At 53.6% G+C, this 112439-nt stretch carries 123 protein-coding genes (2 of these 123 cut by a window edge); 27 read left to right on the forward strand and 96 right to left on the reverse strand.

Translation table 11 applies throughout. From position 1 onward, the window contains the following. The 3 genes from KNP71_RS03210 to KNP71_RS03220 form a co-directional block, all read left to right on the forward strand. A protein-coding gene (locus KNP71_RS03210) for a DUF2621 family protein (protein WP_034777781.1) crosses the window boundary here: on the forward strand, positions 1-348 show its 3' portion. The gene continues 84 nt to the left of window position 1, outside the view; the window shows 348 of its 432 coding nt (coding positions 85-432); its start codon lies beyond the left edge, outside the window; it ends in the stop codon at positions 346-348. Between the two features lie 295 nt (positions 349-643). Next, entirely contained in the window at positions 644-976 is a 333-nt protein-coding gene (locus KNP71_RS03215; RefSeq protein ID WP_138859342.1) for a DUF485 domain-containing protein, read from the forward strand. Beyond that, positions 973-2535 carry a solute symporter family protein gene (locus KNP71_RS03220; protein WP_138859341.1) on the forward strand — a complete coding sequence of 521 codons (1563 nt, stop codon included), beginning with the start codon at positions 973-975 and terminating at the stop codon, positions 2533-2535. Before KNP71_RS03215 ends, KNP71_RS03220 begins: the two co-directional genes overlap by 4 nt. A 34-nt stretch (positions 2536-2569) precedes the next feature. Here the strand turns inward: KNP71_RS03220 and KNP71_RS03225 are convergent, their stop codons facing one another. Together KNP71_RS03225 and KNP71_RS03230 are read right to left on the reverse strand one after the other, a co-directional pair. Next, positions 2570-3022, reverse strand: coding sequence for a CcdC family protein (locus KNP71_RS03225; protein ID WP_034779932.1), 453 nt, complete (start codon positions 3020-3022; stop codon positions 2570-2572). Between the two features lie 20 nt (positions 3023-3042). Next, positions 3043-3741, reverse strand: coding sequence for a cytochrome c biogenesis CcdA family protein (locus tag KNP71_RS03230; RefSeq protein WP_114166290.1), 699 nt, complete (start codon positions 3739-3741; stop codon positions 3043-3045). A gap of 192 nt (positions 3742-3933) precedes the next feature. Here KNP71_RS03230 and KNP71_RS03235 point away from each other — a divergent pair, with 192 nt between their 5' ends. Continuing rightward, complete coding sequence (locus KNP71_RS03235) at positions 3934-4113, forward strand: aspartyl-phosphate phosphatase Spo0E family protein (RefSeq protein ID WP_034777785.1); 180 nt, start codon at positions 3934-3936, stop codon at positions 4111-4113. A gap of 83 nt (positions 4114-4196) precedes the next feature. Here KNP71_RS03235 and KNP71_RS03240 read toward each other — a convergent pair whose 3' ends face one another. The 7 genes from KNP71_RS03240 to KNP71_RS03270 all read right to left on the reverse strand — a co-directional run bounded on the left by KNP71_RS03240 (position 4197) and on the right by KNP71_RS03270 (position 11625). Then, the gene (locus KNP71_RS03240; protein WP_214829996.1) at positions 4197-5960 is read right to left on the reverse strand and encodes an ABC transporter ATP-binding protein; all 1764 of its coding nucleotides are present in this window, start codon (positions 5958-5960) and stop codon (positions 4197-4199) included. Next, positions 5950-7704 (reverse strand): ABC transporter transmembrane domain-containing protein, encoded by a 1755-nt coding sequence (locus tag KNP71_RS03245; RefSeq protein ID WP_214756657.1) that lies wholly within the window; start codon positions 7702-7704, stop codon positions 5950-5952. The genes KNP71_RS03240 and KNP71_RS03245 overlap by 11 nt, the downstream gene beginning before the upstream one ends. Before the next feature lie 129 nt (positions 7705-7833). Beyond that, a complete protein-coding gene (locus KNP71_RS03250; RefSeq protein ID WP_021067584.1) occupies positions 7834-8064 on the reverse strand; it encodes a YneF family protein in 231 nt (76 codons plus the stop codon). 123 nt (positions 8065-8187) lie between these two features. Then, positions 8188-10179: a transketolase gene (tkt, locus tag KNP71_RS03255; protein WP_029595351.1), complete on the reverse strand. Its 1992-nt coding sequence runs from the start codon at positions 10177-10179 to the stop codon at positions 8188-8190. A 198-nt stretch (positions 10180-10377) separates the two neighbouring features. Then, the gene (locus tag KNP71_RS03260; RefSeq protein ID WP_021067586.1) at positions 10378-10611 is read right to left on the reverse strand and encodes a DUF896 domain-containing protein; all 234 of its coding nucleotides are present in this window, start codon (positions 10609-10611) and stop codon (positions 10378-10380) included. A gap of 60 nt (positions 10612-10671) precedes the next feature. Beyond that, positions 10672-11316, reverse strand: coding sequence for a YneB family resolvase-like protein (locus KNP71_RS03265; RefSeq protein ID WP_021067587.1), 645 nt, complete (start codon positions 11314-11316; stop codon positions 10672-10674). A gap of 72 nt (positions 11317-11388) precedes the next feature. Beyond that, a complete protein-coding gene (locus KNP71_RS03270) occupies positions 11389-11625 on the reverse strand; it encodes a hypothetical protein (protein ID WP_214756573.1) in 237 nt (78 codons plus the stop codon). Between the two features lie 205 nt (positions 11626-11830). Between KNP71_RS03270 and lexA the strand changes: the two genes are divergently transcribed. Together lexA and KNP71_RS03280 are read left to right on the forward strand one after the other, a co-directional pair. After that, positions 11831-12451: a transcriptional repressor LexA gene (gene lexA, locus KNP71_RS03275; protein ID WP_021067589.1), complete on the forward strand. Its 621-nt coding sequence runs from the start codon at positions 11831-11833 to the stop codon at positions 12449-12451. Next, positions 12451-12891, forward strand: a complete 441-nt coding sequence (locus KNP71_RS03280; RefSeq protein WP_214714758.1) for a metal-binding protein — start codon at positions 12451-12453, stop codon at positions 12889-12891. Before lexA ends, KNP71_RS03280 begins: the two co-directional genes overlap by 1 nt. A gap of 87 nt (positions 12892-12978) precedes the next feature. Here KNP71_RS03280 and KNP71_RS03285 read toward each other — a convergent pair whose 3' ends face one another. From KNP71_RS03285 to hflX, 5 genes are all read right to left on the reverse strand, one after another. Further along, positions 12979-14079: a DNA alkylation repair protein gene (locus KNP71_RS03285; RefSeq protein WP_214829999.1), complete on the reverse strand. Its 1101-nt coding sequence runs from the start codon at positions 14077-14079 to the stop codon at positions 12979-12981. A 156-nt stretch (positions 14080-14235) separates the two neighbouring features. After that, the gene (glnA, locus tag KNP71_RS03290) at positions 14236-15576 is read right to left on the reverse strand and encodes a type I glutamate--ammonia ligase (protein ID WP_021067592.1); all 1341 of its coding nucleotides are present in this window, start codon (positions 15574-15576) and stop codon (positions 14236-14238) included. A 46-nt stretch (positions 15577-15622) separates the two neighbouring features. Then, complete coding sequence (locus KNP71_RS03295; RefSeq protein WP_029595347.1) at positions 15623-16021, reverse strand: MerR family transcriptional regulator; 399 nt, start codon at positions 16019-16021, stop codon at positions 15623-15625. 93 nt (positions 16022-16114) lie between these two features. Further along, entirely contained in the window at positions 16115-17410 is a 1296-nt protein-coding gene (locus KNP71_RS03300; protein WP_058764531.1) for a methionine gamma-lyase family protein, read from the reverse strand. 7 nt (positions 17411-17417) lie between these two features. Further along, the gene (gene hflX, locus KNP71_RS03305; protein ID WP_131471212.1) at positions 17418-18662 is read right to left on the reverse strand and encodes a GTPase HflX; all 1245 of its coding nucleotides are present in this window, start codon (positions 18660-18662) and stop codon (positions 17418-17420) included. 102 nt (positions 18663-18764) lie between these two features. On the opposite strand from hflX, the gene KNP71_RS03310 reads away from it, so the two are divergent. Further along, positions 18765-19763, forward strand: a complete 999-nt coding sequence (locus tag KNP71_RS03310; protein ID WP_131471213.1) for a site-specific integrase — start codon at positions 18765-18767, stop codon at positions 19761-19763. A gap of 62 nt (positions 19764-19825) precedes the next feature. Continuing rightward, complete coding sequence (locus tag KNP71_RS03315; protein WP_214830002.1) at positions 19826-20221, forward strand: hypothetical protein; 396 nt, start codon at positions 19826-19828, stop codon at positions 20219-20221. On the opposite strand, the gene KNP71_RS03320 is transcribed toward KNP71_RS03315, so the two are convergent. Next, the gene (locus tag KNP71_RS03320) at positions 20222-20770 is read right to left on the reverse strand and encodes a GNAT family N-acetyltransferase (protein WP_131471215.1); all 549 of its coding nucleotides are present in this window, start codon (positions 20768-20770) and stop codon (positions 20222-20224) included. A 142-nt stretch (positions 20771-20912) separates the two neighbouring features. On the opposite strand from KNP71_RS03320, the gene KNP71_RS03325 reads away from it, so the two are divergent. Beyond that, a complete protein-coding gene (locus tag KNP71_RS03325) occupies positions 20913-22073 on the forward strand; it encodes an MFS transporter (RefSeq protein ID WP_214830005.1) in 1161 nt (386 codons plus the stop codon). 55 nt (positions 22074-22128) lie between these two features. Here the strand turns inward: KNP71_RS03325 and KNP71_RS03330 are convergent, their stop codons facing one another. Further along, entirely contained in the window at positions 22129-22656 is a 528-nt protein-coding gene (locus tag KNP71_RS03330) for a hypothetical protein (RefSeq protein ID WP_058763817.1), read from the reverse strand. Further along, positions 22646-23461: a hypothetical protein gene (locus tag KNP71_RS03335; protein ID WP_058763819.1), complete on the reverse strand. Its 816-nt coding sequence runs from the start codon at positions 23459-23461 to the stop codon at positions 22646-22648. The genes KNP71_RS03330 and KNP71_RS03335 overlap by 11 nt, the downstream gene beginning before the upstream one ends. A gap of 89 nt (positions 23462-23550) precedes the next feature. Here KNP71_RS03335 and KNP71_RS03340 point away from each other — a divergent pair, with 89 nt between their 5' ends. Beyond that, positions 23551-24099, forward strand: coding sequence for a DUF4256 domain-containing protein (locus KNP71_RS03340; protein ID WP_214830008.1), 549 nt, complete (start codon positions 23551-23553; stop codon positions 24097-24099). A gap of 23 nt (positions 24100-24122) precedes the next feature. On the opposite strand, the gene KNP71_RS03345 is transcribed toward KNP71_RS03340, so the two are convergent. The 24 genes from KNP71_RS03345 to KNP71_RS03460 all read right to left on the reverse strand — a co-directional run bounded on the left by KNP71_RS03345 (position 24123) and on the right by KNP71_RS03460 (position 47139). Further along, positions 24123-24608 carry a hypothetical protein gene (locus KNP71_RS03345; RefSeq protein ID WP_214756571.1) on the reverse strand — a complete coding sequence of 162 codons (486 nt, stop codon included), beginning with the start codon at positions 24606-24608 and terminating at the stop codon, positions 24123-24125. Beyond that, complete coding sequence (locus KNP71_RS03350; RefSeq protein ID WP_131471218.1) at positions 24605-24883, reverse strand: hypothetical protein; 279 nt, start codon at positions 24881-24883, stop codon at positions 24605-24607. Before KNP71_RS03350 ends, KNP71_RS03345 begins: the two co-directional genes overlap by 4 nt. A 183-nt stretch (positions 24884-25066) precedes the next feature. Continuing rightward, on the reverse strand, positions 25067-26248 hold the full coding sequence (locus tag KNP71_RS03355) for a glycine C-acetyltransferase (protein ID WP_214830011.1): 1182 nt from the start codon (positions 26246-26248) through the stop codon (positions 25067-25069). 14 nt (positions 26249-26262) lie between these two features. Next, positions 26263-27339, reverse strand: a complete 1077-nt coding sequence (tdh, locus tag KNP71_RS03360) for an L-threonine 3-dehydrogenase (protein WP_131471220.1) — start codon at positions 27337-27339, stop codon at positions 26263-26265. A 169-nt stretch (positions 27340-27508) separates the two neighbouring features. Continuing rightward, complete coding sequence (locus KNP71_RS03365; protein ID WP_012726477.1) at positions 27509-27769, reverse strand: stage V sporulation protein S; 261 nt, start codon at positions 27767-27769, stop codon at positions 27509-27511. 26 nt (positions 27770-27795) lie between these two features. Continuing rightward, positions 27796-28590, reverse strand: coding sequence for a TIGR00282 family metallophosphoesterase (locus tag KNP71_RS03370; RefSeq protein ID WP_058763830.1), 795 nt, complete (start codon positions 28588-28590; stop codon positions 27796-27798). 48 nt (positions 28591-28638) lie between these two features. Then, the gene (gene rny / locus KNP71_RS03375; protein ID WP_029595337.1) at positions 28639-30201 is read right to left on the reverse strand and encodes a ribonuclease Y; all 1563 of its coding nucleotides are present in this window, start codon (positions 30199-30201) and stop codon (positions 28639-28641) included. A gap of 187 nt (positions 30202-30388) precedes the next feature. After that, positions 30389-31438, reverse strand: coding sequence for a recombinase RecA (gene recA, locus KNP71_RS03380; RefSeq protein WP_021067612.1), 1050 nt, complete (start codon positions 31436-31438; stop codon positions 30389-30391). 76 nt (positions 31439-31514) lie between these two features. After that, entirely contained in the window at positions 31515-32741 is a 1227-nt protein-coding gene (locus KNP71_RS03385; RefSeq protein WP_214830013.1) for a competence/damage-inducible protein A, read from the reverse strand. A gap of 68 nt (positions 32742-32809) precedes the next feature. Then, positions 32810-33388 (reverse strand): CDP-diacylglycerol--glycerol-3-phosphate 3-phosphatidyltransferase, encoded by a 579-nt coding sequence (gene pgsA / locus KNP71_RS03390; RefSeq protein WP_021067614.1) that lies wholly within the window; start codon positions 33386-33388, stop codon positions 32810-32812. Between the two features lie 31 nt (positions 33389-33419). Next, on the reverse strand, positions 33420-34271 hold the full coding sequence (locus tag KNP71_RS03395) for a helix-turn-helix domain-containing protein (protein ID WP_241764584.1): 852 nt from the start codon (positions 34269-34271) through the stop codon (positions 33420-33422). 48 nt (positions 34272-34319) lie between these two features. Then, positions 34320-35096 carry a YmfK family protein gene (locus KNP71_RS03400; protein ID WP_021067616.1) on the reverse strand — a complete coding sequence of 259 codons (777 nt, stop codon included), beginning with the start codon at positions 35094-35096 and terminating at the stop codon, positions 34320-34322. A gap of 97 nt (positions 35097-35193) precedes the next feature. Further along, complete coding sequence (ymfI, locus tag KNP71_RS03405; RefSeq protein WP_131471223.1) at positions 35194-35889, reverse strand: elongation factor P 5-aminopentanone reductase; 696 nt, start codon at positions 35887-35889, stop codon at positions 35194-35196. Then, complete coding sequence (gene yfmH / locus KNP71_RS03410) at positions 35886-37145, reverse strand: EF-P 5-aminopentanol modification-associated protein YfmH (protein ID WP_021067618.1); 1260 nt, start codon at positions 37143-37145, stop codon at positions 35886-35888. Before yfmH ends, ymfI begins: the two co-directional genes overlap by 4 nt. Then, positions 37142-38380: an EF-P 5-aminopentanol modification-associated protein YfmF gene (yfmF, locus tag KNP71_RS03415; RefSeq protein WP_021067619.1), complete on the reverse strand. Its 1239-nt coding sequence runs from the start codon at positions 38378-38380 to the stop codon at positions 37142-37144. The genes yfmH and yfmF overlap by 4 nt, the downstream gene beginning before the upstream one ends. An 8-nt stretch (positions 38381-38388) precedes the next feature. Beyond that, complete coding sequence (locus tag KNP71_RS03420) at positions 38389-38940, reverse strand: cob(I)yrinic acid a,c-diamide adenosyltransferase (protein WP_021067620.1); 552 nt, start codon at positions 38938-38940, stop codon at positions 38389-38391. 53 nt (positions 38941-38993) lie between these two features. After that, positions 38994-40697 (reverse strand): sensor histidine kinase, encoded by a 1704-nt coding sequence (locus tag KNP71_RS03425; protein WP_058763840.1) that lies wholly within the window; start codon positions 40695-40697, stop codon positions 38994-38996. Then, the gene (locus KNP71_RS03430; RefSeq protein ID WP_021067622.1) at positions 40697-41413 is read right to left on the reverse strand and encodes a response regulator transcription factor; all 717 of its coding nucleotides are present in this window, start codon (positions 41411-41413) and stop codon (positions 40697-40699) included. The genes KNP71_RS03425 and KNP71_RS03430 overlap by 1 nt, the downstream gene beginning before the upstream one ends. 159 nt (positions 41414-41572) lie before the next feature. Further along, a complete protein-coding gene (gene ccsB, locus KNP71_RS03435) occupies positions 41573-42757 on the reverse strand; it encodes a c-type cytochrome biogenesis protein CcsB (RefSeq protein WP_214753079.1) in 1185 nt (394 codons plus the stop codon). Continuing rightward, positions 42757-44304, reverse strand: a complete 1548-nt coding sequence (gene resB / locus KNP71_RS03440) for a cytochrome c biogenesis protein ResB (protein WP_021067624.1) — start codon at positions 44302-44304, stop codon at positions 42757-42759. The genes ccsB and resB overlap by 1 nt, the downstream gene beginning before the upstream one ends. Positions 44305-44323: 19 nt before the next feature. Continuing rightward, entirely contained in the window at positions 44324-44905 is a 582-nt protein-coding gene (locus KNP71_RS03445; protein ID WP_021067625.1) for a redoxin domain-containing protein, read from the reverse strand. Between the two features lie 136 nt (positions 44906-45041). Continuing rightward, on the reverse strand, positions 45042-45800 hold the full coding sequence (locus tag KNP71_RS03450; protein WP_021067626.1) for a pseudouridine synthase: 759 nt from the start codon (positions 45798-45800) through the stop codon (positions 45042-45044). Further along, positions 45801-46394, reverse strand: a complete 594-nt coding sequence (gene scpB, locus KNP71_RS03455; protein WP_021067627.1) for an SMC-Scp complex subunit ScpB — start codon at positions 46392-46394, stop codon at positions 45801-45803. It abuts the gene before it with no gap. After that, positions 46372-47139, reverse strand: coding sequence for a segregation and condensation protein A (locus KNP71_RS03460; protein WP_058763846.1), 768 nt, complete (start codon positions 47137-47139; stop codon positions 46372-46374). Before KNP71_RS03460 ends, scpB begins: the two co-directional genes overlap by 23 nt. 78 nt (positions 47140-47217) lie before the next feature. Between KNP71_RS03460 and KNP71_RS03465 the strand changes: the two genes are divergently transcribed. Beyond that, entirely contained in the window at positions 47218-47688 is a 471-nt protein-coding gene (locus KNP71_RS03465) for a DUF309 domain-containing protein (RefSeq protein WP_021067629.1), read from the forward strand. Positions 47689-47699: 11 nt separating this feature from the next. On the opposite strand, the gene KNP71_RS03470 is transcribed toward KNP71_RS03465, so the two are convergent. The 6 genes from KNP71_RS03470 to xerD all read right to left on the reverse strand — a co-directional run bounded on the left by KNP71_RS03470 (position 47700) and on the right by xerD (position 52928). Continuing rightward, positions 47700-48056, reverse strand: a complete 357-nt coding sequence (locus KNP71_RS03470) for a GNAT family N-acetyltransferase (RefSeq protein ID WP_021067630.1) — start codon at positions 48054-48056, stop codon at positions 47700-47702. Positions 48057-48145: 89 nt separating this feature from the next. Continuing rightward, a complete protein-coding gene (locus KNP71_RS03475; protein WP_214798409.1) occupies positions 48146-48586 on the reverse strand; it encodes a peptidylprolyl isomerase in 441 nt (146 codons plus the stop codon). Between the two features lie 114 nt (positions 48587-48700). After that, positions 48701-50002, reverse strand: coding sequence for a pyrimidine-nucleoside phosphorylase (locus KNP71_RS03480; RefSeq protein WP_214756568.1), 1302 nt, complete (start codon positions 50000-50002; stop codon positions 48701-48703). Positions 50003-50030: 28 nt separating this feature from the next. Continuing rightward, positions 50031-50840 (reverse strand): purine-nucleoside phosphorylase, encoded by an 810-nt coding sequence (locus KNP71_RS03485; RefSeq protein WP_021067633.1) that lies wholly within the window; start codon positions 50838-50840, stop codon positions 50031-50033. A gap of 13 nt (positions 50841-50853) precedes the next feature. After that, positions 50854-52020: a phosphopentomutase gene (gene deoB / locus KNP71_RS03490; RefSeq protein ID WP_058763853.1), complete on the reverse strand. Its 1167-nt coding sequence runs from the start codon at positions 52018-52020 to the stop codon at positions 50854-50856. 23 nt (positions 52021-52043) lie between these two features. Further along, positions 52044-52928 (reverse strand): site-specific tyrosine recombinase XerD, encoded by an 885-nt coding sequence (gene xerD / locus KNP71_RS03495; protein WP_021067635.1) that lies wholly within the window; start codon positions 52926-52928, stop codon positions 52044-52046. A 224-nt stretch (positions 52929-53152) separates the two neighbouring features. Between xerD and KNP71_RS03500 the strand changes: the two genes are divergently transcribed. Genes KNP71_RS03500 through KNP71_RS03515 form a run of 4 tightly spaced genes read left to right on the forward strand, consistent with a single transcriptional unit; the run spans position 53153 to position 56582 of the window. Beyond that, positions 53153-54163 (forward strand): ROK family transcriptional regulator, encoded by a 1011-nt coding sequence (locus KNP71_RS03500; RefSeq protein ID WP_214830018.1) that lies wholly within the window; start codon positions 53153-53155, stop codon positions 54161-54163. An 11-nt stretch (positions 54164-54174) separates the two neighbouring features. Continuing rightward, a complete protein-coding gene (locus KNP71_RS03505; RefSeq protein WP_058763854.1) occupies positions 54175-55356 on the forward strand; it encodes an MFS transporter in 1182 nt (393 codons plus the stop codon). Beyond that, a complete protein-coding gene (locus KNP71_RS03510) occupies positions 55353-55733 on the forward strand; it encodes a VOC family protein (protein ID WP_021067638.1) in 381 nt (126 codons plus the stop codon). The genes KNP71_RS03505 and KNP71_RS03510 overlap by 4 nt, the downstream gene beginning before the upstream one ends. Positions 55734-55745: 12 nt before the next feature. Next, complete coding sequence (locus tag KNP71_RS03515) at positions 55746-56582, forward strand: Cof-type HAD-IIB family hydrolase (protein WP_058763860.1); 837 nt, start codon at positions 55746-55748, stop codon at positions 56580-56582. 46 nt (positions 56583-56628) lie between these two features. Here the strand turns inward: KNP71_RS03515 and fur are convergent, their stop codons facing one another. After that, positions 56629-57108 (reverse strand): ferric iron uptake transcriptional regulator, encoded by a 480-nt coding sequence (fur, locus tag KNP71_RS03520; RefSeq protein WP_016509373.1) that lies wholly within the window; start codon positions 57106-57108, stop codon positions 56629-56631. Between the two features lie 112 nt (positions 57109-57220). Next, positions 57221-57751, reverse strand: a complete 531-nt coding sequence (locus KNP71_RS03525) for an NUDIX domain-containing protein (protein WP_021067640.1) — start codon at positions 57749-57751, stop codon at positions 57221-57223. A 76-nt stretch (positions 57752-57827) separates the two neighbouring features. Between KNP71_RS03525 and KNP71_RS03530 the strand changes: the two genes are divergently transcribed. Beyond that, positions 57828-58658, forward strand: coding sequence for an aldo/keto reductase (locus tag KNP71_RS03530; RefSeq protein ID WP_214798415.1), 831 nt, complete (start codon positions 57828-57830; stop codon positions 58656-58658). A gap of 3 nt (positions 58659-58661) precedes the next feature. Here KNP71_RS03530 and KNP71_RS03535 read toward each other — a convergent pair whose 3' ends face one another. Next, complete coding sequence (locus KNP71_RS03535; RefSeq protein ID WP_021067642.1) at positions 58662-59201, reverse strand: PadR family transcriptional regulator; 540 nt, start codon at positions 59199-59201, stop codon at positions 58662-58664. Between the two features lie 128 nt (positions 59202-59329). On the opposite strand from KNP71_RS03535, the gene KNP71_RS03540 reads away from it, so the two are divergent. Continuing rightward, positions 59330-59644 (forward strand): thioredoxin family protein, encoded by a 315-nt coding sequence (locus KNP71_RS03540; protein WP_029595313.1) that lies wholly within the window; start codon positions 59330-59332, stop codon positions 59642-59644. Positions 59645-59683: 39 nt separating this feature from the next. Here the strand turns inward: KNP71_RS03540 and KNP71_RS03545 are convergent, their stop codons facing one another. The 9 genes from KNP71_RS03545 to KNP71_RS03585 form a co-directional block, all read right to left on the reverse strand. Next, a complete protein-coding gene (locus tag KNP71_RS03545) occupies positions 59684-60613 on the reverse strand; it encodes an NAD(P)/FAD-dependent oxidoreductase (protein ID WP_214798418.1) in 930 nt (309 codons plus the stop codon). Continuing rightward, a complete protein-coding gene (locus tag KNP71_RS03550) occupies positions 60610-61191 on the reverse strand; it encodes a CDP-alcohol phosphatidyltransferase family protein (protein WP_214798421.1) in 582 nt (193 codons plus the stop codon). The genes KNP71_RS03545 and KNP71_RS03550 overlap by 4 nt, the downstream gene beginning before the upstream one ends. After that, on the reverse strand, positions 61191-62078 hold the full coding sequence (locus tag KNP71_RS03555) for an ABC transporter ATP-binding protein (RefSeq protein ID WP_214798424.1): 888 nt from the start codon (positions 62076-62078) through the stop codon (positions 61191-61193). The genes KNP71_RS03550 and KNP71_RS03555 overlap by 1 nt, the downstream gene beginning before the upstream one ends. Continuing rightward, entirely contained in the window at positions 62075-62776 is a 702-nt protein-coding gene (locus KNP71_RS03560) for an ABC transporter permease (RefSeq protein WP_021067647.1), read from the reverse strand. Before KNP71_RS03560 ends, KNP71_RS03555 begins: the two co-directional genes overlap by 4 nt. Next, positions 62773-63546, reverse strand: coding sequence for an ABC transporter permease subunit (locus tag KNP71_RS03565; protein ID WP_214798427.1), 774 nt, complete (start codon positions 63544-63546; stop codon positions 62773-62775). The genes KNP71_RS03560 and KNP71_RS03565 overlap by 4 nt, the downstream gene beginning before the upstream one ends. Then, on the reverse strand, positions 63533-64702 hold the full coding sequence (locus KNP71_RS03570; RefSeq protein WP_214798430.1) for an ABC transporter substrate-binding protein: 1170 nt from the start codon (positions 64700-64702) through the stop codon (positions 63533-63535). Before KNP71_RS03570 ends, KNP71_RS03565 begins: the two co-directional genes overlap by 14 nt. Before the next feature lie 35 nt (positions 64703-64737). Then, positions 64738-65484: an SDR family NAD(P)-dependent oxidoreductase gene (locus KNP71_RS03575; RefSeq protein WP_058763865.1), complete on the reverse strand. Its 747-nt coding sequence runs from the start codon at positions 65482-65484 to the stop codon at positions 64738-64740. Continuing rightward, a complete protein-coding gene (locus KNP71_RS03580) occupies positions 65481-66458 on the reverse strand; it encodes an MBL fold metallo-hydrolase (protein ID WP_021067651.1) in 978 nt (325 codons plus the stop codon). Before KNP71_RS03580 ends, KNP71_RS03575 begins: the two co-directional genes overlap by 4 nt. A 101-nt stretch (positions 66459-66559) precedes the next feature. Continuing rightward, complete coding sequence (locus KNP71_RS03585; RefSeq protein ID WP_214830057.1) at positions 66560-67996, reverse strand: NADP-dependent glyceraldehyde-3-phosphate dehydrogenase; 1437 nt, start codon at positions 67994-67996, stop codon at positions 66560-66562. A 227-nt stretch (positions 67997-68223) separates the two neighbouring features. Here KNP71_RS03585 and KNP71_RS03590 point away from each other — a divergent pair, with 227 nt between their 5' ends. Further along, positions 68224-69099: a chemotaxis protein CheV gene (locus KNP71_RS03590; protein ID WP_021067653.1), complete on the forward strand. Its 876-nt coding sequence runs from the start codon at positions 68224-68226 to the stop codon at positions 69097-69099. Positions 69100-69142: 43 nt separating this feature from the next. On the opposite strand, the gene KNP71_RS03595 is transcribed toward KNP71_RS03590, so the two are convergent. Beyond that, positions 69143-69520, reverse strand: a complete 378-nt coding sequence (locus tag KNP71_RS03595) for an Hpt domain-containing protein (RefSeq protein ID WP_058763867.1) — start codon at positions 69518-69520, stop codon at positions 69143-69145. Between the two features lie 141 nt (positions 69521-69661). Between KNP71_RS03595 and KNP71_RS03600 the strand changes: the two genes are divergently transcribed. Beyond that, complete coding sequence (locus KNP71_RS03600) at positions 69662-70597, forward strand: magnesium transporter CorA family protein (RefSeq protein WP_214830021.1); 936 nt, start codon at positions 69662-69664, stop codon at positions 70595-70597. A gap of 38 nt (positions 70598-70635) precedes the next feature. Here the strand turns inward: KNP71_RS03600 and KNP71_RS03605 are convergent, their stop codons facing one another. After that, on the reverse strand, positions 70636-71748 hold the full coding sequence (locus KNP71_RS03605; protein ID WP_021067656.1) for a PP2C family protein-serine/threonine phosphatase: 1113 nt from the start codon (positions 71746-71748) through the stop codon (positions 70636-70638). A 161-nt stretch (positions 71749-71909) separates the two neighbouring features. On the opposite strand from KNP71_RS03605, the gene ytzI reads away from it, so the two are divergent. After that, on the forward strand, positions 71910-72077 hold the full coding sequence (gene ytzI / locus KNP71_RS03610; protein WP_021067657.1) for a YtzI protein: 168 nt from the start codon (positions 71910-71912) through the stop codon (positions 72075-72077). A 25-nt stretch (positions 72078-72102) separates the two neighbouring features. Here ytzI and KNP71_RS03615 read toward each other — a convergent pair whose 3' ends face one another. Continuing rightward, positions 72103-74229 (reverse strand): DNA topoisomerase III, encoded by a 2127-nt coding sequence (locus tag KNP71_RS03615; RefSeq protein ID WP_029595302.1) that lies wholly within the window; start codon positions 74227-74229, stop codon positions 72103-72105. A gap of 124 nt (positions 74230-74353) precedes the next feature. On the opposite strand from KNP71_RS03615, the gene KNP71_RS03620 reads away from it, so the two are divergent. Beyond that, entirely contained in the window at positions 74354-75223 is an 870-nt protein-coding gene (locus KNP71_RS03620; protein ID WP_029595301.1) for a DMT family transporter, read from the forward strand. On the opposite strand, the gene KNP71_RS03625 is transcribed toward KNP71_RS03620, so the two are convergent. The 3 genes from KNP71_RS03625 to KNP71_RS03635 form a co-directional block, all read right to left on the reverse strand. Further along, the gene (locus tag KNP71_RS03625) at positions 75218-76600 is read right to left on the reverse strand and encodes an MATE family efflux transporter (protein WP_214830024.1); all 1383 of its coding nucleotides are present in this window, start codon (positions 76598-76600) and stop codon (positions 75218-75220) included. The genes KNP71_RS03620 and KNP71_RS03625 overlap by 6 nt on opposite strands. Before the next feature lie 81 nt (positions 76601-76681). Continuing rightward, positions 76682-77935 carry a peptidase U32 family protein gene (locus KNP71_RS03630; RefSeq protein WP_051627708.1) on the reverse strand — a complete coding sequence of 418 codons (1254 nt, stop codon included), beginning with the start codon at positions 77933-77935 and terminating at the stop codon, positions 76682-76684. Between the two features lie 9 nt (positions 77936-77944). Then, positions 77945-78847, reverse strand: coding sequence for a peptidase U32 family protein (locus KNP71_RS03635; RefSeq protein ID WP_082665705.1), 903 nt, complete (start codon positions 78845-78847; stop codon positions 77945-77947). A gap of 150 nt (positions 78848-78997) precedes the next feature. Here KNP71_RS03635 and KNP71_RS03640 point away from each other — a divergent pair, with 150 nt between their 5' ends. Beyond that, on the forward strand, positions 78998-79792 hold the full coding sequence (locus KNP71_RS03640; RefSeq protein ID WP_242678910.1) for an SDR family NAD(P)-dependent oxidoreductase: 795 nt from the start codon (positions 78998-79000) through the stop codon (positions 79790-79792). Between the two features lie 67 nt (positions 79793-79859). Here KNP71_RS03640 and KNP71_RS03645 read toward each other — a convergent pair whose 3' ends face one another. From KNP71_RS03645 to rnz, 7 genes are all read right to left on the reverse strand, one after another. Then, the gene (locus tag KNP71_RS03645) at positions 79860-80099 is read right to left on the reverse strand and encodes a hypothetical protein (RefSeq protein WP_251132738.1); all 240 of its coding nucleotides are present in this window, start codon (positions 80097-80099) and stop codon (positions 79860-79862) included. A gap of 115 nt (positions 80100-80214) precedes the next feature. Then, positions 80215-80718, reverse strand: coding sequence for a hypothetical protein (locus KNP71_RS03650; RefSeq protein WP_242678912.1), 504 nt, complete (start codon positions 80716-80718; stop codon positions 80215-80217). A 17-nt stretch (positions 80719-80735) separates the two neighbouring features. Next, entirely contained in the window at positions 80736-81695 is a 960-nt protein-coding gene (locus tag KNP71_RS03655) for an ATP-binding cassette domain-containing protein (protein ID WP_214830027.1), read from the reverse strand. Continuing rightward, positions 81664-82332, reverse strand: coding sequence for a hypothetical protein (locus KNP71_RS03660; RefSeq protein WP_131471244.1), 669 nt, complete (start codon positions 82330-82332; stop codon positions 81664-81666). The genes KNP71_RS03655 and KNP71_RS03660 overlap by 32 nt, the downstream gene beginning before the upstream one ends. Further along, positions 82310-82702 (reverse strand): DUF4430 domain-containing protein, encoded by a 393-nt coding sequence (locus KNP71_RS03665; RefSeq protein ID WP_236355691.1) that lies wholly within the window; start codon positions 82700-82702, stop codon positions 82310-82312. The genes KNP71_RS03660 and KNP71_RS03665 overlap by 23 nt, the downstream gene beginning before the upstream one ends. A 14-nt stretch (positions 82703-82716) precedes the next feature. Next, complete coding sequence (locus KNP71_RS03670) at positions 82717-83607, reverse strand: hypothetical protein (protein WP_029595291.1); 891 nt, start codon at positions 83605-83607, stop codon at positions 82717-82719. 1 nt (position 83608) lies between these two features. Further along, the gene (gene rnz, locus KNP71_RS03675) at positions 83609-84514 is read right to left on the reverse strand and encodes a ribonuclease Z (protein ID WP_131471245.1); all 906 of its coding nucleotides are present in this window, start codon (positions 84512-84514) and stop codon (positions 83609-83611) included. Positions 84515-84589: 75 nt separating this feature from the next. On the opposite strand from rnz, the gene KNP71_RS03680 reads away from it, so the two are divergent. Next, the gene (locus KNP71_RS03680) at positions 84590-84763 is read left to right on the forward strand and encodes a hypothetical protein (protein WP_021067671.1); all 174 of its coding nucleotides are present in this window, start codon (positions 84590-84592) and stop codon (positions 84761-84763) included. 44 nt (positions 84764-84807) lie between these two features. Here the strand turns inward: KNP71_RS03680 and KNP71_RS03685 are convergent, their stop codons facing one another. Together KNP71_RS03685 and KNP71_RS03690 are read right to left on the reverse strand one after the other, a co-directional pair. Then, the gene (locus KNP71_RS03685; protein WP_029595289.1) at positions 84808-85938 is read right to left on the reverse strand and encodes a M20/M25/M40 family metallo-hydrolase; all 1131 of its coding nucleotides are present in this window, start codon (positions 85936-85938) and stop codon (positions 84808-84810) included. Between the two features lie 179 nt (positions 85939-86117). Further along, positions 86118-87107 (reverse strand): aromatic acid exporter family protein, encoded by a 990-nt coding sequence (locus KNP71_RS03690; RefSeq protein WP_021067673.1) that lies wholly within the window; start codon positions 87105-87107, stop codon positions 86118-86120. 68 nt (positions 87108-87175) lie between these two features. On the opposite strand from KNP71_RS03690, the gene KNP71_RS03695 reads away from it, so the two are divergent. Together KNP71_RS03695 and fadH are read left to right on the forward strand one after the other, a co-directional pair. Further along, the gene (locus KNP71_RS03695; RefSeq protein WP_235045193.1) at positions 87176-88255 is read left to right on the forward strand and encodes an N-acetylglucosaminidase; all 1080 of its coding nucleotides are present in this window, start codon (positions 87176-87178) and stop codon (positions 88253-88255) included. Between the two features lie 93 nt (positions 88256-88348). Then, positions 88349-89113: a 2,4-dienoyl-CoA reductase gene (gene fadH / locus KNP71_RS03700; protein WP_251132739.1), complete on the forward strand. Its 765-nt coding sequence runs from the start codon at positions 88349-88351 to the stop codon at positions 89111-89113. Between the two features lie 32 nt (positions 89114-89145). Here fadH and KNP71_RS03705 read toward each other — a convergent pair whose 3' ends face one another. From KNP71_RS03705 to KNP71_RS03740, 8 genes are all read right to left on the reverse strand, one after another. After that, positions 89146-89733, reverse strand: coding sequence for an HD domain-containing protein (locus tag KNP71_RS03705; RefSeq protein WP_242678914.1), 588 nt, complete (start codon positions 89731-89733; stop codon positions 89146-89148). Continuing rightward, positions 89733-90407, reverse strand: coding sequence for a metal-dependent hydrolase (locus KNP71_RS03710; protein ID WP_021067677.1), 675 nt, complete (start codon positions 90405-90407; stop codon positions 89733-89735). The genes KNP71_RS03705 and KNP71_RS03710 overlap by 1 nt, the downstream gene beginning before the upstream one ends. Before the next feature lie 39 nt (positions 90408-90446). Continuing rightward, positions 90447-91169, reverse strand: coding sequence for an amino acid ABC transporter ATP-binding protein (locus KNP71_RS03715; RefSeq protein ID WP_029595286.1), 723 nt, complete (start codon positions 91167-91169; stop codon positions 90447-90449). Continuing rightward, a complete protein-coding gene (locus tag KNP71_RS03720; RefSeq protein WP_021067679.1) occupies positions 91166-91825 on the reverse strand; it encodes an amino acid ABC transporter permease in 660 nt (219 codons plus the stop codon). The genes KNP71_RS03715 and KNP71_RS03720 overlap by 4 nt, the downstream gene beginning before the upstream one ends. 56 nt (positions 91826-91881) lie before the next feature. Further along, positions 91882-92670 carry a transporter substrate-binding domain-containing protein gene (locus tag KNP71_RS03725; protein ID WP_029595285.1) on the reverse strand — a complete coding sequence of 263 codons (789 nt, stop codon included), beginning with the start codon at positions 92668-92670 and terminating at the stop codon, positions 91882-91884. A 183-nt stretch (positions 92671-92853) separates the two neighbouring features. Then, a complete protein-coding gene (locus KNP71_RS03730; protein WP_021067681.1) occupies positions 92854-93195 on the reverse strand; it encodes a DUF952 domain-containing protein in 342 nt (113 codons plus the stop codon). A gap of 55 nt (positions 93196-93250) precedes the next feature. After that, complete coding sequence (locus KNP71_RS03735) at positions 93251-93679, reverse strand: BrxA/BrxB family bacilliredoxin (protein WP_214830030.1); 429 nt, start codon at positions 93677-93679, stop codon at positions 93251-93253. 34 nt (positions 93680-93713) lie between these two features. Continuing rightward, entirely contained in the window at positions 93714-94898 is a 1185-nt protein-coding gene (locus KNP71_RS03740) for a class I SAM-dependent methyltransferase (RefSeq protein WP_029595284.1), read from the reverse strand. Positions 94899-94997: 99 nt separating this feature from the next. Here KNP71_RS03740 and KNP71_RS03745 point away from each other — a divergent pair, with 99 nt between their 5' ends. Next, the gene (locus KNP71_RS03745) at positions 94998-95774 is read left to right on the forward strand and encodes a sporulation protein (RefSeq protein WP_029595283.1); all 777 of its coding nucleotides are present in this window, start codon (positions 94998-95000) and stop codon (positions 95772-95774) included. Between the two features lie 81 nt (positions 95775-95855). On the opposite strand, the gene KNP71_RS03750 is transcribed toward KNP71_RS03745, so the two are convergent. The 8 genes from KNP71_RS03750 to KNP71_RS03785 form a co-directional block, all read right to left on the reverse strand. Next, on the reverse strand, positions 95856-97175 hold the full coding sequence (locus KNP71_RS03750; RefSeq protein WP_029595282.1) for a dihydrolipoamide acetyltransferase family protein: 1320 nt from the start codon (positions 97173-97175) through the stop codon (positions 95856-95858). A gap of 11 nt (positions 97176-97186) precedes the next feature. Continuing rightward, positions 97187-98164 carry an alpha-ketoacid dehydrogenase subunit beta gene (locus KNP71_RS03755; protein WP_029595281.1) on the reverse strand — a complete coding sequence of 326 codons (978 nt, stop codon included), beginning with the start codon at positions 98162-98164 and terminating at the stop codon, positions 97187-97189. Beyond that, the gene (locus KNP71_RS03760; RefSeq protein ID WP_214830063.1) at positions 98164-99162 is read right to left on the reverse strand and encodes a thiamine pyrophosphate-dependent dehydrogenase E1 component subunit alpha; all 999 of its coding nucleotides are present in this window, start codon (positions 99160-99162) and stop codon (positions 98164-98166) included. The genes KNP71_RS03755 and KNP71_RS03760 overlap by 1 nt, the downstream gene beginning before the upstream one ends. A 21-nt stretch (positions 99163-99183) precedes the next feature. Next, the gene (gene lpdA / locus KNP71_RS03765; RefSeq protein ID WP_214830032.1) at positions 99184-100593 is read right to left on the reverse strand and encodes a dihydrolipoyl dehydrogenase; all 1410 of its coding nucleotides are present in this window, start codon (positions 100591-100593) and stop codon (positions 99184-99186) included. Next, on the reverse strand, positions 100577-101668 hold the full coding sequence (buk, locus tag KNP71_RS03770; protein WP_214830034.1) for a butyrate kinase: 1092 nt from the start codon (positions 101666-101668) through the stop codon (positions 100577-100579). Before buk ends, lpdA begins: the two co-directional genes overlap by 17 nt. A 1-nt stretch (position 101669) precedes the next feature. Further along, positions 101670-102791 (reverse strand): Glu/Leu/Phe/Val family dehydrogenase, encoded by a 1122-nt coding sequence (locus tag KNP71_RS03775; protein ID WP_214720377.1) that lies wholly within the window; start codon positions 102789-102791, stop codon positions 101670-101672. A gap of 20 nt (positions 102792-102811) precedes the next feature. Continuing rightward, the gene (gene yqiS, locus KNP71_RS03780; protein ID WP_058763882.1) at positions 102812-103708 is read right to left on the reverse strand and encodes a phosphate butyryltransferase; all 897 of its coding nucleotides are present in this window, start codon (positions 103706-103708) and stop codon (positions 102812-102814) included. Positions 103709-103830: 122 nt separating this feature from the next. After that, complete coding sequence (locus tag KNP71_RS03785; RefSeq protein ID WP_214830036.1) at positions 103831-105468, reverse strand: sigma 54-interacting transcriptional regulator; 1638 nt, start codon at positions 105466-105468, stop codon at positions 103831-103833. A 131-nt stretch (positions 105469-105599) separates the two neighbouring features. Here KNP71_RS03785 and KNP71_RS03790 point away from each other — a divergent pair, with 131 nt between their 5' ends. Next, positions 105600-105848, forward strand: coding sequence for a DUF2627 family protein (locus tag KNP71_RS03790; protein ID WP_021067693.1), 249 nt, complete (start codon positions 105600-105602; stop codon positions 105846-105848). A 615-nt stretch (positions 105849-106463) separates the two neighbouring features. Here the strand turns inward: KNP71_RS03790 and spo0A are convergent. The 6 genes from spo0A to KNP71_RS03820 form a co-directional block, all read right to left on the reverse strand. Further along, complete coding sequence (gene spo0A / locus KNP71_RS03795; RefSeq protein WP_214714657.1) at positions 106464-107195, reverse strand: sporulation transcription factor Spo0A; 732 nt, start codon at positions 107193-107195, stop codon at positions 106464-106466. After that, positions 107196-108893, reverse strand: coding sequence for a DNA repair protein RecN (gene recN, locus KNP71_RS03800; RefSeq protein WP_021067695.1), 1698 nt, complete (start codon positions 108891-108893; stop codon positions 107196-107198). A gap of 13 nt (positions 108894-108906) precedes the next feature. Continuing rightward, positions 108907-109356, reverse strand: a complete 450-nt coding sequence (gene ahrC / locus KNP71_RS03805; RefSeq protein WP_021067696.1) for a transcriptional regulator AhrC/ArgR — start codon at positions 109354-109356, stop codon at positions 108907-108909. Between the two features lie 141 nt (positions 109357-109497). Further along, entirely contained in the window at positions 109498-110319 is an 822-nt protein-coding gene (locus KNP71_RS03810; RefSeq protein WP_029595275.1) for a TlyA family RNA methyltransferase, read from the reverse strand. 6 nt (positions 110320-110325) lie between these two features. Continuing rightward, positions 110326-112218, reverse strand: coding sequence for a 1-deoxy-D-xylulose-5-phosphate synthase (gene dxs / locus KNP71_RS03815; protein WP_029595274.1), 1893 nt, complete (start codon positions 112216-112218; stop codon positions 110326-110328). 123 nt (positions 112219-112341) lie between these two features. Then, positions 112342-112439, reverse strand: partial view of a polyprenyl synthetase family protein gene (locus tag KNP71_RS03820; RefSeq protein ID WP_021067699.1) — the 3' end only. The gene runs 781 nt beyond the window's last position; 98 of the gene's 879 nt are visible here — the last part of the coding sequence; its start codon lies beyond the right edge, outside the window; the stop codon is at positions 112342-112344.

A 112439-nucleotide genomic window follows, 5' to 3' on the forward strand; every position in this document is an offset into this window, starting at 1 on the left:
TTCCGCAAATTTTTAAAACGAATGCCGAAAGAAGACGGGCGCTCACTCCTCGACATCGAGGATGATTACATCGACAAGACACGCCACTTATGGACACCGGAGACGCGTACATTGCTTGATCGTCTCGTCACACCGGTACCGGAGCTGTTCCGCGACGTCGCCATCCGAAAGATTGCGGGCAAAATCGGACAGTTCGCTCTCGAGACGCGGGCCCGTGAAATGACGACTGAGCTCGTCGTCAAAGGCTATATCGCCGCGACACCGAAACGGGACCATAAATTTTTAAAAAAGGCGCTTGAAGAAGAACAAATCGACTGGAAAATGTATCAACATTATTTCCAACAATGATGAAACGAGATGCCGGCCTTGGGCTTGGCATCTTTTTTTGTCTTCACCAGTTCAACTAAGTTATACGAAACGGAAATTGTGCCATACGAATACTAAGTCCAAAGTACCTTTTTTGGACGGATTAATTATTCTTAAATACCGTTCATAATATAGACAATATTAAAAACGATTACAATAAAGTGGTATGACCAATATTAGTATAACATGCATGGGTTTTAGCAATAAAAATGGATAGCTTTTCCTTTATTTACATTTCTATAATGTACGTATCTTGATTCCAAAAGGAGGTTTTCCGATGCATGATGTCACGCACGTCACGCGAACTGACAGCACTCGCTCCGCCGAAACAATCGTCGAGAGCCCTTCATTCCACAAGTTGATGCAAGAAAAGAACCGGTTCATTGTTCCATCCATCATCTTCTCACTCATCTTTTATTTTACGTTACCAATCTCCACGAGCTACTTCACGTTCTTGAACATCGCTGTCGCCGGTGAGATCACTTGGGCCTGGGTGCTCGCCTTCGCCCAATTCTTCATGACCTGGACGTTTTGTGTCATGTATAGCCGCCGGGCCCGCCGCTTCGACGAGCTCGTCGCAGCCATCAAACAAGAGGAGGAGGGACGATGAACTGGACAGCTATTCTTCTATTCGTCGCGATTGTTGGACTCACGCTCGTCATCACATTTTTCGCCGCCCAAAAGACAAAGACCGCAAGCGACTTTTATACGGCCGACGGTGGTTTGACCGGATTCCAAAATGGTCTGGCCATCGCCGGTGATTATATGTCGGCCGCTTCATTCCTCGGGATTGCCGGGATGATTGCCCTCGCCGGGTTCGATGGGTTCTTTTACTCGATTGGTTTCCTCGTTGCCTACCTCGTCGTCCTATATTTGGTCGCCGAGCCGCTCCGTAACCTTGGAAAGTATACGATGGCCGATATGATTGCGGCACGCTTCAACAAGCCGCGCGTGCGAGGGGTTGCCGCCATGAATGCTATCGTCATCTCCATCTTTTATATGATCGCCCAACTCGTCGGCGCCGGGGCACTCATCGAGCTCTTGCTCGGCATCCCATACACGACGAGCGTCATCGTCGTCGGAATCTTAATGACCGTCTATGTCGTTTTCGGGGGGATGACCGCGACATCATGGGTACAGATCACAAAAGCCGTCTTGTTGATGATCGGGACCGCCATCATTTCATTCCTCGTGTTCGCCCGCTTTGACTTCTCCGTCTTCACCATGTTTTCCGAGGTCAGTAAGGCGACACCGCTCGGGGAGAGCTTCTTGAACCCTGGCAACAAGTTCAAGCTCCCGCTCGATACGATTTCACTCAATTTGGCACTCGTCCTTGGGACGGCCGGTCTACCGCACATTCTCATCCGCTTCTTCACGGTCAAGGATGCACCGACGGCACGACAATCCGTCGTCTATGCGACATGGGTCATCGGTGCGTTCTACATACTGACGATCTTCCTCGGATTTGGGGCCGCCGCGTTCGTCGGATCGGACGCCATCGTCGCCGCCAACCCGGCCGGGAACATGGCCGCGCCTCTCCTCGCCCAAGTGCTCGGCGGTGACTTATTGTTCGCTTTCGTGGCCGCCATCGCCTTCGCCACGATTCTTGCCGTCGTCGCAGGACTCGTCTTATCGGCGGCCTCGGCGTTCGCCCACGACTTTTATGGTCATTTCATCCGGAAGGGCGAAGCGACCGAAAAAGAACAAGTCACAGCGGCCCGGATCGCTTCAATCGCGGTCGCACTCGTCTCGATGGGACTCGCCTTCTTCGCCCAATCGATGAACGTCGCATTTCTCGTCTCTCTCGCATTCGCTGTCGCTGCCAGCGCGAACTTGCCGGTCATTTTGTTCACGATTTATTGGAGACGGTTCAATACGGACGGAGCCGTGTTCGGCATGGTCGTCGGATTATTCTCGTCGCTTTTCCTCGTCGCCATCAGCCCGAACGTGTGGGCACCGGATGGCTCGGCAATCTTTATCGGTGAGGCGTTATTCCCGCTCACGAACCCGGGAATCGTCTCGATCCCGCTCGGCTTCCTGGCCGCCATCGTCGGGACGTACGTGACGAAGTCGGACGAAGTCGCCGGAAACTTCGAACGCATCCTCGTCAAAGCGAACACCGGGATCGATGCCGAGACGGAAGCTGCCATGACGAAAAAATCTTCATAATCGACAAAACGGCGTCCCTCGCGAGGGACGCCGTTCATGTTGAAGCGATTTGTTTATATTTTTGGTACATGGCGATGCGCCATGGGACGATCATGCCCCAGGCAATCAAATAGAACAGTCCGCCCGTCGCGAAAATATTGACTTCGTCTCCGAGAAACGCCTTCATGACCGTCCGAATCGCCAATAAGACGAAGACGACGATAAAGAACGCTTTCGAGCGGGATAAGTACACCTCACCATCACGTTTCTCGAAGTTCGATGTCTTGATGAGAAATACGCTGAAAATCAATCCGACGATTAAAGCTTCTCCGACCTCGAGCCAAGTCAATCGAAACGCCGGGACGAGAAATTGCAACATCCCGGTCGACATCGCCAAGGGCGGAATCAAGATCTTTTTAGCATTCGTCGGACGTGCTGATGCTTTGACGCGAACGAAGCTCGCAATCAGGCCCATCATTAGTGCGACGAGGGTCGATCCCCAAAATATCGACATTCGGTCAACCCCTTTTAAAATCCGGTGAATCCTACTAATTCGCTCATCCAAGCAGCGAAGCGATTCATGCCATCAAAATATAATACGACGCCGAAGGCCATCATCAAATAACCTCCGAATTTTGCCACCTTGGCACTGTTGCGCGCCAAGTATTTGATTTTCCCGACAAATCTCGCCATGATGAGGAATGGGATGGCGAAGCCGATGACGTACGCCAACATATAGCCCATCCCTTGACTCGGGTTCGAGGCCGCGAGCGCGATGACACCGGCAAGAATCGGTCCGGTACACGGGGTCCATCCCGCCGCGAATCCAATTCCAATCAATGCCGTTCCAAAGTAGCCGCTTTTACGCTCCCCTAAAGCGAGCTTTTTCTCGCGCATCATGAAACTAGGTTGCCAAAGTCCCGCCAAAAAGACGCCGAATACGAAGATGAGGATGGCACCGAACATGCGCAAACTATCCTTATATTGAATGAACACGTCGGCAATGAGCGAGGTCGACAGACCGAGCACGAGGAAGACGATCGAGAAACCAATCAAGAATGAGAACGTGTGAAACCAGGCCGTGCGTTGTCGCAGTCCCTCGCTCTTTAAATCAGAGACTGAGACCCCAGTGATATACGATAAAAAGACTGGATACAACGGTAGCGTGCACGGCGATAAAAATGATAAGACGCCCGCCCCAAATGCGAGCCAAAGTGTGACTTCCATGCGATCTTCCACCTTTCAGCCCCATTATAGCGAAAACCTTTTCAAAATGCTCGCATCTTTTTCCGAGCACCTTACATGATTGAATTTGTAATCTTTGAAATGGAAATGAAACTTGTAAACGGTAGTGTTAGATGCTAAGATTTGGATATTCTTATTAGTCAGTATCGATCTTACAACGATGGGGGAAACACCGTGGCGGTCATCACAGCTGAAAACTTACATTATGCCATTGAACAGAAACGCGATGAACTGTATGAAATCGCCTCGCAGCACAGTTGGACGTCTCCAGAAGTGATTCATGTCAGCCAAGAATTGGACAAGCTGATTACACGTCACGTCCTAGCCATACACGCTTCAGACCACATAAATTAATCGAACCAAACGGCCCGTCCTTCCTTGAAGTGGCGGGCTTTTTCCATGGAAAAAAGACACCTTGACGGTGTCTTTTTTGTAATTTATGACATCAGACGTTGGCCAGATTGAAGTTCGTACATCTTTTTGTACAGCCCATCCTGTTTTAAAAGCGCCTGATGGTTACCTCGTTCGACGATCTCACCCCGATGAAGGACGAGAATCAAGTCGGCATCTTGAATCGTCGACAGACGGTGAGCGATGGCAATCGTCGTCCGTCCCCGTCTCATCCGATCGAGGGCGAGCTGGACACGCTCCTCGGTCTCGGTGTCAATCGAACTCGTCGCCTCATCTAAAATCAAAATCTTCGGGTCACGGGCGACCGTCCGGGCGAAGGCGAGCAGTTGCCGTTCCCCGCTCGAGAATGTCGCGCCGCGCTCACCGACCGTATGTCCGTAACCGGCCTCAAGCTTCTCGACGAACGTATGAGCTTGCACGAACTCGGCCGCTTCCCGGACTTTGTCCGAGTCGATCGTCGGATTGAACAGTTTCAAGTTATCCTCGATCGTCCCTGTGAACAAAAATGGATCTTGGAGCACAAGCCCGACTTTGGCTCGGAGCTCGGCTTCCTCGAACTGCTCGATCGGATACCCGTCGATCGTGATTTGGCCTGATTGATACGGATAGAACCGGGTCAACAGGTTGATGATTGAACTCTTTCCGCTACCCGTGTGACCGACGAGGGCGACCGTTTCGCCTGGTTTGGCGACGAATGATATCTGTTTCAATACATCGACTTCCCCATCGTAGCTGAACGTGACGTTCTCGAACCGGACTTCCCCGGAGCCGATTTCGGCAGGACCGGCAAGACTCTTTCCTGGAGCCGGTTCATCCGTGTCCAAGATTTTGAAGACACGGTCCGCCGAGACGACCGCCTGTTGAAACTCGCTCAAGCGTTGCATGATGTCGAGCACCGGACGGAAGATGCGCTCGATGTAGCTGATGAAGGCATAGACGACCCCGACCTGCACTTGCTCGGTCGTTGACAAGACGCCGTAATAGCCGAGCAGCCCGATGATGGAGAAGGCGAGCAACAATTCGATAATCGGTCGCAACAACATACTGTCGAGCTTCAAGTTCCGATAACGTGCTTCTTGGTGGGCCTCGTTCGTCTCTTCGAATTGGCGGACAAGCCGCTCTTCTTGACGAAACTGTTGAACGATTCCCATCCCGTTAATCGACTCATTCAACTGTCCGTTCAATTGTGACAGCAGATCACGCACTTGCGCGAAGTACTTCGTCGAGTAGCGACGATACACCCAGATGATGAGCCAGAACAACGGCACGAGCACGAGCCCCATCGTTGCGAGCGTCGGTTCGAGGATGTAAAGGAACACGTATGTCCCGAGCAGCTGCACGGCCGATTGGACGAACGTGCTCATCACTCCGACGTACAGCTCCTTGACCGCCTCGGTGTCGTTCGTAATCCGCGAGACGAGTACGCCTGCTGGCGTCCGGTCGAAATAGGCGAGCCGCATGCCCATGACGTGACGGAAAATATCCATCCGAATGTTTTGAACGATTTTTAAGGCGATTTTTTGGAATGAAATCGACTGTAAATAGTCGAAGATGATCGCCGACACATGCAAGACCAAATAAACGACGAGCAATGTGACGACCCAGTTCGTCGGATAGACGCCTGGCGTCACGAACTCATCAATAAAGACCTTGATTAAAAACGGTCCCGCGAGCTTTGCACCGGTGGCGAGCAACAAAAAGACGAAAGCGAGACTGAGTGGGCGTGAGTAACGATTCGTATACGCCAATAGACGTTTGATGACCGCCCATTCCTGAACGTCATGCTTCATGGTGGCCACCCCCTTCTACGATTGCTTCGAGCTGTTGACGATCATACGTATCTTTGTACCATCCCGGTTCGCGAATCAAGTCCTGATGCCGGCCTCGTTGGATGATACGACCGTCTTCGAGAACGAGAATCTCGTCGGCGTGCTCGACCGCAGACAGTCGGTGCGCGACAATCAACCGAGATTGATCGGGATTCCCGGCCCGGAAATGCTCGATGATCGCTTCTTCCGTCTTCGCATCGACGGCGGAGAGAGCATCGTCTAGAATCAATACGTCTGCCTCGATCATGAGGGCACGTGCAATCGAGATGCGTTGTTTTTGGCCGCCCGATAGCGTCACGCCCCGTTCGCCTACAAGCGTGGCATAACCTTCTGGTAACCGCATGATGTCATCATGCACTTCGGCGATTTTAGCTGCTTCCATAATCTCGTCAAGTTTTGCTTCCGGTTTACCGAACGCGATATTGTTTGCAATCGAGTCGCTGAACAAGAAGTGGTCTTGCGGGACGACGGCGACCTTGTCGAGCAGAAGTGACTTTTTCACCTGTCGGATATTGATGCCCCCGATTTTAATCGTGCCGTCATGGACGTCATACTCCCGCGTCAATAACCGAACGATTGTCGTTTTACCGGAGCCTGTCCGTCCGACAATTCCGAGCGTGCGACCGCGTTCGATTCGGAACGACACGTCTTGTAAGACGGGTGTCTCGTCATAGCGGAAGGCATGAATGTCCGCCTCAATCTCCGAATAGGCAAGTTTCGTCGCCGCCATCGGGTCATCTTGAATCTCAGGTTTGACGGCGAGCATTCGCTCGATTCGGTCATAAGACGCACGACCGCGTTCGACGATATTGAACAGCCAGCCGAACGCAAGCATCGGCCAAGTGAGCAAACTGAGATACGCCGTGAAACTGACGATTTGACCGATTGTCAGCTCGCCTTGTTCAATCAAATAGGCACCATAGCCAATCGATAGGATATACGAGAGGCCGACGATTCCGAAGATGGTCGGGTCGTATAGTGCATCGATTTTGGCGACGCGGACGTTCTTCGCCATGACCTCGTCGGATAACTTCTCGAACGAGTCGACGTCGCGGCCGACTTCCCCGGCCGATTTCAATACCCGGACACCGCTGACGCTCTCTTGGACTTTGTCATTCAGTTCGGAGAACGCCGCCTGAGCGACCCCGAACCGATTATGTAATAGTTTGCCGTATCGTGTCGTTAACGCGACCATGATTGGCAGCGGCAACAGCGCTACGACCGTCAACTTCCAACTAATCGTCGTCACCATCGTGATGATGACGAACGTCCCCATGGTAATGCTGTCGACGAGCGTCAAAATCCCCGCACCCGCCGTCGTCGAGACGGCTTGGACATCGTTCGTCGCATGGGCCATCAAATCCCCGACCCGCGACTTCTTATAAAAACGTTGATCTAAATCGGTGAAATGGCGATAGAGCTGACTCCGCAACATCCGACCGAGCCGAATTGAAGCCCCAAAGATGAAGTACCGCCAGAAGAAGCGGGCCACATAGTTTCCGATGCCGACGGCCGCGAGCCCGCCGAGCAACATCCACAATAAATCTGTTTCGAGCGATTCTCGGTTGATCTCATCGACGATTCGGCCGATGATGCGTGGCGGCACGAGTTCGAGCGCCGCAACGAACATGAGTAGGACGATACCGAGCGCATACGTCCGCCATTCGAGCTTGAAGAACCAAGCCAATTGTTTGAATACACGAATCTGAAACACCCCCTATGTTGTCTTGAATTCAGACTATTCTTTTAGATTAGCGAAAGTTTGTTCGATTGTCTAACAAAAAATGGATACAAAAAGCACTTTGCGGGCGCAAAGTGCTTCGGTCGATCCAGTTTATTTCTTTTCGTTCTTCATTTGAACGTTCATGGCGCGCATCACTTGGTTGACTTTCTTCTGTGACGGCTTTTGACCCATTTGCATCATCAATGTACGAATCATATCTTCGTTGATCGGTGGGTTCTGTTCGAGGTAGTTCATCATGTATTTACGAGCGATAAAGAAACCGATCGCAATACCCCCGATTAGTGCTGCCACGATCAGAAGAATCCAGAATAATGTACTCAAGGCTTAACCTCCTCTACCATATGAAACATCGTTTTTTACTATACACTATATTACGCTAATTCGCTAGTCGTCTGTAAAAAAAGTGGTGACCCAAAACTCCGGGCCACCACTGATAGTAAGCGATTAAAGTGATTTGACAGCAGCGACGACGTTGTCGACCGACATGCCATATTCTTTCATGAGGAGATCCCCAGGGGCAGAGGCACCGAACTTGTCGATTCCGAGTACTTTACCGCCGAATCCGACGTATTTGTACCAGCCGAGTGTCGCGCCCGCTTCAAGCGAGACACGCTTCGTGATTGACGAAGGAAGGACCGATTCTTTGTATTCTGCTGACTGTGCTTCGAACAATTCCCACGAAGGCATCGAGACGACAGCCGCGTTCACGCCGTCAGCCGCGAGTGCTTCGCGAGCTTCGACGAGGACGTGTACTTCAGAACCTGTACCGAGAAGGAGGACGTCCGCCTCGCTCGAGTTACCGGCGACGACGTAGCCACCTTTAGCCGCTTCTTCAATCGACGTGCCTTCGAGTTCTGGCAACGCTTGACGCGTCAAGACGAGAAGTGATGGTGATGATTTCGTTGTGATTGCTTGCTTCCAAGCCGCAATCGTCTCTTTTCCGTCAGCCGGACGGAGAACAGACAAGTTTGGCATCGCACGGAAGCTCATCAAGTGCTCGACCGGTTCGTGTGTCGGGCCGTCTTCGCCGACCGCGATTGAATCGTGTGTCAAGACGAACGTCGATGGGATTCCCATGAGGGCCGCGAGTCGTACCGCTGGACGCAAATAGTCTGAGAAGACGAAGAATGTCGCGCCGTAAGGAAGGACACCACCGTGGAGTGCCATACCGTTGACGGCAGCTGCCATTGCGAATTCACGGACGCCGAACCAGATGTTGCGGCCTGCTGGATCTTCATCGAAGTCTGCAGCACCTTTAATCATCGTGTTGTTCGAGCCTGCGAGGTCAGCCGAACCACCGAAGAGTGTCGGCACCGCTTTAGCGATTGCGTTCAATACTTCACCGCTCGTTTGACGTGTCGCTTTCTTCGAACCGATTTCGAACGTCGGCAACTCGCTGTCCCAACCTTCTGGGAGCTCATTGTTCACTGCACGCTCGAACTGTGCACCGAGTTCAGGGTGTGACGACTTGTAAGCCGCGACGAGTTCGTTCCAGTCCGCTTCCGCTTTGGCACCTGGCTCAACGACTTTCTCGTTGAACAAGTCGTACACTTCGGTCGGTACGTAGAAGTTTTCGCCTTCCCACTTATAGAACTGCTTCGTGAGTTCGATTTCAGCTTCGCCGAGCGGCGCGCCGTGTGAGGCCGATTTCCCTGACTTGTTCGGTGAACCGAAACCGATGACCGTCTTCACTTCGATGAGGGTCGGTTTCGACGTTTCCGCCTTCGCTTCGTCGATTGCTTTCGCGATTGTATCGATGTCCGTGCCATCTTCAACGCGAATCACTTGCCAGCCGTAAGCGTTGAAACGATCTTCGACGCTTTCTGAGAACGACTTGTGAAGGTCGCCATCGAGTGAGATGTCGTTTGAATCATAAAGGACGACGAGCTTTCCGAGTTTCAAGTGACCAGCGAGTGAGGCAGCTTCTGCCGACACGCCTTCCATCAAGTCACCGTCTCCGCAAATCCCGTATGTGAAGTGGTCAACCACTTTGAACTCATCACGGTTGTAAGTCGCTTCCAAATGTTTTTCAGCCATCGCCATACCGACTGCCATGGCAATCCCTTGGCCGAGCGGTCCAGTCGTCGCGTCGACACCAGCCGTGTGACGGTACTCTGGGTGTCCAGGCGTCTTCGAATCCATTTGACGGAACGATTTGAGATCGTCGAGTGAAAGGTCGTAACCAGATAAGTGAAGAAGCGAGTACAAGAGCATCGAACCGTGTCCCGCTGAAAGAACGAACCGATCGCGGTTGAACCAGTTCGGGTTTTTCGGGTTGTGACGCATCTTATCCGTCCAAAGTGTGAACGCCATCGGAGCCGCACCCATCGGCATCCCCGGGTGACCAGAGTTCGCTTTTTGGACCGCATCAATCGAGAGCGTCCGAATCGAGTTAATCGCTAATAATTCTTTAGTAGTTGTTTCCACTAATTTCATCCTCTCTGTTGTTACAAAGTTTCTACCCGTCATATTTTAGCATACTCATTCGTGTGTCACAACTAATTAATTAGTATAACACATTAGATGGAATCGTTTACTTCCTTTCGTCCAAAATCAGTCCATTAAGTCCTCCTGATCGCCGTTCGCGTATAACAAACATGCACACCCTATATGAAATAGGATGTGCATTCGTGGTCACTCCGAGCGATGTCGTTTCTGCTCGTCTTTCAATTTTTCAGGCGTTACGTCGTTCCCGTCCGGATCGACGACCTTCATCCCCATCATTTGCGATTTGAATGATTGGCGGAACGCTTGCAAATATTGTTGGCGCAGCGCTTGCTGCTCGTCCATCTCTTCTGATGACAGTCCATCTGTCTTGGCTTTGTTGGCGAGAAAATTGATTCGCTCCAACTGTTCAGGTGCTAGCATCAGGCTCGCCCCCTCTCTACTGAATTTGTTCTTCTACTGTACAAAATCAGCGAGCAGGAATCAAGTTTCTGGCACTGATACGTGCTCCAAATAACGACGGTTCACGGTCGCTTTCGACACCTCATAGCCAAAACCACGTAGCGTGGCGGCAATTTCAGCGAACGTCAGTCCGCGCTCGCGCAGTTGGACAATTTCTTCGATCGGCACTTCGATTCGGCTCCGACCGCCTTGATCGTGATGTTGGATGTTGCGGTGCGGGTTGAACCCGTTCGCGACCGCCCGACGCATGCCGCGTGAGATTTTCGCATTATGGATTTTACGCTGGTATTCCTCGACGACACTGACGATTTCAAGCACCATCTTCTCGGCATCCGAGACGACGTATTCATCGGACGATTGCATCGTCAACAAGCGGACGTTATGTTTCATGAGCGTATGCAAGATGGCGATTTTCGCGTTCCCTCGTCCGAGGCGGCTGTCATCGCTCACGAGCACGGCATCGAGATTAGATGTCGAGACGTGCTCCAACAAATCGAGCAACCCCGTCCGATTGACCTCATACCCACTCTCTTGCTCACTGATCACATCGACGATTTCAGCGTCAAGACGTTTCGCCATCCGCGTCAGTTCGTCCGCTTGGCGACCGAGTGACGTCTCTTGCGTGGACTTGTTCGTCGACACGCGACAATAAATGACGACTCGCATCCCGTCACTTCCTTTCTTTCCATTCGCCCTCTACGATACACAGGTTCGGGGGCTGTTCGCAATCAGAAAAGATTATTCGGCGGCGAACCACGTCGTCTTGTCGTCTTCTTTCTCAGCGCGTTCAGCGAGAAGCTGTGCCTCGAGCGACTCGGCCTCCGTCAAGGCGACTTCTTCTTCGATGCTATGCTCGATTACTGGTTCGGTCGCGACGACTTCGACATCGTGGCGCATTTCCCCGACCATATAAAACGCGAACATTCCAAGTGCCAACATGCCGACTAAAATGATTCCATTGATTGTGTCTCTCATAACGATTACCTCCTAGGAATAAGAATACACGTTCTCGAGAACGTCTGTTCGTTTATCTGTTCTCATCATAAAACAAGAACTTCTGTTCGGTCAAGTAGAAAAAAACGAACGAATGTTTGTGCGCTCATGTGTTCTTGTGTTAAACTAAACCCATAAAGAATAGGATGCGTTCGCAGGTTATTCGACATAATCGAGGTGAAATCCATTGAAAAAAATGTCAGCAAGACAACAACAGATTCTTGATTTTATAAAAGCCGAGGTCCGGGCGAAAGGGTATCCACCTTCCGTTCGTGAAATCGGAGAGGCAGTCGGACTCGCATCGAGCTCGACCGTCCACGGCCACTTAGACCGTCTAGAGAAGCGTGGATTGATTCGACGTGACAAGACGAAGCCACGTGCCATCGAAATTTTAGATGAAGAGATGTCAGTCGTGGAAGACCATGATGCCGTCATGTACGTGCCGGTCATCGGAAAAGTCACGGCCGGTACGCCGATCACGGCGATCGAGAATGTGGAAGAGCACTTCCCGCTCCCGGCCCACGTCGTCGGTTCCGACAACGTCTACATGCTCTCGGTATCGGGAGACTCGATGATTAACGCCGGCATCTTGGACGGGGACCGTGTCCTCGTCCGCCAACAGAACACGGCCGACAATGGAGAGATTGTCGTCGCCATGACGGATGAAGGCGAAGCGACGGTGAAGCGGATTTATAAAGAAGCTTCGAAAGTCCGTCTTCAACCAGAGAACGACGAGCTCGAAGCGATGTATTTCGATAACGTGTCGATTTTAGGGAAGGTCATCGGTGTATACCGCACGATTCACTAATGGCTAGTGGCAAGACACATACCCGTACGAATCTCGTGGCAATCGGTGCTCTTGCGATTGCCACGCCTTTTATTGACATCGATGTTCCGACCATGTTCCTATTCGGCGCCCTAATCGGGACGTTCTGGCTCTCCCCGGACCTTGACTTAAAGTCGGACGCCTATTATCGATGGGGACCACTCCGAGGCTTTTGGCTCCCTTACGTGAAGATTATGCCCCATCGGTCGTTATTCTCGCATTTGCCGCTCTTGAGCGATCTGATCCGGGTCATCTATCTTGGCTTCCCGCTCACGCTCGTGCTCACGTTCACGCCGTATGAGGAAGCTGCCAGATCATGGCTCGACCTAAACGGGGCCGCATGTTTCTTCGGACTCGTCTTCGCGACGACGTTACATACGACGCTCGATTATGCGTCCACGTTCTTCAAACGTGCCTTTTAAGCCAAACATTTATGCCATACACCTAAAAGGGCAACCCGTCTAGTAGAGACTGGGTTGCCCTTTTTGAACTGTTTATTATATAGAAGCTCAATAACTTTTATGCAACATGACATGATGTTCTGCCACTTCTCGTCCATTGACCAGCAAAACGACACGATGCTCCCCTGAATAATGCCGACGAGTCGTCAAATCTGCCCAACTGTGCATCCTGTTCGCTACAAGTCGCGCACCCCCGGGGACGAGTTTGTTCGCTAGCAGAAATGCTTTACGACTCGCTTTCCCGTTCGCTTTTATGAAATCGATGGCGTATTCGACCCGAATATAGGCGGCATCTCCTGGACGAATCGACAAATCATACTGAATCTCGCACGCCTCACCTATGCTGAGCACATTCGGATGTATAGTAATCGATGAGTTGACGGTCAAATCCGTTTCTTGCGTATAACCAAACAAAGTTAACGCGTCCGGGTGTGCGGATTTAATTAACGTTCGGCACGCATGTCTGATGACCCAGTCGGTATGAGGATGTTCGCCTTGCCATCGACGCGAGACTTCGAGCACGGCTTCCGGGTGATCTTTCGAGATATCGTTGAGATTGTTGGCGACACTTTTCCTTACATATAATGATGGGTCTTCTTTTAATAACTCTAAAACTGCCAACACTGGAGCTGGATTTTCTCTGAACATCGGTAATGACTCCGCCCACGGAAGACGAGGACGACAGCCTTCACTTGCCAATCTTCGCACATGCTCATTCGGATGCTTGGCCCATGCCATCATGCGATCCATTACTCGCGTCGAATCACGAAGCAGAAAAGGTCTGATTGCGAATTCAGAAGACGATTTCTGCGTGAAGAGTTCGAGTGCTGACATCGAGCGTTCCCAATGTTCTTCCGCCTGTCCATACACTTCTACGAAGTCGGGAAAAAATAAATATGGAAAGCCGACACAATCGTCTGCAATTTCAACCAATACATCTATAGCTGACTCGTAGTTTTGAGGTAAGTACTCCCCGAGCTTTGTCGAAATACGGCGCATACGCCCTTTCAGCGCTAACGCTTCCCATGACTCATCTACAATCGATGCGACAAATGCTTGTATATCAAACGATGGGTAAACGGATTGAATACGTCGTCCAAATCCTAGCAAAAAATCCTCATGATATACCTCTTTCAACGGTGTGGCCACGTCTTCCATCTCCTTCAGTTTCGTCTAGTCCGCTCATCCAGCCATACATTCTTCCTCATTATATAGAACGATAGAAAAAGAGTCCTGAAGGAGTTCTTCTTGCGAAGACTCCTTCAGGACTCTGATTGGTAGGGTTAACGTCCCCAGTTCATCTACTTAGTAGAGCGTCATGTACTGATCGCGTTCCCACTCCGTCACTTGCGTGCGGAACATATCCCACTCGATTTCTTTCAACTCGAGGAAGTGCTCACCGATATGCTCGCCAAGCGATTCCATGACGACTTTGTCAGTACGGAGTACTTCGAGCGCGTCGAAGAGCGTAGCCGGAAGATCGTCAATCCCGTTAGCAACACGTTCTGGCTTGTCCATGACGTAGATGTTGCTGTCGATTGGCTTCGGTGCTGTCATGTCTTTCTCAATTCCATCGAGACCTGCAGCCAATAGTGTGGCCAAAGCGAGGTACGGGTTTGCTGCCGGGTCGACCGAACGTACTTCGATTCGAGTCGAGAGACCACGGGCCGCTGGTACACGAACGAGTGGTGAACGGTTGCGCGCGCTCCATGCTACGTAGCAAGGTGCTTCATAACCAGGAACGAGACGCTTGTACGAGTTAACAGTCGGGTTACAAACAGCCGTGAATGCACGGGCATGCTCGAGAATCCCTGCCGTGAAGGCGCGAGCCGTGTCAGAGAGTTCCATTTCGCCGTTCGGATCGTAGAAGACGTTCGTGTCACCTTTGAAGAGCGACATGTTGGCGTGCATCCCTGAACCGTTGACACCGAAGAGCGGCTTCGGCATGAACGTCGCGTGAAGACCATATTTCGCTGCAATCGTCTTGACGACGAGTTTGAACGTTTGGATGTTATCAGCCGTCGTGACCGCATCTGCGTATTTGAAGTCGATCTCGTGCTGACCTGGTGCGACTTCGTGGTGTGATGCTTCGATTTCGAAGCCCATGTTTTCGAGCTCGATGACGATCTCTTTACGGCAGTTCTCGCCGAGGTCGACCGGTGCCAAGTCGAAGTAACCGCCTTGGTCGTTAAGTTCGAGTGTCGGTTGGCCGTTCAAGTCTTTCTTGAAGAGGAAGAACTCAGGCTCTGGTCCGACGTTGAATGCTGTGAAACCGAGCTTCTGCATGCGCTCGAGGTTACGCTTCAAATTGCCGCGCGGGTCACCGCTGAACGGTTTTCCGTCCGGAGTATAAATATCACAAATCAAGCGAGCGACTTTACCGCTGCCGTCTGTCCACGGGAAGACAACCCATGTGTCAAGGTCTGGATAGAGGTTCATGTCTGATTCCTCGATGCGTACGAACCCTTCGATTGAAGAACCATCGAACATCATCTTGTTATCAAGTGCTTTGTCCAATTGGCTGATCGGAACCTCGACGTTTTTAATCGTACCGAGGATATCCGTGAATTGAAGACGAATAAAGCGTACGTCCTCTTCTTGTGCGATGCGTTTGATGTCTTCTTTCGTGAACGTTTTTCTGGCCATGGTGAAATGTCCCCTCTCACATTGTGTAATGGTTAGTGTACTGGCGTCATCGATAAAAACGTGACAGCTCACCTTGAATGAGCGACGTCTTATTGAAACGGCCAGCTTCTTGAAGCTGTGTTTTCAATAATTTGTGTAACTCTTGTTCAGAGATCTTCGGTGCTTCATCGACCGGCGCCTTTAGTGATTCCGCGTCTTTAGCGTCGCTGTTATCGAGCATATGACGAATCGCCGCCAAATTGAAGCCTTGATCGATAAAATCCTTGATCGTGAGTAGACGTTCGACATCATTAAAGGAATAGAGCCGTCGTTTCGATTCCGTCCGACTAGGCGAAATCAGACCCTGTTCTTCATAGTACCGAATCTGCCTACCTGTCAGCTGGGTCAAATCTTGAACGATTCCAATCGGAAACAACGGGTTGGAGCGACGAAATTGATCGGCCATCTCTTACCCCTCCTTTTCTGTCTCACACTGTGAGAATAATACATGACAACTTACCTGTCAATAGATGTTAAGAAAGTTAACATGACATTTCGGTTACAACTTCTGTGAGATATTGTCACGGTCAAATGTGACGAGCTCTTTCGTCCGCAATTGGCTCAAGGCAAGCATGAGCGCGACCTTGACGTGGGCGTAAGTTAATCCGCCTTGAACGTAGGCCGTGTAAGGCGCGCGGAGCGGACCGTCGGCCGACAATTCAATCGACGAGCCTTGAATGAACGTCCCGGCTGCCATGATAACGTCATCCTCATACCCCGGCATATAGGCCGGTACCGGCAACGCATGCGCATTGACCGGCGACGCCATCTGGATGCTCTGACAGAACGCAATCATCTTGTCGCGGTCGCGGAACGTCACCGATTGAATCAAATCGGTCCGGGGCGTCGTATAATGCGGGTCGGTCTCGAAACCGAGCAATCCGAGCAGGCTCGCCGTCAAGTGCGCCCCTTTCAACGCTTGGGCGACTGTGTGCGGCGCCATATAAAACCCTTGATACATCTCTTGGAGCGAATAGAGTGACGGACCGGCCTCGCTTCCGATGCCAGGTGTCGTCATGCGGAACGAGCAGCGTTCGACGAGTTCTTTCGTCCCGGCGATATAGCCACCCGTCTTCGCCAAGCCGCCACCCGGGTTTTTGATGAGTGAGCCGGCCATGAGATCAGCCCCGACGTGGGTCGGTTCAATCGTCTCGACGAACTCACCGTAACAGTTGTCGACGAAGACGAAGACGTGCGGGTGTGCCGCTTTGATTTTCGCGATTGCCTCCCCGATTTCTTGGACCGGAATGCTGCGTCGGTTGGCGTAACCTTTCGAGCGCTGGATGCCGACGAGCTTCGTCTCAGGGCGAATCCGTGCGATGACGGTCTCGACATCGATCTGGTCGTCTTTCAACTCGACCGTGTCGTAGCCGACACCAAGTTCTTTGAGCGACCCACGGCCGTCTCCCCGAATCCCGACAATCTCTTCGAGCGTGTCGTACGGCTTGCCGGTAATATAAAGCAGTTCATCCCCTGGCAACAACACACCGAACAAGGCGATCCCGATGGCGTGCGTCCCAGAGATGATTTGCGGGCGGCATAGGGCGAGGTCCGCCCCGAACACGTCAGCATAAATCGATTCGAGCGTGTCGCGTCCAATATCGTCATAGCCGTACCCGGTCGTCGGATTGAAATGAAAGTCCGACACTTTATGCTTCTTAAACGACTCGAGGACACGGTATTGGTTGAACTCCGCTGTCGCCTCGATCGTTTCAAAATATGGTTTTACCCGCGCTTCCGCCTCGGTCACGAACGGGGCCAATTCATCATAATACGCAATCTTTTCTTGCCACATCATTGTTTCACACCTCAAATTGTTTCAGCGTCGCATATAGACGCGTGTCTTCTCTCATATATCCAACGAGTTCGACCGAACCGTCATCGAGGAACTTCTCCTCGAGACGATACATCGAATCTTTGGCCGGATGGTAATGCTCGAACGAGCGGACCGGCAAGATGACGTGTACTTTCGTCAACACATCAGCAATCTTATCTTCGATCGCGCCGATGAGCGTCTCGATATCGTTCGAGTCGAGCGCCGAGATGACGAGCGGTCCGCCAACGAAGTCTTCGGTCAACCGGTCTTTCTTATTGTATACCTCGAGCTGCGGCAACTCACTCGCGCCGAGTTCCGTCAAGACCGAGTTGGTCGTGTCGATTTGGTTCATGTAATGCGGGTTTGACGCGTCAATGACGTGCAAGACGAGGTCAGCCCCGAGCACTTCCTCGAGCGTCGAGCGGAACGCGGCGACGAGTTTCGTCGGCAAGTCGCGAATAAATCCGACCGTATCCGTGATGAGCACTTTTCCGCCGCGCGGCAATTCGAGCTCACGCGTGAGCGGATCGAGCGTCGCGAACAATTCGTCCTGTTCGTACGTATCGGCGTCCGTCAAGCGGTTGAAAATCGTTGATTTTCCGGCGTTCGTATATCCGACGAGCGCGACTTGGAACACACGGTTCTCTTTCCGACGTTCGCGGTAACGGTCACGGTGCGCGACGGTGCCTTCGAGATTTTTCTTAATCTCATCGATGCGGCGCTTGATGTGCCGGCGGTCCGACTCGAGTTTCGTTTCACCCGGTCCCCGTGTCCCGATTCCGCCACCGAGACGTGACAGTTGCGTGCCTTGTCCGATTAAACGCGGGAGCAGGTAGTTCATTTGGGCGAGTTCGACTTGGAGTTTCCCTTCTTTCGATTGGGCCCGTCCGGCAAAGATGTCTAGAATCAATTGCGTTCGGTCAATCAGTTTCATCTCGTCCGGGTCGTTCAGCGAGATGCGGATGTTCTTCGACTGGGCTGGCGACAGCTCGGCGTTGAAGATGACGATGTCCGGCTCGAACTGTTCGATGAGCACCGCGAGCTCCTCGACCTTCCCTTTCCCGATGAACGTGCGGCGGTCGACTTGTTGCCGTTTCTGATCGAGACGGGCGACGACCTCACCTCGTGCCGTATCGACCAATTCGACGAGTTCCCCCATCGATTGTTCATATGTCCAATCGTCGACAGTTGGTAATTGACATCCGACGATAATGACTTTCTCTCGTTGCATAAAAATCCCTCATTCCTATAAGTCTCATCCTCCATCTTACCACGAAACGGCGAATGGAGAACGTCCGTTTGTGGTACGATATGAGGAGAAGGAGGAACGTCCATGACGAAACGTAGAAAAGAGTATCCATTGCCTGAATATATCGAGGCGTACTTGTTCCATCTCGGCGCAAGCGGCCGTCAACCGTCGACGCTGAAACGCTATCGGTACGACTTGATCGATGTGCACAAATACTTTCATGACCATAACGTCGAGCTCGATGCCCCGGAGGCGTGGCTTGCCGTCCCGCTCGAATCGTGGAAGACGTTCGTCAACGACTTCCTCATCGAAGAGAAGCAATACCAACAGGCGACGGTCGCCCGAATCGTCACCGTCATCAATAGCCTGACCGTCTTCTTGAATCCGCTCCGGAAAAAGATGCTCGCCTATGCCCAACCGGCTCATACGCTCACCGTCGACCAGATTGCCTTGCCGACCGAGTTCAGCAAGCTCGTTCGGACGATCCGTTCGACAAGCGGGCTGAGTGAGAACCAGCTTCAGGCGCATCCGTATCTCGTCAATCGGAACGAGCTGATCGTCACGTTGTTCTATAAATATGGACTCCGGGTGCATCATATCATCCGCCTCCGGATGAACGACCTGCATCTCGCGAGCCATGAGTTCGACGTCTATGACCGTCTCGGCAACCGGTTCACGTTGAAACTCAGTCAAGAGGACCAGACGCTCCTCATGAACTATTTGGCTGACATCCCGACGCCGGTCCGTCCACGTTGGTATTCGGACGATCCCGTCTTCGTCTCGTTCGACTTCTCCCGGATGACGTTCCGTTGGGTGTATGCGAAGAACCAGCCGAAACAGCTGACGATTGTCATGATCACGAAGATGATGCGCCAATTGAACGAACGCAGCGGTCTCAGCCGTTCGGTCACACCGTCGATGCTCCGGAACGCCCACGTCTTGAAGACGTATGCGACCGACATGACGTCACTTGAACGGATGAACGTGACGTGTATGCATAAAGAGTCATCGCTCCGGCGCTATGAGCAGGCGTATGCGGAGTTCGGCGCAACGCTCTATGAATCAGGGGGCGTCACCCCGTAACCCGTCGTCATCTTTGCAGGTGACGGCTTTTTTTACTTGATGATCCGAAAGGTGGGCGTACCGTGTTTTTTCAAAAAATCCAATCTGCTCTCATCAGTCTATTCATTATTCCTTTCGTGTTGCCGCTCTTCTTTCCCTACGCGCTCGATTTGTCATATGGACCGAGCGTGGCCGTCTATTTGCTCTATGCGATCCCCATCGTGTTCATCTACGGGACGTTCACCTCTATACTGTCCGAGTATATAAGCCAAAAGACGCCATTCCGTTCGAAACGGGTGACGTCTTTCGTGTTCCATCTGATTGCTGGCTGGTTGTTCGTGGTCCCATATGGACTGTTATTCGATCCATCCATCTTCGAGAGAGGTATATTCAACCTCGCATCGTTACTTGGCGTGTCGAGCGCCTTCATTTTCTATGCGGTCGACCAACTGCTTGGCCATCATTTCAAAACGCTGTAGTCAGTGGGCCCACTCATTTCGCAACAAGCCGTATACGACGTGGTCGACGTAGCGGTCATATAGCCACTCCGCGTTGCGAAGCACCCCTTCTTCGAGGAAACCGAACCGTTCCGGCAAGGCCCGGCTCTTCACATTCCCGGTTGCGACCCGAATCTCGATTTTATCGAGTTTCAAGTCACGGAACCCGTAATCGATGACCGTCTCGAGCGCTTGACTCATAACGCCTTTGCCTTGAAACTCTTGGCCGAGCCAATAGCCGACCGTCCCACACTTGATGCCTCGGTCGATGTCGTTGAAGCCGATCGTCCCGGCGAGCTCACCCCGATACACGATCGCAAACGACTTCGGATAGCCGCCCGTCTCCATCAATCCTTTAATCCGCCCTTCGATATTTTGCCGCGAATCGTCGACCGTCTCCGTATAATCTAGCCAACCGAGCCACTCGCGAAGGTATGGCTTCGACGCCATCGTCAATTGGAACAACGCCTCTGCGTCATCAATGGTGAACATTCGTAGTTGAAGCTGGTCGTTGATGTCATAGCGTAACATGTCGTTTCCCCCGTTTACTTTCCAATTATTGTACTCTTAATGATTTTATCGTAAACTATTTGTAAATAATTTGAAAGCGGTGAAAGTATGTAATTCGACATCATGTCATCCACCCAAAATTGAATAGTTCTGGAGGAGAGTCATGATGAAGTCGTTTTACCTGCTGCTGGTCAGTCAATGGCTGGCCAATATTGGTGACGTGCTTTATATCGTCGCCTTGATCGCTTTGTTATATCAACAGACCGGTTCCGCCCTGGCTGCGGCCAGTTTCCCGATTGCCGTCACGATCGGCATGACCGTGAGCGGTCTGTTCTTTGCCCGCGTCTTATCTCGGTTCACCCTCGGTCAGACGCTGCTCGTCACGCAACTGTTGAAGACGACCTTGCTCGGGGCCGTCATTTGGTCGGAGTCGATTCTCGTCCTCGGCCTCGTCGTGCTCATCGCCTTCTTGGATGGGTTCGCCCGTCCGGTCCAAGCGTCGTTCATCCCCCGGCTGACGACGAATCGCCAACAAGCGAACAGTCTCGTCCAAGGGTCGAATCAGTTCATCCAGCTGGCGATGTGGCCGCTCGGTACGATGGTCGTCGCTTCGTTTTCAAGCGCGATTGCCTTGACCGTCGCGTTGATGTTATTCATGCTCTCGACGCTCGTCACGCTTCGCTTCGTCCGTTCACTCGACCGCGACGTGACGGTAGAAGATGGTGAATCAGACATTTCCCTTAGAGACAGCCTCGCCATCGTGCGAACAGTACCTCATGCTCGATTAATCACGGTATTCGTCACGTTCGAGTCTTTCGTCAGCACGCTCTGGATTTCGGCGCTTTTGCTCGTCTATCTGGAACGACACCTCTACATCGATACGGGCTGGTGGGGGACGATGAACGCGAGCTACTTGATCAGCATGATTCTGGCCAGTGCATACTTGTATCGCGCTCAACGGACCAGTTCACTTGCTGTCAGCTCCCTACTGTCGGTCGGGGCTGCCTTGTTGTTCGGCGTGACGTCTCATATCGCATTCGCGCTCATCGCGCTCGCAGTTCAAGGATACGCCACCCAACTCCGTATCATCCAAACGAACACGGTGCTCCAAGAAACGTCACCTGTCTCGCAACTTCCGTACGTCTATAGCGTCCAACAGACGGCCTACACCCTCGCCTTCAGCATCGGCAGCCTGACGTTTGGAATGCTCGCGGACGGATTACCGATCGCCATCGTCTATTTGATTGGCGCAGCGTTGACCGTTCCGCTCGTCTGGCTCGGTCGGCAAATCGATTTGACGGACGATGTGATTCAATCAGCTTAATAAGAAGGCGCCTTCTCGGTCAGAGAGGGCGCCTGTTTGATGATATGTGGACTTTTTAAGATTGCTCGTAGTAATGCTTCCCACCAAAATAGATGGTTGGGCTCCCCCGACGGATACATTTTAACCCAATCGCCGCCTCGACAGTCGGGTCCGACATCGTGATGATTTCGAGGACCGTGTCCAATCCGTATATCCGATAGTGGCAAAATGTAGCGACGTCCGGTTTGATGTACTCCCACAACTGAAAACGTGTTTCTTGGAGTTGATCGAGATAGCCTGACTTTGTATAACGAACGATTTGATTTCCTTCAAACTTGTCATGAGGCGTGATCACCACTCCATCGGTATACGATTCATCGATGACTTCCATGTATATGATGTCTTCAAAGCGGAGCTTCACGTTCACCATCTCGCTTTGCGGAGGAATCCCATTCGCCTCGAGCCGCTCACGGAAAGAGACGTTCCGTTTCCTAGGGTGGTCGAAGAGCTGTAGATTGAACGTCAGAGTCTTAGGTCCGAGGTCATAATTGAAAGCAAACACGTGCATCATCCCGTCATACAAGAACAAATCTTCAAATCTCATTGGAAACCACCTCTCCCGGATGTTTATACTGAAACACACCGTAGCCATATCCTTGCGTCAAATCGCCTCCAATGAACAATGAGACGGTTTCTGTCTCGGTCGGGATGAGGAATCGAATGCCTTCCCACTCTTCATCATGTTCCAGGAGTGACACAAGTTGATGAACAGCTTGTTCTGGTTGTCGGGAGACATCACAACTCACCTTATACGTCTTCGACCACGTCCATTTCCCACTAGATTCAATTGCATGATCGCTTCCCGTCCGCTTCGCCCAAGACTCAAAATCGGATAACAGTTTATTTTTGGATAAGACGACTTGGAATGACGTAACACCGAGTGCGATTAATAAGTCCGCAATGAATGCCGCAGGGGCCTTCACTTCCGGTAACCCGAACTCTCTCCATTGGCTGTCCGGTGAGAGGCCGTACATATCCTCCATTTTCAGAGAGTATGAATCAGGGTCATGAAACGTCTGACTGTGTGCCAATAAAAAATCGAGGAAAGAAACATCGTGTCCGGCTAGCTCGATGGACACAACTTTTTCTGTATATAATTTGCGATGATACGAATTATACAAAAAGACTAGTTTTTCATTCGAATAGATGCCAATCGGTAACGTCAAATCAATCCATCGAAGCTGAAGTAATTGTGGTTTGGTAAGTTCCAAATCTAGCTCACCATAGTCAATCACGCGATAAGAACCGAGCGGCAAAACGTCTGACCAAATAGATTTGAGCAAGAACAAATCAATCGTCCGGAACGTCTGCGCATGTAGATGCTGAACATCTAAGGCATCGAAATTCAATTGGCATTCCCCTTTCCATGAACAGTGTGCTGAATCGATCACAAGTGATGTCGTATACTGAAAGAAACCTTGGAATGGAGTGATTGATGATGTCCACCCTTTCACACGAAGAAACAACCGAGTTGTTGAAAACTCTCGAAGCGCGCTTTACCACCAACCCCGAACGACATCAAGATCTCACCTGGCCCGACATCTTGACTCGTCTTCAAGCGGACGACCGTAAACTCGCCGCGCTCTCCGAAATGGAACGGACCGGCGGCGAACCCGATGTGATTCGACTTCCGAACGGGGAGCATGTCTTCTGTGACTGTTCGGTTGAAAGTCCGAGTGGTCGACGTAGCCTATGCTATGACGATGCGGCGTTAGCGGCGCGAAAGAAGAACAAACCGGTGGGGAGTGCCGTCGAGTTGGCTGAAGAGATGGGTATCGAACTACTCGACGAAGCAACGTATCGCTATCTGCAGACGCTCGGTACGTTCGACTTGAAGACGTCGAGCTGGATTGTCACCCCGGAATCGATTCGTCAAAAAGGCGGAGCCTTATTCTGCGACCGGCGCTACAACCAGATCTTCGTCTATCATAATGGCGCCGATTCGTATTATGCGGCCCGAGGATTCCGCGGAATGTTCATCCTCTAAGCAGGGCCACGTGCCTTGCTTTTTTATGTGAAGAGCCAATTGAAGACGATGGGGACATACTTGACGAAAAATAGACTGACAAATAAAATGGATAACACTTTGAATGGCCACATGAACCAGTCGTTCAACTTGCGTGTGAAAAACAAGAATAATGCATTTGCTATCAAACTTTGTGTGAGGTTCGGCTCTTCCATCATTTGAGAAAGTAGAACACCCCATCCAGGGAAGGAATCCAGACCAAACGTTGCCGAAAAATCTGGCGACGTATCGTACTTAATTCGGATGTACCACGCCATGACATAAACTGATACGAAAATCGATGCCCAAATCGTCATCCCTAAAAATAAGAAAAAGTCTTTCCACGACTCCACGTCGATGATACATATGACGATTAAAATCCCAATCCCAATTACAACATTAATAATAAACAGCGGAGAAATCGTCAGAATCGAGAATTCTTCTGCTGTCAGAAATGATCCCGCAACTGAACTTCGGCTATAATCTATCATCTTTTCCTCATCTCACTTATGTAAAGAATAATAGCATCATACAATGCTATGTAAAGTCCTATTCCCATCCCTATCCCAATGAGCAACAGAAGCGCTCCTAAGTGCTTCGTTGTCATGCAGACTAAGATGACATGGAGCAAAATCGTTCCTACGATACTATCCACGGTCGCATCTTGCACTGAGACGGACTGTTTCGGTTTAAATAACAAATACATGCCGGCGGTAGATAAAATGATGCCTAAACCGCTGATTGAAAATAAATCAATTACTAACATCTTTCTTGTTACTCCTTTTTATATAAACTCGGTAGTTGAAATAAAAAATAGTGAAATCCGAGTACTCTCCTGTTCAAAGTTTAGATTCAATCCTCCTAGATGTCTACCAAAATTTTCAAACAAAAACAGCATGCCCAATTCAGGCATGCTGTGGTTCATATCTCTATTTCTACAGTTTTAACCTTACGCTTGAAGCGTGACGTTCAGTTCTTCCGCGACCGCCTTGAAGGCAGCGAGCGCACGTTCGAGGTCGTTACGGGTATGTTCCGCCGTCACGATCGTCCGAATCCGGGCCTTGCCTTTCTCGACCGTCGGGAAAGCGATGCTCTGTGCGAACACGCCGTGGTCTTTCAATTTGTCCGAGAACGTGTGCGCGAGCGTCTCTTCGCCGAGCATGACCGGTGTGATCGACGTCGTCGCATGGCCGATATCGAAGCCGAGATCACGAAGACCCGTCTTGAAGAACTCGGTGTTCGCCCAAAGCTTATCGAACAGCTCTTCCTCCTCTTTCATGACACGGATCGCCTCACGGTTCGCCGCGACGACCGCTGGCGGGTGTGACGTCGAGAACAAGAACGGACGTCCCTTTTGAATCAAGAAGTCACGGATGTCGTTCGAGCAGGCGACGTAGCCGCCGAGGACACCAATCGCTTTCGACAACGTCCCGACTTGTAGCGCGACCCGGCCGTCGAGCCCGAAGTGGTTGACCGTACCGCGGCCGTTTTTGCCCAGCACGCCCGAGGCGTGGGCATCGTCGACCATGACCGCCGCGTCATACTTCTCGGCGAGCTCGACGATTTCTGGGAGCGGCGCGATGTTGCCGTCCATCGAGAAGACGCCGTCCGTGACGACGAGACGCGTCCGATAATCTTGCGTCTCTTTCAACGCCGCCTCTAAATCGGCGAGGTCGGTGTGCTTATAGATGCGGCGGGCCGCTTTCGTCAACCGGATGCCGTCGATAATCGAGGCGTGGTTGAGCGCGTCACTGATGACGACGTCTTCCGGACCGAGCAGTGCCGACAAGACGCCGAGGTTCGTCGCGAAGCCCGACTGGAACACGAGCGCCGCTTCCGTATGTTTGAATTCGGCGAGCTCGCGTTCGAACGCCTCGTGCATCTCGAACGTCCCGGCGATTGTCCGGACCGAACCTGTGCCGGCCCCGAACTGTTCGACCGCTTCAATCGCCGCTTGTTTCAAGCGCGGATGGTTGGCGAGTCCGAGATAGTTGTTCGAAGACAACTGGACGAGCGACTTGCCGTCGATCGTGACTTCGTTCGCTTGCGCCGACTCGAGCGGCACGAGCGAGCGGAACGTGCCCGCTTGTTTCATTTCATTGACTGCTTCTGTAATATGTTCAAATGCCATATCGATTCCCCCTGTTATGGTATTAAGACGACCTTTCCACATTTCCCGGCACGCATAAGCTCGAAACCTTGCTCGAACTCCTCAAGCTTGAACACGTGCGTGATAATCGGTTCTACGTTCAGCTGACCTGTCGCGAGTAGCGTCGACACTTGACCCCACGTCTCATACATCTTACGTCCGGTGATGCCCTGAACGCGCACCCCTTTGAAGACGACGTCACGCGTCAAGTCGATGGCGACCGGCTTGGCTGGGAGTGACAACACATTGACGTCCCCGCCGGCCGTGACCATCTTGAACGCCTGGTCGATGGCGACCGGATGCCCGCTCATCTCACAGACGACATCGATACCGTCCCCGTCCGTCTGATCCATGATCAGCTCGAGCGGATTTTGCTCGAGGCTATTGATGACGACGTCCGCCCCCATGTCTTCGGCGAGCTTCAACCGGTACGGGTTGACGTCAATCGCATAGACGCGGCTCGCGCCCGCCGCCTTGGCGACGCCGACGGCCATGAGCCCGATTGGCCCACACCCGACGATGGCGACCGACTTGGCTGACACGTCACTCGCGAGCACTGTATGGACGGCGTTTCCGAGCGGCTCTTGAATCGAGGCGAGCTTGGCCGGCATCGACTCTGGATTGACCCACAAGTTCTCTTCGGGCATGACGACGTATTCAGCGAAACAGCCTTGCGTGTCGACACCGATGATTTTCGTGTTCTTACAGATGTGATACTGCCCGCGCAAACACTGTTTACATTGGTGACAGACGATATGCGTCTCGGCCGATACGGTCTGTCCGATTTGGATGCGTTTCGTTCCTTCCCCGAGCGCCACGACTTCCCCCGCGAACTCGTGACCGAACACGTATGGCGGTTTGACCCGGCTCTTCGCCCAGTCGTCCCACTCATAAATGTGGACATCGGTCCCGCAAATCGATGTCGCTTTCACTTTGATTAACACTTCCCCGGCGCCTGGCGTCGGGATTGGTGCTTCGACCAATTGGGCCCCGAATCCGGCCGTATGTTTTTGAATCGCTTTCATCACAGGTGTCGTTGCTTCCTTCTCTGTCGTAGACACGAGCTGTTCCATTGAAAACGTCCCCCTCTTCATCTCTTAATCGAACTTCACGTTCTCTTTCATCTTGTCATAAAATGACGAACCTGAGAAGATAGAACGTCGATTTTCCAGACAAAAAAGAGAAGCCATCCGCGCCGATGGCTTCTCTTACAAGAATAGGACCTATGTCCCGACCGCAAGCTCATCTTGGTTCGATGATGAGCTTGATTGCCGTTCGTTCTTCTCCGTCAATCATAATATCGGTGAACGCAGGGATGCAAATCAAATCCAGCCCGCTCGGCGCGACGAAACCACGCGCGATCGCGACCGCTTTGATGGATTGATTGAGCGCTCCAGCGCCGATTGCTTGAATCTCACACGTTCCTTTTTCACGAAGTACGCCAGCGAGTGCACCCGCCACGGAGTTAGGATTCGATTTTGCCGAAACTTTGAGTACGTCCATTCTTGTTTCCCCCTCGGGTAGGTTGTTCAATCAAACCATACGGTCTGATCATCTAGGTGTATGCGTTCGATTTTCGTGGCTCGTTTCGATTGGTCATCGATTGTGATTAAAACTCCATTTAGTTGTTCCCGTCCCTCGGCAACTTCAAACCGGACCGGGAGCTGGGTGATGAATTTTCTTAAGACGACCTCGGCATCCATGCCGAGCACCCCGTCGAGCGGACCCGTCATCCCGACGTCGGTGATGTACGCCGTACCGTTTTGTAGGATGCGGTTGTCAGCCGTCTGGACGTGCGTATGGGTGCCGACGACGGCTTGGACGCGTCCGTCAAGATGATACCCCATCGCAATCTTCTCACTTGTCGCCTCGGCGTGCATGTCGACGAAAATCGCATCGACCTCGCCGCGAATCTCTTCGACGAGCGCGTCGACGGTGCGGAACGGACAGTCGAGCGACGGCAGGAACACCGTCCCCATCGCGTTGATGACGGCGAGCTTCTTCCCGCCTTGTTTCAACACCATCATCCCGACACCGGGCGTACCGGTAGGATAGTTGGCCGGGCGGACGATGCGGTCGGCATCATCAATCCAGTCAAAGATGTCACGGTTGTCCCAAGTATGATTCCCCATCGTCACGCCATGAAATCCAAGCTCGAGAAATTGTTGATAGATTTTTTTTGTGATACCACGTCCGTTGGCTGCGTTTTCACCGTTGACGAGCATGAACGTCGGGCTATATTTGCTTTTTAAGCGTCCGATTTGGGCGCTCAAGATGTCGCGACCTGGTTTTCCGACCACGTCGCCGATAAATAAGATTTTCATAGTCTTGTCCTCCTCCAATAGAAAAAGCGGAGAATGTCTCCGCTCTTGTTACTTCGCATAATCGACGGCACGCGTTTCGCGAATGACCGTCACTTTGATTTGGCCTGGATAGTCAAGCTCATCTTCGATCCGTTTACAGATGTCGCGGGCCATCTTGTTCGCCACGACGTCATCGACGACGTCTGGGCGGACGATGATCCGGACTTCACGTCCCGCTTGGATGGCATATGACTTCTCGACTCCTTCGAACGACTCACAGATCGCTTCGAGGCGCTCAAGGCGTCGGATATAGCTTTCGAGCGTCTCTTGACGGGCTCCTGGACGTGCCGCTGACAAGGCGTCAGCCGCTGCGACGAGGACCGCAATCGTCGACGTCGCTTCGACGTCCCCATGGTGCGAGGCAATCGAGTTGATGACGACTGGATGCTCTTTGTACTTCGTGGCGAGTTCGACACCAATCTCGACGTGGCTGCCTTCGACTTCATGGTCGATGGCTTTCCCGATATCGTGGAGGAGACCCGCTCGTTTGGCGAGCGTGACGTCTTCCCCGAGCTCGGCGGCCATCATGCCGGCGAGGTGGGCCACTTCGACCGAGTGGGCGAGCACGTTTTGACCGTAACTCGTCCGGTAACGCATTCGACCGAGCGTCTTGACGAGGTCCGGGTGGACGCCGTGGATGCCGGCTGAGAATGTCGCTTCTTCCCCGTATTCACGGATGCGCTCATCGACTTCACGACGTGATTTCTCGACCATCTCTTCAATGCGGGCCGGATGGATCCGACCGTCTTGAACGAGTTTTTCGAGCGTCATCTTGGCGATTTCACGACGGACCGGGTCAAATCCAGATAGGATGACCGCTTCCGGCGTGTCATCGATGATGAGGTCGATGCCGGTGAGTGTCTCGAGCGTGCGGATGTTACGTCCTTCACGTCCGATAATCCGCCCTTTCATCTCATCACTCGGCAAGTTGACGACTGACACGGTCGTCTCGGCGACGTGTTCGGCCGCATAACGTTGCATCGTGAGAGACAAGAGGTGTTTCGCTTTTTTATCAGCTTCTAATTTTGCTTTTTGCTCGATTTCTTTTTGAAGGAGAGCAGCATCGTGAAGCGCTTCCTGCTTCGCTTCGTCCATGATGATGGTCCGTGCTTCTTCTTTCGACAAGGCTGCCACGCGTACTAGTTCTTGGCGTGCCTCCTCATATAATTCCTCCACTTTGCTCTCGAGCGTTTCCGCTTCACGCTTCCGTTTCGCGAGTGCAGCCTCACGTTCATCCAGGGCGTCTTCTTTCCGTTCAAGCATGTCTGCTTTCCGGTCGAGAAGCTCTTCCTTTTGGACGAAACGATTTTCTTTCACTTTCTGCTCTTCACGTCGTTCGCGCAATTCTTGTTCGGTTTCATTGCGAAGTTGAATCATCTCTTCTTTTACTTCAAGCCGTGCTTCTTTTTGCATCGCTTCCGATTGTTGTCGCGCTTGCTCTACAATCTTGGTCGCTTCCGTCTCGGCACCTTGAATCTTCGCTTCGGCGATCGATTTACGCACAAAAAAACCTGCAACAAAAGCTATCGGCAAAAGGAGGATCAGAATAAGCTCTAATAGCCATTCCATCATGTTCACCTCCCTTTCGCAAGGTTATTTTATTTTTTCATGAATGAAAACGCGAGCGAGCCCGCGTATAGCTTTATTGTACTTATTTACCTGTTAGAATGCAATGCACGGACAGGATAGAACTACCAATTCATCAAAAAAATTATACTAAAAAAATCTCGCCTGAACCATGTCAGGCGAGAAACGTTACTTACTCTTCGTCTAAAAGTGAGAGGACGTCATCGTTGTCAGCTTCGACTGTGACCGTCTTTTCACCGTTGAGACCGTAGTGGTCGCGAATCCGTTCTTCGACCGATGCGGCCACCGACGGGTTCTCTTTCATATACTGCTTCGCGTTCTCACGGCCTTGACCGAGACGCTCCTCGTTGTACGAGTACCACGCGCCGCTCTTTTGAACGATATCGAGGTCGGCCCCGATGTCGATGAGCTCGCCTTCACGCGAGATTCCTTCGCCGTACATGATATCGACTTCTGCCGTCTTGAACGGTGGCGCGATCTTGTTTTTGACGACTTTGATTTTCGTCCGGTTCCCGACCATGTCTTGACCTTGTTTGAGCGTTTCAGCACGACGGACTTCGAGACGGACCGACGAATAGAACTTGAGGGCACGACCACCAGGTGTCGTTTCCGGGTTACCGAACATGATTCCGATTTTCTCACGGATTTGGTTGATGAAGATGACGATTGTCTTCGACTTGTTCGTCGCACCAGACAATTTACGGAGCGCTTGGCTCATGAGGCGGGCTTGAAGACCGACGTGTGAGTCTCCCATCTCCCCTTCAATCTCGGCTTTCGGAACGAGTGCCGCAACCGAGTCGACGACGAGGATATCGACCGCACCAGAGCGGACGAGGGCTTCCGCGATCTCAAGGGCTTGTTCCCCTGTATCCGGTTGTGATAAGAGCAACTCATCGATGTTGACGCCCAAGTTTTGTGCGTATTTCGGGTCGAGCGCGTGCTCGGCGTCGACGAAGGCAGCTTGTCCGCCGCGCTTTTGAACTTCAGCGATAGCATGAAGCGCCACCGTCGTCTTACCTGACGATTCAGGTCCGTACACTTCGATGACACGACCACGTGGATAACCACCTGCACCGAGGGCGATGTCGAGGGCGATTGAGCCTGACGGGGTCACCGAAACTTGCTGATCTGTATTTTCACCGAGGCGCATGATTGAGCCTTTACCGAATTGTTTCTCAATTTGGCGTAATGCCATTTCTAACGCTTGTTTACGATCACTCATAGATTAATGAGCCTCCTTTGATTGATACTTTCATTATAAGCGAAGCGAAGACGATACACAAGTTTTTTGCGAACGTTTATTCGCCTTTTTTCATTTGTTGCAGGAGCGCCCACATTCCGTCTTTCGTAGCCCGGGCTTGAATGACATGCCGCTCTTGATGCGGGTAATCACGTTCAATCACGTCAATCCCGTCCGGTGACCGGATGCCGATGAACACTTTTCCGACCGGCTGACCCGAATTTGACGTCGGACCGGCCTCGCCGGTGAACGCCAGCCCATAATCCGTTCCGGTCTGACGCGTCAGACCGAGGATCATTTCAAAGGCGACTTCTTTTGAGACGACCGAGTGTGAATCAATTGTATCAAGGGACACCCCTAAAAACCTATTTTTTAGCTCGTCGGAGTACGTGACGACCCCGCCCTTGAACACCGAGGATGCTCCTGGAACGGCCGTGAGCATCGCTTGGGCTTGACCGCCCGTGAGCGACTCGGCAATCGACAGCGTCGCCTTGCGCGCTTGTAACTCGTGAATCAGCCGTGCGGCGAGCGTATCCTCGTCTGAACCGAAGTAATAGTGACCGACCCGCGCCAAAATATCCTGTTTGACCCGTTCAATCATCTCCCGCGCCACGGTCTCAGTATCGGCGCGGGCGCTGATGCGCAGTCGTGCCTCGCCCGACTCGGCGTATGGGGCGACCGTCGGGTTCGACCCGGTCATCAAATCGACGACGGCCGCGTCGAGCGCCGACTCACCGATTTCATAAAAGCGCAACGATTCAGAGACGATGGTCATCCCGCCGAATTTTTCTGGGAACGTGGCGTCGACGATCGCTTTCATCTCCCACGGGACACCCGGTAACAACAGCCATGTCGGTTCGTCCTCGATCCACATCCCGGGCGCGAGACCGACCGGGTTGGTGAGCACTTCGGCCCCGGTTAAGACGTCTGCTTGCCGCGCGTCCCCTTCGTTCGGCTCGCGTCCGCGCGAGGCGACGAAACGATGGATCGTCTCGAGCGATGCCTCGTCACGGATGAGTGGACGACCGAGCACCTCGGCGAGTGTCGTCTTCGTGATATCATCCGCCGTCGGCCCAAGGCCGCCAGAGACGATGACGAATTCACTTCGTGATCGCGCTTGTTCGAATGTCGCTCGCAAACGTTCCTGATTATCTCCGACGACTACATGATACAGCACGGACAACCCATATTTCGACAGCTGTTCTGATAAGTAACGGGCGTTCGTGTTCGTGATTTCCCCTAAGAGCAGTTCAGAGCCTACCGCAATGATTTCGGTGCGTTTCATCCAAATTCCTCCTCCCAATAAAAAAACGAGCTGTTCGGCCAAGCTGAACAACTCGTCTATGCCGATGGTTACATCGACTTTACAATGATCTTATAGTTTTGTGCGAAATATTCGGCCCCTGAGTAAATCGTCAAGACGAGCGCGAGCCACATGGCCCATTCGCCGAACGGGATGCCGACATAGCTGAAAATCGGGTTGCCGAACAGCAGGAAGATGATGGCAAAGAGTTGGACCCATGTCTTCGCTTTGCCCGACTTCCCGGCCGCGACGACGATTCCTTCATCGGCCGCCACGAGACGAAGTCCCGTCACCGCGAACTCACGCGAGAGAATGACGACGACGACCCATGCCGCGACGAGATCCATCTCGACGAGCAGGACAAGTGCCGCCGTGACGAGTAGTTTGTCAGCGAGCGGATCCATGAATTTCCCAAAGTTGGTGACCAAGTTGTGCTTCCGGGCGAGATGCCCGTCAAGCCAGTCAGTGATAGCGGCAATCGTAAAGATGACCGCGGCGATGAATTGATGGAGCGGTACGTCCGCCCCGAGGAAAGCGATGTCTCCCCAATCAAAATCTACGGCGAGTAAGACGACGAACACGGGGATGAGCAACACCCGTAACATCGTCAAACGGTTAGGTAGGTTCATCGAGAACTCCTCCTCTAGAAGGAGAGTCAACTTATTCTGCGTCGACTCTCTTTACAAATATATTTTGTGTGACCGGCGAGTCGGCTAATTCAAGCTCCCGGCCATTGACAACAATTTTCTCGACCCCACCGATCAAGCCGATTCGGATGCGAAGCGTATCCGTCTCCGCGTCCTCGATGACAATCGGGTTTTGTTTCGATTGGTTCGGATATTCCGGAGCGAGGAACGCTCCCTCGAGTGAGGTGTCCCGAACACCGACATATGTCGCCGGCGACTCTTTCACATGAATCTCCGTCGTCAGTTTATCGGCCGTCGCGATCTCATATGTGAGGTCTGCCCCGTTCGTCGACGCGACCGCAATCGGTCCCGTCTCTTCTGCCGGTTCTTCTTCGACCGGTTCTTCAGCCGGCGGTTCTTCTTCGACCGGCTCTTCTTCCGGCACGTCCTTGTTTTGATCAATGGTTACACCCGAGTTCGTCTGTTCAGTCGGTGACGCGTTTTGGTCGCCGAAATCAAGGTTTCGGACGACGTAATAGACGGCCGTCATCAACAGGAACGCGACGAGCACGAGCATGACTTTCGGTACCCAACGCGAGACACGGCTCGACGTCTCGGACGCTTTCGAATAGGTTTGCTTTCGCGATAATTGAACGGTCGGTTGCGGCTCGATTTTCGGCAAGTCTTTCGCATACGTCTCGTACAGTTCATCGACATCAAGTCCTAACGATTCCGCATACGTTTTAATGAACGCCCGTGCATAGAACGAGCCAGGGAGATTTTTGTAATCACCTTCCTCGATCGCGATGATATAGCGTTTTTGAATCTTCGTCGTCTGCTGGATTTGGTCGAGCGTCAAACCGCTCGCCTCACGCCTTTGTTTCAAAAAAGTCCCTAGTTCTGTCACAGGGGTCCACACCTTCCATTCAAGTAGTTATTCAAACCATTCTGCCTCACGATGTGTCTCTTGAGGAATGATAATCTCCTCATCTTGTGAGTTCCTCAGTTCGATGATGTAATCAAAGTCTTCGAACACGCAATCGGTGTTGCGCACGTATAGGTCCGGATGCTCGATGACTTTCACGGACGGCAACCGCATGACTTCTCGAATCAATTGACGATGGCGTTCATCCATCGTCCGCGTCGAGACGGCACCGTCGATGATATAGACGTGGTCCCCTTCGCGTTCTTCTTCGAACAACGAGGTCCGCACCGTTTGCTTCATGAGCGTCGATGACAGGAACAGCCAGCGCTTGTTCGCACAGACGCTCGCCGCAACAATCGACTCGGTCTTCCCGACACGCGGATTGCCGCGCACCCCGATCAACAAGTGCCGTTCTTCTTTCATCAGTTCGGCGACGAAGTCGACGAGGACACCTAAGTCCTCGCGGACGAATTTGAACGTCTTCTTGTCGTCATTGTCGTGCTCGATGTAGCGCCCATGTCGAATCGCGATTCGGTCGCGAAGCTTCGGTCGCCGGAGCTTGATGACGACGATGGCTTCCATCTTGCGCAAAATATGTTCCAGACGATGGACGTGATCCGCGGCCGGGGCCTTTAACAGCATGCCGCGGCGCTGGAGATCGACGCCGTTAATCGTCACGATTGAGATTTGAAGCATCCCCATCAGGGAAGCGATATCCCCCAGGATACCGGGCCGATTTTGGCAAAGTTCATATTCGAGATACCATTCTTCGAACTTATGATCCATCTCGTCCACCCTTTCCGATGTGTGCTCGCTACCTTGTTCATTCTAAATTATTTTAGAAGAATTGAAAAGAACTCGTTTCAGTCGTGACGACAAAGTTTCACACCCAACCGCCATCGATACGGAGCACGGCACCGGTCATATAGGCTGCAGCCGGGGAGCAAAGAAAACGAATCGTCTCCGCCACTTCCTCAGGTCCGCCTAACCGGCCGAGCGGAATCTCCTCACGGGCCGTTTGTTTCGTCTCTTCTACCGTATCATTCATCGGAGTGTCAATCCACCCCGGTGTGACCGCGTTGATACGGACATGAAACGGTCCCGCCTCACGCGCGAACGCTTTGACGAATCCGAGTTGGGCGGCCTTGACCGTCGAATAGAGGACTTCCCCGGCCGCACCGACCTCACCCCAGACGCTCGAGACGACGACGATATCTAGGGGGAGGTCGTACGCTTTTTGCCCGACGACGTGCTGCACGAGCCGGACCATCGAGCGGACATGAATCCGGTACAGCCGATCGAGTTCGAGGAGCGACTGGTCGACGAGCAACCCGTAGGCATGATTGCCGGCGACGTGGATGATGCGGTCGACCGGTCCGAGTGTGTCGAGCCAAGTCTCGAGCCCGGTCTCATCATCGAGGTCACACGTGACGACGTCAGCCGTCAGTCCTTCGCTCGCGACGAATGCACGGAGCGATTCCGCCTGCGTATGCGCCTGCAAGATGAGGTCATCGTCCCGGAACGACAGGGCGACGGCACGACCGATTGCCCCGCTCGCTCCCGTGATGAGCGTCGTCACGGCTTCTTGACGATGCAGACGGTCCGTTGATCGGCTTGGAATAGACGGTCATACGCGGCGTACAGATCGTCGAGTGAAATCGCATCGAGCAGATCAGGGATGTCGAACATATTACCGCCACTGAGCGCATAGCGTGAGAACTGGTTAGCGATGAACTCAGGTGAGTTGAGCGCCTTCAAAAACTGCCCTTTCATCATGCGCTTCTTGCGATCGAGTGTCTCGACGCCGAGTTCGAGCGGACGCTCGAGGGCGGACGTAATCCGATCGACGAACGTCTCGACGTGTGGCGTCTCCATCGACAGGACGGCGAAGGCGAACGTCTCTTCTGACGTATAGTCGAACGAGAACGCGTCATCAATCAATCCTTCGGCATACAGTTCCGCATAGAGCGGTGCCGTCGTGTCGAACAAGGCATGCATAAGGAGCTCGACGATGAGCTCTTGCTTCATGCCATCCTTGCCGGCAAGCGGCATGTCTTTATACCCAATCATCACTTTCGGCACCGATACGTCCATCTCGATAATGCGTTCGGCCAGATGCACCGTCTCCGGCTCCTCGATTTCTTCCCGCGCTGTCAACAGCGGCTGTGGGAACGTCTTCGCCGCCTGATTGGCGGTGATTTCCGCGAGGATGGCGTCCGGGTCGATATTCCCGACGACGAACAGCACCATGTTGCTCGGATGATAGAACGCTTGGTGGCAACGATACAAATCGTCCGCCGTAATGGCACTGATCGAGTCGATCGTCCCGGCGATATCGATTTTTACCGGGTGTTCGGCGTACATCGCCTCAATCAAACCGAAGTAGAGCCTCCAACCTGGATTGTCTTGATACATCTGAATCTCTTGACCGATGATGCCTTTCTCTTTTTCGACCGATGCTTCTGTAAAGTACGGCGCTTGGACGAAGTCGATTAACGTCTTCAAGTTCTCACTGACGTTCGACGTCGCACCGAACAAATATGCCGTCCGGGTGAACGACGTGAACGCGTTCGCCGACGCACCGAGGCGTCCGAATTGTTGGAACACGTCGCCGTCCTCTTTCTCGAACATCTTATGCTCGAGGAAATGGGCGATCCCGTCCGGTACGTCGACCCAGTCCTCTAGCTTGAACCGACGATCAATCGACCCGTATTTGGTCGTGAACGTGGCGTACGTTTTCTCATAGCCGGTCTTTTTCAATAAGTAAACCGTCAATCCGTTCTCGAGGACGGTATGATGAAGCGTCTCTCCGACGTTTGGAAAATCGAGTTTCATGCGGTTCCCCCCTTTAAACAATAGACGGCCTGTAGCGTCAATCGGTTCGCGAGCGCGGCCACGTCTTGACGCGACGTCCGTTCGATAATCGCCATCTCTTCGTCGAGCGAGAACGGACGGATGTCCGAACCGCTCATCCAAGCGATCAGTTGGCGCGGATTGTCGCCGAGTTGGCGACGCTGATGGAATAACATCGCTTTCGTCTGTTCGAGCGTCTCATCCTCGAACGTGCCGGCTTGAAGGTCGGCTAGCTGGTCGGCGATAATCGCCTCGGTCTTGGCCTGGTTCGAGGCATCGATTCCGGCGTAGACGAACAACATCCGGCTGAGCGAGCTATACTGCGAGGCCGCGTAATAGGCCAAGCTCTCTTTTTCACGGACATTCATGAACAGTTTCGAGTGCGGGAAGCCGCCGAATAAGCCGTTGACGACTTGCATCCGGACGGCGTCCTCACTTCTCGGGTCGATGTCGACTTGATAGGCGAGGTGCAACTTGCTCTGATTGATGGCTTGATGTTCCTCGAGCCGTTGAAACTCACGGTCGACCGGCTGGGGATACTCCCGAACGAGACGTTCTCCGAGCCCTTCGAGCGGGGCGAACGCGTCCGTCACTTGTTCACGACTGACGTCCCCGACGACATAGACGTCGACGCGGTCGTGACGGATCATCGCTTCATACGCCTCGAACAACGTCCGAGGTGTCACGTGCTCCAACTGGTCAAGTGTCCCAAGCGATGGGATGGCGAGTTCTTCGCCGAGCAGCTCTTGTAGACGTTGTTGGGCAAAGCGCATCTTGTCATCGTATACAGATTCGATCCGTTGACGCTGGAGACGAGCCTCTTGCTCGACGATGAGCGGTTGGAACGCCCCGTCATAGGCGTTCGGACGAAGCAGCACTTCCTCGAGCAGCTTGATGGCTTGAGCGAGCACCGGTTCGCCGACGAGTTCATCGTTCACGACTTCAAGCTGGAACTGGATGATATGCTCTTTGCCGACTTTCGAGGCCCCGGCGTACAGGCTTGCGTCATACAGTTGTTCGAGCGGCGTGTGGAACAGTTCGATCGACGGATAGGCTTCCGTCGCCTTCTCCATCACATACGGCAACAAGGCGCGGGCTGCAATCGTCTCAGGCGACAATGGCGCCGCGAACGAGACGAGACATGTCGTCGTCTTGAATTTTTGGGTCGGGTAGACCGAATAGTGCAATCGCTGTTGAAATTGTTCGATTCCTTTCATAACTGGATCTACTCCTTCTTCTTTTTCGTTTTAAAGACATCGGCACCGCGGGCGTACTCTTGATCAGGCACACCGGCCACGACGTTGGCGTAACGGGCCGCAGTAAATAAGTAATCACTCAATCGATTGTAGTACGGGAGTTGACGGACGGCCGCATCGACATTGACAAGTTCTCGTTCGACACGGCGACAGACGGTGCGCGCCACATGCAGGCTTGCCGCTCCGACACTGCCTCCCGGCAAAATGAACCGGACGAGCTCGGGACATTTGGCCTCAAGCTCGTCAATCCACGTCTCAAGCTCGGTGACGATCACTAAATCGACTTGTTGCGGCGGGTCTTGTTTATACATCAGCTCCGAGCCGAGATCGAACAAGTCGTGCTGGATTCGTGTCAATTGGGTCCGGAGCGTCTCGTCCGTCTGATGGGCGAGCGCGAGACCGATCTGACTGTTCAACTCATCTAACAGCCCCATCGCCTGGATGTGGGGATGGACTTTCAAGACGCGTCCACCAATGAGCGACGTCTCGCCCTTGTCCCCGCCTCGTGTGTACAGTTTCATGTCATTTCCTCCTTTATGCCACAAATGGTGACCCATAGGAGTCACCATTGTCGTTATGCCTGCGGTTGCGTGTACGGGAGACGGATTGTGAACGTCGTCCCTTCGTCGAGCGCGCTTGAGACGTCGACCGTGCCGTGATGGGCATCGATGACGTTCTTGACGATGGCGAGACCGATTCCGGTACCCGCCTTGCCGCCGCTCGTCCGTGCTTTATCCGCTTTGTAGAACCGTTCGAACACGAACGGTAAATCTTCTTTCGGGATGCCGCTGCCCGTGTCGGACAGACGGATCATGAAGCCGGTCTCTTCTGCGCTCGCTTCGAGTCGAATCGAACCGGACTCGGTATGTGCGATGGCATTGCCGATCAAATTCGTGAACACTTGTTCCAATCGGTCCCCGTCCGCCTCAATCGTGTGACGCGGAGCCTCAGTCGAGAGGGTGATCCCTTTCTCGTTCGCCATCTGGTTGAACTTGCGCATGACGCGCGGTAAAAACTCACCGAGGTCGAACGTTGCGAATTGCATCGTCTCTTTGCCTGATTCAATCCGTGCCAAGTCGAGTAAATCGTTGACGAGACGGGCGAGCCGGAGTGACTCATCATAGATGATGGAAGCGAATTCTTTCGTCGCATCATCACTCTCGGTCATGCCGTCGATAATCGCCTCGGAATACCCTTGGAGCGTCACGAGCGGGGTCCGGAGTTCATGGCTGACGTTGGCGACGAAATCGGTCCGCATCTTGTCGAGGCGATGGCTCTCTGTCGTGTCACGGATGACGACGACGGCCCCTTCGAAATCGTCCTCGCCAAGAAGCGGTGTCACGGTCAACGTGTAATAATGGTCGTGCTGTTTCACTTCAATCGTCTTCTCCGGAGCCCCGGCGACGACGTCCTCATAGAGCGACAACACGACTTCGTGCGGTTGCTCGTCAATGAGGAGCGGTTGGGCTTGAGGATTCGTCACGATGACGTTCGCATGGCGGTCGAGGGTGATGACCCCATCGGCCATCGACCGTAAAATCGAGGCCAATTGTAGCCGTTCCCGATCGAGCGCGTTCACATACGTCGACAGCTGGCTGCTCATCGCGTTGAACGAGCCGGCCAGTTCGCCGATCTCATCGTTCGACTTTTGAACGAGGCGCAGGTCGAACTGCCCTTCCCCTGTCTTGTTGACGGCGTCGCGCATCTCCCGGAGCGGTGCCGTGATGCGCGTCGATAAGAAGAACGCGAACACGGTCGTGACGATGATGGCCGAGGCGACCGTCCAAAAGATGATCGTCCGGGCCCCTTCGTTCGCACTCGAGATCGCATCAAGCGGTTCAATCAAATAAAGCGTATACTCGCCCGTCTCGAGTGAGAACGTCGTCCGGTATGCGAGCGCGGCCTGGTCGTCAAACGACGAGAAGTTCCCGATCGACGTCTCTCCGACGGCTTGATACGCTTCCCAGTCTTGACGTCCGAGTTCGGTCATGAGCCCATCGACTTCGGTCCCGAAATTCGAGCGGACCGTCCCGTTCTCCAATATATAGTTGGCGCCGTACACTTCGATGATTTGATCAACCGTCCGCGATGCGTCCCCTTCTTGGAGCAGTACGGATTGAACTTGTCCCCCGAGTTTGGCCAAATGGCCTCGTTCCTGATCAATATGAAACGAGTTGAAAAACTCGAGCATCAGAACGGAGACGATGAACAAGATAAGACTGACCAACACGAGAATCGTCAACCACAGCTTTGTGACGATGCTATTGCGGCGAATCATCACTCACTGACGACTTCGAACTTGTAACCGACACCCCATACCGTCGTAATCATGTGCGCGGCTTCTGGAGAGACCCGGTTCAACTTTTCCCGGAGTCGCTTCACGTGTGTGTCGACCGTTCGAAGGTCTCCAAAGAATTCATAGTTCCAGACTTCTTTTAATAGCTGTTCCCGTGAGAACACTTTGTCAACTTGCTTGGCCAAGAAGAACAACAGTTCATATTCTTTCGGCGTGAGCGCAATCTCTTCTCCGTCGACCGTGACACGGTGCGCGTCGTTATCGATCGTCAAATGCGGGAAGACGATTAAGTCTTTTGATTTTTCAGCCGTACGTAAATATTTGGTCGATCCTGAACGGCGGAGGAGCGCCTTGACGCGCAGGACGACCTCACGCGGGCTGAACGGTTTGACGATATAATCGTCGGCCCCGACCTCGAACCCTTGGACACGGTCGACTTCTTCCCCTTTCGCCGTCAACATGATGACCGGCGTCGCTTTCGATTTGCGAAGTTCGGTACACACCTCGACACCGTCCATTTTCGGCATCATCAAATCGAGCAAGATGACATCGAAATTATGCTCGAGGGCGAGCTGTAACGCCTCTTCCCCATTCGTCGCTTCGACAATCACGTACTGTTCCCGTTCCAAATACATTTTTAATAGTCGGCGAATTCTTTCCTCGTCGTCGACCACTAAAATTTTTGTTTTATTAGCCATCCACTAAACCTCCTAATCGAACCATTACAAGATGTAGCGATTGTTGCACAATTGTGAACATTTCGCTCTCTTTCATAACTATACCACTCTATTATTTGGCTTCACAACGGTCAGTTGATAGCGCCATGAAAAAAGAAGCCACCGGAGTGACTTCTTTGTTTACGCATATGAATGCAAACCGGCGATGACAAGGTTGACGAAGACGAGGTTGAACATGATGACGGCGAATCCACCGACACAGAGCCAAGCCGCTTTCGTTCCCGTCCAGCCACGCTGGATCCGCATATGCAAGTAATAGATATAGATGAGCATCGTGATGAGCGCCCACACTTCTTTCGGGTCCCAGCCCCAGAAACGGTTCCAGGCGATTTGGGCCCAAATCATGGCGAAGATGAGGCCCCCGAGAATGAACACCGGCAAGCCGATGGCGATCGAACGGTAACTGATCTCGTCAGCGAGGTCGAGGTCGACCTTTTTCGCGAGCGGCTGTAACGCCTCGGCGACGCGCTTGCGTAAGATGACGAAACGGAGCAACACATAAATCACGACGCCAGCGATGACCGACCAGATGAGTGTGTTCAATTTCAACGTGTTGATGAACGTCGGCAACTCGAGTGACAAGCCGCTGGCACCAGAGACAAGTTGCGCCCCTTCCGGTACGAACAGCATCGGCATGAAGTACTCATACGACTCTTGCGTTCCGCGATCGTTCGTGAACTCGACGACGCCACCGGCGCCAATCGCCTTGAAGAGCATCGAGACGAGAATGAAGCCGAGCGTACACATGAGTACGAACATCGTGACTTCAAGCCACGTCCGAGACTTCGACTGCTCGCGCATCGATGTCTCGTTCAATAAGAAGATGAGGCCTGATGCAAAGCTGATGGCCAGAATCCCTTGTCCGAGCGCTGCGGTCGTGACGTGAATCTTCAACCAGACACTGTTCAAGGCTGGGATGAGCGGTGCCACTTCGCTCGAGAACATCGAGGCGAACGCGATGACGAGCAACGCCACCGGCATGGCGAACAACCCGAGCACATCATTTTTATAAATGCCATACACGACGAGGAAGCCAAGCACCATCATCATTCCGAAGAACGTCGTGTATTCGTATAGGTTCGATACCGGCGCATAGCCGACCCCAACCCACCGTAAAATAAAATATCCCATTTGGGCAATAAAGCCGATGACCGCCAGAATGAACGCATACTTTCCATAGGCGATACGGTTGACGTTGCGGTCTTTGCGCATCCCGCTGACCGCGATCGTGAACAACACGGTCGCGACGGCGTACAGGATGAACGCGATGAAGAGCAAACGACTGCTCCACTGAATCCACTCCATTATGATTCCCCTCTTTCATTGGTTGAGTTGTCGTCTGTCTTTTTTTCAAACCGTGCCTGATCTTCCCAGATCGGCAGGCCATGTTTCTCTAGGAGCGGTGTGATTTCGCGGTTAAGTGAAGATGGGTTCTTGTTCGTGAAACCGGCGACAAGCACGTCCGTCTCGCCGTGACGGCGAATCCAGATGCGACGGTGCGGCCAATACATACCCATCACGATCCCGACCATGAAGATGATTCCCCCGACGATTAACACTGGATACGTCGAGTCACTCTTGACGCGAAGACCGCTCGTGCTCGCCATCTCCGTCCCGGCGAATTGGACCGCATAGCGATTCTCCTCGTCGGCGACGTTCAAGCGAATCCCGATCAAGTTCGATTCGGTCGTGCCGTCCGGTGTGTCAATCGCCATGAAAAAGGCCGGGTTGAGCGCCCGTGGCGATTTCGTGTTCGGCTGGCCGTCCTTGACTTCAAAGTCCGGGTATAAGTCGTTCAGTTTGACCGTGACGTCACCGAGGTCGTATGTCGTCTCCGGATTCGTCAAATCGACCGTGAACGGTCCATACACGTCGCCTGTCTCTTTATCAGCGACGTTGAATGACATTGACAAGAACTCTGGACGACTCGAATACTGTTCTTGATACACTTCATATTTTTCAAACTTGAACGGATGGTTCACTTTCGTCGAACCGGTATCGACTTCCTCGAGTTGCGGCGATCCGTCCTCGTTCGTTCCGGTCTTCTTGAACAGCGTCAATTCCGTCTCATAGTTTTTTGGGACAGCACCCGCTTTTTCGATTGCCTCGGCAAACTTCGCATCTTCGGCGTTGTTTTCCGGATCATACATCTCTAAAATAAATTGATCGTTGCGGAGATAATATTCATCATCCGTCGCCTCGAGCGGAACCGTATCGCCTTCGCGCACCCATTCGAGCGTGTCCGTATGGAATGCCGGAAAGACGCGTAGCATCGCCCCGATGAAGAAGATGACGAGCCCGATGTGGTTGACGTATGGGCCCCAACGGCCAAAACGGTATTTTTCGGCGAGTAAGGCGTCGCCGTCACGCTTCACTTGATAGCGCTTCGCTTTTAAGGCGTCGCCGAACGCATCGATTTGTTCGTCCGAGCCTTTGCCTTCCCCAATCAGACGTTGTCCGCGCATGAAGCGATCGGTACGTCGGACCGGCTGGTTTTTCAACGCTTTATATAGCGGGAAAAATCGGTCGATTGACACGACGATGAGCGATAACGTCAGCATGACGATCAACGTGATGTACCACCACGATGTATAGAGGTTATGGAATCCTAACGTGTAATAAATCGTTCCCGGTGTCCCGTACTCGTCCGTATAATACTGGCTCGCCGGCAACTGTTGCGGAATATACATCTCTTGCGGGAAAATCGTTCCGATCGCCGATCCGACGATGATGAGCCCGATGAGCCATAGACCGACCTTGACCGATGCAAAAAAGCTCCACACCCGGTCAATCCATGACCGTGGACGACGCTTCGATCGTAAATCGGCGCCGTCGTATTTCATATCTAGCATATGTGCGCCCCCCGTTCGCTTACAATGACTTCTCGGCCAACTCCATCAGTTTCTCTTTCGTGAGTTCACCTTCGTACTTTTCAATCACTTTGCCATCGGCATCGATGACGAACGTGACCGGCAAGTTATAAATCCCGTACGCCTTCTCGACTTCGCTGCGCGTGTCCATCAAAATCGGATAGTCGAGCTTGACGCCGAGGTCGTTCACAAAGTTATCGACTCGGAGCGGTGTCTCACCGACATTGACCGCCCAAAAATCGACGCCCATGTCTTGAAGGGCCGCATAGTTGTCCTGGACGACCGGCATCTCTTTCTCACACGGTTCACAGAACGTGCCCCAGAAGTTCACGAGCAGCCCTTTGCCGTCGTATGTCTCGCGCTCGACCATCGTCGTCCCGTCTAAACTGACGAGCTTGAAGTTCGGCGCATCGTCGCCGGCCTCGACCCGTCCGTCGTTACCGGCTTGTTCAATCAATTGCATGATGACGACCGCTCCTGCGAACAGGACCATCGTCATGATCATGAGCCGCCAAAATGACCGTTTTTTCTTATGGGCCATCGCCTGATTCATGCGATCACCCGACTTTGTTTCTTTCGTCATGAGTTCACACCATCCTTCAATTGTTATTGTACTGAAAAAACACCAAAAACGCACATTAACAGACTTTTTTCATCTTTTTGTCACACAATCTCCACAAACTAAAAAATCATCCTATCTCAGGACGATTTTTTAGTTGTTATTTTTTCTTTTTCTTGCCTCGTTGTACAGGGGGTACGGTCGGGTTGGCAAGTTCACGCAACTTGGATACTTCTTTGCGTGACAGTTCACGCCATTCGCCCGTCGTGAGACCGTCGAGCGTCAAGAAACCGAACTGTTCGCGCTTCAATTTGATGACTTCCGAACCGACTGCTTCGAGCATGCGGCGGATTTGACGGTTATGGCCTTCTGAGATGACGATTTCTAGAATGGCCGAGTTTTTCTTATGGTCGACCGTCTTCATCTTCACTTGGGCACTGCCCGTCTTATATCCGTCATCGAGCTCGACGCCCGACTCGAGTTGTTTCATCGCGATATACGAAGGAATGTTCTTCACTTTCGCCACATAGCGTTTCGGGATTTTGAACTTCGGATGGGTCATCATGTTCGAGAACTCTCCATCGTTCGTCAAGATGATGAGTCCCGTCGTGTTATAGTCGAGACGTCCGACCGGGAAGACACGTGATCCGGGTGGGACGAGGTCGGTGATGACTTTACGACCTTTATCGTCTTCGACCGTCGAGACGTAACCGCTCGGCTTGTAGAGGACATAGTAGACATGCTCTTCTTGTTCGATTTTCACACCGTCGACTTCGACTTCAGACTTCGGTCCGACTTTCGTCCCGAGTTCGCGCACGACTTTCCCGTTGACGCGGACCCGTCCATCTAAAATCATTTCTTCGGCTTTGCGCCGTGAGGCGACACCTGCTTGGGCAATCACTTTTTGTAAACGTTCCATTTATTCATTCTCCAATCTATCTTGCATAATCGCAGACGGCTGGCCGAAGAACAAATCGCCTTCGTCCGAGAGCTCGTCTTCAAACGTTAATGGGGGCAATTCATCAAGTGAATTAAACCCGAAATGGTCCAGGAAATGCTCGGTCGTGCGGTACAACTTGGCCCGTCCGATCGTCTTGGCCCGGCCTGCCGACTCAATCAACCCTTTTGATAACAGCGTATGGATGACGCGTTCGACTTTGACGCCCCGAACTTCTTCGATATCGGCCCGGGTGACCGGTTGCTTGTACGCGATGATGACGAGCGTCTCCATCGCGGCCCGAGACAACGCTTGTTCGGCCATCGTGCCGACGTAACGCTGAATATACTCGGATACCTCGGGGACCGTCACGAGCTTGTACACGCCCGCCGATTCAATCAATTGGAACGGGCGACCGGAGTCTTTAAACGATACTTCTAGCTTACTCAACTGTTCGCGGGCGGCGGCTTCCGAAATGTCGAGTGTATCCGCGAGGGCACGCACTTCCATCCCTTCTTCGCCGACGACGAACAGTAGACTCTCAATAATCGTTTCATAAGACAGCAACGGCTTCATTCCTTTCCTTTGATGATTCGACGAACGAGATTTGAATGTCCCGTTCTTCTTGTTTGGTCGTGACAACACGCAACTTGATTAGCTCAAGCAACGCCATGAACGTGACGACGAGGTCGGAGACATCGGGCCGCTCTTCAAAAAACGAAAAGAACGAGGTCGTCCCTGCTGCCGAGACATGCTCGTGCAACCGCGTCATCTGCTCCTCCAGCGTCCGTTCTTCGCGTTTGATCGTCTTCTTGCGGCGTTCTTTCCACCGCTTGCGCTCGACCATCTTCGAATAGGCGTGCAACAAGTCCGAGAAGTTGAGCGGTCCGTCGTACGGTTGGACGAGGTCGGACATATAGCGCGTCAAATCTTCGCCCGGACGGCTGTACAGTTCGAGCCGAGACTCTTCCTGCTCGCGCATGAACACGACCGCTTCTTTATAGGCCTTATATTCAATCAACTGTCGAATCAACCCTTCGCGGGTCGGTTCTTCGCCGAAGTCAGGAATGTCATCCTCTTCGACCGGTACCGGTGGCAACAGCTGCTTGCTCTTCAATTGGAGCAACGTCGCCGCCATGACCAAATACTCACTGGCCACATCGAGCTCAAATTTTTGCATCGTCCGGATAAAGGCGACATACTGGTCCGTGACCTCGGAGACAGAGATGTCCGCGATGTCGAGCTCCATCTTGCCGATCAAGTGGAGCAACAAGTCGAGCGGACCTTCGAACGTATCGATTTTGACGTTGTACGCTTCCATAGAGACACCTGCCATTTACATTTTTGCGCTTTAGTATAACATGTTTTGTAGTACCGTGACCACGAAAGGAGAAATTTGATGTCAACGCCTTTAATCCAGTATACGCTCTTGTTTGAATGCCATGCCGATTATTTCGAATGCCACGAAGTGCTCGAGGAAGCATGGCAAGACGGAGGCCGTCAAGATTTAGGTTACGCCGCCTTGATTCAGTACGCCGTCGCCCATTACCATGCCCGCCGCGGCAATACGGCCGGGGCGAAAAAGAGCATCGCGGCGTTACAACAGAAACTTGGGCTGGCCGCGACCGAGCTCGAGGGGCACGGCATCGATGTGGAAACGTTCGCCAAGGATTTGGAGTGTTGGCCGCTCCCCGAGACGCTGCCGCTCGACAAATCGACGCGCCGACAAATCGAGCGCTTGAAACCGACATTCGAACCGACCGCGCTCACGTTTGACGAGCTCGTCCATAAACATATGTATCGAGACCGGACACCGGTCGTCACCGAGCGGCTCCGGGCGCTCGAGGCACGCAAAAAAGCTAGGCGCTGAGCCTAGCTTTTTTAGATGACGACTTGATTCCATTTATCGAGCAAGTCCCCGGTCTTGCCTTGACCGACGAGCTTCAAGTCGAGCGGCAATAAGTTCCGGGTCTCATCGAGCAGTTCATAGGAACGTTTCTCGCCACGGAACGACGGAGACAGCGCAATATGATGGATGAACATCGTCGTCTCTTGTTGCTCCATCCCGATAATCCCGACGAAGTCTTCCCCGACTCTCCAGAGATAAAGGAATTTGGCAGGGTCTTCTTCGTAGGACCGGACGAGTTCGAGCAAGGCGAGCGGAGATTTGTCGCTACATGAGAACGCGAGCAAGCCCATCGCCGTCTTTTCGTACGATTGTTTATATTTCACCAGCATCGCTGGTTTCACCACCTTTAGTCATTCATGTTTCACTAAGTGAACACGTGAGAGACATGGCTCATTGTGTCATAAGATTCAGGCAGAAATCAATTCTCGTCCCAAACTTTGACTTCGGCCATCTTCGTGCCTTGACGAAGTTTGACCGCGTACTCGAGGCCAGACGTCACTTTTCCGAAGACCGTGTGGACGCCATCAAGGTGCGGTTGTGGCTCATGGACGATAAAGAACTGTGACGAGCCCGTGTTGCGTCCAGCGTGCGCCATTGAGAGCGAACCGGCTTCATGCTTGTACGGGAATGACGTCGACGTCTCACATGGGATCGTGTAGCCTGCGCCGCCCATGCCTGTGCCTTCTGGGCAGCCGCCTTGGCTGACGAAGCCTGGGATGACCCGGTGGAATGTCAAACCGTTATAGAAACCGCTGTTCGCGAGCTTCTCGAAGTTTTCAACCGTGATCGGTGCCGCATCGTGGAACAAATCGAATTCGATCATTTCGCCGTTCTCTAATTTCATTGATCCTTTTTTCATATCAAGTTACCCCTTTATGTTCATATTGTCTTTCTCACTCACACATTGCCCATTCTATCAAAAAAAACCGTCTGTCTCCACTATTTTGTGGAAACAGACGTTCTGACTAGCTACTTACTGGATGACAGCGTGGACGAGTGGACGCGCCGTCGGCTCTGTCGCACCGATCGTATACGCGTGGTCCATCCGCTCGAGCGCAGAGGTCATATCTTCTTTGTTCGAACGGAGCACGGCGATCACGTCACCGGCTTCGACCTTGTCACCGACTTTCTTCTCGAGCGTGATACCGGCCGCAAAGTCGAGCTGATCATCTTTTGTCGCCCGACCTGCGCCGAGGAGCATCGCTGCCACACCGACTTCGTCAGCGATAATCGACTCGACGTAACCCGCTTGTTTCGCGACGAACGTCGTCTCATACTTCGCTTGCGGAAGTTTCGACAAGTCATCGACGAGCGACGCGTCGCCACCTTGTGCCGCTACGAACTGACGGAACACTTCGAGGGCATGACCATCCGCCATCCGTTTCTCGAGGTCAGCGTACGCCTCGTCGAACGTCGGATAGAACTCTCCAAGTACAGCCATATGGCCGGCGATCGTGAGGGCAATCGTCTTCAAGTCGTTCACGTCTTTGCCCGAGAGGACTTCGATCGCTTCTTTCACTTCATTCGCGTTCCCGATTTCGAAACCGAGCGGCTGGTCCATGTCCGTGATGACGGCAACCGTTTGACGGCCGACGTTCTTCCCGATCGCGACCATCTCTTCAGCGAGCGCTTTTGCATCATCGAACGACTTCATGAACGCGCCTGAACCCGTCTTGACGTCGAGGACGATGCTGTCGGCACCGGCCGCGATTTTCTTCGACATGATCGAGCTCGCGATGAGCGGGATCGAATCGACCGTCGCCGTCACGTCACGGAGTGCGTAAAGACGTTTGTCGGCAGGCGTCAAGTTACCCGTCTGACCGATGATGGACATCTTGATATCGTTGACTTGCTTCGTGAACTGTTCTTCCGTCAACTCGACGTTGAAACCAGGGAACGATTCGAGCTTATCGATTGTCCCGCCCGTGTGGCCGAGACCGCGCCCGCTCATCTTCGCGACCGGAATGCCGATTGACGCGACGAGCGGAGCGACGATTAAGCTGATTTTGTCACCGACACCGCCGGTCGAGTGTTTATCGACTTTTTTACCTTGGATGTTCGAAAGATCGATGACGTCACCAGACTTGACCATCTCCATAGTCAAGGCTGCCGTCTCTTTCTCTGTCATGCCGTTAAAGTAAATCGCCATTGAAAGGGCCGACATCTGATAATCAGGAATCGTCTCGTTCGTGAAGCCTTCGATGATGAAGCGAATCTCCTCTTCGTTTAATTCGCCACCGTTACGTTTTTTCAAAATCAAATCGACCATGCGCATAAGTTTCGTCCTCCTAATTGGGTAGTGGTTACATGCTTTGAATCGTGCCGCGTACGAGTGAAAGGAAGTCTTGGCGGACGCGTTCTGTCGTCTCGATGACCTCTTCATGGTTGAGCGGTTGATCTAAAATCCCGGCTGCCATGTTCGACACGCACGAGATGCCAAGCACACGCATATCCGAATGACGGGCCACGATGACTTCAGGTACCGTCGACATGCCGACGACGTCGCCGCCGAGGAGGCGTGCCATCTTCACTTCGGCTGGTGTCTCGTATGTCGGACCTGTGTTTCCGAAATAGACGCCTTTTTGAATCGAGAGGCCGAGCTTCGCAGCGACACCTTCCGTCAACGTGACGAGCTCTTTATCATACGCTTCTGACATATCTGGGAAACGTGTCCCGAAGTCGCTCGCGTTCTTGCCGATGAGCGGGCTCGTGCCGAAGAAGTTGATGTGATCCGTGATGATCATCAAATCGCCCGGGTTGAACGACTCGTTGCAAGCACCAGCCGCGTTCGTGACGATGAGCGTCTCGACACCGATCAATTTGAGGACGCGGACCGGGAACGTGACTTGTTCCATCGAGTAACCTTCATAGAAATGGAATCGTCCTTGCATCGCGACGACGCGTTTTCCTTCGAGGTCACCGAAGACGAGTTGTCCAGCGTGTCCTTCGACGGTCGATACCGGGAAGTGCGGGATGTCCTCGTAAGGGATTTTGACCGCGTTCTCGATCTCATCGGCGAGGACGCCGAGTCCTGAGCCGAGGATGAGTCCGATTTCTGGTGTTCCGTTCATGCGTTCCTGTAAAAATGCCTTTGTTTCGTTCCAATTTACCATGAGTAGTGCCTCCTCAAATTTCGTTTAAGAAACTCTTTCCGTGTGCTGGTGCATCGACATCGAAGTTATCCGCGACTGTGGCGCCGATGTCGGCGAACGTTCCTCGAATCCCGAGGTCGACTGCTGTCGCGCCGTGATGATGAACGATGAGCGGCACGTATTCACGCGTATGGTCCGTGCCTGGTGCCGTCGGATCGTTCCCGTGGTCGGCCGTGATGATGAGCAAGTCGTCTTCACGCAACTTCTCCATCACTTCTGGTAGACGGGCGTCATACTCTTCAAGCGCGATCGCATAGCCTTCTGGGTCACGGCGGTGACCGAAGAGTGCGTCAAAGTCAACGAGGTTCAAGAAGCAGAGTCCTTCGAAGTCTTCATCGAGCGATTCGACAAGCTTGTCCATCCCGTCCATGTTCGACTTCGTCCGAATCGCTTTCGTGACGCCTTCGCCGTCGTAAATATCGCTGATTTTCCCGAGGGCGATCACGTCTTTACCGGCCGTCTCGAGCGTGTTCATGACCGTCTTGCCGAACGGTTTGAGCGCATAGTCGTGGCGGTTCGACGTACGGACCCAAGCGCCAGGTGTTCCGAGGAACGGGCGGGCGATGATGCGACCGAGCATGTACGGGTCTTCGCGCGTGATTTCACGGGCGTATTCGCAGATGCGATACAACTCGTCGAGCGGGACGACTTCTTCATGCGCCGCGATTTGAAGCACCGAATCAGCCGACGTGTAGACGATCAAGGCGCCCGTGTTGACGTGTTCTTCACCGAGCTCATCCAAAATCTCTGTGCCTGATGCCGGCTTATTACCGATGATGTCGCGACCGCTGAACTCTTTGAGACGATTGATCAAGTCATCCGGGAACTCTTCGAAGACGCGAAACGGCGTATCGATATGAAGGCCCATGATCTCCCAATGGCCGGTCATCGTGTCTTTACCTGCTGAAATCTCTTCCATGCGTCCGTAGGCGCTAGGCGTCTCCGATGATTCGATTCCTTCAATCGGTTTAATATTCGACAAGCCGAGACGGCCCATGTGCGGCATGTTTAAACCACCGTGCTCACGGGCGATATGTCCGAGCGTGTCCGAACCGACGTCACCGAACTGATCGGCATCCGGGGACTCCCCGATTCCGACCGAGTCCATGACGACCAAGAAAATACGTTTAAATTTCTTCACAAAAAGTTCCTCCTTTGGTGTCGTTACGCACGCGGGTGATGTTTTCGATAGACATCATGAAGTCGTGCCTTATTGACATGTGTGTAAATTTGAGTCGTGGAGAGGTCTGCATGCCCGAGCATCTGTTGAATGGCCCGAAGGTCGGCGCCGTTCTCAAGCAAGTGTGTCGCGAACGAATGCCGGAGTACGTGCGGCGTGATCTCTTTTTGAATGCCAGCCTCTTTGGCCCGTCGTTTAATCATCTTCCAGAATCCTTGACGACTGAGCCGGCCGCCACGTCCGTTCAAGAACAACGCCTCGGTCTCCCGACCACCGAGCCCGTTACGCGCCTGCTGGATATAGCGTTCGACAAAACTCTGGGCGACCGATGACACCGGGATAATCCGGGCACTCTCGCCTTTGCCTTCACACTGTAGATACCCCAATTCGAACTGTAAATCATCCAAATCGAGCCCAAGAAGTTCACTGACGCGCATGCCCGTGCCGTAGAGCAGTTCGAGCATGGCCCGATCGCGCAGCGCAAGCGGGTCTGACGTCGGAACGCTGTCGAGTAACCGCTCGACTTCGTCTTGCGACCACGTGTCCGGCAGATGGCGCTCTGCTTTCGGCGTCTCTAAATAGAGCGCCGGGTCAGTCGTTGCCCCACCCGTCATCTTTAAATGATGATGGAACGTCCGAATCGAACTGACGGCCCTCCGCAATGATGAGGCGGCCCGACCGGCTTGCGACAACTCTTCCATATGCTTGACGATATGTGCCCGCGTGACTTCATTCCATTCGGTCACCCCGAGTTGGGTCAACGTCGATAAGTACTGGGTCAAATCGCTCGCATAGGCTTGTCTCGTGTTCGTTGACATTCGTTTTTCTACCGTCATGTACTGCAAAAATGACTCGACTTGCGAACGCATGACATCCCCCTCCTTTCTCGTTACACCTGAATACGCTTACATCATATCACTTATGTAAACCGTTGTGAAGACGTCTGACCTCATTTTTTTAAAGCTTTTTTGTGACGGATTTTGGTGAGGTTTTTACGCTTTCCTTCCGATTGGGGGCTTACGAATCTCGTCACGATTTGGTACACTCAAGTCGACTTATTAAACCAATTTAAAAAGTTAGGAAGGAGTCGTCCATGGACCAGACCACTACTAATCTGACGGTCGCCGTCAGACGGCAACTCGTCTTGAACGGCCGCTCGACCGTCGCCGCCATCTCGGAGGCGACCCGGCTCAGCTTTCCGACCGTCAAGAAGCAGTTAGAGCAGTTGATGCAAGCCGGTGAAGTGTTCGAACACGGATTTGAGGACTCACGCGGCGGACGCCCTTCCAAACGTTACATCTATAATGAGCGGTTCACGCACGGATTGACGCTATACGTCGAGAAGACGGTCGTCCGCTATCGTCTCATCGATTGCAAGGGCGCAACGATTGACGACGGGACGCAAGTGATTCTAGACGGGGACCACCTTGGTGCGCTCGGTGCGGTACTCGATCGACAGTTGGACCAGACCTCCGACGTGAGTGCGATCTCCGTCGGTGTCGCGGCGGCCGTCGCGGCGGCCGTCGCGGACGGGACGGTCATCTTCGCCCCGGACTATACGACGTTCGCACACCTCGACTTGAAACATTGGGTCGAGTCACGCACCGCTCGCCCTGCCGTCATCGAGAACGACATGAACGCGGCTGTCTATGGATACGGACACACGCACGAACTCACTGGCGACCAGTCAATCGTCTACATCTATCTGGGAAAAAACGGACCCGGTGCCGGGATACTCATCAACGGACAGCTCATCCGTGGAAAGACCGGGTTCAGCGGGGAGATCTCGTTTCTACCGCTCTATGACGACTCGACGTTTCATGACCGGATAGCGAGTGAGCGGTCGGTCCCGGCCCCATTGTCGGACGCCGCGCTCGATGCGCTCGGTCGGCTCGTCGCGACCTTCACCGCGACGCTCAATCCGCACGCCATCATTTTTTCGGACGTCGATCTCGTCGATACCGAGTTGGAGGGGATTCGGAACGCCTGCCAGCGTCATATTCCGGCGGCTCACACCCCAGATTTATTGATCGGCATATGGGAGGAAGATTATTTCGCAGGCTTAGCTCGACGTTGCGTCGGGTTGATCCTTGAATCGATTTGAAGAGGTGAATTATGACAGGATTTTTATTATTGACCGTGATTTACATTGCCTTTATCAGTCTTGGCCTGCCCGACGCCTTGCTCGGTGTCAGTTGGCCGTTGATGCACGTCGAGTTCAACGCCCCGATCTCGATGGCCGGATGGATTTTTATGACCATTGCTGCAGGCACGATTTTATCGAGCCTACTCAGCGGTAGGTTGCTCGAACGTTTCGATACGAAGCAAGTCACGTTCGGCTCCGGACTCGTGACGGCAATGTGCCTGCTCGGCTTTTACGCGGCCCCGTCCTTGATTTGGCTGTTCGTCCTATCGATTCCACTCGGACTTGGTGCCGGGGCGGTCGATGCCGCGCTCAACCATTACGTCGCAGAAAACTATCAGGCGCACCATATGAACTGGCTCCATTGTTTCTGGGGCGTCGGAGCGACGGGCGGACCGCTCGTCATGGCCGGTGTCTTGACGGAGAGCGGTTGGCGTGACGGCTATTTGATCGTCGCGTTGATTCAGTTCGCGCTCGCCTTCCTCCTGCTCCTGTCGTTCCCGCTTTGGAAGCGCGAAATCAAAACGGAGCCCTCCACGCTCGAACGACAAGAGACGGCTGCGACCGCGCTCGAACGAAAGATGCCAAAAGGCCTCTCGTATGCGCTGGCCACGTTCCTGCTCTATTGTGGGATTGAGGCGCTCATCGGCCTGTGGGCCAGCAGTTACCTCGTCCAGATGAAACAGTTCTCTGTCGCGACGGCCGCGACGTGGGTGTCAATCTATTACGGCAGCATTACGCTCGGTCGCTTCCTGAGCGGGTTCCTCTCGTTCCGCTTCACGAATCGACAAATGATTCGGCTCGGGCAAACCTTCGCTTTAATCGGTAGCCTCGTGTTTCTCATTCCGGCGACCGGAGCGATGTTGATCGGATTGATTTGTATCGGGCTAGGCTTGGCCCCGATTTACCCGAGCATGCTTCATGAGACGCCACAGCGGTTCGGGAAGGAACGGGCAAAACGGTTGATGGGCTTCCAGATGGCGTTCGCCTACACGGGCAGCACGTTCCTGCCACCGCTATTCGGACTCATCGTGTCTCAGACGTCGCTCGGCCTATTCCCGCTCGTGACCGTCTTGATTATGCTCGGGATGCTCTTGAACACGGAACGCTTGAACTTGATCATGCACCAACCATCAAAGGAGGAACTCACATGAAAATCGAACACATCGCCATATGGGTGAACGACCTCGAACCGATGCGCCGCTTCTACGAGACGTACCTCGGGGCAACTGCGAACGACAAGTATACGAACGAACAAAAACAGTTCGAATCCTATTTTCTGACGTTCCCTGATTCGACATGCCGGCTCGAGTTGATGCGACGCCCGGACGTCCAAGGCACACCACGCGAAACGATTGGCTACGCGCATATCGCGTTCGCGCTCGGTAGCAAAGAGGCGGTCGATGCGTTGACACGACGACTCGAAGTCGACGGGTATCCGCTCATCGACGGACCGCGGACGACGGGAGACGGTTATTATGAAAGTGTCCTGCTCGACCCCGAACAAAATAAACTTGAATTGACGATTTAAGGAGATGAGACGATGATTCAGGCGATTTTACTCGACCTTGACGGAACGTTATTGACCGACCAGAAGATGATTTCACCGCGCACGAAACAGATATTGCTCGACCTCCAGGCGGAAGGCAAAAAAGTCGTACTCGCCTCCGGCCGGCCGAAACGGGGCATCGAACCGTTCGCCGAAGAGCTCAGACTGCATGAATACGGGGGACTCATCGTCTCCTCGAACGGGGCGTGCGTCACGGATGCTGCGACGAATGAAACATTGTTCGAACAGGCGATTCATCCGAACGACGCTCGTGCCATTTTGGATCATTTGACCGGCTTCGACGTCATTCCGATGATCAATGACGAGACGTATATGTATGTCAATGACGTCTTCAACGGCATGCTCGAGTTGAACGGTGAGCCGTTCAATATTATTGAGTATGAGTCGCGCGGCGGTCGGTTCCGATTACGGGAAGCACCCCGTCTCGCCGACGCCATCCATTTCCCCGTCTATAAGATTCTCGTCGCGGGACAACCTGACTATCTGCAGGCGCATGCCGCTTCTCTCGCCGGACCGTTCACGGACCGCGTCACCGGCATGTTCACGGCCGCCATGTACTATGAGTTCACGGATCTCGGCATCGACAAGGCCCGGGCGCTCGACCATGTGTTCCAAAACATCGGGATCAGCCGCGACCGTGTCATCGCGTTCGGTGACGGGCATAACGACCGGTCGATCATCGAGTATGCCGGCATCGGCGTCGCCATGGGCAACGCCGTCGAGGACATCTTGACCATCGCCACGGAAGTGACGACATCGAACAATGAAGACGGGATTGCCACCGTCTTGTCCCGTTACTTGACGACGTGACGACATATAAAAGACAGGCAGCCTTTGAGGGGCTGCCTGTCTTGCTTTATCCGTTGATGACTGCTTTATGACCCTCGAGCGTGACGCCTTTGGCTTGGCAAACTTTACAGATGCCGTGAAACGTCAAGCGATGATCTTTGATTAAAAATTCGTATTTGCTTTCGACTTTCTTCTCGACGTCGACGAGCAAGTCTTCCATGATCTCCTCGACCGAACCGCACTCGACACAGACGAGATGATGGTGCGAATGGTTCGCGCCTTCTGGTCTGAGGTCGAAACGGGCGACGCCGTCACCGAAGTTGACTTTGTCGACGACACCGAGCTCCGTCAATAGCTCCAGCGTCCGATAGACGGTCGCGAGCCCGATTTCCGGTGCGATGCTTTTGACGAGCATGAACACGTTCTCTGCGCTCAAATGGTCCGTCTCATTCTCAAGTAGAATCCGGACAGTTGATTCTCGTTGCGGTGTCAATTTATATCCTTTGGCGCTCAATTGCTGTTTGATCCGTTCAATTCGCGTTTCCATAAGGCGCCCCCTCTTAGCATAATTCACTATTCAAAGCATACCGAAGTTCGTCCGGTTTTTCAAATTAAAATGATTCCTATGTAAGTGTAACATAACTCACTCTAGTTTAGAATCATTTCAATTTAGATAATTGCCACCACTGAATCGCCATAATCGTCTTCGCGTCAGTGATGCGTCCACTCGCCAGCAAGTCGACCGCCTCGTCGAACGTGAAGCGTTGGACTTGTAAAAACTCGTCCTCATCAAGGTTCATCGTACCGGCCGTCAAGCCGTGGGCGACATAGACATCGACCCGTTCACTACAAAAACCGGGTGCCCCGTAAAATGAGAAGATTTTTTCGAGCGTCTCGGCCGTATAACCGGTCTCTTCTTCGAGTTCGCGCTTCGCGCTCGCGAGCGGTTCCTCACCGACTTCTAATTTACCGGCCGGAATCTCGAGTGACATCGATTCAAACGCTTTCCGGTACTGCTCGACGAGGACGATGCGATCGTCTTCATCGACGACGAGGACGGCGACGGCCCCGTTATGGTAGACGAGTTCACGGACCGAGGTCCCTCCGTTCGGGAGCGAGACGACGTGTTTCTCAACGTTAAAGATCTTTCCTTCGTAAATGACTTCCCGTTCAATCGTTTTCTCTTCCATTTGTATGTACCCCTCACTTTTCCTATATACTGTGATTATGATTCATATCGTCAGACGGAACAAGGAGGAATTATCAATGGCAGAGTTAGGATTAGGAACCATGTCGATTTTAAAACACGGGGAAGCAGAAGGTCGTCGGATTCTAGAGGCCGCCTACGACGCTGGGATTCGGCATTTCGATACGGCCGACGTCTACGATCACTTCAAGGTGGAACGTCTAGTCGGTTCGACGTTTGCCGGACGCCGGAACGAACTGTTCTTGACGAGCAAGGGCGGGAACGTGCGAACGGAGGATGGGATGCGCTGGGATCCGAGCGCCGCGTATTTGGAGCAGGCGCTCGCCGATTCGCTCGAACGTCTCCAGACTGACTATTTGGATTTATATTACGTCCATGGCGGCACGATCGAGGACGACCTCGATGAGACAATCGCCTTCATGCGCCGGCAAAAACAAGCCGGGGTCGTCCGACAAATCGGACTGTCCTCGATTCGTCCGAACGTCATTCACTATTGGCTCGAGCACGGTGAACTCGACGTCTTGATGACGCCCTATTCGTTGCTCGATCGTCGCGTCGAATCACTCGACCTCGACATCCCGATTGTCGGGCGCGGACCGCTCGCCAAAGGACTATTGACCGCCGAGTGGTCCGAGCGCTTGACGGACAAAGGCTTCGAAGCATGGACTGCATCAGAGTTACGCGACGTGTTGCCGACGATCCCGACGCCGATTCAAGCTTACGCCCTTGCCGCCGCGAAACGAACGTGTGCCGTCGTCCTGCCGGGTGCCTCTTCGGTCGATCAATTGAACGAATTGATTGCCGCCAATCAAGCCGACGTCGATTCGGACAAACTTGATGAGCTGTTGGCACGGCTGCCTATTCACCCCTACACAAAACATGCGACCTGAACGTCAGGTCGCATCGGTGTCACGTTGTTTCATTTGTTCGATGGCCCAATCGGCCCAACCGGCGTAGTTTTCCATCATCCGAATCGCATACTCGCTCGTCAGTAAATAGCCGAGCGTATCGGCCTCGGACTGATGGGCCGCTTGAAACGCCCGGATTTGATGGGCGACTTGCTCGTGATGCGCTTTCGTCTCTTCGACGTAGCGAATCGCCTCGTCGAGCGGGAGCAACTGCAACAGGCTGACCCGGAGCAAGTTCTCGTCTTTCATTTTCGGTTGGTACGAGGTCGGTTGCCGCAACCAGTCGATCAACTCTTGACGTCCCGTGTCGGTGATCGAGTAAATCTTTTTGTCCGGTAAATCATGTTGGGCCACATGCTCAGAGGAGACGAGTGCTTCGTCTTCCATTTTTAACAGTTCACGGTAAATCTGTGTATGATGGGCGTGCCAAAAATGAATCATTTGCGCTTTGAACGTCGCGTTCAAGGCATAGCCGGTAGCGGGTTGATGGGTCAATAACCCGAGTAGTGCATGACGTAACGCCATAACCATCACCTATCCCTTGCGGTTCTATTTTTATTAGTGTATCACATATTGCAGCGCGACCGAGAATGCCAATCGGTTGACGCCCATTGCGATTACACAGACAATATACGTGAAGGGAGAGATTTTTTATGAAACCGATTCAATCCGATCAGCAATTCCAAGAAGCCATTCAAGATAAAGGCATGGTCGTCTTCACGACGTCATGGTGCCCTGACTGCCGTCGACTCGACATGTACGTCGACGAGCTCGTCAAAGACTACCCACAGTTCAACTGGTACGTCGTCGACCGCGACGAATTGCCGGAACTGTCGGACGCGCAAGAAGTACGGGGCATTCCCTCGCTTCTCTTCTATAAAGAAGGCGTCAAACAAGAGCATCTCCACTCGGCGAACGCCAAGACAGAGATGCAAATCCGCTCGTTCCTCGATACGTTGAACGACTAAACAAAAAGACGACCGTCATGGTCGTCTTTTTTCGTTCTTTCAAGTAAATCGTTCGACGTAGCGTCGGTCGATTGTCCGTTTCAACCAAAACGGTAACCGCCCGTGCCACGTCAACTTCCCGTACGTCAAGAGTGCTTGTCCCGGAGTCGTCAGCAAGATGTTGAGCGATGTCCGTGATTTGAACGGCCGCTTTGTGCCCAGCAGCAGACGTGCGACGTGTCGGCCCGAGCGGACGGCATCGACGCCGCCGTTCAATCGGGCTGCCATATCGCCCGTAACAAAGATATCGCGATAGACCGGGTGCCGTAAATCGTCTTCGGTCTCGATGAACGCCGCTTCTTCCGCCAGTCCGGCCGCTGACCACCAGTCGTCGGCGACGACACCGGTCGCATCCAAGACGAGTCCGTCCCCTTGTCCGGGTTGGAACGGGGCCAGGATGATCGTCACGCCGCTCCGGACGAGACGACGTGCCATACGCTGAGCGACGCGCCGTGGGAGTTCAGGCAACAGGCGACGCGCATACAATGTCACGCGCCGCTTTTGTCGGATGCATGCGAAGGCGAGCTCGACCCCGGCCTTGCCACCGCCGACGACGGTGACCGCCTCACTGTTGAGAATGTCGTCCAACACATATGACGTCATCGGTTTGAGGCCCGTCCCGAGTCCACGACTTTTCGCACCGGTCGCGAGCACGAGGAGATCATATCCGACTTGCCCGTGTTCGGTCTCGACGATTCGGGCATCCGGATCGAGCCCGATGAGGCGATTGGCGACCGGCGTGACATCAGGGCGCAACCGTGTCGTCGCCGATTCCATCTCCCCGGCGATCACTTGCGGGAACGCGCCCGTGTATATCGTTTCGCGTCCCCCGATATACTGGACGTCATACCGTTCATGGAGCGCGTCGAGCCGAGCGAGAATCTCAAGTTGCCCGTGACCGAGTCCGACGAGGACGAGACGCGGCTTCATCGTAAAATCCGCCGCGCTTCTAACAACCGCTGTAAAATGGTCGACACTTCAAGGACGAGGAAAATCGTCGCGATGACGCCAATCCATGTCGGGAATAAAATCATGAGCGTGAACAAGATGAAGCATTCCGTCCGTTCTAAAATACCAGGTTGGTAATAAAACGACTTCTCCGACCGACGGGAGCTGCTCGCCCCAACGGCGAGGAACAATGTCATCGCCACGACGAACGACCCGAGCAACAGCAGAAAGACCGGCATATGCTCCGGATGGCGTAAGGCGAGCGCGATGACGACGGCAATCTCGACGATGCGGTCGAACACGAGATCGAGTACCGTCCCGAAGCTAGTTTTTTGCGAGCGACGCGCCATCGTCCCATCGAGGACGTCGAACAGACCGGACACCCATAATAGCAAGACGGCCGTCCACAGCATGTCGTTGTAAATGAAGAGACAGACCGAAACGCCGATGATGCCCCCGAGGACGGTCACCTCATTCGGGGTGAACTTCCATTTCAAGAGCCGATCGGCCCCACGTTCGATGACGGGACGAACGAACCGGCTACCGTATGTGTCTAACATCATATTCCTCCTTGTCTCTTACGTAAATAATACGTCTCACCGTCTCGGAACGATTCATCCCGTGGCAAGATGACGTAGTCCCCCTGGCCGCGGCGATATTCGCCGAGACGATGCCCGAATCGCGTGAACGACCGGATCAGCACGACCGTCTCGTCCGTCGGGGAGTCCGTCACCTCGATATGAAGCGAGGGATACAGACTGCCACCCAGTTCGATAAAGTCGCCGAACGTCGATTCCGTCTCGGATAACGCTTGTGGGGTGCCGCTCGCGCGGACGAGCCCCGCTTCGAGCAGGGTCACCCGGTCAGCGACGAGCATCGCTTCTTCCCGGTCATGCGTCACGAGGAGCGCCGTCAATCCAAGTTCACGAACGAGGTCGCGAATCAAACGTTGCAACTCATATTTGAGCTCGGGATCGAGGTTCGTGAACGGCTCATCGAGCAGAATGAGCCGCGGTGAAGCCGCGAGTGCCCGGGAAAAGCTCACGCGTTGTTGTTCTCCGCCGGAAAGCTCGTGAATCTCAGCGTCATAGCGACCAGGCAGCCGGACGCGGGCGAGCCATGTCTCTGCTTCTTGGCGCGATCGGTTCGGTGTGGCGAGTGTCACGTTCTCCCCGACCGTCAAATGTGGGAACAAGAGCGGGGATTGCGACAACATCGTGATCCGGCGCAAGTGAGGTGGCACTCCGTCAAGCGGTGTCTCCTCCCACGTCACTGTCCCGGAGTCGTGTGTCTCTAATCCTGCAATGATGCGGAGCAACGTCGACTTCCCGGACCCGCTCACGCCGACGAGAGCATGAATCTCGCCGTTCGGAATTTCTAGATCAATGCCGCGTAACACGTCACGGTCTTTAAAGCGTTTATGAACGCCTGATAATACTAAGCTCATTGCAACCGTCCTTTCACCAATCTAATCCAGATGCCGAACAGTCCGCCGAGCCCAAGATAGAGGAGGACCGGAACGAGGATGAGCACCCATGTATTCTGTAACGCCAGCGAGACGTCATTGCCTGCATAGGACTGATAAAGCCGCGTTGTGACCGTCGGAACGAGCCCCGCTCCGATCAATTGAACGAGCACGAATTGACTCAAGACGATAACCGTCGAGAACAAGACGATCGTTCGAATCGTCTCTTTCAAGAGCGGGAATAGCACGAGACCGAACCGGGTCCACGGGGCGAGCATCAACGTCTGTTCAAGAAGCGTTCGGCCAATCACATACATGGCGTTATATGCCAGCCGGATGGAATACGGCAACGTCGTGACGAGCAGGACGAGGCCAACTCCAATGTGCGTGCCGACAAGGCCGAGTTGCGCCAAAGCGATATACATGCCGAACATGCTGGCCATGACCGGGATGAACAGTGGAAGGAACGTGAACCATTCGACTGAAGTTTTCCATCTCGACTCGGTGAACATAAGCCACCAAGCCGTACCGATACCGAGCCATACGTTGATGAAGCCGAGGATGATGACATAGATGACCGTGTTTCCGAACGCCTCATCCCAACTGAAAGCGGCCGGGAACGCCAAAAACAGCCCGATGAATGGGAACAGGATCAAGCCAGCGGTGAGAATCCGACTCATCGTCTCACCCCCCGTTCGATACGTCGTCGTCGTTTCGCCGTCACCGCATAGGAGCTAATGACACCAATAAAGATGAATAGCGTCCAGATGAGGGCGACCGCATACGACTCGTACGCATTTAAAAACAACCCGGTCGTTAATCGTTCGTAGGCGAGTACCCCGAGCAGTTCAGGGAAGGTGACCCCTAACAAGGCCGGCACTTCATAGGCAAACGAGATAAAAGCGACGAGCACCCAAAACGAATCGAGGAGCGGTTTAACGAGGAATGGCCATTCCGCCACTTTAAATTGTTTAAACGGCGTGAGTTGAAGTGTTTTCGCCATATCCAAATAACCCCGATTCAATTGGGCATACGTCCCAATCACCATCAAAAACACGAATGGCACTTCTTTCCAAACATACGTGAAGATGACGACGAGATGGTGGCGTTCATTCGCCTCAATCAATCCATAGAATGGGAAGACGCCTGAGAACAACAGATAAAATAAATACGCGGCTGCGACGTGCGGTATGAACATCGGCCATCTGAGAAGTGACGCGAGCCACGTCGACCGATGTCGATACACCGAACGGGCGAGCCACGTCCCGATGACAAGTGAGAGGATCGTCGAAACGACTGTCACATACAGCGTCACGGCGAGACTGGCACGCCACGCCGCGTCGTTCAACTCAGACCAGTCGAACCCTATGGTCTCGTAAATCAGAAAGGCAACACCGGTGAACGGTAATGCCAGAACGAACAGACTAAGCCATAGACTACTTCGCGACACGGTCCCACTCCTCACGAATCGCATCGATCACGGCTGGACCATAGTCAGGGATCGAGCGTTCGGCGAGACGTTCCGGGTCAGGATAAGTGACACCTTCATCGAGCTTTAAGAATGCGTCACGGTCTGCCGTATCGAGTTTGGTCAAATCGAGCGATGTCCCGTCTCCCCAGTACGTCGAGTCTTGTTTGGCGAGCTGGGCTTCGGGCGACAACAACTCATTGATGACCACGAGCGCACCGTTCGGATTTTTGGCGTTAAATGGAACGGCGAGAAAATGCGTCGAGGCGATCGAATGTTCGAGCACGAGTGCCCGTGTCCCACTAGGAAACACGCCATTTTCACGCTCGGCCTCGGCGCGTCGTTCATTGAAGCCCATCGTCATCCAGACGTCACCCGCGGCGTACAACTGGTCGAGCTGGGCCAGCGATTTCGGATACGTCGTCCCTTGTTTCCATAGGGTCGGCGACCACGCCGCAAGCTTCTCCCAGAACTCGTCTGGAATCTCACCGTCACCGGCCTCAGTCCCATACTCGGCGTAGAGCAGATGGCGGACGAACGCGTTTCCTGTGAAGTCTGTCACTTCAGGATACGTGAAACGGCCAGGATTTTCTTCGGTCCAACGATGTAATTCGTCGAACGTCGTCGGCGGATTTTTGACTTTGTCCGCATCATAGTGCATGACGAACTGCACGTTCCCCCAAGCGACTTCGAGCCCGTTCGTCGGAGTTCCCGCATCGGTCGCTTGCGCTTCCTCGTTCAATAACTTGGCGTTCGGGATTTTGTCGAGCAGGTCACCCTGCAACAAATCCGCCTCGGCAGCGTTACGGAAATTGTCTCCATTGATCCACACGAGGTCAATCGTTCCTTCTTCTCGATTCGCCCGCTTGTCGAGCGACAATTGACGCACGAATTCAGCCGTGTCCATCGGGACGCGGTTCAACTCCACGTCATACGTCTCTTTCAGGCGGGGCGCGACATACTCATCGATATAGCGATTGATGCCGTCATCGCCTCCCCACATATAAAAATTGACCGTCGACTGTTTCGCTTCTTCGGCCGCCTGTTCGAACGTCGGTGCGATTTCGGCGCGCGTCGTCCCGCAGGCAGCGAGGAAGATGAGTGACAGCATCAAGCCAAACTGTTTCAATCGGCGCATCGTGTCTCCCCCTTTTTTTCTCTATGTTGACGCATTTACTTTCTGTCAAATCCCCGTTTTGCGAGCCGTTCGAACATGACCGGGCACATTGCGTACAGTTTCGCGCCAAGTTCCATCCACCACGGGGCGTTCACTTCACGTTTCGACGCCTCACATGCTGCGACGACGCGTTTCGCGAGACGATCGGGATCGAGCATAATCGATTTCACACTCGCTTCGTAACGTCCACTCTTGTCGGCCCGGAGAAAAAACGGCGTCGCAATCGGTCCCGGGTTGACGGTCAATACATGAATCCCAGCCGGCTTCAGTTCCAACCGGAGCGCGTTCGAGAACTGGAGCAGCGCCGCTTTCGATCCGGCATAGACGGCCGATTTTGGGGTCGGGACTTTTGCCGCTTGCGAGCAGACGTTGATGATCGTACTGCCACGGCGCATCGTTCGCGCACAATCACGCGCGAGCAACATCGGTGCGATCGCGTTCAAGCGCATCGTCTCCTCGATGACGTCGGTCGTTTGATCGACGACCCGGTCGAACTCGCCGATTCCGGCATTGTTCACCCAGACGTCGATTGCTCCATATGTACGTTCGACTTGGGCCACGAGCGTGTCATAGTCGGTACAGACGTCGGCCACCATCCAATCGGCCGATAACTTCTGTCCGAGTTCGCGCAACCGCTCCTCGTTCCGTGCAATCAACGTCAATCGGGCACCCGACTCATAAAAAGAATGCGCCAGCGCGGCCCCAAAGCCGCTCGACGCACCCGTGATGACAATATGTCTCATTCTACGATGTCCTCCACTCTCACATAAATCCATTTTCCATCCGTCAACTGTTTGACGACGCGCCCACGTTCCTCGAGCAACGTCAACCGGGCGAACACCTCACTGAAGACGAGCGGCATCGCCCGCCGCATCTTGCGTCCATACAGGCGCATCGACCAATCGAAAACGCTCAAGCCGTCCACCCAGTCGTTCAGGAGCAGTTCACTTCGCTCATAGCGCTGACTGATACGGGCCTCAATCAATGGACGCGGTTTGTGAATCGGTTCCCCATGCCCGCTCACGACGAGCTTCAAGTCGACCGACTGCAGTTTCCGCAGCGAATCAAGATACAGGACGACCGGCGAAGCGAACCCTTCCTCTTCGTACGGCTGCTCGATGAGCGGGTTCGGTTCGACCGCATCGATTAAATGGTCGCCCGCGATTAACACGCCACCTGGGCCGAGCAGTCCGAGCTGGTCACTCGCATGCCCAGGCAGATGGATCGTCTTCCACGCCCCGTCGCTCGTCACGTCCTGTCCATCCTCGAATGTCATCGTCACAGTCGTCGGACCGATCCAGCGCAGCGCCTCCCGATAATCGGGCAATTTGTTCACAATCGTCTCCGGGGTCCCGAACCAGTGCGCCAGATCGTGCAAAAACTGGTTGCCCCGTTTGATGAAGTTCGGTGTCTGTTCTAAATAGCGAACGAGCTTCTCATGTCCGTAGACGGGAATCGAGGCGTCACGCAGACGCCACGCCTGACCCGCATGGTCGGCATGATGGTGCGTCAAAAATAAAAAATCAATATCCGCGAGCGTCAACTCGAGCTCGGCCAGTTGTGTCGTCAATGAGGTCCACGCCTCTTCCGTATCCGGTCCGCAATCGACCATAAAGAAACGGTTCATGTGTTCGACGACATAAACGTTTACGTTGCCGACCTCGAACGGCGTCGGTATATCGAGTCTTGCCAGTTGGCTTGAAATCCAGTTCGCCACGTCCCCACAACCCCTTCCACCTATCTTCACTCATTATACCTGTCGATAAGAATGGATTTCAATCACACAAAAAAAGGAGAGGATTTCTCCTCTCCGATGTCTTATAGGTTGATGACTGTGACTTTATCTCGTGTCATCGTCTCGAGGCTGCGTCCAATCCCTTGAACACCGAGGCCTGACTGTTTCACGCCGATGAACGGGAAGTGGTCTGGGCCACGTTCCGTGCGGCCGTTCACTTGGACCGTACCGACGTCAAGCTTGTCGGCGACCGTGAAGGCGCTGTTCACGTTTTGCGTGAACACACTCGCTTGAAGACCGAACTCAGACTCGTTCGTGAGTTCAATCATCTCGTCAAGCGAGTTGACGCGGATAATCGGCAAAACTGGTCCGAACGGCTCTTCCCAAGCGACACGCATTTCACGTGTGACGTGGTCGAGGAGCGTCGGGTGCAAGAGGTTGCCGTCGCGCTCGTTTCCGTGGACGACCGTCGCTTGCTTGTTGACGGCATCGTCAATCAAGCCTTGGACGTAATCCGCCGACTTCTTGTCGATGAGTGGGACGATGAAGCTGTTATCGACCGGTGACCCGACCGTGAGCTTCTCGACACGCTCTTTCAACATGCCGACGAGTTCGTCTGCTTGGTGCTCGAGCACGAATACGCGCTTAATCGCCGTACAGCGTTGTCCTGAATACGAGAACGCCCCGCTGACGATTTGATCAGCCGCGAGCGTGAGGTCTGCGTCTTCGAGGACAAGCGCCGGATCTTTCCCGCCAAGTTCGAGCACGACAGGTACCATCGATGCTTGTTGCGACAAGTGTTGACCTGTCCCGGTACCGCCCGTGAACGTGATCATGTCGATGCCAGGGTGTGACGTCAAGTAGTCACCGATGACCGACCCGCGCCCTGTGACGAGGTTCAAGAGACCGCTTGGAAGACCTGCATCTTGGAGTGCCTCGATCATCTTCACACCACTGATGGCACCTTGTGTCGCCGGTTTGAAGACGACCGCGTTACCTGTGATGAGCGCCGGTGCGATTTTGGCTGCTGCCAAGTTGACCGGGTAGTTGAATGGTGAAATCGCGAGGACGACACCGAGAGCTTCTTTCTTGATGATTGCCATCTTGTTCTTCGAACCGCCAGGGAATGAGTCCCCTTGCATGAACCCGCCCGTGAAGCGAAGACCTTCTTCGGCCGTATAGCGGATGATTTCCGCCGTCCGGACGACTTCTTTCTTCGCGTCGCTCAAGTTCTTGCCGACTTCGCGCATGATGATTTGACCGATCTCATCAACGCGTTCTTCGAGTTTGTCCGCCCAAGCGTACAACAGTTCGGCACGCTTGTTGACCGGAAGCGCCGCCCATTCCTGTTGTGCGCTTTTCGCGCCGTGAATCGCCTCGTCGACTTCGTCGCGAGACATCGCCTGGACGTGCCCGACGACTTCATCTGTATAAGGTGAAACGAGTTCGATTGTTTCCTTCGTTGTCGATTCCTGCCATTGTCCATTAATTAAATATGGATACGTGTTCATACTCATAATCTCTATCTGCCTCCTGAGTAAGCTTTGATATCTCGTTGCCACCCCCATTGTATGCAAAATCAAATCGGTTGAACAACTATAAAGATTCAGTTTATGTAATGTAAACGGTTACTCGTCAATTTTTTGTCAATTCCGCCTCGACTTTGCCACTTTCAACTGAAGATGTTCATCAAATCGACCGATAGAAGAGATGAGAGTACGTGAACTAGGAGGGACCACCAGTGAGCATGGATCATAATATTTTACTTGAGGCAGGCACGAACGAATTAGAGATCGTCATTTTCCAGTCAGGCCCGTTCATTTTCGGGATTAACGTCATGAAGGTACGTGAGATCATCACGATGCTTCCCCTCACTCCGCTCCCGGGCACTCCGGAAGCAATCATGGGATTGATTGAGCTCCGTGGTGAGGTCATGACGGTCATCGATTTACCGATGGTCATCGGACATCCGCGTGACGTCGGAGACAACGATCGCTTGATCGTCTGTGAGTTTAACGGAGAGAAATCGGTGCTCCGCGTCGATCAAGTGACAGAGATTAAGCGTATCTCTTGGGAACAGATCGACACGCCGTCTGATCTCGCACGCGGCATGCAAGGAATCACGAACGGGGTCGTCAAGACAGGCGACCAGATGATTATCCTTCTTGACTACGAGCGCATCGCCCTCGAACTGTCCCGTAAAGACATCATGGCCCGTGAATCGGTCAAACGACTCGGTGCCCGGGAGCGCTCGAACAAACACGTCTGGATCGCGGAAGACTCGGAGATGTTGCGGACGCTCATCATCGATACGCTCGATGACGCCGGCTATTTCAACACGACGATTTTCAATAACGGGAAGGAAGCGCTCGATGCGTTCGAACAGAGCGACGTCCATTGTGACTTGCTGATCACCGATATCGAGATGCCGCAAATGGACGGCTTGCATTTGACGAAACGACTCCGTGAGATGGATCGTTTCGCCGACCTGCCGATTATCATCTTCTCTTCGCTCATCTCGGACGACTTGAAACATAAAGGCGACGCGGTCGGGGCGAACGCCCAAATCACGAAGCCAGAGATTGGCATGTTGATTGCCACACTCGACGAATTTTTAGCCTAATCCGAAAAACGGGACTTCGCCTTGCGGCGAAATCCCGTTTTATTTATGATAATGCATTCAAGCGCGCTTCCCATTCTTGGTCGAAGCGACGCATATCGGCTTCGATGTCGTCGAGAATCGGTTCAAGGTTTTCGGTCTCGTTCGTCTCTCCAGCCACTTCGAGCTGTTGGAACCGGGCGGCCGTCTCGTCGAGGCCGACAGAATAGGAGGCCCCTTTCAACAAGTGGGCGAGCTGTTCGATTTGTTCATGGTTTCGTTCCAGCACCATGCGTCTCAATTCCGGGAATTTCGCCTCGAATTGGCGGATATATGTCTCGGCAATCTTTTTTAAGAAATCTTTATTTCCGCTAGCGATTTGATGGAGCTCCGCCAACTTTTCTTCGTTAAACAGAGCATTATGGGGCGTTTGTGACAACTCCATCCCTCCTTTGCTTCAATCCTACTAACATTCCTACCCACTGTAGCATGTTTTCGAGAAAAAACAAAAAAACTCCTCCTTTTCCGATTGCACTCTCCCATTCGCCTACCTATAATTAGGTTGAGCTAAGGTAGGAGGAACATTATGCTAACGATTTACCGTACCGACGCATCTGGGCGTGTCGACGAAATCGAAGACTTTGACAAAGGGAGCTGGATTCAACTCGTCAATCCGACGAAAGATGAGGCCGATCAAGTCATCGCCGCCTCCGGCATTCCTGAAGATTTCGTCTACGACCCGCTTGATATTGAAGAAAAACCACGATTTGAAAAAGATGATGAGGGCCTCCTCATGATCATTGACGTCCCATATGTGGAAGAAGACGACACAGGACGCGCCTATAATACGATTCCACTTGGGATTATCGTCACGGGACGACACTTCATCACCGTCTGTTCGCGTGACCTCGACGTGCTCAATTTGTTCGCCAACGGAAAAGCCCGTTTGTTCCGGACGAACTACCGGAGCCGGTTCGTCTTTCAGATTTTGCACCGAGTCAGCATGACGTACTTGCGCTTCCTTCGCCAAATCGATCGGCGCATGGACGAGCTCGAGCAAGAGTTGCAACGTTCGATGCGAAATCAGGAAATCTTTCAATTGATGAACTTACAGAAGTCGCTCGTCTACTTCATGACGTCGCTCAAAGCGAACGACAGCGTCCTCGACCGCATCGTCAAGACACCGAGTCTCGAGAAGCACGAGGAAGACGAGGAGTTGCTCGAAGACGTGTTCGTCGAGCACCGTCAGGCGATGGAGATGGCGTCGATTTATAACGATATCATCAGCATCAAGATGGACGCCTTCGGTTCGATTATCTCGAACAACGTCAACTTCGTCATGAAGTTCTTGGCCTCGATCACGATCGTACTTAGTATTCCGACGATGATCTCTGGAATATTCGGGATGAACGTCCAAGTGCCGTGGGAAGGACAACCAATCGGCTTTGTGTTCGCCATTACGATAATGATCGGTTTCTCAAGCCTCGCCTTTTACATTTTGTGGCGCAAGCGATATTTCTAAAAAAAGATGGTGTTGCCCGTTGCGGCGACACCATCTTTTTACATCAATTTGACCGTGACGAGACACAAGTCATCGTCGATCTCGATTTTAGGGACGAGTTGTTCGGCGACGTGACGCGCGTAGTCAAGCCCGTATGACGCGACGTCCTTCTCGAGCCAGCGGATGCCGTCGTCGATGTCTTTGCTGTAACATTCCATCAATCCATCTGTATACATATGCATCGTCATCCCCGGTTCGATGTCGATGACCTTCGACTCAAAATTCGGCTCCTCGAACATGCCGACCGGGACACCGGTCGTCTCGAGACGGGTCACACCCGAGTCCGACGTCACGATGACCGGCGGATGACCGGCGTTGACGTACTCGATTTGACGCTTCGTCGTGTCGATATAACAATAGACGGCCGTGAAATAGCTCTGCATGTCCTCTCCCGAGAACAAGAACGTCATCTGACGGTTCAACTCACTCATCACATCGACCGGGTATTGGACGTTGCTGACGAGACCGGGCAAAATCGACCGAATCCCCATCGTAATCAACGCCGACGAGACACCATGCCCCATCACGTCGAAGATGATGACCCCATAGCGATCCGGTGCGACCTGGAACCAGGCATACATATCCCCGGCCAGTTTTTTAGACGGCAAATAGAGGGCCCGGACGTCAATCTCATCGTTGCTGATGGGCGGGGTCAACGCGCTCTGTTGAATCTTTTGCGCGAGATCGAGGTCATATTGGAGCCGCGCCTCATATTTTTTGCGTTCATCGACGGCCGCTTTGTAACGGAGTGCGGAGCGGATGCGCGCGAGCAGTTCCGTGATTTTAATCGGTTTCGTCGTATAGTCGGACGCTTCAGCGTCGAGACCTTCCGCGATTTGCTTTTCCTCGGTGCGACCCGAGACCATAATCACGGGAAGTTCCTCATAGCCGCTCATCTGTCGAATCCGTTTGCACGTCTCGATTCCAGAGATTCCTGGCATCTCGACATCAAGCAGGACAAGGTCGTATAGCGACGGGGCTTGCGGGTCCATCAGGAGCGCGAGCGCATCTTCACCACTCGAGACTGAAATCGTCTCATAATCATGTTGATGCAATAATTGTTCGAGAACCATCGTATTGACCGGTTCGTCGTCCACAATCAAAATCGCCATAGTCATCCCTACTTTCTCTGTCAGTGTTCTTCTGCATATTATTGTATCATATCTAATCGCTTCATTAGGTATTTCAATGCTGTGACAGTTCGAAGTGGTTCAAAGATGGAGAATCTCGTTCGTTTTTGGCATACTGGAAGTACGAAAGCGAGGAATGCCGCATGGGATGGATATTCGCTGTGAGCGGTTTGATTATTTTGCTCGTCTTAATCGCGTCAATCGTTGTCATTCAAAAAGGATATGCCTATAAAGACAACAAGGACGACATCGTGCTCGATTACGATGAAATCAATCGCCGCATCACTGAAGAAGAACAGCAGAAAAAATAGAGCCATCGGCGGATGGCTCTATTTTTTATTTAAATTCGAATCGAAGTGCCCCTTTTTCAAGGTAGAGCGCGGCATCGAACGTCTTGTCCCCTTTTTTGAACGTGTGCACGTTCGATTGCCCGCCGTTAATCATCTGTTTCAGTTCATCTTTGGCAATTCCGACGCCGAGTACTTGTTTCGACATCGTAAACTTGCAACCTTCGCGAAAGCCGCTACAACCGATGAATTTCGCATGCTCGACGAGTCCCTTGCCACAGCTCGGGCAGACGCCGAACGATGCTTTCGGCCGCGCCGCCGACTTCTTCCCGAAACGTCGGGCTTCAATCGTATAGCCTTCCGGGTTCGCCGTCTCGACTCGCGCTTTCGCCTCTTCGACGAGATGAATCGACATCTTTTTCGCCTGGTCGATAAATTCGGCGGCCGAAGCCGATGCCTGCCCGATTTCGTTGAGACGTTTCTCCCATTTGGCCGTCATGGCCGGTGAAGCAAGGATACTGTCACCGAGCACGTCAATCAACAAGCGCCCTTTATCGGTCGGGACGAGTTCTTTCTTTTGTAGGTCGACATAGCCCCGCTTCTTCAATCCGTCGATAATATTGGCTCGTGTCGCCTCGGTTCCAAGCCCTTCGACTTCTTTCATGATATGAATCAGTTCTTCATCATCGAGCTGCTTACCGGCCACCTTCATCGCCATGATGAGCGCGCCTTCTGTATACCGTTTCGGTGGCTCCGTTTGTTTCGATAATACTTCGACTTTCTTTTCCGTCAACGGCTCCCCGAGTGTGAGCGCCGGGAGTTCGACGTCTTTGGACTTCATCTCGACGACTTGACGATAGCCGGCACTGACGACGACCGTCCCTTTTGCACGGTACAGGTCGTCGCCGTCCATGAGGTCGACCGTCGTTTTCTCAAGCTTGGCCGGAGGGGCGAACGCCGCAAGAAAGCGACGGTTAATCAAATCGTATAGTTTTGCCTCATCCCCGCTAAGTCGGGCCACATCGCCACACGCCTCGGTCGGGATGATCGCATAGTGATCACTGACCTTTTTCGCGTTGACGTAGCGGCTGTTCCGGGACGGGTTCTCGGTCAACACGTCTTTCAACTCGGCATAGGCCGCCGACTTCAATAGCCTTGCTTTCGTCTGTGGGAACAACGTCGCCTCGTCAGGTGTGACGAAACTTGAGTCAGTCCGAGGATAACTGATCCATCCTTTCGTATATAGCTTTTGAGCGATGTCGAGCGTCTTCTTCGCCCCGAAGCCGAACCGCTTGCCGGCTTCGGCCTGCAAACCCGATAAACTGAACCAAAACGGCGGGTATTCCGTCTTGTCCTCTTTGTCAATCGAACGGACAATCGCCGTCCCGGTCGCCCGGTTGACGACCGCGTCGGCTTGTTCGCGAGTCTTTAGTTTCGTCGTCTTACCGAGCGTGTATTTCGCTTTGAACGTGCCGCGTCCTTTTTGAAGCGTCGCCTCGACCTCAAAATACGGCTCTGGGACGAACTGTTTAATCTCACGTTCGCGATTGACAATCAAAGCGAGCGTCGGAGTCTGGACACGGCCTAGCGAAAACACGTCCTCGATGCCGATCGTCTTCAACAGCGTTGTATACGCTCTTGATGCGTTCATGCCGACGAGCCAGTCGGCACAGGCGCGACTCATTGCTTCGTGATAGTACGGGACCGTCTGGTCGCCTGGTAGCAGTGCGGCGAAACCACGGTCGACCGCCTGCTCGGTCAAACTCGAGATCCATAGGCGCGACAAAGGTTTTTGATTGCCGGCGAGCCGTAAAATGAGACGGACGATGGCTTCTCCTTCCCGCTCGGCATCGGATGCGATGATGACGTCGGTGATGGACCGGTCGTGCAACCATTTCTTAATCGTCTGGAACGGTTTCGACTTGCCTTTCGAGATGCGATAGTCGAATCGGTCCGGCACGATTGGGAGCGACTCATATTTCCAAGACTTCCATTCCGGCTTATAATGGGACGGTTCTTGCAGCTCGCATAAGTGACCGACCGCCCAGACGACGATGGCGCCTTCTGGGAACCGGGCACATGAAGCGATCTCAATCTCGTCTTTTTTCTTTTTTGATGGATACGGCGCAGCCAGTTTTTGGGCCTGCGACGGTTTCTCCGCAATAATTAATCTCATAGGATCCCTACTTTCACAGTCATCCGAAATCTCGTCGGAACGACACTTTCGAGAAAGAATGTATTTTCTTATCTATTCTATAATATCATTAGAAGAGTATGTACAACATAAAGGGGGATGTCTCTTGTCTTATCTTATCTTATTCGCCGCCGTCTTCTTCTTATCGACGAGCGTCTTGTTCGTCAAATGGACGTCCGCACCGGCCGAGACGGCCGCGTTTTACCGTATGCTGATCACGTGCCTGATGTTGTTGCCCTTCGTCGATTTCAAGTCGCTCCTCGGGACACGACTCATGACGCGATATGCCTTGCTCCTCAGCGGGACGTTGCTCGCGTTCCATTTTTGGCTCTGGTTTTTATCGCTCGATTATACAACCGTCGCCAGCTCGACGCTGTTCGTCACTTCGAGCCCGATTTTTGTCTTAATCGGGAACGCCTTGATTTTTAAAAAGAATCCGACCCGGAAAGGGTTAGCCTTCGCGCTCATCGCCGTCTTCGGAGGTATGCTTGTCGCGGCAGGCGACATTCAACTCGGACGTGAAGCGCTGTTCGGGGACTTGCTCGCTTTAATCGCCGCTCTGCTCATCGCGGGCTATTGGCTCGTCGGCCAACACGTCCGGACCGAAATGAACACGAATACATACTCGTTCAGCGTCTATCTCGTAGCAGCGGTCGTCCTCTGTTTCATGCTTCTCGTCCGGGGGACGACGTTCACCGCGTTCGAATCGGTCAACTGGTGGTATTTCCTCGCCCTCGCCTTCTTCCCGACGATTTTAGGACATAACTTGTTCAACTATGCGCTCGCCCGTGTCAGTGCGACCGTTGTCAGCATCACCATCCTTGGCGAGGCATTATGGGGCATGCTGTTCGGGTTCGTCTTCTTCGACGAGCGTCTCGGCGTGATGCAATGGGTCGGTGCGGCCGTCCTGCTCGGCGGAATTTACTTGTTCCTAAAAGAAGACGCCCGTTCCACAAGAACGGACGTCGCTTCATAAATTGGTTGCTTTCGCTTCGATTTCGTCTTCTGACGGGCGGAATAAGAGCTTGCGATCCCAAACAGCCATCCCGACCGCTGTCAGGAAGGTCATCGCATCAGCGATTGGGAACGCGAGCCAGACACCGAACACGCCGAAGAAGTTCGGCAGGATGAAGACGAGTGGAATCGTATAGAGCGTCTGCCGCGACAGCGACAAGAACATCGCGACCCGAGCCTTCCCGAGCGATTGATAGATGCCGTTGACGAGCATTTGGACGCTCAGGAGGAACGAGACGGCGAACAACACATGAATCGCCGTCACGCCGCCGGCAATCAAGTTGGCGTCGGTTGTGAACATGCGCATCAGTTGTTCCGGAATCAACTGGAGCGTCAACCAGATGATGACGGCGATGGCAATTCCAGCCCGCATTGCCGTCCAAATCGTTTCCCTCATCCGGTCGAATTGTTTGGCGCCGAAATTGTAACCGACAATCGGCTGCATGCCTTGGACAATGCCCATAATCGGCATCCCGACGAGCGCCATGAATTTATTGATAATCGCAAAGATGGCAAGTTCCTCGGTCCCACCGTACGTTCCGAGCATGACGTTGACCCCGACGAATAAAATCGACTGGGACACCATCATGATGAACGAAGATGAGCCGATCGCCATAATCTCCTTCAATTCGCCGAACCGTAATCGAAACTTCCGCCATTGGAAATCGAGATCGGTGCGGCGATTTTTTGAGAAGAAGAAACGGAGCATGAGCACAGACCCGACGACTTGAGCGAGCGCCGTCGACCAAGCCGCCCCGTAAATGCCCCAGCCGAACGTGAAGATGAATAGCGGCGTCGTCACCAAGTTGACGACGACAGTCGTGAGCATCACTTTCATCTGATAAGGCGCCTGTCCTTCAGCCCGTACCATCGCGCTCGCCGCGAGTGTGAACATGAAGAACGGAGAGCTGATGAGCACGACCGATAAGTATTGTCGGCTCAGTTCCATGATGGCCGACGTCGCTCCGAACACTTTCAAGATGTCATCCAACATGAAAAAGGCGGAACTGACCGCAAAAGCGGCGAACACACCGACGAGGACGAGCACGTTCAAAAACGTGACGGCGGCACCGGCATCGTCGCCTTTGCCGAGTTTCCTTGAACTGATGGATGCCCCGCCCAACCCGACAGCGCTCGAGACGGCCATAAGAATCATTTGAATCGGAAAGGCGATCCCGATGGCAGCCACGGCAGTCGACCCAATGCCACGGGCGACGAAGATTGTATCAATGATGTTGTACAGTGCCGTCACCAGCATCCCGATCATTGCCGGTAGCGACAGTTTGAACAGCAGGCGTCCGATTGGATCGGTCCGGAGCTGCTCCGTATTCTGATTCATGCTTCCATCCCCTTTGTCGTCTATGTTAACAGGTTAGCAAGATTGGATGGAACGGTCGACTATGTTGTCTTGCCGGATGTGTCAGACCGGGCTCGGCACAGGTGTGTTCACGACGCCGGCTTTTCGCTTGCGCATGATGAAATCGGTCGCGACCGGTTGCTCGACCTTGACACGTACCGTCATCATCGCCTGGTTCGCCGTCTCGAGGCTTTCTCCCGACTCATCGTACAGCTCATCGATACGCTGCGAGAAACGGACGAAGCCGGGACCGAAGAACTCGACTTCTTCCCCGCGTCGAAAATGGTTCCGTTGCTCGAGTGTCGCTATTTTTGTCGTCGGTTCATACGCGATGACGCGTGCCGCGAATGCATATTGCGGGATGGCGCGCGGCTTACCGAACAGTTGCTCGTTCTCGGTCGGGACGCCGTAATAGAATCCGGTCGCGAGTTCTCGTTGTGCCGCTTTCCAGATTTCTTCTTCCCACGCCGGATTAAACTCGAAGCCCTCAGGGTCGTCACAGTACGCGTCGATGACTTGACGATAGACGTTACAAACGGTCGCCACATAGTGAATCGATTTCATCCGTCCCTCAATTTTCAAGCTGTCGACGCCAGCGTCGACCAAGTCCGGAATGTGACGTACCATCGCCAAGTCGACCGAGCTCATCGAGAACGGTTCCTCGTCACGTGCTGCCATCTCGTCAGTCAACAGTTCGTCCGCCTCAAAGAATCCGTACTTCCAACGGCACGATTGGGCACAGCCACCCCGGTTCGCATCGCGGAGCGCCATATGGTTTGATAAGGTGCAACGGCCCGAGTACGAGATGCACATCGCCCCATGGACGAACGTCTCGATTTCGACATCGACTTGCCGTTTCATCTCTTTGATTTCTTCCATCGATACTTCGCGGGCGAGAACGATTCGCTCCAATCCTTCCTCTTGCCAAAAGCGGAGCGTCTCATAGTTCGTCGCTGACGCCTGCGTCGACAAATGGACCGGAAGTCCCGGCGCATCCGTGAGGCATACCTCAATCATGGCCGGGTCGGACACGATGACAGCATCAATGCCGATATCGCGAAGCTTGCAAAAGAACTCGCCCGCGCCATCGATATCGCCTTCATGGGTCACCATATTCGCGGCGACATACACTTTTGCCCCGCGCGCATGGGCGAACGCGACGCCTTCGGCCATCTCGTCATACCCAAAATTGCCGGCCCGAGAGCGGAGTCCGAACTGTTGTCCCCCGATAAAGACCGCATCGGCCCCATACAAAATCGCCATCTTCAATTTTTCTAAGTTGCCGGCCGGTGCTAATAATTCTGGACGTTTTTTCATCTCAATCCCTCACTTGATCTCTTCTGGATTTCGTAACAATAGTCCCGTCCCGAGCCGGAATTGTTCCGGCTGCAGTTCGGCGAGACGCCGTTCCATGACGAGACGGTCGAATCGACCGTTCAATAAATCTGAGCGGGCCTTATCGAACAAGCGGACGATATCAACGAATGCATCACCCGCGTGCCAACCCTCGAGCTTCCACGTGTGTAGGCCGCCTGTTATTAAAGTGGGCAGTTGTCCCATAAGCGTCAAATCCTCAGAGAACACATGCGTCCCGTTTTCGTCTTCATACACCGGATAGCGGCTGTCCGCATCCGATGGTTCGCTCACATAGTATTCGCGTGCTTTTGCCAACGTGTTCGATCGGCCAATCTCATTGAAGTAGTTCGTCAAGAGCGGACGTTTCGAATGATGGATACACGTCGGTCCGTACACTTGGACTTCGACCGGCAATCCGATTTGCTGTTGAATCAGCCCGAGTTCAGTCAACGTCACTTCACGGGCCGCGATTGCCCCGATTGCATCGCGTTTGCCCCAAAATTGAATGTGTCGGGCCGACGTGACGAGCGTTTGAGCATCATACCAATAGGGGATATTTGCATTACGGATTAAGCGGATGGCGCCCGGGTCACCGGCCGTCACACTGTCAACCCCGATTGTTTTTAAAGCCGATAAATAGTCAGGCAGCGTCTCAATCTGATGATTGTGCATCAAATTATTGACGGCGACGGTCACTTCTTTGCCATAACGGTGGGCAATCGCTGTGACTTCTCGCACAGCCTCCAACGACCAGTCTCCCTTATGGCGTAACCCGTATGTTGCTTCTCCGATATAGATGCGGTCAGAGCCCGCCATAATCAGCGCTTCTGCTTGCTCGACGCCCTGTGCTGTAGTCACTAGCTGTATCATCATTTGGTTTCTTCTCCTCACTTTGTGAGTCTAATCACATATTCTTGCTATACTCTAGCATACGTTTTGACGTCGCGGCCGAGCAGGAATTTAACAACTCGTGAAGAAATCAGTAACAATGTATGACTTTTTATATCGAAGGAGTGGACGATTTTGACAAAAACAGCCTTAATTACTGGAGCCTCGACAGGAATCGGACTCGATCTTGCCGTGTTAGCGGCCCGGGATGGATTTGATTGTATCCTCGTGTCTCGCAACGAGCCGCGGTTGCACGAATTAAAAAAAGTACTCGAGAAACGTTACCGTGTCAGCGTACACGTCTTCGCCCTCGACTTGTCTGAACACCAAGCCGTAAAACGATTGACGAGTGCAATCGCCGATGCCAGACTGACGGTCGACTTTTTAATCAACAATGCCGGTTTCGGAACGGCCGGCGAGTTTATCGAGCTCGATGCCGAGACCGAGGCCGAAGAGGTCCGTTTGAACGTCAACGCCTTGACCGAATTGACGAAAGCTTATTTGCCGGGCATGGTGGAACGGAATCATGGCTATGTGTTGAACGTCGCATCGGTCGCCGCCTTCCAACCTGGTCCGTATATGGCGGTCTACTACGCGACGAAGGCCTACGTGTTATCGCTCACCGAGGCGCTCCATGCCGAAGTGAAAGGAACAGGCGTGCACGTGAGTGTCCTCTGTCCAGGTCCAACCGATACCGGATTCTTCAATCGGGCCGGCAGCGAGATGATGGTGTCAAAAATGCCGTCTCATCTCGTCGCTTTCTTCGGCTATAAAGGCGTCATGACCAACAAACGCGTCATCGTGCCGGGTGTGTCGAACCAACTGCTTGTCGCCGCGGCCAAGCTCATGCCACGCGCAGTCAGCCTTGAGATTTTGCGCCGCTTCCAAAAACCATCAGATGCTGGATCGGAAGACGTCTCGACGATTTAACCCATGTATGCACGTTAAAAAAGGAGGAGGTCCCCCGGGGGACTTCCTCCTGCTTTATGTGATTTGATTATGACCGCGCCAACTGAATCATGCGCCGGATGAGTGTTATGCCTGGAATACACACCATCAGTGTCGTCGCCACCACGACCGACCAAGCCAAGGTGCTTTCGAGGGTGAGCGCCCGTTCCGTCAGCCCGCCGAGGACGCTTCCACCTTGAACGGACAAGACGATCATGAGTGCCGGCCAAACGCTGGCCCCGAGGATACTGAGCATCCCGTAGCGCGTCCGTAGCAGCCGACGTGACATCAAAAACAGATTGAGCCCCATAAACAGCAGTCCGATGAAAAGAAACCAACCGATTTCAACCAGATTGACGTATCCGCTCATGCACGTGTCACCTCACTCGTGTGATACCTACTTGTTACCCGTCTTCCCGCACAAATATGCGAACGAACAAGTCATGCAACAAGACGAGGAAGACGGCGTTCCCGATGCCGTGGGCCACATCGAACGGTAGACTGAGCACGAGCAGTTTGACGAAGTCGGCCCCGATGACCTCCGCGAACGAAAGATTGGCCGTCCAGCCGAAGAGAAAACCGGCCCCCAGACCTACGAAAGCTAGGAGCCACCGCGAGTGACGAAGCAGTGGTTTAAGTAAAATGACGACGAGTACGACGAGAAGCCATCCTAAAAATTGAAACAAGACGAACGGACCGAGTCCGAGCAACAGTCCCGATAAAATCGGGACGAACAACGCCAGCATCGCGGCGCTCGTGAACCCGAAATACAAGGCCGTCAACATGAGCAACGCCGTCGACGGTTGCACGTTCGGGATGGCCACGAATAACCAGCGCCCGATGACGGCAAGCGCGAGAATCTGTGTCAGAACGGCAATCGGGATGTCCGTCCGCTCAAATCTTGACATGATCCCCGCCGCAATGATTAGGATGAGGACGTATGTGACCATAGCGCACTCCGTTTCCTATACTCGGCTAAATCGCCATCGAAAACAATCGTACCGTTCGACAGGCAAAGGATGCGGTCTGCCGCCTGAATCAGTTGCTCATCATGCGTCGCACACAAAACATGTGCCGTCATGGCTTTCTCGGTTAACGCTCGTTCAAACTGAGAGCGCTCTTGCTCGGTCAAGCCCACGCTTGGCTCATCCAACAAGAACAGCGAAGCTTCGGAATCGAAGACGGCCTGCAGTTGAGCGACGCGACGATTCGCCGCATGCGGGAACGGGCCGTACTCTTGCTCGGCCGGTAAATAAACCGGCCGCTCGGCCCATTTGACCTTCCCATACAAGGGACGCACGCTTTTGGCAATCAATTCGAGCAACGTCGATTTCCCGCTCCCGTTCGTTCCGATACAGATGGTCAGTCCCGCCTGCTTCGCCTCGTATGACACATGCTCGACCGCATAGGAAGCCTGCAGCGGATGGCGATAGGACACGTCCGTCACGACAAGTTGGGGCTGATTCATGGTCGGATTGACGTGAAACGGGTCGGATGGGGTATGTTCGCGCGCCCTGTCTGTGTATGCAATCCGAACGCCGAGCCCGGTCAACCTGCTGAGCAACATCGTCAAATGCTCGACCCGAAACCGATCCAAATGTCGAAACGGCTCGATTAAGACGATCGCCTCGGATGAATCGGCCAGGGCGTGAGCGATTCGGACGAGTTGCCGTTCCCCACTTGAGCACTCGTCGAATCGCTTATGAAATAGATGATCGATTTGAAGAATGGCAGCCAGTTCGGCTCCTCGCAGGGCGTCACTCCCAGAAATGAGTGTTGCGACTTTCCCAGCAAGCGGAGTGTCGAGGCGAACGACTCGCGCTTGTTCTTCCCTCACCCACTCCTCGAATTCATCATGTCCGTCTGCCAAGGATAACCAACGCATCGCGCACCCCTCCCTTCGTCAAATATGGATACAGAAGCCAAACAACCGGTGTGACCATAGCCGCAGTCGCCCCGAAACTAGCGAGGACGAGGCATTGGCCCCAGTCATGTCGTTCGAAGCGTCTCATCCGATTCGTCACATATACCGGCTCGAGGCGTTGGCTGTCGATACCGACGACGACGGCCTCTTGCCAGTCACGTCGCGGATGACTGGCCAACGATAAACGGACCGCCCGTTCCATCGTCGGGACGAGCGCCCAACCGCCGTACAGCAACCTTGTCGAACGGGGCCATTTGTTCAAGAACGGCAATAAGCGCTCGAGGCGCATGAATCGATTGACCCAAATCATACCGAACAAAAAAGTCGCGAGTGGAATCAATTGATTTGTGACACCACCGAGCGAAATCCGCCACCCGAGAACGAACGGGGCAAGTGAAATCAATAAGAACGCGAGGATAACACCGAGCATCGCCAGTGGAAACCGTCGTTCCATGAGTAACAAACCGAACAGACCGAGGAGGAGCCAAATCGAGTCATTCAAGTATGTCAACACGTACAAATGGACGAGTAAGAAGAAAAGGAGCGTGACCGGATGTCTGCGCTCCCAATCTGCCTCATTCGAAGAAAGAAATCGCATCTTCTTCGAACCGCCATTGAATGATGTCGGTCGATTCGACTTCTTTGGCTCCGGCGCCTTCATCGCCCGGGCTACCATTGAAGGCGTAAACCCAGCCTGAGGATTGTCCGGCCGACTTCTCTTCAATCCCGTCAACGGCCGTGACATAAGTCATGTCTCCGTCGCCGACCGATTCAATGTCAAGCTCGGTCGCTTCAAGGGCATCGAGTACCGTCGCCCCTTCTTCTAAGCAGACACTCTTCTCATTGAACAGCGTCTCTTCGGTCGCCGCATTGTAAACAGAAATCGTCGGCTCGACATCACAAGCCGCTTCCTCGGTCGATGTCGTATCTCCTCCGCATGCGGTCAAAAGCGGGACTAGTAAACTCATCAGAAGCAAATTTTTCATAAATCAGTCAAATCCTCTCGTTGATGGATAGAGTAGTTGTATAGAATCGTGTATTTCTCACCCGTCGTCCGCCCTTGCTGGCTCAATCCCGACAATTGAATGCTGTTGGCGAGCACCGGCTCGCGTTGCAACCAGAACTTGACGAGGCGATTATCCCGATTGATCATGAGCATCGACTCATTCTCGAACGTGTACATGTCGTACAGCCCATCGAATGAGAACTGGAGGAACGGGGCATCGACTTGGGTCGTGAATTCAGACCAGGCCGGTTTCCGGATCGCGTCGAGCATATGTTCAAAGTCGACGAGTTTCTCGAAGAACGCACTTCCCGAATCCTTATTCAGTTCGTCGACTTGACGATACGTCAGCTCGCCCGATTCGTCGTAGTTGATTCGAATCTGTTGATACGAATTTGCGCGTTCGACCATGAGCAAATATTCGAGCGAACGGAGTTCACCGTCCTCGCTGAAAATCATTTTGCTTCGGTCGAGTTTAATGGACTCACTGTTAATCCGGCGCAGAATGTTGTCTGTCATCTCGTCAAACGTCTCGTCTTGAATCGACACCGTTCCAATCTGTTGTGACTCGGCCCGGAATTCGGATTGATCAAACAGCGGGACGAACAAGAGGACGATGAAGAAAAAGAACCCGACGAGCGCCCCGTACCATTTATAGCGGCTATTGCGTTTCGGGAAGAATAAGAACGACATCAGGAATCCAATTGGAATATGAAAGCCACCAATCGGGAATGAAACAATCCCGAGCAATGAAAAAAATAAAAATTTGATAAGAAAGTTTGGTTCCGGTTCTTTCAGTTGATTTAAGCGTAAACCTAGCAACGTACTGATGACGAAAAAGCCTAGCCATACGTATAGTTGTACTGTCACGTTAATCCCCCACTGTAAACTCGAAGAAGTCAGTCGCTACATGGCTGTCTGGAAACACGGTGCGCACTTCATCCACAAACGCCTCGTCTCGACCTTGATAGCGGGCCGAGATATGCGTGACAATCAAACGGCCAACTTGCGCCGTTTTTGCGAGCGTTGCCGCCTCAACTGTCGTCGAGTGGCCGTATTGTCGGGCGAGTTTCGCCTCTGCTTGCATGAACGTCGCTTCATGAACGAGCACGTCGACGCCAGTGGCGAGGATGGCTGCGTTCGGACAAGGGACCGTATCGCCTAGAATCGCCACGACCGGTCCGGGAACCGCGTCAGTGACGTATTCTTTAGAGGCGTACGTTTTCCCTTCAAACTCGAACGTGTCAGACTGCTTGATCGTCCGATAAATCGGTCCGCTCGGGATGCCGAGCGCCTTCACTTTTTCGACGAGCAATGCGCCCGGTCGTTCCGGCGCTTCGATGCGGAATCCATAAGACGGAAAGCGATGTTCAAGCCGTCTGACCGTGACGATGTGCCCGTCCTGTTCGAACGTATCGCCGTCCTCGTACTCGACAATCGTCAAATCATAGCCGAGATAAGAACCGGTTACTTTCATCGTCAACTCGAGCCATTTCTTGATGCCTTTCGGTCCATACAAGGTGAGCGGGCTCGATCCGTCGAGCGCCGAGCGCGTCGACAGAAACCCGGGCAGACCGAAGACGTGATCCCCGTGAAGGTGTGTCACCCAGACGGCTGAGACTTTGCGCGGCTTGACTTTCGTATGCAACATTTGGTGCTGGGTCGCCTCGCCACAATCGATAAGCCACGTCTGTTTCGCAAGCGTAAGTGCCAACCCCGAGACGTTCCGTTGTTTCGACGGCATACCGGAGCCAGTTCCTAAAAATTGTAACTTCATAAATAATATTGTCCTTTCTTGTCGTCCATTCCATGCTATACTGTAGGCAATCGTTGAAAAAGGATGTGATCCGTGATGAAGAAAGTTGAACATTCCGACTCGATCTATCAACAGATCCGGGAACGGGCGACTTCAATGAATCGCAAACACCAACAAGAATTAGGCACCTCAATCCTCATTCACGACATAGCGATGGAACTTCACTGTTCAGACGAACTCGTTTTAGAATCGTTGGAGTTCGCCGCATAATAGCTCGAACACATAGGAAGAGCCGACATCACGTCGGCTCTTTTTCATTTCGTTTTAGGTGTCGCGACGAGCTCGACAATTTGAACGACATATTCAACCAACTTGTACAGTTCGACGAGTGGCATACGCTCGTTCGTCGTATGAATTTCTTCATATCCGACAGCAAGGTTGACGGTCGGAATCCCACCGCCGGCAATCACGTTGGCGTCAGAACCGCCGCCCGAATGCAAGATTCGAATTGGACGGCCAATCGCTGTCGCGGCTGCTTTCGCCACTTCGACGACTTCGTCCCCTTCTTCGAACTTAAAGCCTGGGTACATGATGTCGATGTCGACTTCCGCACGTCCGCCATGTTCTTCAGCTGCGTCAAGATACGCTTGTTTCATCGCTTCGGCTTGTGCTTCCATCTTTTCATGAATCAATGAACGCGCCTCGGCGAGGACTTCGACGTAGTCGCAGACGATGTTCGTGGCACGGCCGCCTTCGAAGCGTCCGATGTTTGCCGTCGTCTCATCATCGATGCGACCTAACTTCATCTTCGCGATTGCTTTCGCCGCGATTTGAATCGCCGATACACCTTTTTCCGGGGCTACACCGGCATGAGCCGTCTTGCCATAGATTTTGGCGTTCACTTTCGCCTGAGTCGGTGCTGCGACGATAATGTCGCCGACCGGGCCATCCGAATCGAGCGCGAATCCAAACTTCGCATCAATTTTCGAAAGATCGAGCACTTTTGCCCCGACGAGCCCAGATTCTTCTCCGACTGTGATCACGAACTGGATTTGACCGTGTGGAATCGCTTGTTCCGTCAACACGCGAACGAGTTCGATCATCGCCGTCAATCCGGTTTTATCATCCGCCCCGAGGATGGTCGTCCCATCCGTCACGACGTAACCGTCTTGAATACTCGTCTTGATCCCTTTACCAGGTGTGACCGTATCCATATGCGCCGTGAAATAGATCGGGTCGACGCCTTGTTTCGTCGCCGGTAGCGTAATAATCAAGTTGTTACCTGAATGAGCCGTTTTCGTCGACGCATCGTCTTCATAGACGTCGCATCCGAGCTCTGTGAAGACCGCCTTTAAATGCTCACAGATGACTGCTTCTTCTTTCGTCTCTGAGTCGATCCCGACCAGTTGTAAAAATGTGTCAAGCACTCGTTTCTCGTTTACCATGAAAACATCCCTCCATCCAAACATTTCTAGGTTATTATAACAAACTCGTGCCGTTTGCACGAACCTTTTCCATTCTGTACAATGAGGACAAACACATTTGGAGGAACGTCATGAGTAAGAAACAGAAAAAGCGTCAACGCATCATTCAAATCGGTGTCGTCGTCATCGTATCCATCTTTTTATTGAGCACGTTTTTGTCCGGGGTGGCCATGTTCCTGTAACAGCAGGATATACCGCTCTTTTAAAATCAAGTAGCTCTTCACGTCCGACAAAATATTTAATAACGATGAACGTACCTCAAATTCCTCACGCGACGTGGGGAGGGGTACGTTTTTTCGATAATGCTCAATCGTCTCTTCGAGCTCCCGTAGGAACGTCGAAGCGTCGGCCCGTTGGTTGACGTTGTCGCCGACGCGCCGAAGGAACGTCGCGACCGGTTTGGCCTCATTGACGACCATCGTGATCTCCCGTGAGTTCTCGGCGATGCGCTTCAAGATGTCATATTGCCGCTCCCGCATTCGGAAGTACAGGTAATCCATGTCCTCGTTCCGCTTCCCAATCGAGTTCCCCATGCGACGGAGCGCGAGGTCTTTCCCTTGTTTCAAATAATCCCGCGTCTTCAAGAGCATCATCGAATGGTCGTTATAGACGCCCGTCTCGACACAGGCGGCCACATCATAAAAGTGAACGGCGAGGGCCCGGTCGATATTGTCTTTGATGCGCTCGATCTCTTTATCAAGTGTCGGCATATACATGTTGACGACGAGTCCGACCCCGACGCCGATGGCGATCAATAACAGCTCGTTCACGAACAAATCTAGCGAGAACTGCCCTTCCGTATATAGATGGGTCAAGATGACGACACTCGTGATCATGCCGTCCTGCAGTTTGAGCTGTTGAACGAGCGGGATGAACATGACAAAATAAAGTGTGAGCGTCGCCGGTGAATAACCGAGCAAGGTGAACATCAATGCCCCCATGCCGATTGCAATCAGGCTGGCCATGACCCGCTCATAGGAAGCCCGAAACGACTTTTTCCGTGTCTCCTGAATACTGAGGATGGCGATGATGGCTGCGAAGACGTAGTAATCGAGATGAATCGTCTCGGAGATGAGCATGGCGATCCCGGCTGCCGCCGCAGTCTTGAGCGTGCGTGATCCGATTTTCATAAATATCTCCTCCTCTCTCACAAAATTGTTCACTAGTTTGTTCCGTTTGGCAATCCATATGTTTGGAAGTGATCGTATTGAAAAGAAAAAAACGTGGCGTGATTCCCACGCTGCTCACGCTCGCCCTCGCCGTTTTAGGTTTCCTTTGGCTCCAAGACCGTCCGAGCGGCTCGTATACCGTTCAGACCTATGACAGCGGGGACGTCTCGACCCGATCATTTGAGTCACTCGACGAGGCGCGGGACTATATGGAACGTGGGGGCAACCGGGCCCTGCTCGATGCGTCAGGCGACGTCATCGACTTCATAGGTACCGGTATCGCCGTCACCCCGACCGACCGAATCACGAACTTGTATCAAGACGCCGAGTTTAAGAAACGGCAGTCGTATGTCGCCGGCGGGACCCGCCTCCGTCTCGTGCAGACGGCCGACAAGCATTTGTTGGTGAACATTTCCGGCGCCGACGTCTACGTGAAGCCGGCCGACATGACGCTTTATCCGGACGCCGTCGTCGAGCGTCGCGGCTTCTATCAGATGCGGGACGGACAAGTGTTCCATACCGTCGAGGCGAACGGCAACTTGGCCGGGACGTTCCTCGTCGGACCGGCGCCGCAACAGTCGTCCGACCGCTATTATACGGAGGACGTGCGCGACGTGTTCGATTCGCCATACCAGTTCGCCTCGATCGCGTCGAAGGCACCGTATTCGGCTCGCGAGCTCGACGCCTTCCTCGGCTCACTCGACGACAGCCCGCTCGCTGGTAAAGGCGACGCCTTCAAAGATGCCGAGGCAGAGTTCGGCATCAACGCCTTGTTCCTCATGGCCGTCGCCGGACACGAGTCCGGATTCGGTACGTCAGCCATCGCCCGGGAAAAGAATAACTTGTTCGGCTTCCAGGCGACCGACAACGACCCGAGCGGAAATGCGGCCTCCTATCCGTCTGTCGAGGCGAGCATCGATGCGGCGGCTCGTTTATTCGCCGAAAAGTACGTGACGGGCGCCTATGACCGAGGACCGTTCCCTGGCAATAAACAAGAAGGCGTCAACGTCAATTACGCCTCGGACCCGTATTGGGGCGAGAAAGTCGCCGGGACGATGTATCGCATCGACCGTGAACTCGGATTGACCTATTTAGAGCAGTTGAAGTGATGGCCCAACGGCCGTCACTTTTTTTGCAGGAATCCCCCCTTCGCTGAGCGAATACATAAACTGAACGACCATTCATTTCAAAGGGGGATTTGTATGAAAACGATTTGGATCACAGGTGGCTCATCGGGGATGGGCAAGGCGATGGCGCTAAAATTCAAGACCGAGGGCTGGAACGTCGCCATCAGCGGCCGCAACGAGGAGCGGCTACAAGAATCGATGGGCGAACTGGAGACCATCGGGGCCGGAGCGGCGATAGCCGTGCAACACGATGTGCGTGACTATGAGGGGTGTGCCGTTGCGCTCGATCAAATCATTGAACGGTTCGGTCCAGTGCACGCGCTCGTTAACAACGCTGCCGGTAATTTCGTCTGCCCGACGCTCGACTTGACGCCGAACGGATGGACGAGCGTCATCGACATCGTCTTGAACGGGACGTTCAACTGCACCCACGTGCTCGGCAAGCATTGGGAACGGGAGCAACTGCGTGACGGCTCCATCATCAACATGGTCGCGTCGTATGCCTGGCAAGCGGGCGCCGGTGTCGCACCGAGCGCGGCCGCCAAGGCCGGTGTGCTCAATTTGACGCGAACGCTCGCCGTCGAATGGGGATATCAGTTCGGGGCGCGTGTGAACGCGATTAGCCCGGGGCCAATCGAGCGGACAGGTGGAGCCGACAAACTAGCCGTCCACGTCAAAGAAGTCGAGCGCATCCGCCGCAATGTGCCGCTCGGACGGTTCGGGACACCGGAAGAGATTGCCGACCTCGCCTTTTGGATGGCGTCGGACGAGATGCGCTATTTGAACGGGGAATGCATTTCCCTCGACGGTGGCCATTGGCTAAATAAACATCCGTTCTAACCAAAAAACGGCCGAGGGATTCCTCGGCCGTTTCATATGTCTTGCCCTGTCCATTCCGCTTCGAACCGGTCCAAAAAAGTAACCATGAACGCGTGGCGGTCCCGGGCGATTCGTCTCGCCCGTTCCGTATGCATTTGATTCGCGAGCCGGAGCAACTTCTCCTCGAAATGAGCGATCGCGCTTTTCGAGTCACCCTCGCCGTGGAGGCTATTGCCACGTGCGCCGGCAAATTGGAACGTCCGGGCGATGCCGATTGCCCCAATCGCGTCGAGCCGGTCGGCGTCTTGCAGCATCGCGCTCTCACGTGACGACGGGGACCGTCCTTTTGAAAAGGACGACTCGTCAATCATCGTCAGGACGTGAGCCCGTTGTTCGGGGTCGATCGGTAACGTGTCAAGGTGACGTGCGACGAGACCTTTATCACGTCCAAGCTTCTCATCCTCGACATCATGCAAGAGCGCCGCGAGCGTCAAAGCGAGACCGTCGACCGCTTCGCCTTCCGCGAGATGCGTCGTCAAACGGCGCACGCGGTCGAGATGGGCCATATCATGGCCGGTATGGTCTCCGGCATGCAGCTTCGCCACGTACCGTTCGGTCTCGAGCACCGCTGGATGCATCATCAAATCTCAATCGTCGTGTTCGGCTCAATCAAGAGACCACGTTGGTGCAATTGATCGCAGAACGCCCGTGCGTCTTGTTTGATGGGCGGGAACGTATCAAAATGGATTGGGACGACTCGTTTCGCTTGGAGCCAGTGCGCCGCATCGAGTGCGTCGACCGGTCCCATCGTGAAGTTATCCCCGATCGGGAGGAAGGCGACGTCAATCTCGAAGCGTTCGCCGTACAGTTTCATATCCGAAAATAGCGCCGTGTCCCCGGCGTGGTACACCGTGAGTGCGTTCGTCTCGATGATGAACCCGCCCGGCATTCCCATATAAACCGGGATGTCGCCCATGTCGAGACTCGAGCTATGGAACGCCTGCGTCATCGTGACGCGGCCGAACGCGAACGAATGGCCGCCCCCGATGTTCATGCCGTGGACCGAAAAACCCTTCTTCTCATAATATGTCGCCAGCTCGTGTGTCGCGACGATCGTTGCGCCCGTCTGTTTCGCAATCAATTCGACGTCTTCGATATGGTCAAAATGGGCGTGGGTGAGCAAGATATAGTCTGCTTTGACACTCGCCGGGTCGACGTCCGTATGCGGATTGCTCGTCAGGAACGGATCGATTAAGACGGATGTCCCGTCGATATCGAGTTGCACGGTCGCGTGGCCATAGTAGGTGATCTTCATAGAAATCCTCCCTTTCTGGTGTCAGATGGATCGTTTCAGTTATAAGACTTTTTCTAAGAAGCGTTTTGCGCGGTCGGTTTGCGGGTTGAGAAGCAAGTCGGCCGGTTTGCCTTCCTCCATCAAGATGCCTTCGTCGAGGAAGAGGACACGGTCCGCCACTTCACGGGCAAAGCCCATCTCGTGCGTGACGACGACCATCGTCATCCCAGACTCGGCGAGCCCTTTCATGACATCGAGCACTTCGTTGACCATCTCTGGGTCGAGCGCTGACGTCGGCTCATCGAACAACATGACGTTCGGCTCCATGGCGAGCGCCCGGGCGATCGCGACACGTTGTTTTTGTCCACCCGACAGTTGACTCGGATAGGCGTCGATTTTCTCGGACAATCCGACCCGTTCGAGGAGCTTTTTCGCCCGTTCAATCGCCTCGGCCTTGCTCACTTTCAAGACGTTGATCGGCGCGTATATCAAATTGTCGAGCACGCTCATATGCGGGAACAAGTTGAACTGTTGAAACACCATCCCGATATTTTGGCGTGCTTTCGAGACGTTCGCCCCTTTTTTCGTGAGCTCATAGCCGGCGACGCTGACCGTTCCAGACGTCGGCACCTCGAGCATGTTCAAGCAACGGAGGAACGTCGATTTCCCCGAACCGGACGGACCGATGACGGCGACGACCTCCCCTTTCTCAATCGATGTCGTAATGCCTTTGAGGACCTCGAGGTCACCAAATTGTTTGTATAAATCGTTTACTTGTATCATCTGCCATCACTCTTTCTAAGCCGTTTTTCTAGACGTTGACCAAGATACGTCAACACCATCACTATTGTAAAGTATATCACACCGGCAAACAGGAGCGGTTCAAAGTAGATCGCCTTTTGCCCACCGACGATTTGCGCCCGGCGCATGATGTCGAGCACACCGACCGTCGAGACGAGCGCCGATTCTTTCGTGAGCGTGATCATCTCGTTGACGAGGGCCGGCAAGATGTTTTTGAACGCCTGCGGCAAGATGATTGATCGCAGTTGTTTGACGTACGGGACGCCAAGGGCATCCGACGCTTCCCACTGGCCTTTATCGACCGCTTGAATCCCGGCCCGAATGATTTCCGAGATATACGCCGCCGAGTTCAGTGAGAAGGCGATGACGGCCGATTGGTATGGCGTCGTGATATATCCGGTCAACTGCGGCAATCCGAAGTGGATGATCGCGAGTTGCAAGATGAGCGGGGTTCCGCGGAACACGGCCGTATAGGCGTGCCCGATGAAGTTGACGAGACGGTTTGGGACGATTTTGAATGTGGCGACGACGACGCCAAGCGTAATCCCGAACAAGGCCGAGACGAGCACGACTTGGAACATGACGGGAATCCCTTCGAGAATATACGGGATAGAATCATAAATCCGACTAAAATCCATTGTGAGTTCCTCCTAAAAAAGGCTGACTGATGCTTTCAGTCAGCCTTCTACAATCTTTATTCAGCTGGTGCAGCTTCTTGTTCGAACCATTTTTGAGCCAACTTCTCGATTTCTCCTGAATCGATCATCTTGTTCAACTCTTCATTGAACTGATCACGGAGCTCGTCGTCCTTACGGAAGGCAGCGGCTGAACCGGCCTCTTCCTCGTCGACGATTTCAAACGTCGTGAGTTCGCTGTCTTGATCGAGATATTTCTTCGCGACCGTGTCCTCGATGACCATCGCATCGATGCGGCCGGTCTTGATTTCTTGAATAATCTCTGGAATCTTGTTCAAGGCGACGATTTCAGCACCCGGGATTTGCTCTTTGGCAATCCCTTCTTGAATCGATCCGAGTTGGACCCCGACTTGTTTCCCGTCCAAGTCCTCAAGCGACTGGATGGCATCCCCTTTTGACAAAATCAAGTTCTTCGCCGTGAAGTAGATGTCTGAGAAATCGGCGTTCTCTTTCCGTTCTTCTGTCGGTGTCATACCCGCCATGACGAAATCGACACGACCGGCGTTGAGCGCCCCGAGCAGGCTCCCGAAGTCCATGTCTTCAATTTTCAATTCGTAGCCCATGTTCTCGGCCACTTGCTTGGCGATATCGATATCGAATCCGACAATCTCATCCCCGTTCGCCGTATCGACGAATTCATATGGGAAGTAGTCCGCACTCGTCCCCATGACGATGACTTTGTCATCTTCATCGGTCGATGTCGAACCTCCTTCGTTCACGTCTGCCCCACAGGCTACAGTAAAAGCGGCTAGGCTTGCGATACATAATGCTAGAAAACCTTTTTTCATGTTCATCGTCCCTTTCTTCAATAGGATGAAATTATCAGAACTTTAACAAAATTATGACATATATGTGAATGTTGCTCAACTGTTCTCTGACTCATCATATGTCCGACTTGTTCTTCAACCACTATATACACATAATTATTACTTGTAAAGTATATTCATGCATAAAATCTAAAAAAAATACGGTCACATTCGCTCGTAAGCAAAATAAGTGACCGTACCATTGTCCCGAGAGCCGTAGGGCTGCACTCGTTTGACCGAAGCGATGGGAATGGCGCTATACACGTGGGGATAGCGTTCCCCGTCCTCGTCAAACTCATAGTGGAGCAGGCTGCCGAGACGTCCGACATGGAACGAGACGAGCACGACTCGCTCCCCATGATAATGTCGACGCACGAATTTCCCGATCTGTTGCGGGGTGCAACAACGAATGTACCCTTCCGTTTGGAGGGTCGGCTCGTTGATCTCGCCGCGCGACAAAGCAATCGTATATTCGGCCTCGCTCATGATTTTGACGACTGGTTCCATCTCATCGATCCCTTCTTAAGGAAAAGCGCAAAGGCAATGCCTCTGCGCTCACTTCTTAGGCGTAGTAAATATCGAACAACGTCTGTAACTGCTCGACGAGCTCTTCGGCCGTTGATGACTCGATTGTGCTCCGTTCGACCATCGTGACGATATTGCCGTCTTCTAACAGCGCGATCGATGGTGACGACGGGGCGTAACCTTCGAAGTATTCACGGGCGCGGTCAGTCGCTTCACGGTCTTGACCCGCGAACACAGTCACGAACTGGTCCGGTTTGACGCCTTCCATCTTATTCACGTACGCTGCTGCCGGACGAGCGATGCCACCGGCACAGCCACATACCGAGTTGACGAGCACGAGCGTGTTGCCTTCTTTCGTTAACGCCGCGTCGACTTCTTCCGGTGTGGTGAGTTCTGTGTAACCTGCAGAGCGTACCTCATTGCGAGCTTGTTCGACTACATCTTGAAAGTATAATTGAAAATCCATATTGTTTCCCCTTTCGACTTGCGTCTGTTCTTTCTTATTTTACGTCTAGTGGATCGGTTAGGACAAGTCTATCGCTCAATTGTCCTTCGAGGAACGGTGTCGCGTTCAACAGCGTCTTGAAGGCCACATAGCGGGCCCGCGCTTCAGCGGTCGCTTCCCGGTTCGTCAAATAGGCCCGGATGAGGATGTTCTTCGGCGTGTGCTCCATATCGATGAACTCGAGGAGTTGCGCCTCATAGCCGACGAGTCCAAGTAATTCGGCCCGAATCGAATCGGTGGCGAGCGCCGCGAACCGTTCTTTGATGAGTCCATGCTGCAACATGACGTCAAGGCTCGGTGCCTCAAGTTGACGGTTCAATTCTTTTTGACAACACGGCACGCTCAAGATGACTTTCGCCCCCCAACGCACGGCCCGAGCGAGCGCCATATCCGTTGCGACGTCGCACGCATGAAGTGTGACGACCATATCGACCGCCGTCTCCCCTTCGAACTCATTGATGTCACCGACGAGGAACTCGAGACGTTCATACCCAAGGTCGCGCGCAATCCCGGCACATTCCTCGATGACTTCTTTCTTCAAATCGAGCCCGGTGATATGGACGTCATAGCCTTTCATCTCATGCAAGAAGTGATAGAGGGCGAACGTCAAATACGACTTCCCGGAGCCGAAATCGAGAATCCGGATGGTCCGGTCGGTCGGTAAATGTTTGATCGAGTCTTCGATAAATTCGAGGAAGCGGTTGATTTGCTTGAACTTGTCATACTTTTGGCGTTTCACTTTCCCATCCTCGGACTGGACGCCGAGTCGGATGAGGAACGGTACCGGCTCATCGAGCGGCAACAGGTACTGCTTCTCGCGGTTATGACTCAGCTTCACTTGTTTGACGGCCGTCTCGCGCTCCTTGAACGTCACTTTGAACTTTTTAGACAGTTGAAAGTGGAACTCGGACGCCTTCAACTGGAACTGTCCTTGGCGGAACGTCTCGAGCAATTCATCGAGTTCGATGACCGCCTCGTCCGGTGTGAGATTTTTATGTTTCATTACCCGTTCAAATTGGTATTCGAATTGTATATGGTACTCGCCTTTCAACAGGACCGGCTTCAATTTGACCCGGCGTAAATCGTTCGACTTTTGACGCGGTTGACTGATTGTCGCTGTGACGAGCTCGTTCTGGCGAATCACATCAGCCAGCCGTTCGGTTAATGCTGTATATTCCACTGCGTTCATCCTTTTTTCAATAGTTTCGAAACTTTTGTTCACGTGTATTCGTACATACTATTACACGAACACGTGCAAACGTCAAAGGAGGATCATTGTATGTTCAAAAAGTTATTATCATCGATTGGAATCGGCGCCGCGACGGTGGATACGCGACTCGAAGAGAGTGCCTGTGTGCCAGGCGGGACACTGAATGGTGTCGTCCATATCAAGGGCGGCAGCACCGAGCAATCGGTCGACCGGATTTACATCTTCTTCAACACGCTCTATAAGCATGAGGTGAACGACAAGACGACGTATTCGACGTTCACGATCGAGAAGATTTTGTTGAACGAAGCGCCGTTCATGATCGATCCCGAAGAAGTGAAGGAAATCCCGTTCACGATTGACGTGCCGTTCAACACGCCGATTTCGGTCAGCCAATCGAAATCGTGGATCGAGACCGGTCTCGATATCGCCCAGGCCGTCGACCCGAAAGACGAGGACTCGATTCTCGTCAAACCGAACCAGGCCCAGCAGGTCGTCCTCGACGTGCTCGACGACATCGGCTTCCGCTTGAAGAAGGCCGATACGGAGATGCTTCCGGCCCGCCATCGTTCCGGCCGTCTCCCGATTGCCCAAGAGCTCGAATACTCGCCGAACGGGACGAGCTACGGACGTAAACTCGATGAGCTCGAAGTCGTCATGCTCCAAACAGAATCGTCGTTAGATTTATTGATTCAAGTCGACAAGAGCGTCCACAATCTCGGCAGCCTGTTCGCCGACTTGACCGGGACCGACGAATCGACACACCGCCTCAGCTACACGAACGCCGAGCTCACTTCGCCCGAACGAATTCGCCGCGATATCGAAGCGTTGATTGAACGTTCCATCTGAACCATGTTGCCACGGACAATTCCGTGGCTTTTTTATTTTCCATATGAAAAATCCTGCCCTCGGTCGAAGGCAGGACGTGAATCAATAGAGCGTATACGTGTCCGGGTCGATGGACTCGAGCGACTGTTTGATCGCCTGCAAGAACTGACCGGCGACGAGACCGTCGAGGACACGGTGGTCGACCGACATGCACAAGTTGACCATGTCACGCGCCGCGAACATCCCGTTCACCCAAACTGGGCGCTTCACGATCGACTCGACCGACAAGATCGCCGCTTGCGGGTAATTCAGAATCGGTGCCGACTGAATCGAACCGAACGCACCCGTATTGTTGATCGTGAACGTGCCGCCGCGCATCTCGTCCGCTTTCAAGCGGTTGCCGCGGGCACGGGCCGCGACGTCTTGAAGTGCGACGGCAAGACCTTTGATGTTCTTCTCGTCCGCGTGCTTGATGACCGGGACGTAGAGGGCGTCGTTCGCCGCGACGGCGACCGATAGATGGATGTCTTGATGGACTTTGATGTGATCGCCCGCCCATTCCGAGTTCATCATCGGATGTTTTTTGAGCGCCTCGATCGCCGCTTTCATAAAGAACGGCATAAACGTCAGTTTGACACCTTCCCGTTTGAAGAACTCGTCTTTCAACTTGGCCCGAGCCGTGACGAGGTTTGTCACATCGACCTCGATCATGAGCCACGCATGCGGGGCCTCATGTTTCGAGCGGACCATGTTGTTGGCAATCGCTTGACGGACACCTGCCGTCGGAATGAATTCGACTCGGTCCGACGACCCGTCGGTTGCCGGCACAGATGGTGACACGGAAGGTGCCGCGGCCGACTCAGGTACGTCGAGCTTCGTTTTTGTCATCGTCTCTTGAAGCGGCACTTGCGTCGCCGCTTCCGGCTTGACCGGACGGCCTTCCGATAAGTAGCGGAGGACATCTTTGCGCGTGATGCGACCACCGAGGCCACTGCCGTCGAGTTCGTTCAAGTCGATCGCGTTCTCATTGGCGAGTCGGATGACGGCCGGCGAGAAACGACCGTTATTCTGTTTTCGTGGCGCGGCCGACGCTACAGTGACCGCTTGCTTCGTCTCGACCGGGGCCGCTTCGACTTGTGCCGGTTCTGCTACCACTTCTGCTTTCGCTGGCGCCGAATCGGCACCTTCGACTTCCATGACGAGGACCGGTGTGCCGACGGCGACCGTGTCGCCTTCACTGATTAAAATCTGTTTCACGACACCGGCACTCGTCGCCGGAATCTCAGCGGTTACTTTATCGGTCATGACCTCGGCGAGCGGCTCATACTCCTCGACGCGGTCACCTGGTTTGACGAGAAACGTTGTGATCGTCCCCTCAGTGACACTTTCCCCGAGCTGTGGCATTTTAATTGTCTGTTCCATATGACCCCTCCTTAAAAGGCGGCGAGCTGACGTGCCCGCTCCGCGATTTTTTCAGGGGATACGATGAAGAACTTCTCCATCGGTGGTGCATACGGCATCGACGGAACGTCCGGTCCCGCCAGACGCTCGATTGGCGCATCGAGTTCGAACAGCGCTTTCTCCGCGATGATGGCCGCGACTTCCCCGATGATGCTGCCTTCCTTATTGTCCTCGGTGACGAGGAGCACTTTCCCGGTCTTCTTGACGGCTTCGACGATCCCCTCTTGGTCGAGCGGATAGATCGTGCGCAAATCAAGGATGTGCGTGCTGATGCCTTCGGCTTCGAGCGTTTTCGCCGCTTCCTGGGCCATGTGGACGCACAGACCGTACGTGATGATTGTGATGTCGTCACCTTCCCGCTTGACGGCGGCCTTGCCGATTTCGACCGTATAGTCGTCAGTCGGAAGGTCGGCTTTCAAGAGGCGGTACGCCCGTTTATGTTCGAAGAAGAGGACCGGGTCGTTTGAGCGGATGGCTGCCTTGAGCAACCCTTTCGCATCAACCGGGTCAGATGGGATGACGACTTTGAGTCCAGGCGTCGAGTTGAACATCGCCTCGACCGATTGGGAGTGATAGAGTGCGCCATGAATCCCGCCGCCGAACGGTGCACGGATGACCATCGGGCACGTCCAATCGTTATTTGAACGGTAACGGATTTTTGCCGCTTCGGAGACGATTTGGTTGACCGCCGGCATGATGAAGTCGGCGAATTGCATTTCGGCGATTGGACGCATGCCATACATGGCCGCCCCGATCCCGACACCTGCGATCGCGCTCTCGGCGAGCGGCGCATCGATGACGCGGTCCTCGCCGTACTTCTCAATCAAGCCTTGCGTCGCGCGGAACACACCGCCTCGGACGCCGACATCTTCCCCGAGCACGAAGACGTTCTCATCGCGTTCCATTTCTTCATGGATCGCTTCATTGATCGCTTCAATAAACGTTTTCATCACATTTCCCCCTCGTACACATGGTCCATCGTCGATTCAGGAGACGCATATGGTGCCTTATCGGCGTAAGCAGTCGCCTCATTGACTTCACGATCGACGTTCGCCTCGATCTCTGCGAGTTCTTCCTCGGTCATGACGCCATCTTCAATCAAACGCTTCCGGAACAATTGATTCCCGTCACGATTCTTAAGGTCGGCCAACTCTTCGACCGAGCGATACGCTTTGTCATCGTCATCCGACGAGTGCGGTACGAGACGTTCGACTTCGGCTTCGATGAGCGTCGGGCCTTCGCCGCGAAGGGCGCGGGCGCGGGCTTCTTTCACGGCGACATAAACGGCAATCGGATCTGTCCCATCGACCGTGACGCCTGGCATCCCGTAACCTTTGGCGCGGTCCGATACGCGCTCGCAAGCGAGTTGCTTCGAGAGCGGTACCGAGATGGCGTATTTGTTGTTCTCACAGAACAAAATCACAGGCAACTTATGCACGCCCGCGAAGTTCGCACCTTCGTGGAAGTCACCTTGGTTCGACGAGCCTTCTCCGAACGAGACGAACGTGACGAGCTCTTCTTTTTTCAGTTTGGCGGCGAGCGCCACACCGACCGCATGCGGCACTTGTGTCGTCACCGGAGACGAGCCCGTCACGATGCGGTGCTGTTTCGAACCGAAATGGCCCGGCATTTGACGGCCGCCTGAGTTTGGGTCTTCCGCCTTGGCGAACGCCGACAACATTAAATCGTGAGCCGTCTGTCCGAAGTGGAGGACAACGGCGACATCGCGGTAATACGGAAGAATATAGTCCGTCCCTTTTTCGAGCGCGAACGCCGCCCCGACTTGGGCCGCCTCTTGTCCTTGACACGAGACGACGAACGGGATTTTTCCGGCACGGTTCAATTTCCACATGCGCTCATCGATTTTACGGGCACGGACCATCGTCTCGTACATCGCACCGAGGTCTTGTTTCGTCAATCCTAGTTCCTCATATGAATTCACAGTCATCTGTTCCATTCTGTTTCCTCCTTAGGCGTGAATCGGTAATCCGTCAACGGCCAGTGCCGCTTCTTGGAACGCTTCGCTCAGCGCCGGGTGAGGATGGACGAGTTGGCCCATTTCCCATGCCGTGGCGTTCAAGACGAGAGCGAGTCCGCCTTCTGTGATTAATTCCGTCGCTTTTGGCCCGACGATGTGTACACCGAGCAGGTCGTCCGTCGTCTTGTCCGACACGAGTTTGACGAATCCATCCGCTTGCCCTTCGATACGGGCCTTGCCGAGGCCGTTGAAACGATACGTGCCCGTTTTGACTTCATGCCCGGCTGCTTTGGCACCTTCTTCGGTCATGCCGACCGATGCGACTTCCGGGACCCCATAGACACAACGCGGAATCAAGGCGTAGTCGAGCGGAGTCGGCTCGTGACCGAGAATCGTCTCGACCGCCTTCACACCTTCCGCCGAGGCGACATGGGCGAGTTGAAGCTTGCCGATGCAGTCTCCGATGGCGAAGATGTGACGTTCTTTCGTCCGATACTGTTCATCGACTTGGATGACACCGTTCTCGACGACAATCGACGTGTTCTGTAACCCGAGATGCTCCGTATTGGCGACCCGTCCGACCGAGACGAGTACACACTCGACCGAGATCGTTTCTTCGCCGACCGCGAGCGAGACGGCATCGGTTGCTACTTCTGTACGCTCCGGGTCGACGGTGACGTTCTTCAACACACGGACGCCCCGTTTTTTCAGGAGTCGCTCGACTTCCCGTGACACAGCCTTGTCTTCGAGCGGCAACAGACGCTCCCCGACTTCAATCAGCGTGACCGCGACATCAAGGTCGATGAGCATCGAGGCCCATTCGACACCGATGACCCCACCGCCGACGATGGCGATGGATTCTGGCAACTGTTCGAACTGGAGCAGGTCGTCCGAGTTCAAGATGCGTGTATGGTCAAACGGCAGCCCTGGCAATTCGCGCGGAATCGACCCTGTCGCGATGATGAGCTGGTTCGGCAAGATGAGCTCGGACTCCCCGGATTCGTCTTCGACCGCGACCGTTCCCGGCTGCGGCGAGAAGATGCTCGGTCCCAAAATCGATGCCTTTCCGCGAAACACCTCGATTTTACCTTGCTTCATCAGATGCTCAATACCTTTTTCTAGTCCCGCGACCAAGTCGCGTTTGAATGACTGGGCCCGCTCCATGCTGAACGAAACGGATCCCGTCTCAACACCGTACGTGCTCCCGTGTTTTGCCGTCTGATAGACGTGGGCCGCTTTCAACAACGCCTTCGTCGGGATGCAGCCTTTATGTAGACATGTCCCGCCGAGTTTCTCGGCCTCCACGATTGCGACAGTTTTCCCGGCTTGGGCCGCCTTGATGGCTGCGACATATCCGCCAGGACCGCCGCCGATGACGACGATTTCAAATTCTCGTGCCATGTGTATCCCCCTCATATTCTCGAACTGCTTCTTCATGTCGGATGGCCCGGAGTGCGCCTTCGGCGAGTGCCTTCAGCTCATCTTCGCCCGGATAGATGTGAACCGGCGCCAAATAGCCGACGCGCGCACTGATTTGCTCGGTCAGCCAAGTCGAATAGGCGATGCCACCCGTCAACAGAATCGCGTCGACGTCGCCGCGTAGGGTGGCGCCATGTTTGGCGATTTCCTGGGCGACGCGGTATGCCATCGTCTCGTAAAGAAGAGCGGCCTGTTCATCGCCATCTGCCATGCGCTGTTCGATCTCGATCGCGTCGAACGTTCCGAGGTGGGCAAACAGCCCTCCGCGTCCGACGATTTTCTGTTTCATTTCCGACTCTTTATACCTGGTACTATAACATAGTTCTACTACCTGTCCAACAGGAATCGAGCCTGCCCGTTCTGGTGCGAGCGGCCCATCGCCGTCGAGTCCGTTGTTCACATCGATGACGGCGCCTTTGGCGTGGGCACCGACTGTGATACCTCCTCCGAGGTGGGCGATAATCAAGTTGAGCTGTTTGTAATCGCTTCCATTTTCGACTGCGAAACGTTTTGCGACCGCCTTCTGATTCAAGGCGTGAAAGATGCTGCGACGATTGATTTCCGGCATTCCCGTCGCACGCGCGAGCGGGCCGAGCTCATCGACGACGACTGGATCGACGATGAAATTCGGTACCTGAAATAATTCACCGAGTTTATAAGCGAGTAGTCCGCCCAAGTTCGAGGCATGCATCCCGAAACGACCGCTCGCCAAATCTTCACGCATGAGCGGGTTGACAGCGTACGTCCCCGATGTCATCGGGGCCAGCAGCCCGCCGCGACCGACGATCGCGGACAACTCCTCGCCCGCGATGTTCGACTCGGCCAACAATTGTCGCACTTCGCGTTCACGATGCGGCAGTTGCTCCGGTAGTGACAATCCTGTGACATCGGCCTCGTGACGGACGGTACGAGACAAGATCTCGTCCGCTCCGTCAAACAAACCGACCTTCGTCGACGTCGAGCCCGGGTTGATGGCAAGAATGAGCTGTCGTGTCATCTCAGCGCCCACCCAATAAGCTCTTTTCGACTTTCAAGAACTGGCTGCGCGAACGGGACATCATCTGAATCCGTTCCTCGGCCATCTTCTCGGCGGCGACATGCGTCGGCACCCCGTCGCGCTCCGCGATTTCGAAGACGCGCTGCATGTTGTCATAGATGAGTTCGACTTTCTTCATCGCCCGCTCGCGGTTATACCCTTCGAGTTCGTCGGCCACGTTGATGACCCCGCCCGCGTTGATGACGAAGTCCGGTGCATAGAGAATGCCGCGCTCCTCGAGCACGTCCCCGTGACGGTCCTCGGCGAGCTGGTTGTTGGCCGCACCGGCGACGATTTGGGCTTTGAGCATCGGAATCGTCTTGTCGTTGATGATCGCACCGAGCGCACACGGGGCGAAAATGTCACAATCGACCGCATAAATCTCGTCCGGCTTGACGACCGTCGCACCGAAGTCCGTCTCAGCGCGCTTGAGCGCCTCTTCATTGATGTCGGTGACGACCAAGTGCGCCCCTTCTTCATGGAGATGACGGCATAAGTTGTAGGCGACGTTGCCGACGCCTTGGACAGCGACCGTCTTGCCGGCAAGCGAGTCCGAGCCGAACTTCCATTTCGCCGCCGCCTTCATGCCGCGGTACACGCCGTACGCCGTCACCGGCGACGGGTTGCCGCTCGAGCCGAACGCCGGGCTGACGCCGGTCACGTAATCCGTCTCCATATGGATGAAGTCCATGTCGGCGACCGACGTATTGACGTCTTCCGCCGTGATATAACGGCCGCTGAGCGACTGCACGTAACGACCGAACGCACGGAACAACGCCTCCGACTTGTCCGTCTTCGCATTGCCGATGATGACGGCTTTCCCGCCACCGAGGTTGAGGCCCGCTGCCGCGTTTTTGTACGTCATCCCTTTTGCGAGACGAAGGACGTCCGTGAGCGCTTCTTCTTCCGACGCATAGTTCCACATCCGCAGCCCCCCGAGAGCCGGCCCGAGTGTCGTGTCATGAATGGCGATAATCGCCTTCAGTCCTGACGCCTGGTCTTGGCAAAAGACGATTTGCTCATAGTCCTCGGCCTGCAAGACGTCGAAAATTCGAAAGCGTGGTTCCATGTTTGTTTCCATCATTGATGATTCCTCCATAAAATTTATTTTTTAGCGTGCAAGAGCGCGAATGCGAGTGAGTACAGTTTGGCCTCGGCCGTATCGGCCCGGCTCGTCAAAACGACCGGTGCGGCTGCGCCGACGACGATCGCCGCCACGCTCGCTCCGGCAAAGTACATCATCGACTTATAAAGGACGTTGCCGACCTCTATGTATGGGACGAGCAATAGGTCGGCTTGTCCGGCGACCTCACTCTCGATGCCTTTTTGTTTGGCCGCGACCATGTCGACGGCGTTATCGAGCGCAAGCGGTCCGTCGACGACACATCCTTTGATTTGGCCGCGACGGTTCATTTGGGCGAGCAGCGCCGCGTCTGTCGTGGCGGCCATCTGTGGATTGACCACTTCGACGGCGGCGATGGCAGCGACACGCGGTAGCTCGTACCCGATGTCTGTCATCGCATCGACCGCATTGGCGATGATGTCCACTTTCTCTTCGAGCGTCGGCGCGATATGGATGGCCGCGTCGGTCACACCGATTAATCGTTCCCGGTTCGGGATTTGAAATAAGGCGATATGGCTGAGCGTCCGGTTCGTCCGGAGTCCTGCCTCGCGGCTGAGCACAGCTTTCATGAACGTCGACGTCGCGACCATTCCTTTCATGAGCACATCCGCTTCTCCTGTCTTGACCGCGAGCGTCGCTCGTTTGGCAATCTCTTTATCGCCTTTGACGTGGATGATATCGACCGCGTGATCTTCGATGCCGTGCTCGTCGCATAATCGTTTAATCTCCCGGGCATCTCCAATCAATTTAAATCGAGATAGACCGTGATCGGTCGCGAGTTTGACGGCGCGAATGACCTCCACATCGGCGGCCCCGGCAATCGAGACGGTGCGCCCGTCCAACCGCTTCGCCTTTTCGAGCATCCGTTCAAAATTCATGCATGTCCCCCCTTGCCTGTCTTCATCCACTAACAAGCAATTTTGTTTCCACTTTTGAAAGCGCTTTAATAGGTCGTATACTCTGCACTTTTTTGCGTGGTATGAAAAAAAATGCAGGTAATTTATTGCATACGTTCAAGTTTATTATACAGCGTCCGAATCGAAATGTGTAATCGCCGGGCGGCCTCTGACTTGTTGCCGTCCGCCTCCTCGATGGCCCGTTCAATCAAATCACGCTCATAGCGCGACACGGCATCCTGTAACGACAGCGCGTCGGTCGGTCGGGCCGATGCGACACGCGGTGACAGCTGTAGGTGGTGCGGCGCGATCCACTGCTCGGAACTCGCCATATAGATGATCGCCCGCCCGAGGACATTCTCGAGCTCTCGGACGTTGCCTTTCCAATACTGATTCTTCAACAGCTCGGTCGCCTCGCGGTTCACCCCACGCACGCTGCGGCCGTACTCTTGGTTCAGCTTGCGGACGATGCGTTCGCAGAGTGGCTCGATTTCTTCGAGCCGGTCCCGGAGCGGCGGGATGTGGATCGGCATCCGGTTGATCCGGTAATATAAGTCTTCACGGAACGTGCCGTCCGCCACTTTTTGTTCAAGGTCGGCGTTCGTCGCCGCGATGATGCGGACGTCGACCGGGATCGCATTCGTGCCCCCGACCCGGACGATCTCATGCTCTTGCAGGACACGGAGGAGTTTGACTTGGACATCGACCGGGAGTTCGCCGATCTCGTCTAGGAAGAGAGAGCCGCCATCGGCCTCTTCGAAATAACCGACCTTCCCCCCGCGTTTCGCCCCGCTGAAGGCGCCGTCCTCGTAGCCGAACAATTCACTCTCGAGCAGCGTCGGGGAGATGGCCGCACAATTGACGCGGACGAACTTTTTATATTTGCGCGGTGACTCCCCATGAATGGCGTGGGCGAACAGTTCCTTGCCCGTCCCCGACTCCCCGCGAATGAGGACGGTGACCGGCGTGACCGCGGCGAGGCGGGCCTGTTCGATGACGAAGCGCATCGCATCGCTCGACGCGATGATGTCGGCGAACTGGTATTTTGCCTCGAGGTTGCGGATGCGTGTCTTCGCCTCTTGTAACTCGTCACGGAGCGCCCGAATTTGAGACACGTCCCGGATGACACCGACCGACCCGCGCAATTGTCCTTCGACGATAATCGGTTCGGCATTGACGAGAATGTCGCGCCGCGTCGCCCCGATCTGCATCCGGATATCCCGGACACCTTGCCCGGTCGACAGCACTTTCAAGTGGACGCTCTCCTGCATGCCGATGTCGGCCGTCGCCGGCTTGTCGACGACGTCTTCTTTCTTGAATCCCGTCAGTCGCGTATAGGACGGATTGATTAGAATCGTGTTCCCGTTATGGTCGGCGACCGAGATCGCCTCGCTCGTACAGTCGATAATCGCCTCGAGCATCTGTTGATTTTGCTTCAACCGTTCGACGACGATGCGGATGAACTCGCCGGGCAAGACGACCGCATCCGCAAAGTGTCCTTTCAACTCATCGAACGTCTCGGAGCGGCCCGTCGTCTCGATGACAAAATCGAGACGCTTGTCGGCACAGGCCCGCCAATCTTCCGCCGTCATAATCCCCTGGTTTCGTGCGAGCTGCATCCCTTCGGCCGTCGACTCTGGGTCGATGACGGCGACGACGGTGGCAAGCGGCGAGTCGAGCAGCATTTTCAGCACCTCGGTCCCGCCTTTTCCCGCACCGACAATCATCAATCGTTTATTCATTCTGAAATCCCCCAATTTTACCGTTCTGCATTCATGCTACTGAACCTGAACTGATTTCGCAACCTCACAAAAAATGCCGTGTCGGCCTATGTATTTTCTGTTAAAATAATGAGTGTTAAGGAGGAGATCCTATGCGCATCATCGCACTGTTGATCTTAATCATCCCTGGCCTCTTCGGTGTCTATGGCATCAAGTTACTTCGCGACAGTTTCTTCCTCAAGACGAGCGTCCCGTTCTCTTGGATCGAGTCGGTGGCAGCCGCCTCGATGTTACAAGGAACGTTCGGACTGTTGATTGCGATGGGCGGGATCGGTTTCGTGGCAGGTTATATCTTCAATCGTGATAAGAAAACAGGCAAAGTCCCACGAATAGATTCTTGAACACAAAAAAAGGTTCCCTAACTTGACTTCATTTCAAGTGGGGAACCTTTTTATTCGTATTGAATTGTGATCACTACGGATGATCTCCTCTCCTACTTGCTACAATCTTGTGACATGAGGTCCAATGGTCTTCTTAATGAAGAAGTTTGAAAGAAATTAGTAACTGCCGTCTTGCGTGAACGGAAACGTACCCATTCGAGTTACTAACGATTAATCATCGGGTCATGTCGAACCATCCATCGTGAAGTCGAACGCTTGCCATAAACTGTTCAACGGTTGACAACACTCCTTTTGGTCAACTGAACGATTCGTTTTCCCCGGGCACGGTCCCTAGCTTCGAACTCGATGCCGGAATCGCCTCGCGAATGAGCGTACGTCGCGACCTCTCGTCGGGACGATGACGATTTGAGATGTCGTTCCCACCTCTGAGCTATTGACGGATAGCGGTCCGAGATGATTTCTTGCTCTAACCCGTTCCGGAACACGTTAGAAAGCGTTCATCTGACGCTCGTCCAAGTAACTTGGTACACCTTTATTATAACAAGTTTCGCCCAATTTGCAAGCGCTTTCTTTCACAAAGTAAAAGAAAAATCAGGAGGAAATCCTCCTGATCGATCACTGCTGCTTGAACGACTGATACGTGACGAAATACGAGATAAATTCTGAGTTTTTCGGACTGCGTTCGCGTTCCGGGCGCCCGTCGAACATCTCATGATCGCGCATCCCGTTCTCCCACGCCGTCTTGATGGCGTGGCGCATCGCCCGCTCGACACGGGACGACGTCGTCTCATGTTCCTTGGCAATCATCGGATAGAGCTCCTTCGTAATCAAGCCGAGCAATTCCTGACGTTCCCGCACGTAGACGACGGCTTGGCGGATGTATTTGAACCCTTTGATCCGCGGCGAGATGCCGAGTTGTTGCAGTAAGAGCGAGATATCGAGTTCTTCCGGTGACATCGCCTCGAAGTCTCGGCTCGAGCCGGCGGCGAGTTCGCGGATTTTCGTGATCAGTTGTTGAATGTTGAACGGCTTGACTAAAAAGTAAGAAGCGCCGAGTTGAACGGCCTGCTTCGTGACTTCATCTTTCCCGAACGCGCTGAGCATGATCACTTCCGGTTTGGCGTTCGCCAGTTCCGTCTGTAACCGTTCGAGGACGCCGATCCCGTCTAGATGCGGCATGATGATGTCGAGCAGGAGCACGTCCGGCTGGTGTGTCTTGACGACGTCTAAGCATGCCTCGCCGTCGTAGGCTGTCCCGACGACTTTCAAATCGTCTTCGGACTCGAGTTGGCGGGTCAACAAATCGACGATTTCTCGATTGTCGTCCGCGATGCATAATGTAATCAATTAAGACACTCCTTCGATAAACTTCCGTTTTAATTGGAGAGACATGGTGAGCAGTTCCTCCACATGTTGTTTCGTCAATTCCGTCATTTGCGCCCCGGCAATCATCCGTCCGAGCTCATCGACCCGTTCGGCATGCCCGAGCGTCGACACGTTCGTCTTCGTGCGCTCATCCGTTTCCGTCTTCGTGATATACAAATGCTGGTCCGCCATAGCGGCCACTTGGGCCAAATGGGTGATGCAGAGCACTTGCGATCCGACCGACAACCGGAAAATTTTCTCGCCCATCGCTTGGGCGACCCGTCCCGACACGCCAGTATCGACCTCGTCGAAGATGATGGACGCGACACCGACCGTCCTTGAGAAAATCGATTTCAACGCGAGCATGACGCGGGATAGTTCTCCGCCTGAAGCGACTTTGGCGAGCGGCTTGAACGGTTCGCCGACGTTCGTCATCATATAGAACTCGACTTGGTCGAGTCCGTCTGCCTTGAACGGCCCTTCTTTGAACCGGACTTCGAACTGGGTCTTCTCCATATACAATTCCTTCAATTCACGCTGAATCGCTTTCTCGAGCTCGGTCGCCGCTTGTTTGCGGGCCGCCGATAACGCTAGTCCGGTCGTACGCACTTTTTGTTCGAGCTGGGCGAGCCGGTCCGATAGTTCTTGCAAGTGTTCTTCCCGATTCGTCATCGATTTTAACTCGTCGGCGATTTTTTCCCCATACGTGATGACCTCGTCGATCGTGGCCCCGTATTTCCGTTTCAACTGTTGGAACAAGGCGAGCCTCGTCTCAATTTCATCGAGCCGAATCGGATCAAATTCGAGTGAATCGAGCTGATCGCGCAACTGGAATTTGGCGTCCTCGAGCAAGAAATAAGCGTTCGAGATTGTTTCGGCCATCGGCGCGAGCGATGTCGACAATGAGGAAGCTTCCTCCATCTCGCGCATGGCGATCCCGATTTGATCGAGACCTTTCGCCTCATCCGCGACGGCCTCATACGATAACCGGACGTGCTGATGAATCCGCTCGAAGTTGGCGAGCTCGTTCCGTTCCTCGGTGAGCGCCTGTTCTTCTCCGACCTTCAGTTCGGCCGCCTCAATCTCATTCGTCTGGAACGCGAGCAGGTCCATGCGCTGGGCCAGTTCTTGTTCGCTTTGACTCAATCGTTTCAACTCGTCGGCGACGTTCTTCCAATCGACGTAAGCCTCTCGATAACGTTCGAGGAGCGGGGCGAGCTCGGTTTCGGCAAAACTATCTAAAATGCCGAGATGGTATTCGGCATCCATCAAGTGCTGGTGCTCATGCTGGCCATGAATATCGACGAGCAGCCGTCCGAGCTCGCGAAGCGTCGACAGCGGCATCATCTTACCGTTGACACGGCAAACACTCTTTCCGCTACTATGTAGGTCGCGGCGCAAAATGACGGTCCCTTCTTCAATCTCGATGCCGTATTGGGTCGCCGCCTCGATGATCGGATGGTCTGGTTCGACGTTGAACAGCCCTTCGATCTCCGCCTTGTCTTGGCCATAGCGGACGAACTCGCTCGAACCGCGGCCCCCGACGAGCAGGCCGATCGCATCGAGCAAGATTGATTTCCCGGCTCCGGTCTCACCCGTCAATACGGTCATCCCACGTTTGAACGTGATATTCAGTTCATCGATGATCGCAAATTGTTTGATCGATAGTTCTGCTAACATACGATAGTTCACCTCATAACATTCCGAGTAGTCGTTCGATGATTCGCTTTGCCTGGTCTTCGTCGCGGGCGATCATCAGAATCGTATCATCGCCACACACCGTCCCAATCAATTCATCCCATGACAAATGGTCAATCAAGACACCGATTGCATCCGCATTGCCCGGTAATACTTTCATGACGACCAAGTTTTGGGCCGAGTCGACCGAGACGAAACTGTCGCCGAGGATCCGTTTCATCTTGCCGTACGGGTTGAAGCGTTGATCGGCCGGAAGGCTATACTTATAGCGCCCGTCGTTGAGCGGTACTTTCACGAGATGGAGCTCTTTGATGTCCCTTGACACTGTTGCCTGGGTCACTGGATATCCAGAGCGATGCAGCTCGTCGACGAGCTCGTCTTGCGTCTCGATTTCACGGTTTGTCACGATTTCTCGAATCTTAATCAAGCGCTGTCCTTTATTCATACTCGCTGACACCTCATTTTATGTTTCACATACTCAGTATCATTCTAAAGTATTGTCGAAAAAAGGTCTAGCATTCACAGGATGATTTCCCCAGTCGGTCGCATTCGCGCATGAAAAAGCTGCAGACGAAACGTCTGCAGCTCAAGCGTTCTTCTTTAATTGCGCGTGCGCGGCGTCGATGACCGCGTCCACGTCGATGGCTGGGTCGACACTGCCAACACCTGTAAAACGGGCGAACAATAAGAATTCGATATTCCCATCCCCACCGGTGATCGGTGAAAAGTCGAGTCCCGCGACTTCGAATCCTTCCGAGGCGAAGTAACGGACCATGTCGTCGACGACCCGTTCATGGATGGCGCGGTCCCGGACGATGCCTTTTTTGCCGACATCGGCCTTCCCGGCCTCAAATTGCGGTTTGACGAGCGCCATGACGATGCCGTTAGGCTTCAAAATCGTCTTCAACGGCGGAATCATGAGCCGAAGTGAGATGAACGAGACATCGATCGTCGCGAAATCCGGCGTCACCGGGAACTGGTCAGCGGTCGCATGGCGGAAGTTCATCCGCTCCATGACGACGACACGGTCATCGCTCCGAAGTTTCCACGCCAACTGGTTATAGCCGACGTCGACGGCATACATTTGCGTGGCCCCGTTTTGGAGCGCACAATCGGTGAAACCGCCTGTCGATGAGCCGATATCGATGCCGATGTTACCAGCCACATCGAACGGGAAGACTTGGAGCGCTTTTTCAAGCTTCAGTCCGCCCCGCCCGACGTATGGCAACACTTGGCCTTTCACTTCGAGCGGAATGTCGTCGAACACTTTGTCGCCCGCCTTGTCGAGGCGTTCGGTCCCGCTATAGACGAGCCCGGCCATGACAGACCGCTTCGCCTTCTCTCTCGTCTCCGCTAAGCCGCGGTCGACGAGGAGCACATCTAATCTAGTTTTCTTTCGTTTTTCCATAGTTCCTCACACATTCTGTCGATTTGTCACTTGAACGAACTGCTGAACCGAGTCAGCGATTTGCGTCGGACGGAGCCCGATTTCTTCGAGTAGCTGATTGACGCCGCCGTGTTCGATATAGCGGTCCGGAATGCCGAGTCGGAGCACACGCGGGAACTGCCCAGCATCGCTCGCATGTTCGAGCACGCTGCTACCGAAGCCACCGGCGAGCGCCGCTTCCTCTAACGTGACGATCGGGATGCCTTCCGCATATAAAGCAGAGAGCATAACATCGTCGAGCGGTTTAATCGTCCGAGCGTTGATGACGCGGACGCTCACTTGTCCTTCAAGCAGTGCGCGTACTTCGAGCGCGTCTTGCACTTGTGGACCGAACGTCAAGATGGCGACGTCCGTCCCGTCTGCAACCGTCTCCCAGACGTCGAGCGGCAATTCGCGGAGCGTCTCGCTCATCGGTGTGCCGATTCCTTCACCACGCGGGAAGCGGACGGCAATTGGACCATCATCATACTTCAGCGCTGAATAGACAAGATGTTGCAACTCTTCCTCGTCTTTCGCCATCAAGATGCGAATATTCGGGACATGACGCATAAAGGCGATATCGAATACCCCTTGGTGCGTCTCCCCGTCCGCTCCGACGAGACCAGAACGATCGATTGTGAAGACGACGTTCAAGTTTTGACGGCAAATGTCGTGCACGAGCTGATCATAGGCGCGTTGGAAGAACGTCGAATAAATCGAGACGACCGGCTTCAAGCCTTGTGTCGCCTGTCCTCCGGCCAATGTGACCGCATGCTGTTCGGCGATGCCGACGTCAAACATCCGCTCCGGGAATTGCTTGTTGAAGCAATCGAGTTTCGAGCCGACGCTCATCGCGGGTGTGATGAGTGTCACGCGCTCGTCCGTCTCGGCAACTTTCGTGATCGTCTCAGCGACGACCTTCGAATAGCTCGGTCCTTTGACCTTGCCTTTGATGACTTCTCCCGACTCGATTTTATACGGTCCGAGGCCGTGCCACGTGCCGACACCATCGAGTTCGGCCGGGCGATAGCCCTTGCCTTTTTTCGTGATGACGTGGACGATGACCGGTCCATCGATTTTCTTGGCATATTCGAGCGTCTCAAGCAGGTCGCGTAAATCGTGACCGTCTGTCGGTCCGAAGTACGTGAATCCGAGCTCTTCGAAGAACGTCCCCGGGATGAGCGCTGATTTCAACATATCCTTCACACGTTCCCCGCTCCGTTCGAGCGAGTTGCCGACGATCGGGATATGTTTGATGAGCGTTTCGACTTCCTCACGGGCGTGTTTCAGTTTACGAGACGAGCGCATCCGACCGAGCATATTGTGCAAGGCACCGACGTTCGGGGCGATTGACATCTCATTGTCGTTCAAGATGACGATGACGTTTTGTTTCTCGGCGCCGATATGGTTGAGTGCTTCGAGCGCCATTCCCCCTGTGAGCGCCCCGTCCCCGATGATGGCGATGGCCCGGTCGTTCGCGCGCCCTTTCAATTCGTTCGCGATGGCGATTCCCATCGCGGCCGATAAGGACGTCGAGCTGTGCCCCGTCTCCCAGACGTCATGATCACTCTCACAACGCTTCGGGAACCCGCATAAGCCGTTGTATTGACGGAGCGTGTCGAACTGACTCGTTCGTCCTGTCAAGATTTTGTGGACGTAGGCTTGATGCCCCACATCCCATACGAGTTGGTCTTTCGGACTGTCAAATACACGGTGCAAGGCAAGCGTCAATTCGACAACCCCTAGGTTTGGTCCCAAGTGCCCTCCCGTTTCAGCCAATTTTTCAATCAAAAACCGTCTGATGTCCGCTCCGAGTGCTTCTAACTCGGGTACCGACATCTTTTTTAAGAATGACGGGTCTTGAATGGATGTCAAGTCCATGATGACCATCCTTTCTCCTGTCTTATTACTGATTCGTACCTTACATTTTACAAGAATGTGTCCATAGATGCTATACATTCACAAAAACAAAGGTGACACGATGTGCTCATCGTGTCACCGAGATTAATGATTGCGCTGCACGACGAAGTCGAGAAGCTCTCGTAAACGGGGGGCCTCGACCGATAGTTCGGCCAATGCAGCCTCACTTTCCGTGACTTCCC

The organism is Exiguobacterium sp. s56, assembly GCF_018618255.1.
Lineage (GTDB): Bacteria > Bacillota > Bacilli > Exiguobacteriales > Exiguobacteriaceae > Exiguobacterium > Exiguobacterium chiriqhucha.

Excerpts from the sequence above, each read along its gene's own strand:
- KNP71_RS03215 (WP_138859342.1), top strand. The coding sequence starts at position 644 with ATGCATGATGTCACGCACGTCACGCGAACTGACAGCACTCGCTCCGCC.
- KNP71_RS03220 (WP_138859341.1), top strand. The coding sequence starts at position 973 with ATGAACTGGACAGCTATTCTTCTATTCGTCGCGATTGTTGGACTCACG.
- KNP71_RS03230 (WP_114166290.1), bottom strand. The coding sequence starts at position 3,741 with ATGGAAGTCACACTTTGGCTCGCATTTGGGGCGGGCGTCTTATCATTT.
- KNP71_RS03240 (WP_214829996.1), bottom strand. The coding sequence starts at position 5,960 with ATGAAGCATGACGTTCAGGAATGGGCGGTCATCAAACGTCTATTGGCG.
- tkt (WP_029595351.1), bottom strand. The coding sequence starts at position 10,179 with ATGAAATTAGTGGAAACAACTACTAAAGAATTATTAGCGATTAACTCG.
- KNP71_RS03260 (WP_021067586.1), bottom strand. The coding sequence starts at position 10,611 with ATGCTAGCACCTGAACAGTTGGAGCGAATCAATTTTCTCGCCAACAAA.
- KNP71_RS03265 (WP_021067587.1), bottom strand. The coding sequence starts at position 11,316 with ATGCGAGTCGTCATTTATTGTCGCGTGTCGACGAACAAGTCCACGCAA.
- KNP71_RS03270 (WP_214756573.1), bottom strand. The coding sequence starts at position 11,625 with ATGAGAGACACAATCAATGGAATCATTTTAGTCGGCATGTTGGCACTT.
- KNP71_RS03280 (WP_214714758.1), top strand. The coding sequence starts at position 12,451 with ATGGCTAGTGGCAAGACACATACCCGTACGAATCTCGTGGCAATCGGT.
- glnA (WP_021067592.1), bottom strand. The coding sequence starts at position 15,576 with ATGGCCAGAAAAACGTTCACGAAAGAAGACATCAAACGCATCGCACAA.
- KNP71_RS03295 (WP_029595347.1), bottom strand. The coding sequence starts at position 16,021 with ATGGCCGATCAATTTCGTCGCTCCAACCCGTTGTTTCCGATTGGAATC.
- KNP71_RS03300 (WP_058764531.1), bottom strand. The coding sequence starts at position 17,410 with ATGTGGCAAGAAAAGATTGCGTATTATGATGAATTGGCCCCGTTCGTG.
- hflX (WP_131471212.1), bottom strand. The coding sequence starts at position 18,662 with ATGCAACGAGAGAAAGTCATTATCGTCGGATGTCAATTACCAACTGTC.
- KNP71_RS03310 (WP_131471213.1), top strand. The coding sequence starts at position 18,765 with ATGACGAAACGTAGAAAAGAGTATCCATTGCCTGAATATATCGAGGCG.
- KNP71_RS03320 (WP_131471215.1), bottom strand. The coding sequence starts at position 20,770 with ATGTTACGCTATGACATCAACGACCAGCTTCAACTACGAATGTTCACC.
- KNP71_RS03325 (WP_214830005.1), top strand. The coding sequence starts at position 20,913 with ATGATGAAGTCGTTTTACCTGCTGCTGGTCAGTCAATGGCTGGCCAAT.
- KNP71_RS03330 (WP_058763817.1), bottom strand. The coding sequence starts at position 22,656 with ATGAGATTTGAAGATTTGTTCTTGTATGACGGGATGATGCACGTGTTT.
- KNP71_RS03340 (WP_214830008.1), top strand. The coding sequence starts at position 23,551 with ATGTCCACCCTTTCACACGAAGAAACAACCGAGTTGTTGAAAACTCTC.
- KNP71_RS03345 (WP_214756571.1), bottom strand. The coding sequence starts at position 24,608 with ATGATAGATTATAGCCGAAGTTCAGTTGCGGGATCATTTCTGACAGCA.
- KNP71_RS03350 (WP_131471218.1), bottom strand. The coding sequence starts at position 24,883 with ATGTTAGTAATTGATTTATTTTCAATCAGCGGTTTAGGCATCATTTTA.
- KNP71_RS03355 (WP_214830011.1), bottom strand. The coding sequence starts at position 26,248 with ATGGCATTTGAACATATTACAGAAGCAGTCAATGAAATGAAACAAGCG.
- tdh (WP_131471220.1), bottom strand. The coding sequence starts at position 27,339 with ATGGAACAGCTCGTGTCTACGACAGAGAAGGAAGCAACGACACCTGTG.
- KNP71_RS03365 (WP_012726477.1), bottom strand. The coding sequence starts at position 27,769 with ATGGACGTACTCAAAGTTTCGGCAAAATCGAATCCTAACTCCGTGGCG.
- KNP71_RS03370 (WP_058763830.1), bottom strand. The coding sequence starts at position 28,590 with ATGAAAATCTTATTTATCGGCGACGTGGTCGGAAAACCAGGTCGCGAC.
- rny (WP_029595337.1), bottom strand. The coding sequence starts at position 30,201 with ATGATGGAATGGCTATTAGAGCTTATTCTGATCCTCCTTTTGCCGATA.
- recA (WP_021067612.1), bottom strand. The coding sequence starts at position 31,438 with ATGAGTGATCGTAAACAAGCGTTAGAAATGGCATTACGCCAAATTGAG.
- KNP71_RS03385 (WP_214830013.1), bottom strand. The coding sequence starts at position 32,741 with ATGAAACGCACCGAAATCATTGCGGTAGGCTCTGAACTGCTCTTAGGG.
- pgsA (WP_021067614.1), bottom strand. The coding sequence starts at position 33,388 with ATGAACCTACCTAACCGTTTGACGATGTTACGGGTGTTGCTCATCCCC.
- KNP71_RS03400 (WP_021067616.1), bottom strand. The coding sequence starts at position 35,096 with ATGGATCATAAGTTCGAAGAATGGTATCTCGAATATGAACTTTGCCAA.
- yfmH (WP_021067618.1), bottom strand. The coding sequence starts at position 37,145 with ATGAAACTCGATTTTCCAAACGTCGGAGAGACGCTTCATCATACCGTC.
- yfmF (WP_021067619.1), bottom strand. The coding sequence starts at position 38,380 with ATGAAAGGAATCGAACAATTTCAACAGCGATTGCACTATTCGGTCTAC.
- KNP71_RS03420 (WP_021067620.1), bottom strand. The coding sequence starts at position 38,940 with ATGAAACTGTACACACGAGGCGGGGACAAGGGCGAGACGTCGCTCATT.
- KNP71_RS03425 (WP_058763840.1), bottom strand. The coding sequence starts at position 40,697 with ATGATTCGCCGCAATAGCATCGTCACAAAGCTGTGGTTGACGATTCTC.
- KNP71_RS03430 (WP_021067622.1), bottom strand. The coding sequence starts at position 41,413 with ATGGCTAATAAAACAAAAATTTTAGTGGTCGACGACGAGGAAAGAATT.
- ccsB (WP_214753079.1), bottom strand. The coding sequence starts at position 42,757 with ATGGAGTGGATTCAGTGGAGCAGTCGTTTGCTCTTCATCGCGTTCATC.
- resB (WP_021067624.1), bottom strand. The coding sequence starts at position 44,304 with ATGCTAGATATGAAATACGACGGCGCCGATTTACGATCGAAGCGTCGT.
- KNP71_RS03445 (WP_021067625.1), bottom strand. The coding sequence starts at position 44,905 with ATGACGAAAGAAACAAAGTCGGGTGATCGCATGAATCAGGCGATGGCC.
- KNP71_RS03450 (WP_021067626.1), bottom strand. The coding sequence starts at position 45,800 with ATGGAACGTTTACAAAAAGTGATTGCCCAAGCAGGTGTCGCCTCACGG.
- scpB (WP_021067627.1), bottom strand. The coding sequence starts at position 46,394 with ATGAAGCCGTTGCTGTCTTATGAAACGATTATTGAGAGTCTACTGTTC.
- KNP71_RS03460 (WP_058763846.1), bottom strand. The coding sequence starts at position 47,139 with ATGGAAGCGTACAACGTCAAAATCGATACGTTCGAAGGTCCGCTCGAC.
- KNP71_RS03465 (WP_021067629.1), top strand. The coding sequence starts at position 47,218 with ATGTCAACGCCTTTAATCCAGTATACGCTCTTGTTTGAATGCCATGCC.
- KNP71_RS03470 (WP_021067630.1), bottom strand. The coding sequence starts at position 48,056 with ATGCTGGTGAAATATAAACAATCGTACGAAAAGACGGCGATGGGCTTG.
- KNP71_RS03475 (WP_214798409.1), bottom strand. The coding sequence starts at position 48,586 with ATGAAAAAAGGATCAATGAAATTAGAGAACGGCGAAATGATCGAATTC.
- KNP71_RS03480 (WP_214756568.1), bottom strand. The coding sequence starts at position 50,002 with ATGCGCATGGTCGATTTGATTTTGAAAAAACGTAACGGTGGCGAATTA.
- KNP71_RS03485 (WP_021067633.1), bottom strand. The coding sequence starts at position 50,840 with ATGGTAAATTGGAACGAAACAAAGGCATTTTTACAGGAACGCATGAAC.
- xerD (WP_021067635.1), bottom strand. The coding sequence starts at position 52,928 with ATGCGTTCGCAAGTCGAGTCATTTTTGCAGTACATGACGGTAGAAAAA.
- KNP71_RS03500 (WP_214830018.1), top strand. The coding sequence starts at position 53,153 with ATGGACCAGACCACTACTAATCTGACGGTCGCCGTCAGACGGCAACTC.
- KNP71_RS03505 (WP_058763854.1), top strand. The coding sequence starts at position 54,175 with ATGACAGGATTTTTATTATTGACCGTGATTTACATTGCCTTTATCAGT.
- KNP71_RS03510 (WP_021067638.1), top strand. The coding sequence starts at position 55,353 with ATGAAAATCGAACACATCGCCATATGGGTGAACGACCTCGAACCGATG.
- KNP71_RS03515 (WP_058763860.1), top strand. The coding sequence starts at position 55,746 with ATGATTCAGGCGATTTTACTCGACCTTGACGGAACGTTATTGACCGAC.
- fur (WP_016509373.1), bottom strand. The coding sequence starts at position 57,108 with ATGGAAACGCGAATTGAACGGATCAAACAGCAATTGAGCGCCAAAGGA.
- KNP71_RS03525 (WP_021067640.1), bottom strand. The coding sequence starts at position 57,751 with ATGGAAGAGAAAACGATTGAACGGGAAGTCATTTACGAAGGAAAGATC.
- KNP71_RS03530 (WP_214798415.1), top strand. The coding sequence starts at position 57,828 with ATGGCAGAGTTAGGATTAGGAACCATGTCGATTTTAAAACACGGGGAA.
- KNP71_RS03535 (WP_021067642.1), bottom strand. The coding sequence starts at position 59,201 with ATGGCGTTACGTCATGCACTACTCGGGTTATTGACCCATCAACCCGCT.
- KNP71_RS03540 (WP_029595313.1), top strand. The coding sequence starts at position 59,330 with ATGAAACCGATTCAATCCGATCAGCAATTCCAAGAAGCCATTCAAGAT.
- KNP71_RS03545 (WP_214798418.1), bottom strand. The coding sequence starts at position 60,613 with ATGAAGCCGCGTCTCGTCCTCGTCGGACTCGGTCACGGGCAACTTGAG.
- KNP71_RS03550 (WP_214798421.1), bottom strand. The coding sequence starts at position 61,191 with ATGTTAGACACATACGGTAGCCGGTTCGTTCGTCCCGTCATCGAACGT.
- KNP71_RS03555 (WP_214798424.1), bottom strand. The coding sequence starts at position 62,078 with ATGAGCTTAGTATTATCAGGCGTTCATAAACGCTTTAAAGACCGTGAC.
- KNP71_RS03560 (WP_021067647.1), bottom strand. The coding sequence starts at position 62,776 with ATGAGTCGGATTCTCACCGCTGGCTTGATCCTGTTCCCATTCATCGGG.
- KNP71_RS03570 (WP_214798430.1), bottom strand. The coding sequence starts at position 64,702 with ATGCGCCGATTGAAACAGTTTGGCTTGATGCTGTCACTCATCTTCCTC.
- KNP71_RS03575 (WP_058763865.1), bottom strand. The coding sequence starts at position 65,484 with ATGAGACATATTGTCATCACGGGTGCGTCGAGCGGCTTTGGGGCCGCG.
- KNP71_RS03590 (WP_021067653.1), top strand. The coding sequence starts at position 68,224 with ATGGATCATAATATTTTACTTGAGGCAGGCACGAACGAATTAGAGATC.
- KNP71_RS03595 (WP_058763867.1), bottom strand. The coding sequence starts at position 69,520 with ATGGAGTTGTCACAAACGCCCCATAATGCTCTGTTTAACGAAGAAAAG.
- KNP71_RS03600 (WP_214830021.1), top strand. The coding sequence starts at position 69,662 with ATGCTAACGATTTACCGTACCGACGCATCTGGGCGTGTCGACGAAATC.
- KNP71_RS03605 (WP_021067656.1), bottom strand. The coding sequence starts at position 71,748 with ATGGCGATTTTGATTGTGGACGACGAACCGGTCAATACGATGGTTCTC.
- ytzI (WP_021067657.1), top strand. The coding sequence starts at position 71,910 with ATGGGATGGATATTCGCTGTGAGCGGTTTGATTATTTTGCTCGTCTTA.
- KNP71_RS03615 (WP_029595302.1), bottom strand. The coding sequence starts at position 74,229 with ATGAGATTAATTATTGCGGAGAAACCGTCGCAGGCCCAAAAACTGGCT.
- KNP71_RS03625 (WP_214830024.1), bottom strand. The coding sequence starts at position 76,600 with ATGAATCAGAATACGGAGCAGCTCCGGACCGATCCAATCGGACGCCTG.
- KNP71_RS03630 (WP_051627708.1), bottom strand. The coding sequence starts at position 77,935 with ATGAAAAAACGTCCAGAATTATTAGCACCGGCCGGCAACTTAGAAAAA.
- KNP71_RS03635 (WP_082665705.1), bottom strand. The coding sequence starts at position 78,847 with ATGATGATACAGCTAGTGACTACAGCACAGGGCGTCGAGCAAGCAGAA.
- KNP71_RS03645 (WP_251132738.1), bottom strand. The coding sequence starts at position 80,099 with ATGTCACGTCGGCTGCTACGGACGCGCTACGGGATGCTCAGTATCCTC.
- KNP71_RS03650 (WP_242678912.1), bottom strand. The coding sequence starts at position 80,718 with ATGTCAAGATTTGAGCGGACGGACATCCCGATTGCCGTTCTGACACAG.
- KNP71_RS03655 (WP_214830027.1), bottom strand. The coding sequence starts at position 81,695 with ATGCGTTGGTTATCCTTGGCAGACGGACATGATGAATTCGAGGAGTGG.
- KNP71_RS03660 (WP_131471244.1), bottom strand. The coding sequence starts at position 82,332 with ATGCGATTTCTTTCTTCGAATGAGGCAGATTGGGAGCGCAGACATCCG.
- KNP71_RS03665 (WP_236355691.1), bottom strand. The coding sequence starts at position 82,702 with ATGAGTTTACTAGTCCCGCTTTTGACCGCATGCGGAGGAGATACGACA.
- rnz (WP_131471245.1), bottom strand. The coding sequence starts at position 84,514 with ATGAAGTTACAATTTTTAGGAACTGGCTCCGGTATGCCGTCGAAACAA.
- KNP71_RS03680 (WP_021067671.1), top strand. The coding sequence starts at position 84,590 with ATGAAGAAAGTTGAACATTCCGACTCGATCTATCAACAGATCCGGGAA.
- KNP71_RS03685 (WP_029595289.1), bottom strand. The coding sequence starts at position 85,938 with ATGGTAAACGAGAAACGAGTGCTTGACACATTTTTACAACTGGTCGGG.
- KNP71_RS03690 (WP_021067673.1), bottom strand. The coding sequence starts at position 87,107 with ATGAAAATCGGATCACGCACGCTCAAGACTGCGGCGGCAGCCGGGATC.
- fadH (WP_251132739.1), top strand. The coding sequence starts at position 88,349 with ATGAAAACGATTTGGATCACAGGTGGCTCATCGGGGATGGGCAAGGCG.
- KNP71_RS03705 (WP_242678914.1), bottom strand. The coding sequence starts at position 89,733 with ATGATGCATCCAGCGGTGCTCGAGACCGAACGGTACGTGGCGAAGCTG.
- KNP71_RS03710 (WP_021067677.1), bottom strand. The coding sequence starts at position 90,407 with ATGAAGATCACCTACTATGGCCACGCGACCGTGCAACTCGATATCGAC.
- KNP71_RS03715 (WP_029595286.1), bottom strand. The coding sequence starts at position 91,169 with ATGATACAAGTAAACGATTTATACAAACAATTTGGTGACCTCGAGGTC.
- KNP71_RS03720 (WP_021067679.1), bottom strand. The coding sequence starts at position 91,825 with ATGGATTTTAGTCGGATTTATGATTCTATCCCGTATATTCTCGAAGGG.
- KNP71_RS03725 (WP_029595285.1), bottom strand. The coding sequence starts at position 92,670 with ATGAAAAAAGGTTTTCTAGCATTATGTATCGCAAGCCTAGCCGCTTTT.
- KNP71_RS03730 (WP_021067681.1), bottom strand. The coding sequence starts at position 93,195 with ATGGAACCAGTCGTCAAAATCATGAGCGAGGCCGAATATACGATTGCT.
- KNP71_RS03735 (WP_214830030.1), bottom strand. The coding sequence starts at position 93,679 with ATGGATTTTCAATTATACTTTCAAGATGTAGTCGAACAAGCTCGCAAT.
- KNP71_RS03745 (WP_029595283.1), top strand. The coding sequence starts at position 94,998 with ATGTTCAAAAAGTTATTATCATCGATTGGAATCGGCGCCGCGACGGTG.
- KNP71_RS03750 (WP_029595282.1), bottom strand. The coding sequence starts at position 97,175 with ATGGAACAGACAATTAAAATGCCACAGCTCGGGGAAAGTGTCACTGAG.
- KNP71_RS03755 (WP_029595281.1), bottom strand. The coding sequence starts at position 98,164 with ATGAAAACGTTTATTGAAGCGATCAATGAAGCGATCCATGAAGAAATG.
- KNP71_RS03760 (WP_214830063.1), bottom strand. The coding sequence starts at position 99,162 with ATGACTGTGAATTCATATGAGGAACTAGGATTGACGAAACAAGACCTC.
- lpdA (WP_214830032.1), bottom strand. The coding sequence starts at position 100,593 with ATGGCACGAGAATTTGAAATCGTCGTCATCGGCGGCGGTCCTGGCGGA.
- buk (WP_214830034.1), bottom strand. The coding sequence starts at position 101,668 with ATGACACGACAGCTCATTCTTGCCATCAACCCGGGCTCGACGTCGACG.
- KNP71_RS03775 (WP_214720377.1), bottom strand. The coding sequence starts at position 102,791 with ATGATGGAAACAAACATGGAACCACGCTTTCGAATTTTCGACGTCTTG.
- yqiS (WP_058763882.1), bottom strand. The coding sequence starts at position 103,708 with ATGAATTTTGAACGGATGCTCGAAAAGGCGAAGCGGTTGGACGGGCGC.
- KNP71_RS03785 (WP_214830036.1), bottom strand. The coding sequence starts at position 105,468 with ATGAATAAACGATTGATGATTGTCGGTGCGGGAAAAGGCGGGACCGAG.
- KNP71_RS03790 (WP_021067693.1), top strand. The coding sequence starts at position 105,600 with ATGCGCATCATCGCACTGTTGATCTTAATCATCCCTGGCCTCTTCGGT.
- recN (WP_021067695.1), bottom strand. The coding sequence starts at position 108,893 with ATGTTAGCAGAACTATCGATCAAACAATTTGCGATCATCGATGAACTG.
- ahrC (WP_021067696.1), bottom strand. The coding sequence starts at position 109,356 with ATGAATAAAGGACAGCGCTTGATTAAGATTCGAGAAATCGTGACAAAC.
- KNP71_RS03810 (WP_029595275.1), bottom strand. The coding sequence starts at position 110,319 with ATGGAAAAACGAAAGAAAACTAGATTAGATGTGCTCCTCGTCGACCGC.
- dxs (WP_029595274.1), bottom strand. The coding sequence starts at position 112,218 with ATGGACTTGACATCCATTCAAGACCCGTCATTCTTAAAAAAGATGTCG.